This window comes from Pantoea sp. E956-1, assembly GCF_982223955.1.
In genome coordinates this window covers 1-115,343 of the sequence record NZ_CEUYZP010000005.1, presented here as the reverse complement: position 1 = coordinate 115,343, position 115,343 = coordinate 1, and the positions used below count along the sequence as shown (strand labels likewise).

Here is a 115,343-nt window from a genome sequence, read left to right as displayed (position 1 = left end):
TCCTGAATAAAAGCACATACCGGCTATATTCCTGCTGAGGTTAGCAGTTTTAATATAAGGAATGATGCGTAATACTAAATGGTGCAGGCCTTAACTTAACGCCTGTGCCATACAACGGGAGTAGTCATGTCTGATAAAAAACCTCTTCGCCTGTCCGTGCTGGATCTTGCGCCGATTCCACAGGGTGCGACCGCACGGAATGCGTTCCATAATTCTCTGGCGCTGGCGCGTCAGGCTGAAAAACTGGGCTATCAACGCTACTGGCTGGCTGAACATCACAACATGACCGGGATTGCCAGCGCGGCCACCTCAGTACTGATTGGCTATCTGGCGGCGAATACCGAGACTCTGAAGCTGGGCTCCGGCGGTATTATGTTGCCTAACCATGCGCCGCTGGTGATCGCCGAGCAGTTTGGTACGCTGGCTTCTCTCTATCCTGGCCGTATCGATCTCGGCTTAGGGCGCGCGCCAGGTTCTGACCAGCGCACCATGATGGCACTGCGCCGTCATCAGGCCAACATGCACATCGATACGTTCCCCGAGGATGTGGCTGAACTGATTAGCTGGTTCGATGCCGAAGCGGATGCGCAGCCGCCAGTGCAGCCGGTACCCGGTCTGGGCCTGCAGATCCCGGTCTGGCTGCTCGGCTCCAGTCTCTACAGCGCACAGCTTTCAGCGAAAATGGGCCTGCCGTTTGCGTTTGCTTCCCATTTTGCCCCTGACCAGCTCTTCCAGGCGCTGCACGTCTATCGCGAAAACTTCCAGCCATCGGCGCGTCTCGACAAGCCTTATGCCATGGTCTGCATTAACGTGATCGCCGCAGACAGTGAGCGTGATGCACGCTTCCTGTTTACCTCGCAGCAGCAGCAGTTTATTAACCTGCGCCGCGGCAAACCGGGCCCGTTACCGGCACCGGTTGAAAACATGGATAACCTCTGGTCGCCATCAGAACAGTATGGCGTTCAGCAGGCGCTCAGCATGTCACTGGTCGGCGATACGGATAAAGTGCGTCATGGGCTGGCCTCGCTGATGCGTGAAACCCAGGCGGATGAAATTATGGTCAATGGCCAGATTTTTGATTCCGAAGCGCGCCTGCGCTCCTTCGCCATTGCGATGGAAGCGGCTAACAGCCTGTAATCAGTTCTGCGGTGGGCGCAATCCGTCCGGGCTCACCGCCAGCTGACGACTATCCCTGGCCGGAGATTGCCCATACAGCCGGCGATACTCCCGGCTGAACTGTGACGCGCTCTGATACCCCACCCGATAGCCTGCCGTACCGGCATCCAGCTTTTCCACCATCATCAAACGCCGCGCCTCATTCAGCCGCAGTTGTTTCTGGTATTGCATCGGCGTCATGGCCGTGACGGCTTTGAAGTGATGATGCAGCGAAGAGATACTCATGCCGACACTGCTGGCGAGCCGATCGATCTTCAGCGGCTGATGAAAGTTTTCCCGCAGCCAGCGGGCAGCCTGCGCGACCCGGTTGCCCGGCCGCTCAGCCAGCGCCATATTCAGGATGCGCGAACCTTCCGGCCCGGTCAGCAGCCGGTAGAAAATCTCCTGCTCAATGAGCGGGGCCAGCGCCTCAATGTCCTCAGGGTGGTCAAGCAGGCGTACCAGCCGGATAACCGCATCCACCAGCAAAGGTGAGACCTTATGCACGGTGACGCCACGTTCACTGTCTGGTGTCGCCAGCGGCAGCGTCGGGGGAAACTGTTCGAGGTAGCGCATCAGCCGGGATTCATTGATGGCGAGACCAATCCCCAGATTGGGCTTTTCCGGCGTGGCGACGGTGACGCAGGCGCGTACCGGCATATCCAGCGTCACCAGCAGCAGATCGCCCGGACCATAGTGCAGCACCTCATCACCGATATGCAGCGCCTTACCGCCCTGTGCCACCAGGGCAAAACTGGCCCATTGAGCAAAGTGCATCGGCTCAGTCGGTGCTGAAACCCGGCCAAAAAACAGGCAATCTATAGCACTTGAATGCCGCCCATCCTCCGGAGCATGACGGGCAATTAACTGCGCCAGCCCCTGCCACTTCTCACTCTCTGTCACTGTGTTCTCCCCTCCCGCTATCTGTGCTGATATTACCTGACGCTGAGCGGAATACCTGTCCCGTTGCGTTACTTTTGCAGGATCGTGCAAGAAGCTTGCAGGATTGCACTACCCGCTTTTCGGCGCCAGCGCGCATAGTCTGTCGACGCAATCATTACGGCGGAGAACAACATAATGAAGGCACTGCAGAATAAAATCGCGCTGGTAACAGGCGGCTCAAAAGGCATTGGTGCGGCGATTGCTATCGCCTTTGCCGCGGCTGGCGCCCGCGTCGTGGTCAACTATCGTCAGGATGAAGTGGGAGCGGCTGACGTGGTCAGCGATATCGTCACCCTGGGCAGTGAAGCCGTGGCGGTACAGGCAGATATCTCTCTCCTGCGCGATGTGGAACGGCTCTTCGCCACCACCGCAGAGTGCTTCGGCGCGCCCGACATTGTGGTGAACAATGCGGGCAGCTTTCATCACGGCGAGTTTGCGGCGCTGACGCTGGAGGAGATGCAGCAGCAGATTAACGTTAACCTGCTGGGTACGCTGATGGTCTGCCAGCAGGCGATTCGTCACTTCCCGGCGCACGGCGGCAGCATTATTAATCTCAGCGCCCTGAACAGTAAAAACAGCACGCCGGGTTCCGTGCTCTGGGCGGCAACCAAAGGCGCAGTGGATACCCTGACCCAGGGACTGGCGCGCGAGCTGGGCGCAAAGAACATTCGGGTTAACGCCCTGGCACCAGGCATGATTCTGACGGAAGGATTACTGGCCGCGAAGAGGATGAGCCCGCAGCTCAAGGCGCAACTGCTGGCTGCCACGCCGCTGGGACGCTTTGGTCTGCCGGAAGATGTGGCGCAGGTTGCGCTGTTTCTGGCCTCTGAAGAGTCCGCCTGGGTCAGCGGCGAACGCGTGATGATCAGCGGCGGTGCCTGACAGGCATAAAAAAAGGGAAGCCATTGGCTTCCCTTTTTGTTACGACGCTGAGTCGTTATGCATCACGACGACGTGGAGCGGCGGCTGCGCCCTCTTCACGACGTGGACCACGGCTACCTTCACGGTTGAAAGTACGTCCGCCGCCTTCACGACCACCTTCACGGCGTTCAGAAGAGAAGCGACGACCACCTTCACGGTTAGCTGCGCCCGGACCGCCTGCACCAGGACCGCTGCGACGCTCACCGCCAGCACCGGCTGGACGACGATCACCACGGCCTTCGTTCGGCTGTGCATCACCCAGTAACTGCATATTCATCGGCTTGTTCAGAATACGGGTACGGGTAAAGTGCTGCAGCACATCGCCTGGCATGCCTTTCGGCAGCTCGATAGTCGAGTGGGTACCGAACAGCTTGATGTTACCGATGTAACGGCTGCTGATGTCGCCTTCGTTAGCGATAGCGCCAACGATGTGACGAACTTCAACACCATCATCGCGGCCTACTTCGATGCGGTACAGCTGCATTTCGCCAACGTCACGACGTTCGCGACGTGGACGATCGCCATCACGGCTTTCGCGGTTTTCACGCGGAGCACGAGAATCGCCACGCGCTTCACGGCTGTCACGACGGCCATCACGCTCGTCACGATCGCGGTATTCGCGACGTGCCGGACGCGGTGCTTCTGGTGGCAGAATCAGAGGACGTTCGCCCTGTGCCATCTTCAGCAGTGCGGCTGCCAGTGTTTCCAGATCCATTTCGTCTTCTGGCTGCATTTTAGCCAGCAGAGCACGGTACTGATCCAGATCGCTGCTTTCCAGCTGCTGCTGAACTTTAGCAGCAAACTTAGCCAGACGACGCTCACCCAGCAGTTCTGCGTTAGGCAGTTCTACCTCAGGAATGGTCAGCTTCATGGTACGTTCAATGTTGCGCAGCAGACGGCGTTCGCGGTTCTCAACGAACAGCAGCGCACGGCCAGCACGGCCAGCACGACCGGTACGGCCGATACGGTGAACGTAAGATTCTGAGTCCATCGGGATGTCGTAGTTAACAACCAGGCTGATGCGCTCAACGTCCAGGCCACGGGCCGCAACGTCGGTTGCAATCAGAATGTCGAGACGACCATCTTTCAGGCGCTCAAGCGTCTGCTCACGCAGGGCCTGGTTCATATCACCGTTCAGCGCGGCGCTGTTATAGCCACTACGTTCCAGCGCTTCTGCCACTTCCATGGTGGCGTTTTTGGTACGCACGAAGATGATGGCAGCATCAAAGTCTTCTGCTTCCAGGAAGCGAACCAGTGCGTCTGTTTTACGACCGTAAGCGGTCCAGTAGCTCTGGCTGATATCAGGACGCGTGGTCAGGCTTGACTGAATACGCACTTCCTGTGGATCTTTCATGAAGCGTTTGGTGATGCGACGAATCGCTTCCGGCATGGTTGCAGAGAACAGCGCGGTCTGATGATCGGCTGGAATTTGCGCCATGATGGTTTCAACGTCTTCGATAAAGCCCATGCGCAGCATTTCGTCTGCTTCATCCAGCACCAGGCCACGCAGGTTAGAAAGGTCTAACGTGCCGCGTTTCAGGTGGTCAAGCAGACGGCCAGGCGTACCCACAACAACCTGTGGTCCCTGACGCAGTGCGCGCAGCTGCACGTCATAACGCTGGCCGCCGTAAAGGGCAACTACGTTCAGGCCACGCATGTGTTTAGAGAATTCGGTAACTGCTTCAGCAACCTGAACCGCCAGTTCGCGGGTAGGTGCCAGCACCAGGATTTGTGGCGCTTTAACAGTAGGATCAATGTTGTGTAACAGCGGCAGAGAGAACGCCGCGGTTTTACCACTCCCGGTCTGCGCCATGCCTAACACGTCACGGCCCGCCAGCAGGTGAGGAATACACTCAGCCTGGATTGGGGATGGCTTTACGTAGCCCATGCCATTCAGTGATTCAAGGATGTCGGCGTTCAGGCCAAGGTCAGCAAAAGTGGTTTGAATATCAGTCATGTAGTACACGTGCCTCTTAGATTGCGGCGGCCAGTCTACATAACTCGTCGTGAAAACTTTCAGTCATTTTCATCAAAAAGTGTGAACCGGCTCAAATTAAAAGTTTTGACGAACAGAAAAGCCTTCATCCTTTAAGATGATGACTTAACAGGTTTTACAGGCAAATTAAGTTCGTCAGCTATTGCTGGTCAGATTCTGATAAATCGTCTTGTGCCTGGCCGAGTTGCGCCAGTTCCAACAATGCGTATCGGTGTTCAACAAAGTTATTGACGTTGTTGGCCACCGCCAGTTTGAACAACGCTTTCGCGTCGTCCTTCTCCCCCAGACTTAGGTAGTACTTACCTAAATAGAAGTTGGTTTCACTGAGATGTTCAGCGAGCGAGGTGTTATCCGTTGCGTCCGCCTTGAGACTTTCCATCAACGTTTTCTCGTTGATATCTCCAAGGTAGAACTCGACAATATTCCATCCCCATTGATCTCTGACCGCTTTGTCGTGACGCTGTTGAAGCGCGACTTTTGCCTTGTCGACATCCATCTCACGTTCAACGAGATAGAGCCACAAACTGCGGAAAGGATCGTTAGGATCGTCTTGATAAAACGCCAGCAGATCATCTTGCGCTAACTTGTATCGACCGCCGTAATAGAGGGCGATACCACGGTTTAAATGCGCATAGTTGTAAGTTGGATCAAGCTCAAGTACAGAATCAAACGCTTCATAGGCGGCATCAAAGTTGCCCGCCTGCGTTAAATATATGCCTAAGTAGTTAAACACTTCGGGCATATCTGGTCTTATAGACAGCGCTTGCGAAAAATCGTTCCGCGCTAATGCCCGCAGACCTAAACTATCATACAACACTCCGCGCTCATATAATAGCTGTGCGCGTTCATCATCGGTGAGAGCGCGACTGGCAAGAATTTGTTCCATGCGCGCCAGTATCACTTCCTGCTGCAGTGTGGGCTGTAAAGGCACTGCAAGAACTTCGTTCTTACGCCAATTGGAGTTGCTGCATCCTGCCAGCGTCAAAGCTGTCGCAACAAAACACCAGCGCAGAAAAGGCTTCATTTCCCACTCCCGAATACAAACATTGGGATAACCATCCTGTCATCCGCCTGCTGTGCACAAGGATTCCCGCCCTCGCGATGATACAAACGCCCCTCTCTGCCAGGCAGAGAGGGGCAAATCAGCAACGACTTATTCAGCGTCAGGCGTGGTCACCGCGACAGCTTCTTCAGTCTGTGGCTTAGATTCTGTCGCTTCTTTGATGCTCAGACGTACACGGCCCTGGCGATCAACTTCCATCACCTTAACTGGTACTTCCTGACCCATCTGCAGATAGTCAGTCACTTTCTCAACGCGCTTATCAGCGATTTGTGAAATGTGAACCAGACCTTCTTTACCACCGCCGATTGCAACGAAGGCGCCGAAGTCAACGATACGGGTCACTTTACCACTGTAAACGCGGCCCACTTCGATCTCTGCGGTAATCTCTTCGATACGACGAATCGCTTCTTTCGCTTTCAGACCATCGGTCGCAGCGATTTTCACGGTGCCGTCATCTTCAATTTCAATCGTTGTGCCGGTCTCTTCGGTCAGTGCACGAATCACTGAGCCGCCTTTACCAATCACATCTTTGATCTTGTCAGAGCTGATTTTGATGGTGTAAATGCGTGGTGCGAATTCAGAAATCTCAGTACGCGGGGTGCTGATAGCCTGTTCCATAACGCCCAGAATGTGCAGACGCGCACCTCGGGCCTGGTTCAGGGCTTCCTGCATGATTTCACGCGTGATGCCTTCGATTTTGATGTCCATCTGCAGCGCGGTGATACCTTCACGGCTACCGGCTACTTTGAAGTCCATGTCGCCCAGGTGATCTTCATCGCCCAGGATGTCAGACAGAACAACAAACTTCTCATCTTCTTTCACCAGACCCATTGCGATACCGGCAACGGCGGCTTTGATTGGCACACCTGCATCCATCAGCGCCAGTGAGGCACCACAGACAGAGGCCATTGAAGAAGAGCCGTTAGATTCGGTGATTTCAGAAACAACACGAATGGTGTAAGGGAAATCTTCCGCTTTAGGCATTACCGCTAACACGCCGCGCTTCGCCAGACGACCGTGACCAATCTCACGACGCTTCGGCGAACCTACCATGCCGGTTTCGCCGACAGAGTATGGAGGGAAGTTGTAATGGAACAGGAAGCTGTCGGTACGTTCGCCCATCAGCTCATCAAGGTTCTGCGCATCGCGGGTCGTACCCAGCGTTGCAGTAACCAGTGCCTGCGTCTCACCACGGGTGAACAGTGATGAACCGTGGGTACGTGGCAATACGCCAGTACGCACGTCCAGACCACGGATCATATCTTTTTCGCGGCCATCGATGCGTGGCTCGCCATTCAGGATGCGAGTACGAACGACGGTTTTTTCAAGGCTATGCACGATGTCGCCGATTTCTGAGCCATCCAGCGTTTCATCTTCAGCCAGCAGCGCAGCGATGGTTTCGTCTTTAATGACACCAACCTGCGTGTAACGCTCCTGCTTGTCAGTGATGCGGTAAGCATCGCTGATGCGCGCTTCTGCCAGAGCAGCAACACGAGAAATCAGTGCGGTATTGGCCGCCTCTGGCTGCCAGTCCCAGCGTGGTTTGCCCGCTTCAGCCACCAGGGCATTGATGTTTTCGATAACGATCTGCTGCTGGTCGTGACCAAAGACCACGGCGCCCAGCATCTGCTCTTCTGACAGGATCTCGGCTTCAGATTCAACCATCAGAACGGCGTTCTGCGTACCGGCAACAACCAGATCCAGACGAGACTGTTTCAGCTCATCTGCGGTTGGGTTCAGAACATATTGATCGTTGATGTAGCCCACACGCGCAGAGCCAATCGGGCCATTGAACGGCAGACCAGAAAGTGCCAGTGCAGCAGAAGCACCGATCATGGCAACGATGTCAGGATGAACCTGTGGGTTCACAGAGACAACAGTGGCGATAACCTGAACTTCGTTAACAAAACCTTCCGGGAACAGCGGACGGATCGGGCGGTCAATCAGACGCGAAATCAGGGTTTCGCCTTCGCTTGGACGGCCTTCACGACGGAAGAAGCTGCCTGGGATACGACCAGCAGCGTAAGTACGCTCCTGATAGTTGACGGTCAGCGGGAAGAAATCCTGACCTGGTTTAGATTTTTTCTGTCCTACTACAGTGACGAATACTGCAGTATCGTCCATGCTCACCATGACAGCGGCTGTCGCCTGGCGAGCCATCATGCCGGTTTCCAGCGTGACGGTATGTTGACCATATTGGAATTTGCGTACGATCGGATTCAGCAAAATCAAAGTCCTTAACTTCGGGGCATGGCTATCTGTAGCCCGCCATTGATTACCAATCTTCAGTTGCATCCTCGCGACTAATGACAACCCTCGACCGCCCCTGCGGTAAAGCCTCTCATTAGCCGCGCGAAATTCTGCAAACTAAAGATCACACTAAGCAACAATACATCAGTTTGGCCCGGATTGCTGCCGCTTGCTCGAAAAAAGGGGCCATAAAGGCCCCCTCTTCACGAAACTCGCACAAATCTGATCGTAAGCTGCACACAGTGCAAAAGCCCGCATAGCGCCCCGACGATCAGATTCTTCAGACTTAGCGACGCAGACCGAGACTTTCGATCAGGCTGCTGTAGCGTGCAACGTCTTTACGCTTCAGGTAGTCCAGCAGCTTACGACGCTGAGATACCATGCGCAGCAGACCGCGGCGGCTGTGGTGGTCTTTTTTGTGCTCAGAGAAGTGACCCTGCAGATGGGTAATCTGCGCGGTCAACAGGGCAACCTGAACTTCAGTTGAACCGCTGTCGTTAGCACCACGGCCATATTTAGCAACGATCTCTGCTTTAGCTTCTACGCTTAGAGACATAATAAACTCCAGTAATAAATGAATGTATGGGTGCCGATCTCTAATTCAGCATCCCGCTTTAAAGCCGCGCTATTCTACTCTGCGCCCGATAGCAACGCAAATGCCCCATCAGCGAAAAGTGAACGCCTGGCTCAATCCTGATACTCAACCACTAAACGACGTGGCGCAAGCCGGCCATCGTCGGCAATTTCTGCCATACCGATAAACTTACGCGCTTCGCCTTCCGATACCCTTACCAGCCCCTGCGCAGGCGCATTACTGGCCTGTACCGGCTGTCCCTGGCGGAAGAAATCTGCCACGGCAGGCGGGATATTCACTTCAGGGAAATCAGAGGCGGGGCTGTCCATCGGCAACAACAGCGGATCGAGCTGCGTTTCCAGTGGGATGCCGGCTTCTGTGGCTTCCGTCAGCAGGGTGTTGAGCTGTTCCAGCGTCACCATCCTTTCATACGGATAACGGGCAACCTGAACGCGACGCAGCATAATCACGTGCGCACCGCATCCCAGCTTTTCGCCCAGGTCATCGATGATGGTACGGATATAGGTGCCTTTGGAGCAGTGAATTTCCAGTTCCAGCTCATTATCCTGCCAGCGAATAAATTGCAGCTCATAGACAGTGATCGGACGCGGTTCACGCGCAATCTCAATGCCCTGACGCGCATATTCATACAGCGGGCGTCCCTGATGCTTCAGTGCCGAAAACATCGATGGCACCTGCAGCGTTTCGCCGCGGAAGCTCTCCAGAGCACTGTCCAGATCGGCCTGGCTGAAGCTGACCGGACGCGTCTGCACGATGTTGCCATCGGCGTCTGACGTGTCGGTCCTCTCGCCCAGTCGGGCAATCACGCGGTAGCGTTTGTCGGAATCGAGCAGATACTGCGAAAACTTAGTCGCTTCACCCAGGCAGATCGGCAGCATGCCGGTAGCCAGAGGATCCAGCGCGCCGGTATGTCCTGCGCGATTCGCGTTAAAGATACGCTTCACTTTCTGCAGGACATCATTCGACGAGACGCCTTGTGGCTTATCCAGCAACAACACGCCATGGACGTCGCGACCGCGACGACGCGGACGACTCATTACGCCTCCTCGTCATCGCCAGTGGCGTCCGGACCACGGCGCTCAGTATCGTTCTTCACGACGCTGGTGACGAGATTGGACATGCGCATCCCTTCGACTAACGAGTTGTCGTAGAAGAAAGTCAGCTCAGGCACGATACGCAGACGCATCGCTTTGCCCAGCAGAATGCGGATATAACCTGACGCCTCTTTCAGCGCTTTCAGGCCATGTTTAATCGCTTCTTCATCTTTGTCGTTGAGGAAAGTCACGAACACTTTTGCGTAAGCGAGATCGCGTGAGACTTCAACGCCTGATACGGTGACCATCATGCCAAGACGTGGATCTTTGATCTCACGCTGCAGGATCATCGCAATCTCTTTTTGCAGCTCTTGTGAAACGCGCTGCGGGCGACCAAATTCTTTCGCCATCATTATTTCTCCCAAATAATTCGGGAGGCCAGAGGCCTCCCAAATTGCAACACATCAGCAGTCTATTACTCGATGGTGCGTTTAATTTCGATGATTTCAAACACTTCGATCATATCGCCAACGCGAACGTCGTTGTAGTTCTTCACGCCGATACCGCACTCCATGCCGTTACGCACTTCGTTGACGTCATCTTTAAAGCGACGCAGAGATTCCAGCTCGCCTTCGTAAATCACCACGTTGTCGCGCAGGACACGGATTGGATTGTGACGCTTGATGTTACCTTCCGTCACCATACAACCGGCAATCGCGCCAAACTTCGGTGATTTGAACACATCGCGCACCGCAGCCAGACCGATGATCTGCTGTTTGTACTCTGGTGCCAGCATGCCGCTCATCGCCGCTTTAACTTCGTCAATCAGGTTATAGATGACAGAGTAGTAGCGCAGATCCAGGCTTTCTGCGTCAATGACGCGACGCGCAGAGGCATCGGCACGAACGTTGAAGCCAAGGAGGATGGCGTTAGAGGCCGCAGCCAGGGTCGCATCGGTTTCGGTAATCCCGCCCACGCCTGAACCCACAATCTTCACCTTCACTTCGTCGGTGGAGAGTTTCTGCAGGGAGTCGGAGATTGCTTCCACAGAGCCCTGAACGTCAGCTTTCAGAACGATGTTCAGTTCAGACACTTCGCCTTCGGTCATGTTAGCAAACATGTTCTCGAGCTTAGATTTCTGCTGGCGAGCCAGTTTAACTTCGCGGAATTTGCCCTGACGATAGAGCGCAACTTCACGTGCTTTCTTCTCGTCACGTACCACGGTCGCTTCATCACCCGCAGCCGGCACGCCGGACAGGCCCAGAATCTCAACCGGGATAGATGGACCCGCTTCCATGACTTCGCGACCCAGTTCGTCACGCATTGCACGAACGCGGCCATATTCGAAACCACAAAGAACGATGTCGCCTTTGTTCAGCGTACCTTCACGTACCAGCACGGTGGCAACCGGACCACGACCTTTGTCGAGGAACGATTCGATCACCACGCCGCTCGCCATACCTTCACGGATAGCGGTCAGTTCCAGCACTTCCGCCTGCAGCAGGATAGCGTTTAACAGGTCATCAATACCGGTACCCGCTTTCGCAGAGACATTAACGAACATGTTTTCACCGCCCCACTCTTCCGGAATGATACCGTACTGAGTCAGTTCGTTTTTAACACGATCCGGATCCGCTTCTGGCTTATCGCACTTGTTCACTGCAACCACAACCGGCACTTTAGCGGCTTTGGCGTGCTGAATAGCTTCGACAGTCTGTGGCATCACGCCATCGTCTGCTGCAACCACCAGGATAACGATATCGGTCGCCTGCGCACCACGTGCACGCATCGCGGTAAACGCGGCGTGGCCCGGGGTATCCAGGAAGGTGACCATACCGTTGTCGGTTTCAACGTGGTAAGCACCGATGTGCTGAGTAATACCGCCCGCTTCGCCAGAGGCGATTTTAGTGGAACGGATATAGTCCAGCAGGGACGTTTTACCGTGGTCGACGTGGCCCATGATGGTGACAACCGGAGCACGAGACTCCTGCGCAGCATCAGTATCACGATCGTCCATTACCGCTTCTTCCAGCTCGTTCTCACGACGCAGGGTCACTTTGTGGCCCATCTCTTCGGCAACGAGTTGTGCAGTTTCCTGGTCGATGACCTGGTTAATGGTCGCCATGGCGCCCATTCTCATCATCGCTTTAATGACCAGAGAACCTTTCACCGCCATTTTGTTAGCCAGTTCGGCTACGGTGATGGTTTCGCCAATCACAACATCGCGGTTAACGGCCTGCGCTGGCTTGTTGAAGCCCTGCTGCAGTGCGCTAGGTTTGCGATGCTTGCCGCCTTTACCGCCACGAACCTGCGCACGCGCTTCTTCACGGTCAGTTTTGGCTTCAGAGTGTTTGTTGCCTTTTTTCGCCGGACGCGCAGCTTTAGCAGTAGTACGCGCACGCGCACGACCTGCTTCAACCTGGCGGTCGTTTTCGTCTTCCGCCTGACGGGCATGGGTCGAAGTGGTGACGTGATAGTCGCCTTTATCCTCTTCTTCCGGTTTTTCCCATTCAGCTGATTTCTCTTCAGCCAGACGGCGGGCTTCTTCTGCTACGAGGCGGGCAGCCTCTTCAAGCTTACGGCGGGCTTCTTCTTCAGCTTTACGCTTCAGTTCGGCAGCTTCAGCTTCGCGACGGGCTTTGTCTGATTGCGCAGCCCTGGTCACTTCGTCGGTAGGTTGATTTGTCACTTTGTCATTTTCCGCTGCTGCACGTTTGGCCTTGTCAGCGGCTTCGCGCCTGGCTTTATCTTCGGCTTCACGTTGCGCTTTCTGTTCAGCTTCGCGACGGGCTTTTTCTTCAGCCTCGCGTTGCGCCTGCTCTTCCGCTTCACGCTGCGCCTCGGCTTCAGCTTCTGCCTGAGCTTGCTCAGCCTCTGCATCACCCTTCACATAGGTACGCTTTTTGCGGACTTCAATTTGCACCGACTTACTTTTACCCCCGGTGCCTGGAATATTCAAGGTGCTGCGCGTTTTACGCTGCAGCGTCAGCTTAGCTGAACCGACCTGACCGTGTTCACGGTTCAGATGAGATAGTAAGGTTTCTTTCTCTTGCTGGGTCACTGCGTCATTTTCAGACTTAGGGATCCCCGCATCAGCAAATTGCTGTACCAGGCGATCGACCGGAGTCTGAATTTCTGCGGCCAGCGATTTTACGGTTACATCTGTCATGCTGTTCCTTCCTGTTATTACGCGTCATCGCCGAACCAGCAGATATTACGTGCGGCCATAATCAGCGCGCCGGCTTGTTCATCAGACATGCCTTCAATATCCGTCAGATCGTCAACACCTTGCTCAGCGAGATCTTCCAGCGTGCAAACGCCTTTCGACGCCAGGCGGAACGCCAGCGCACGATCGAGGCCTTCAAGATTCAGAAGATCCTCAGCGGGCTCCTGATTTCCAAGACTCTCTTCTTTCGCCAGTGCCAGGGTGGTTAACGCATTTTTTGCTCGTTCACGCAGGGCTTCAATGGTCTCTTCGTCGAGGCCGTCGACTTCCAGCAGCTCGTTGATTGGCACGTATGCCAGCTCTTCCAGCGAGGAGAAGCCCTCTTCCACCAGTACGGTGGCGAACTCTTCGTCGATGTCGAGATGTTTAGTGAACATATCGATCGCTGCATGTGCTTCAGCCTGATGCTTAGCCTGCAGATCATCGACGGTCATCACGTTCAGCTCCCAGCCACTCAGCTGTGAAGCGAGACGCACGTTTTGGCCGTTACGGCCGATCGCCTGAGCCAGATTGCCAGCTTCTACGGCGATATCCATGGTGTGGTTATCTTCATCAACCACGATTGACGCCACATCGGCCGGAGCCATGGCGTTAATAACAAACTGCGCCGGGTTATCGTCCCACAGCACGATATCGATACGTTCGCCGCCCAGTTCACTGGAAACTGCCTGAACACGCGCGCCGCGCATGCCCACACAGGCACCCACCGGATCAATACGTTTGTCGTTGGTTTTGACTGCAATTTTAGCGCGCGAACCCGGATCACGAGCAGCGGCTTTAATTTCAATCAGTTCTTCGCCAATTTCTGGCACCTCGATGCGGAACAGTTCAATCAGCATTTCTGGTTTAGAACGCGTCACGAAAAGCTGCGCGCCACGCGCTTCCGGACGTACCGAGTAAAGTACGCCACGAATACGGTCGCCTGGACGGAAGTTTTCACGCGGCAGCATATCTTCGCGCAGAATCACCGCTTCGGCATTGCTGCCTAAGTCGAGGGAGATGTTGTCGCGGTTAACTTTCTTCACCACGCCCGTGATAATTTCGCCTTCCTGCTCACGGAACTGATCAACCACCATTGCGCGCTCAGCTTCGCGCACTTTTTGCACGATAACCTGCTTAGCAGTCTGGGTGGTGATACGGTCAAAGGTGACCGATTCAATCTGATCTTCGACATATTCGCCCAGATTGAATGCTTCATCTTCGAAGCGGGCCGCATCCAGCGTGATCTCGCGCGTCGGCTGTGTCACCTCTTCTACGATTTCCCAGCGGCGGAAAGTATCGAAATCGCCACTGCGGCGATCAATGCTGACGCGTACCTCAATTTCCTGCTCGTACTTTTTCTTGGTCGCAGTCGCCAGCGCGCTCTCCAGCGCTTCGAAGATTTTCTCACGCGGCAGGGCTTTTTCGTTAGAAACGGCTTCTACAACAGCTAAGATCTCTTTGTTCATCCTGGTTAGCCTCAATCCGGACTTTTAAAAGTGGGGGACCAGGTTCGCTTTCTGAATATTACTCAGTGCGAACACTTCATCGCTACCCTCAACGTGCACCGTGATCATCTCGCCATCAACTGACTTAATGGTTCCCTGCCATTTACGGCGGTTCTGAACGGCCATACGCAACACCAGACTCACTTCTTCACCCATAAAGCGGGTGTAGTGTTCTGCAGTGAACAGAGGACGATCGAGTCCCGGTGAAGAGACTTCTAGGTTGTAAGGGACCGTAATGGGATCTTCAACATCCATTACCGCACTTACCTGGTGGCTGACATCGGCGCAATCATCGACATTGATGCCATCTTCACTATCAATATAGATGCGCAGGATAGATGTGCGACTACGAACGAATTCAATTCCAACCAGTTCGTAACCCAGCGCTTCTACGGGAGCCGATACCAACTCTGTCAATTTTTGCTCTAATGTGGACAAGCCCACCCCCAAGACATAAAAAAAGGGCCTATAGCCCAGTATTACGATTCGCTAATAACAAAAAACCCCGAATATTCGGGGCTTTTAATCACTGGACCCTGTATGCCGCAATGCGGCCCGGACTCCATCCAAAGAATTTTTTTTCAAAAAATAACCGTGAGTGCGTCCGTCGATGCATACAGTATATTTGAAAAAGAACTCAAAGGGAAAATTGGTTGCGGGGGCCGGATTTGAACCGACGACCTTCGGGTTATGAGCCCGACGAGCTACCAGGCTGCTCCACCCCGCGTCCGAAAACGTGGCGAATAATACGCCAGACCTGCATAAAATGCAAGGGATACTGCTATTTGGTACCGAGGACGGGACTTGAACCCGTAAGCCCAATCGGGCACTACCACCTCAAGGTAGCGTGTCTACCAATTCCACCACCACGGCACTGCACTGACCACAACGATTCGTTGTGCTGACGACCTTACTTAGGAATATCGCTGCCCGGTGTTACCGGTTGAGCTGGCTTTTCAGTCTGTTGAGAAGACTGCGCCGGCGCAGAAAGATTTTCCCACTCGCTTCCTTTAGACGCTTTATTGCTGTTCAGATTACCCAGAACCAGGCTGATGATGAAAAACAGCGCAGCTAAGATGCCGGTTGTACGGGTCATGAAATTACCTGAGCCCGAAGAACCAAACACCGTACCGGATGCGCCTGCACCGAATGAGGCTCCCATATCAGCGCCTTTGCCTTGCTGCAGCATGATCATACCCACAAGGGCGATAGCTACAATAAGGAAAACTACTAAAAGAGCTTGGTACATATCATCCTGTTCCTTGCACGGTAATCGTACAGTTAAAGCTTCAACCAGTATTGATGGGGAGTCTCGTCATCACCCATCAGAAGCGGGTGTGAATACTAACCAAAGGCGCATATCTCTGCAAGTGCAATTTTTACTACCCATACTGTTTGCAGAAAAAAACGCCATCCCGGTGATTTTACAGGCAGTTCAGCACTCTGCAGACCGCCTGTTAGGGTTTTAAACGGCCTTGACCTGGTCGGCGATGCGATTCGCCAGTTCGGTGACCTGCGCCTCATTTTCGCCTTCGACCATGACACGAATCAATGGCTCAGTACCTGATTTACGCAGCAGAACGCGTCCGCGACCCGCCAGCGCTTTTTCCACGTCGGCCGTGACAGCTTTTACCGAGTCACTCTGAAGCGGATCATGTTCGCCCGCAAAGCGTACGTTAACCAGGACCTGCGGCAGCATCTTCATGCCACTACAGAGATCGTGCAGGCTCATGTGATTACGCACCATCGCAGTGAGCACTTGCAAACTTGCAACGATACCGTCACCGGTCGTGGTTTTATCCAGCAGGATCACATGACCGGAGTTCTCTGCACCGAGACGCCAGCCCTTCTCCTGCATCTTCTCCAGCACATAACGGTCACCGACTTTGGCACGGGTAAATGGAATGCCAAGCTGTTTCAGCGCTAACTCCAGTCCCATGTTACTCATCAGCGTACCCACTACGCCACCGCGTAACTGTCCCTGACGCAGTGCTTCACGCGCAATGATGTAGAGGATCTGGTCGCCATCAACTTTGTCACCCAGATGGTCAATCATCATGATGCGATCGCCGTCACCGTCGTAGGCCAGGCCGATATCGGCCTTCTCCGCCAGCACGCGCTGCTGCAGCAGCTTGAGGTCGGTGGCACCGCATTCTTTGTTGATGTTCATGCCGTCTGGCTGGACACCGATAGCAATCACCGTCGCGCCCAGTTCACGCAATACATTCGGCGCAATGTGGTAGGTGGCGCCATTGGCGCAATCGACCACAATTTTCAGGCCATTCAGATTCAGTTCGCTGGGGAACGTCCCTTTGCAGAACTCGATGTAACGCCCTGCTGCGTCAACGATGCGGCTGGCTCGGCCTAACTGCGCTGATTCGACGCAGGTAATCGGCTTTTCCATCTCCAGCTCAATCGCCTCTTCAACATCGTCAGGCAGTTTGGTGCCCTCGGACGAGAAGAATTTAATTCCGTTGTCGTCAAACGGGTTATGTGAGGCTGAAATTACAATGCCCGCCTCTGCGCGGAAGGTACGGGTCAGATAGGCGATGGCTGGCGTCGGCATCGGGCCGGTAAAGGCGGCCGTCAGGCCCGCCGCGGCGAGACCGGCTTCCAGCGCCGACTCCAGCATATAGCCAGAGATACGGGTATCTTTGCCGATGATGATCTTCTTTGAACCGTGGCGCGCCAGCACTTTACCTGCAGCCCAGCCCAGCTTCAGGACGAAATCGGGGGTAATAGGTGCTTCACCGACTTTGCCACGAATGCCGTCTGTACCGAAATATTTACGATTACTCATGATACTCCTTTTGCTCTTCGGGTCGCTTCGACCACGCGCATCGCTTCAGCCGTCTCTTTTACATCATGGGCGCGAATAATCTGCGCGCCCTGCATAGCAGCAATCACCGCGCAACTCAGGCTGCCGGTTAAACGCTGCGACGGACCGACGTTTAACAGCTGGCCAATCATCGACTTACGCGACATCCCCACTAACAGCGGCAGGCCGAAGTGGTGAAAATCGCCAAGATGAGCCAGCAGTTCATAATTGTGGCTGAGATTTTTACCGAAACCGAAGCCCGGGTCGAGTATCAGACGCTCTTTTTTAATGCCCGCCGCTTCGCAGCGCGCTATCTGCTGAGCGAAGTAAGTGTCCACTTCGCTTAAAATATTTTCATAAACCGGTGCCTGCTGCATGGTGCGCGGTTCGCCCTGCATATGCATCAAACAGACGGGCAGTCCGGTCGCGGCTGCGGCTTCCAGCGCTCCGGGTTCAGAAAGGGAGCGCACATCGTTAATGATGTGAGCACCCACTCGCGCGGCTTCGCGGATGACGTCAGCTTTAGAGGTGTCCACTGAAATCCAGACTTCGAAACGCTGGGCAATGGCATCAATGACCGGAATCACCCGCTCCAGTTCCTCCTCCACACTCACTTCATCAGCGCCAGGACGGGTTGATTCCCCGCCCACATCGATGATGGTTGCGCCTGCATTAACCATCTCATTGGTATGCGTCAGCGCATCGACCAGCGCGTTATGCTTTCCACCATCTGAAAAGGAGTCCGGCGTGACGTTGAGAATGCCCATCACATGAGGAAAAGATAAATCGAGATGGGAATCACGGGCGAACAACTTCATGGCTGAAACTCCTTGCTGATCAATATCTGGATGTAAAAAACCCCGGACCAGCCGGGGTTTTGTCTGACGATGTTGCGTCTTATTTGTTGTACTGCTCTGACATGGTATTGCCTGGGTTTGGCGTACGCGGTTCATCAACCGGACGTGGCGCCTTTGGCGTACCGTTGCTGTCTGAGTTGCTGCCTGGATCTTCCCAGCCCGCTGGCGGTCGCACTTCGCGGCGCGCCATCAGGTCGTCGATCTGCGGTGCATCAATGGTTTCATACTTCATCAGCGCGTCTTTCATCGCGTGAAGGATGTCCATGTTCTCACCCAGAATCTGACGAGCACGCTGGTAGTTGCTGTCGATCAGGTGCTTAACTTCCTGGTCGATGATGCGGGCTGTTTCATCAGACATATGTTTCGCTTTCGCGACAGAACGTCCGAGGAACACTTCACCCTCTTCTTCTGCATAGAGCAACGGACCCAGTTTTTCAGAGAAGCCCCACTGCGTCACCATGTTACGCGCCAGATTGGTCGCAACTTTAATATCGTTGGACGCACCGGTAGAAACACGTTCTGCACCGTAGATGATCTCTTCTGCCAGACGACCGCCGTAAAGCGTTGAGATCTGGCTTTCCAGTTTCTGACGGCTGGCGCTGATCGCGTCGCCTTCAGGCAGGAAGAAGGTCACACCCAGTGCGCGACCGCGCGGGATAATCGTTACTTTATGAACCGGATCATGCTCTGGCACCAGGCGACCAATGATGGCGTGGCCTGCTTCGTGGTAGGCAGTTGACTCTTTCTGCGATTCCGTCATCACCATGGAGCGACGTTCCGCACCCATCATGATTTTGTCTTTCGCTTTCTCGAACTCCACCATCGAAACCACACGCTTGTTTGAACGGGCCGCGAACAGCGCTGCTTCGTTAACAAGGTTGGCCAGATCGGCACCCGAGAAGCCTGGCGTACCACGTGCAATGATTGCTGCATCAATATCTGTAGCCAGTGGCACACGACGCATATGCACTTTCAGGATCTGCTCACGACCGCGAACATCTGGCAGGCCAACTACAACCTGACGGTCAAAGCGACCTGGACGCAGCAGCGCAGGGTCCAGTACGTCAGGACGGTTAGTTGCGGCGATAACGATAATACCTTCGTTACCTTCGAAACCATCCATCTCAACCAGCATCTGGTTCAGCGTCTGCTCACGTTCGTCATGTCCACCGCCCAACCCGGCGCCACGCTGACGACCGACGGCGTCGATCTCATCGATAAAGATGATGCACGGAGCCGCTTTTTTGGCCTGTTCGAACATGTCACGCACACGGGATGCACCGACACCGACAAACATTTCCACAAAGTCAGAACCGGAGATGGTAAAGAAAGGCACCTTCGCTTCACCGGCAATCGCTTTTGCCAGCAAGGTTTTACCGGTACCCGGTGGCCCCACCATCAGAACGCCTTTTGGAATTTTACCGCCCAGCTTCTGGAAACGGCTCGGCTCACGCAGATATTCCACCAGCTCAGCAACTTCATCTTTCGCTTCGTCACAACCTGCTACGTCGGCGAAAGTGGTTTTAATCTGGTCTTCCGTCAACATGCGGGCTTTGCTCTTGCCGAAGGACATCGCGCCCTTACCGCCGCCGCCCTGCATCTGACGCATAAAGAAGATCCACACACCGATCAGCAGCAACATCGGGAACCACGAAATGAAGATTGAAGCCAGCAGGCTTGGTTCTTCCGGCGGTTCGCCAACCACTTTGACGTTTTTGGTCAAGAGGTTATCGAGCAACTTGGGATCGTTGACAGGAATGTAGGTCGTGTATTTATTGCTGTCTTTTTTAACGACGTTAATTTCACGCCCGTTAATACGCGCCTCGCGGACCTGATCCTGGTTCACTTCCGACAGGAAGGTTGAATAATCAACCCGACGGCCATTCGACTCGCTGGGCCCAAAGCTCTGGAATACTGACATCAGCACGACCGCGATGACTAACCAGAGAATCAGGTTTTTCGCCATGTCACTCAAGGGATTAACCTCATATTACAACGGTGTTAACAGATAGCGTAGGGTACTATAGATCCCGCATACATGGAATCGCAGCAAAACTGCGGACTTCTCCAGCAATGTGGTTATAGTTTGCGCCCAGTCGCCACAATATACACTTCACGTGAACGTGAACGTGAAGCGTCCGGCTTACGAATTTTCACTTTCGTAAACAGGGAGCGAATTTCCCGCAGGTATTCATCGAAGCCATCTCCCTGAAACACTTTCACTACAAAACTGCCGCCAGGTGCCAGGATATCCCGACACATCTCCAGCGCCAGCTCGACTAAATACATCGACCGGGGAATATCTACGGCAGGTGTACCACTCATATTCGGCGCCATATCGGACATGACAACCTGAACTTTTTGATCGCCAACGCGTTCAAGCAGCGCATTGACCACCGATTCTTCACGAAAATCGCCCTGAAGGAAATCGACACCGACTATCGGATCCATTGGCAGGATATCACAGGCAATGACTCGCCCTTTGTTCCCAATTTGCTGTACCACATATTGTGACCAGCCACCGGGTGCAGCACCCAGATCTACCACGGTCATGCCGGGTTTGAACAGCTTGTCACCCTGTTGTATTTCATCAAGTTTAAACCAGGCGCGCGAACGCAACCCTTTTTTATGCGCCTGGAGCACATATTTATCGCTAAAGTGTTCCTGAAGCCAGCGGCCGGAGCTGGCTGAACGCTTTTTACCCGTCATAATATTTCCAACTAAATCGTCATCGTAGCGATAAACCTGCACGCAATGGGTTGCGTCGATTTGGTGATATACCCGAGATGGCGGTAGAATGAACCGTTTTCAATCCCTGAGTAAGTAAAAAACTACGATGAATCTAAGTACCAAACAAAAACAGCACCTCAAGGGCCTCGCCCATCCGCTCAAGCCAGTGGTTATGCTGGGTGGCAATGGCCTGACTGAAGGCGTGCTGGCCGAAATCGAGCAGGCTCTGTCGCATCACGAACTGATCAAGGTAAAAATCGCCTCGGAAGATCGTGAAACGAAACAGCTGATCGTTGAGGCTATCGTGCGTGAGACCGGTGCCAGCAACGTACAGGTGATCGGCAAAACGCTGGTGCTGTATCGCCCCTCTAAAGAGAGCAAAATTTCTCTGCCACGCTAAGTGGGCAAAGAAAGTGACATGCTCTTACCTCAGATAAAAGGCCGCAATGCGGCCTTTTTCCTTTCTTTACATTGTGTTTTAACGCTTTTCAAAGCGTAGCAACATCTTAAAGGTATTCCACCTTCAGGATTTCATACTCAACGTCGCCGCCTGGGGTTTTCACGATAGCCACGTCATCGGCCTCTTTACCCACCAGGCCACGCGCCATCGGCGAATTGACCGAAATCAGATTTTGCTTAAAGTCCGCTTCGTCATCGCCCACAATGCGATACGTGGCTTCTTCGTCGGTTTCGACGTTCAGCACGGTAACCGTTGCACCGAAAATCACGCGTCCGGTTTTCGGCATCTGAGTGACGTCGATAACCTGCGCATTGGAGAGTTTGGCTTCAATCTCCTGAATACGGCCTTCACAAAAACCCTGCTCTTCACGTGCAGCGTGATATTCCGCGTTCTCTTTTAAATCGCCATGTTCGCGTGCGTCAGCGATAGAGGCGATAATGCGCGGGCGCTTCACGGTTTTCAGCTCGTTCAGCTCTTCGCGCAATCTTTCAGCGCCTCTTAACGTCATCGGAATCTGATTCATTTAAGCTCCTCGCCATCTTTCCTGTTTAACGATGTCATCCTGACCGGTGACTGCAGAAAAAAGCGTTCTGCGGCGCATTAGCCCGTTTTGCAAATAAAAGAATCCTGACCCGGAGATGCTTCCAGGCCAGAAAAGAGTTTTGCAATTTGATACGTATTTTACCCCAGAGTTCCCTGCGGGTCATCGTTTACTTTGCACCGCCCAGCGACGTAGTATTGACGCCCTCACCTGCCAGTTACCGCGAGATTATGCGATTTTCACGACTTGTTACCGGATTAAGCTGCGCATTTATGCTGCAGGCACACGCAGCGCCAGTTGATGAATACATGCAGTACCTGCCAGACGGCGCCAATCTGGCGCTGATGGTGCAGAAAGTAGGCGCATCAACCCCGATTATTGATTATCACGGAAAACAGATGGCCCTGCCCGCCAGTACCATGAAAGTGGTAACGGCGCTGGCAGCATTGCTGGAGCTGGGTGGCGACTTCCGTTTTCAGACCACCTTTGAGACTCGCGGCGCCATTATCGATGGCACCCTGAACGGCGATTTAGTCGCACGTTTCGGCGGTGATCCCACCTTAAGCCGGCAGGATCTGCGCAACATGGTGGCGGCGATAAAGAAGCAGGGCATTAACCATATCAAAGGCAATCTGGTTATCGACACCTCCGTTTTTGCCAGTCACGATATGGCGCCGGGCTGGCCGTGGAATGATATGACTCAGTGCTTCAGCGCCCCGCCGGGTGCGGCAATCGTTGATAAAAACTGCTTCTCGGTGTCGCTCTACAGTGCTAACACGCCAGGTGAGAATGCCTTTGTGCGCATCGCCTCCTATTATCCGGCGCATATGTACAGCCAGGTGCGTACCATTGGCCGCAACAGCGGCGAAGGGCAATATTGTGAGCTGGATGTGGTGCCGGGCGAGCTGAACCGTTACACCCTGACGGGCTGTATGCGCCAGCGCGCGGAACCGCTGCCGCTGGCATTTGCGGTGCAGGATGGCGCGGCCTGGGCTGGCGAAATCCTCAAGGCAGAACTGCGGTCGTCTGAGATTGACTACAGCGGGCATCTGGTGCGGCAGACGCAGGTCACCGAACCGGGTACGGTGCTGGCATCGACCCAGTCCGCGCCGCTGCATACGCTGCTGCACACCATGCTGAAGAAGTCAGACAACATGATTGCCGACACGGTGTTTCGCACCATTGGTCATCACTACTTCAATGTGCCCGGCACGTTCCGCGCCGGACAGGATGCCGTTCGCCGCATCCTTAAAGCCAAAGCCAATGTCGACATGGGTAACAGCATTCAGGTGGATGGTTCCGGTCTCTCCCGTCATGACCTGATTTCGCCGCAAACCATGATGCAGGTTTTGCAGTTTATTGCGAAAAATGACAATACGCTGGATTACATCTCCATGCTGCCGCTGGCGGGCTATGATGGCACGCTGCAGTATCGTGGCGGGCTGCATGAGGCGGGGCTGGATGGCAAAGTCTCGGCGAAAACCGGTTCACTGCAGGGCGTCTATAATCTGGCGGGCTTTATTACCACGTCCAGTGGCGCGCGGGTGGCATTCGTTCAGTTCCTTTCCGGTTATGCGGTTCCGCCGGAAGATCAGCGTACCCGCCGTATTCCGCTGGTGCGATTTGAGAGCCGTCTCTACCGCGATATCAATCAGAACAACTGATTATTCAGTCATAAAAAAAGCGCAGCGGTCAGGTCAGCCGCTGCGCTTTTTATTGCCCTTCCATCAGAAGCGGGTGTTCACGCTCATATAATAAGTGCGGCCCGACTCGTTAAAGGTATTGGCCCCTGCGCCATAGAGCCACGCTCCGGTGGTGGCATTGCCGGTGGTCTGCGCGTTACCCTGACGGAAATGACGCTTGTCGAACAGGTTGTCGATACCCACGGTGACGCTGGCATATTTATTAACGTCATAGGTTCCGCTCATGCCTACAACCGAATAGGGGCTCACCTGATCGGTGGCGCTACCGGTGACGGCGTTTCCTTTGTAGTCATATTTCTTCGGTACCTGTTTACCGTACCAGGTCAGGGTCGTTTGCAGGGAGAGGTCCTGCATTGCCTGCCAGCTCAGCGTCGAATTGAGCGTATATTCCGGAATAATCGACAGACGATCGCCGGTCTCTTTATTCTTACTCTGCAGCATGTAAGTGAAGTTATTGTTCCACGTCACGCTGTCGGAGAACGGGACATTGACCGTGCCTTCCAGCCCCTCGACGACCGCTTTTGGCACATTTTCCCATTTGTAGATGTCGGTTTTGCCGTTAGATGCGGTGCCGGTTGGCGCCGTGCCAGCCTCGATCTTGTTACGGTAGTCGTTGCGGAACCAGGTGAGACCCGCCTGGTAGCCATCGCGCTTCCATTCGACTCCAATCTCTTTATTGATGCTGTTTTCCGCTTTCAAATCGTCATTACCCATCAGATAACAGGCACCGGCACTGGCGGCGCAGCCCTGACCATTGCTGTAGAGCAGATAGTTCGGGTTGGTCTGATAGAGGCTCGGGGCTTTGTAGGCGCGCGCAATGCCCATTTTCAGGGTGAACTCATCGCCTAGTCCCTGTGACAGGTTGAGCGACGGGCTCCAGTTATCGCCGACAATCGAATGGTGATCGAAGCGCAGGCCCGGCGTCAGCATGGTGCTGTCGGTCAGCTCAATATTGTCTTCGGCAAACAGCGAGAAGATCTCCGCCTGCGAATAGGGTGTGCGGCCGGTCGTAGCGATACCGGGAATCGACCCGTAGCTGGCGGCCTGAGTCGTCGATGAAGGATCCTTCATCCGCTGCTGATTCCATTCCGTCCCGAAAGTCGCGGTCTGGTTCACCAGCCATTCAAACGGCACGCTGACCTCACTGTGCAACAACACATCATCCAGCTGGATGGTATTGAAGTTGCTGTTGGCGAAGATGCCTTCGGTGCCGCCTGCCAGCCCCTCATTCAGTCGCGCGTTGCGGGTATTCTCATATTGCGCGTAGGTATTGGTGCTGATGCCATTATCCCAGGCACCGGTCCACTTAACAGAAAAGTTCTGCCGATAGAGCCGGTTGGTCTCGTCACCATATTTGCTTTTCACCAGGGCGTTGGTATTGGTGTTCTGCGTATCCCCGGCATAGAGGTTGCCCTGACGACTGTAACCGGCCCCCACTTCCAGCGTCTGCATTGGCGCAAATGCCCAACGCAGCAGGCCATGAATATCTTTGTTGATCGAGCCTTCCCGGCCCGCCGGGTACGATCCGGCGTAACTGCCGGTGCGGTCTGCGGCGTGCCCTTCATTAATGTCGTAAGCATCCGCCTGCGTTTTTGCCAGTCCGCCATAGAGCCGGAAACTGACATCATCGCCCAGTGGCCCTTCAAGGCTGAAGTTGGTGCGACGGGTCGCGCCCTCTTCCTTGTGTTCCGGCACGTTGTAATAGGCGCTCCATGAGCCGTGCCACTGATTATCCATCTCTTTTTTAGTGATGATGTTCACCACGCCGCCCGCTGCACCGTTACCGTAACGGGCTGCTGCCGGACCGCGGATCACCTCAATGCGATCAATGACCTCTGGCGGCACCCAGTTGGTGTCGCCGCGCGTATCACGCTCGCCACGCCAGCCAAGCCGAACCGCGTTGCGGCTGGTTACCGGCAATCCATCAATCAGAATCAGGGTATTTTCCGGCCCCATGCCGCGAATATCGATCTGGCGATTGTTTCCGCGCTGGCCGCTGGTGGAGTTACCGGTCAGATTGACGCCAGGCATGGTGCGGATAATTTCGGCGACATCGCGTGCGGGTGGATGTTTTTTAATTTCGTCGGCGGTGATGGTCGACACGCCAGGTGCCTGCAGCGTCTGCTCGGCGGCGGTCACCATCATGGTCTCGTCGTGGAGGGTATCGGAGGTGCTGCTGTCGATAGCCGGTTCGCGGGTGGCTTCGGCAGCCACGGCACCGGCAGAAATGAGAGAGGCGGTGAAACCCAGTTCAATCATAATGGCTAACGAAAGCCGGGATAACTTTTTCATTTTTTATGTTCCTGGAGTGCCAGCGAGGATGCCACTGCCGGCGTGCCGGTAAAAAAGTAATAACCTTGCCTGTAACGTTTTCCCGTTGTCGCCGGGCCAGCGTCAGAACCGCTTTGCACCTGTCTGAAAGCCGGTGCGGCAGAGAGGATGCGCGCGCTCCCTCTCGGGCGGAAACACCCTATTGCAAATGCAAATAATTATCAATACTATTATTCATAACATGCATGACCCTAATCAAGGGTGATCGAAAGATGGCGCGTATGACGTGGTTAAATGAAGAAACCGGCAGTGAACGCTGGTGGCAACAGCAGCAGCAACGGGGCATTCCTCTGGTTGAAGCTGGCGAAAAGGGAACCTGTCAGGTCACCTTTTTCTGGCGCGATCCGCAGGGTGACACGCAGCATTCCGATACCCGGCGCGTCTGGATCAATATTACCGGCGTAACCGATCATCATCATTCAGCGGCCCCCTCCTCATTAACGCCTGTTCCCGATACCGATGTCTGGTGGTGGCAAACCGCCCTGCCCGCTGACTGGCGCGGCAGCTACTGCCTGATTCCTGATAGTCAGGAAGAGACTTTTACCGGGCAGGCCGATATGCAGGCAGTGCGCCAGTGGTGGAGTCAGAAATTCCCGCAGGCGCAAAGCGACCCGCTGAATCCTCTGCGTAGCTGGGCGGGTGGACGGGGAATGAGGGTCTCGCCGCTGCACCTGCCACACGCGCCGGATCAGCAGGTGTGGCGTGCGGTTGATGAGGGCCGTGTCGCCGATATTCCGCTGCAACACTGTTTGTGGCGCAGCGAACGGCTGGGAAACCAGCGTCAGATCTGGATCTCTGTCACCGGCGAGGCCAGTGCAGGCGATCGTCCGCTGGCACTGCTGCTGGATGGTCAGTTCTGGGCACAGAGCATGCCGGTTGCCGGCCCGCTTCAGCAACTGACAGAGGCGGGCGAACTGCCCCCTGCGGTCTATGTCATGATCGACATCATCGACCGCGAACACCGCACGCGTGAGCTGACCTGTAACCCTGACTTCTGGCTGGCCATTCAGCACGAACTGCTGCCGCAGATTCAGCGCTGGGCGCCGTTTCGTGCCGACAGCACGCTGGTAGCGGGACAGAGTTTTGGCGGCCTTTCTGCCGCTTACGCCACTCTGACCTGGCCGGAAACCTTTGCTGGAGCGATCAGCCTCTCCGGTTCATTCTGGTGGCCCGCGCGCGGCGACCCCAATGGCTGGCTGCCACAGCAGTTACAACAGGGTTTGCTGCAGGCCCCCCCTCGCCGCTTCTACCTGGAAGCGGGACGACGCGAACGGTTGATTCTGGCAGCAAATCAGCAGTTCCAGCGCGATCTGACCGAAGCCGGACATCAGGTCAGTTATCACCCGGTTGAAGGCGGTCACGATGCGCTGTGCTGGCGCGGCGGACTGCTGGCAGGCCTTAAAGCCATGTGGCAACAGCCATAACCCGCTTATATCCCGCCTCCTGCGCGTCATTGAAAGATGTCGGCTGGGCAGGACAGCGGCGTTAGCGCCCCCGGCGGCGGACAGGAGATCGACATGCAACAACTTAACCCTTTTGACGATCCGCAACAGGATTGTCAGGTGCTGAAGAACGAGCAGCAGCAGTACAGCTTATGGCCCGCCTTTTGTGCGGTTCCGGCAGGATGGCAGCCGGTGTTTGGCCCCGGACCACAGGCTGACTGTCTGAGCTGGCTGAATGAAAACTGGCACGATATCCGTCCGGTTATGACGCAGGACAGAGGCGAAAATGTCTGAGATCACCCTTAACCCGCAGACAGAACAAAAAACGCTGCCACTGGTGGCCGCTCAGCCCGGAATCTGGATCGCTGACCAGCTATCGCCCTATTCCAATGCTTACGCCGTGGCGCATTTTGTCGAACTGCGCGGTGCGCTGAACAGCGCGCTGCTGTCACGGGCCATAATTGCTGGCATGCAGGAAGCGGACACACTGAATATGGCCTTTGGCGAGCTGGAGGGTGAACCGCTACAGTGGCCTGAACCCCAGGCTTTCCGTGAGCCTGAGGTGATCGATCTGCGTGACGCCGCCGATCCGGAGGCCGCAGCACGAGCGCTGATGCAGCAGGATATGACTGGCGATCTGCGGGTACTGAGCGGCGCGCCGCTCTACCATCACAGCCTGTTTCGGCTGGGTGAGGATCACTGGTACTGGTATCAGCGATACCATCATCTGGTGGTCGATGGTTTTAGTTTCACCGCCCTGACCCGCCGTATCGCCAATCTCTACAGCGCCTGGCAGCGCGGCGACACCCCGGAGCCGAGCCCGTTTGTGCCGTTCAGCGACGTCGTTGATGAATATCAGCGCTATCAGCAATCTTCGGGCTGGCAGCGCGATCGTCAGTTCTGGCTGGAGAAAGGCGCACAGTTACCTGCGCCCGCCTCGTTGTCCGCTCTGCCGCTCGCCGGTCAGAGCGCCAGTACCGACCTGCTGCGCCATGCGTTTGCCGTGGATCGCGACACGTTTCAGGCTTTGCTGACGCACACCGGGCAGCACAACCTCAGTGCCGCGGATACCGCCTTTGCGCTGGTGGCGTTATGGCTGGCGCGCCTCACTGGTCAGCATGCGTTCGCCGCCGGTTTCATCTTTATGCGCCGTATCGGCTCGGCCGCGCTCTGCGCCACCGGGCCGGTGATTAACGTGCTGCCAATGGCGGTGCATTACGATCCGGCACAGCCGCTGACGGCACTGGCCGGGCGTCTGGCGGGCGAAGTCAAAAAAATGCGTCGTCATCAGCGTTACAACGCTGAACAGGTGCAGCGCGATCTGGGTCGCTCCGGCGACAGCGATCCGCTCTATGGGCCGGTGATCAACCTGAAGATGTTTGACTACCAGCTCGATTTCGCGGGTATTGAAGGCGTCACCCACCAGCTGGCGTCAGGACCCGTACGCGATCTGGAGATTGCTATCTACCTCAGCGAACAGGGCGACCTGACGCTGGAGTTACTGGCCAATGCACAGCGTTACAGCGACACAACGCTGAAGCAACACGCCAGCCGCTTTGGCCTGCTGCTTCAGCAGCTTGCCGTCCGGCCAGCCAGTGCCTGTGGCGAACTGGATATGCTGATGCCGGAAGAGCATCAGCAGCTCGCGGCGATCAACCAGACCGCCGTGATGCTGCCCGCAGAAACCCTGAGTAGCCTGCTGCTCCGTCAGGCACAGCGTTCGCCGCGCGCTCCGGCACTGGCAGATGCGGGGCATCAGCTTAACTATCAACAGATGCAGCAGCAGGTCGCCGCGCTGGGGCAACAGTTGGTTGCGCAGGGAGTGACTCAGGGTGATATCGTCGCCGTAGCGCTGCCGCGTTCGGTCTTTTTATCGCTGGCGCTGCAGGCGATCGTCAGCGTGGGTGCCACCTGGCTGCCGCTCGATACCGGCTATCCGGACGATCGGTTGCAGATGATGCTGGAAGATGCCGCGCCGAAAACGCTGATCACCTGCCGTGACCTGGCCGATCGGCTGGCGGCACTCTCCCCCGTCGCGCCGCTGTTTTACGACGCGCTGTTAACACCCGTTGATAGCGTGCTGATGCAGGCCCCGCGTCCACAGGATGGCGCATACATCATCTATACCTCCGGCTCGACCGGTCGGCCAAAAGGGGTGCTGGTCAGTCATGAGGCGATCGTCAACCGTCTGTTATGGATGCAGGATCACTATCCGCTCGGCAGCGATGATGTGGTGTTGCAGAAAACCCCGAGCAGCTTTGATGTTTCGGTATGGGAGTTCTTCTGGCCACTCATCGTCGGCGCACAGCTGGTGATGGCACCGCCCGATGCTCATCGTGACCCGGAGGCGCTGCAGTTGCTGTTTGCCCGCTACCGCGTGACCACCACCCATTTTGTTCCGTCGATGCTGGCTGCTTTTGTCGCTTCGCTGCAGGAAGATGACGCGATAGCGCGCTGCGCCACCCTGCGCCGGGTTTTCTGTAGCGGCGAAGCGCTGCCCGCAGAGCTCTCGCGCCAGTGGCAGGCGCTGACCCGGGTGCCCTTGCATAATCTCTATGGCCCGACCGAAGCGGCGGTTGATGTCAGCTACTATCCAGCCTTTGGCCCGGAACTGGCGGCCGTCGAAGGGGCCAGCGTGCCGATTGGCTTCCCGGTCTGGAACACCGGCTTACGGATTCTGGATGCGCGTCTGCAGCCAGTCCCACCGGGCGTGGCTGGCGATCTCTATCTGACCGGCGTGCAGCTGGCGCATGGCTATCTTGATCGTCCCGACCTCACTGCCAGCCGGTTTGTCGCCGATCCGTGGGGTCACGGCTCCCGGATGTACCGCACCGGTGATGTGGCGCGCTGGCTGCCGGATGGCGCGGTGGAGTATCTGGGCCGCAGCGACGATCAGCTTAAAATTCGCGGACAGCGTATCGAGCTGAACGAGATCGACCACGCCATGGCTGCGCTACCTGGCATTGAGCAGGCCGTCACGCATGCGGTGGTGCTGGGGAGCAGCAGCGATCAGCAGGGCGATGCCCGCCAGCTGGTCGGCTATGTGGTGGCTGATGGCCCGATCGATACCGACGCAATGCGTCAGACTCTGGCCTCACAGTTACCGGCGCATATGGTGCCGGTGGCGATGGTTAAGCTGGCGGCGTTACCGCTCAGCAGCAACGGTAAACTGGATCGCAAAGCGCTGCCGCTGCCGCAAACGCAGGCCGTGCTGGCTGGTCGCGCGCCGCATCCCGGACTCGAAACGACACTGGCACAAGCGTTTGCCAGGCTGCTGGAGTGCGAACCGGTGAGCGCCCAGGATGATTTCTTCTCGCTGGGCGGCCACTCCCTGCTGGCTATGCGGCTGGCAGCACAGCTGCGCCGGACGCTGAATCAGCCTGTATCAGTGGGCCAGATTATGGTGGCATCCACGGTAGAAAAGCTGGCGGCACTGCTCAGCAGCGAGCCAGCGGATGTGGCTCGTGCCGGGTTTGAAGCGGTATTACCCTTGCGACGCGGCACTGGCCCGACGCTGTTCTGCTTCCATCCCGCCTCCGGTTTTGCCTGGCAGTTCAGCGTGTTGCAGCGCTATCTGGATACACGCTGGTCGCTACTCGGCATTCAGTCACCCGACATCACCAGCCCGCTGAACCAGGCACAGCACCTTGACGCGGTGTGTGAGGCGCATCTGGCGACGGTGCGTCAGCAGCAGCCACAGGGGCCATACTATTTCCTGGGCTACTCGCTGGGCGGCACGCTGGCGCAGGGTATCGCCGCGCGGCTGGAGGCCGAAGGTGAAACCGTTGCCTTCCTCGGACTGCTGGATACCTGGCCGCCGGAGACACAGAACTGGGATGAACGGCGCGGCGAAAATGTGCTGGATCCGGCGGTGCTGGAAGAGGTTAATCGTGAGCGCGAGCAGTTTATCGCAGCGCAGCGGCAGCAGGCCGGTGAAGGAATGGAGGCACTGTTTACCACCATTGAAGCCAACTATGCCAGTTCGGTGCGCCTGCTGGCAACCGCGCGCAGTGCCCGCTTCACCGGACACGCAACCCTGTTCCTGGCGGAACAGACGCAGCAGCCCGGTCAGGATGCGCGCCGCGCCTGGGCGCCCTATGTCGGCGAGCTGACCATCTGGCCGCTGGACTGTGCGCACGTCGAGATCATCTCACCACGCATGTTCGAACTGATTGGGCCACGACTGCAGCAGTGCCTGGCGTCGCTGGATCCCTGAACCGTTCTGACTTTGCGCTTTCTTCGGGTGGAGAAAGCGCAGGTCAGCCTCTTCCCAGCGGCACAATCATCGGCGTACCGGCCACCGGATCGTTAATGATGATGCAGCGCAGGCCGTAGATCGCTTCTATCAGTTCCGGCGTGACGATCTCCGCCGGTTTCCCTTCGGCAATGATTTTCCCGTCTCGCATCGCAATCAGGTGGCTGGCATAGCGGCACGCCTGATTGAGATCGTGCAGCACCACCACCAGCGTACGGCCATGCTGCTGATTGAGATCCTGCATTAATTCCAGCAATTCAATCTGATGGGCGATGTCGAGCCAGGTGGTCGGTTCATCCAGCAGCAACAGAGGCGTCTGCTGAGCCAGCACCATCGCAATCCACACCCGCTGCCGCTGGCCGCCAGAGAGCGTATCAACCTGCTGCTGCGCTAAGTCTGCCACGCCGGTAGCCTGCATTGCCTGCTGAACAGCCGTCTCATCGTCCTGTCGCCAGCGACCAAACAACGACTGGTGCGGATAACGCCCGCGCGCGACCAGTTCGCTGACGCTGATGCCCGCTGGCGCATTCGAGCTTTGCGGTAGCAGCCCCAGCCGACGCGCCACCTCTTTGGTAGCGTAGTGAGCAATCGCATTACCATCCAGCAGCACCTGGCCTTTCAGGGGCGAGACCAGGCGGCTTAAGGTACGCAGCAGCGTCGACTTTCCGCAGGCGTTGGGGCCAATAATAACGGTCAGTTCACCGTCGGGGATCGCGACGGTGAGATTCTCCGCCACGATTTTTTTGTCATACCCCAGCGTCAGCGCGTCGCCCTGCAAACGTGTTTTCACTGTCATTGGCGTCGCGCCTCCCGTACCAGTAAAGCAATCAGATAGAGTCCGCCCAGGCTAACCGTGATGACGCCAACCGGCAGCTGATAAGGCAGGAAAAAGTGCTGCGCGGCGTAATCCGCGGCGGTTAACAGCAGCGCGCCGCACAAGGCAGCCAGCGGCAGCGCGCCTTTGATACCGCCACACAACCGACGAGCAATCTGCGGTGCCAGCAGCGCAATAAAGGAGATGGGACCGACCAGCGCGGTAGAGGCGGCGGTGAGGATCACGCCCGTCAGCATCAGCAAAACACGGCTGCGTTCAACCGGTACACCCAGCGCGCAGGCAGTGTCGTCACCCATCTCCAGCAGACGCATGCGCCGGGCCAGCATGCTTGTGGCCAGCAACGCCAGCAGCAGCACCGTAATCACCGGTGTCGTTTTCGCCCAGGTAATGCCGTTGAGTGAACCGGCGCTCCAGAGCCCGGCGCTCAGTGCCGCTTCCAGTGAGGCGCTGATAATCAGCCAGCTGTTCAGCGCCATCAGCAGCGCTCGCACGCTGATGCCTACAATGATCAGACGAAAGGTCTCCACGCCGTTGCGCCAGCTGAACAGCCAGACCACGCCCGCGGTGAGCAGTCCGCCAAGCAGTGCCGCCAGCGTCATGCCCTCCATGTTTTGCTGGAACAGCACCAGCGCCACCAGCACGCCGCTGTAAGCGCCGGTATTGAAACCCAGAATATCGGGGCTGCCCAGCGGGTTGCGCAGCAGCGACTGAAAAATTGCCCCGCTGACGCCCAGTGCCGCACCAATCAGCAGCGCCATCATGACGCGCGGCAGTCGCCACTCCAGTACAATCAGCTGTATGTTACGCGCCGCCTCGCCGTTGATAAGGGCCCACAACTGGCTGGCGGAGATCGGTAAGGTGCCACGCGTAATGCTCAGAAAGGCCAGCACCCCGCAGGCCACCAGCAGCATCAGCGCATTAATTATCACCCGTTTCATAGCTGCCCTCTTCCCGACTTGCGGCGCGCCAGCACAATCAGCATCGGCGCGCCCAGTATGGCCGTGACAATCGACACGCGCAGTTCGCCCGGTACCAGCAGCCGTCCCAGAATATCGGCGGCCAGCAGCAAACAGGGGGTGATAAGAAGGGTTCCGGGCAGCATCCAGCGATGATCGTTACCCAGCAGCCAGCGGGCCAGATGTGGCGTCATTAAGCCGACAAAAGCGATGGGGCCGACAGCGGCTGTCGCCGCCCCACTCAGCAGCGCAATAGCCAGTAATCCCACCAGCTGGGTACGCATCACCCGGGTACCCAGCGCGGTCGCCATATCACCGCCCATACTCAGGCTGTTGAGCGAACGCGCCAGCAGCAGCGCCAGCAGGCTACCGGCGACTACCGCCGGAAAGGTGGTGCGCAGAATGGCAAAATTGCGGATATCCAGCGAGCCGCTGTGCCAGAAACGCAGATGATCGTAGATGTCAGGATTGAGCAGCGATAAACCAGAGGTTAACCCCTCCAGCACCGCGCCCAGCGCCACGCCTGCCAGCGTCAGACGTACCGGGTTAACGCGGCCACCGCCCAGCGCGCCGGTCAGCGCCACCAGCAGGGAGGCCAGCAGTGCGCCCGTAAAGGCAAAGCCAAGCCAGTCAGCGGGGGAATCTGCGCCAGACAGGGCGATGCCCAGCACCACCGCAAAGCCCGCACCGGCGTTGATACCGAGAATGCCGGGATCGGCCAGCGGATTGCGCGTCAGGCTCTGCATCAGCGCGCCCGCCAGACCTAAACTGATCCCGGCCAGCAGACCCGCCAGGGTGCGCGGCAGTCGGGCATCGCGCACGATGACACAATCGACGCGGTTACAGTCGCTGAATAAGGCCTGCGTGACATCATGAAAGGGGATAGATTTGGCGCCCAGCATCAGGCTGAGCGCGAGAAGCAACAACAGCAGCATCCCTGAACCTGCTATTGCACGAAGTTGACGCATAACGTTTAAACCTTCACCGATTCATTGAGATCGCAGCACGAGTCATTATGATAATGATACTTGTTATCGTTATTAGTGATTTTTTGTATGTTACCATGACTCCCGGACTCAATGATGAGGAAAATGGGTGCAAAAAAGCGACGTTATGAACAAACCCTCCCACTTTATCGATCTCAGCCTGCTGAGAACCCACCCCGCCTTTCGCGCCATTTTTATCGCCCGCTTTATCTCCATTGTCGCCCTCGGCATGCTGGCGGTGGCGGTACCGGTTCAGATTCAGCAACTGACGCAGTCGCCGCTGCTGGTGGGTCTGGCGGTGACGCTGGCCGGTGCCGGCATGTTTATCGGCCTGCTGACTGGCGGCGTGCTGGCGGATCGCTATGAGCGCCGACGTCTGATCCTGTTTGCCCGATCCACCTGTGGCCTGGGCTTTGTCGCCTTATGCATCAATGCCCTGCTCCCTTCGCCGTCGGTGATCGCCGTCTTTGTGCTGGGACTGTGGGATGGTTTTTTCGGCGCGATAGGCGTCACCGCGCTGCTGGCGGCAACTCCGGCGCTGGTCGGGCGTGAAAATCTGATGAAAGCAGGTGCGATTACCATGCTGACGGTGCGCTTTGGCGCGATTCTCTCCCCGGCCATTGCCGGACTGGTCATCGCGCAGGGCGGTGTGGCGTGGAACTACGGACTGGCGGCGTTCGGCACGTTGCTGACGGTGTTAACCCTGCTGCGATTGCCGCGGCTTGCGCCACCGCCGCAGCCGCGTGAACATCCGCTGAAAGCACTGGCCAGCGGCGTGCAATTCCTGTTTGCCAGCCCGATTGTTGGCATGGCGGCGCTGGTCGGCGCGCTGGTGACGTTAGCCAGTGCGGTGCGCGTGCTCTATCCGGCGCTGGCGCCACACTGGCAGGTCGGCGTGACAGAGTTAGGGCTGATGTATGCCGCCGTTCCGCTGGGTGCTGCCACAGGTGCGCTCACCAGCGGACGGCTGGCACAGTCATCGCAACCGGGCCGCCTGATTCTGGCAAGTGCCATTGCTGCTTTCGTCGCACTGGCTCTGTTCAGTCTCATGCCGTGGTTCAGCGCGAGTCTGGTCTGCCTTGCGGCCTTTGGCTATTTCAGTGCCATCAACAGCCTGGTGCAGTACGCGATGATCCAGACGCTGACGCCTGATGCGCTGCTCGGCAGGATCAACAGCCTCTGGACAGCGCAGAATGTCACCGGCGATGCGATTGGTGCAGCGATGATTGGCGCGATGGGTTCACTAATGTTGCCGCAGCAGGCAGCCAGCCTGTCTGGTCTGGCAGCCACCGTGCTGGGCATCATCATGTGGCTGCTGATGGCACGTCTGCGTCGCTATCAACCGCCTGCCCCGGCGGAAACGGGATCATGATTTAACGAACAGCGTCTCCAGCCGCGTCAGCAAATTGCTGGCGCTGTAGTAGTCGAGCCGGAAGCTATCCAGCCCCAGCGCATAGACCGCTTTTGCGCGCACCGCTGGGGTCTGCGACAGGAAAGGGTTGCTCATCACCTGTGCGGCGGTGGGCTCTTCAGCGGCAAACAGCAGATATGATTGACCATTAAGGCCTGCCGCCAGATTTTCCCCTGACAGTTGCAGGATATCTTTACGCTGTCCCATGCTGTGACCCGACTGAAGAGTGGCCGGCGGCGTCGCCAGGGTGAAGCCCAGTTGCTGCAGTAATTTCCCCTGCGCCGACGCATCCGTCCACAGATTGACTGCCCGGCCATCCCCGTTCCACACCATCGCTGAAACCGGCTGCGGCGGCAGGGTCAGTTTCGCTTTCAGGGTCTGTTCTCGCGCATCAAACTCAGCTTTCCGGGCGGCAGCTTCCGCTTCATGTCCGGTCGCCTCGCCCAGCAACGTCACCAGTTGCTGCCAGCTTTTATCGTCGTAATTCACCACCAGCACCGGCGCAATCGCCGTGAGCTGATCGACCAGTTTGATCGCCGAATCATTCCCGGTGGCACTGACCACAATCAGGTCTGGCGCTTCAGCAGCAATCGCTTCGGCACTGGGCTCACCGATGTAGAGACGTTTGACGCCGCGCTGTTTGGCCACTTCGCCCCACTGACGGAAGAATCCCTGCTTATCAGCCAGCCGACTGCCGGGTGCGGTTGCGCCACTGGCGACGACCGGCGCATCAATCGCCAGCAGCGAGCCTGTCAGAGTAACGCTGGTCGAAACGATACGCATGGGTGCCTGGGTCAGCGTGATATTGCCTTTTGTCCCGGCGACGGTACGCGGCCAGCCGGTCTGGGCAGCAGCAGTAACGCTGAACAGACTAATGCTCAGTAAAAACAGCGCTATCGCCGATGTGACACCATGTTTGCTCATAGATTTTCGTCCACGTTTACCTGGAAAAAGAGAGAGACCATTTGTGCTGATTTAACCGGCAATGCCAGCTGAACCGCCGCGTAATTATTGACACTTTCGGCTAATCAACGTAGGTTACTGGCCCACAATACAAATGATAATCATTATTAGTTATCTTATCATTTATAGGTGGAAATTATGGTGGAATCGCTGGCGTTTGAACATCCCTTGTTGCAGGATTTCCCGGCACTCTGCCGTGGCTTTCTGTTTACCTCTCCCTGGCAAAGCCTGACCACACAGGGCTGTTTTACTACCCTTACCGCGCCGGTGAGGCAGGGTGAGCAGCTGACAGGGGAGTTTCAGCAGCAACTACAGCACCATTTTGCTTCAGCCAGAAAACAGGGCATTGCCCATCCCATTCTGGTGGGCGCAATCCCCTTCGACGTGGATCAGTCCGCTGCGCTGTTTATCCCTGAGTCGTATCAGACCTTCAACCGTGACGATCTCAACGCCAGTGCCTCTCTGGCTGAGGCTGAACTGCCGCAGGTGCGTCGCCGCACGGCGGTGCCGGAACATGACATTTTCATCGACATGGTTGCGCAGGCAGTGGCTGCCACGCAGCGCGGCGATCTGGATAAAGTGGTGTTGTCGCGGCTGATGGATATCGTGGCGGAACAGCCGGTTGATACGGCCGCCCTGATGCAGCGCATCGTGGCGCAGAACCCTAACAGCTACCACTTTCATCTGCCGCTGCCAGATGGCGGCGCGCTGGTTGGCGCCAGCCCGGAGCTGATGATTCGTAAGCAGGGCCGCCAGTTCAGCTCCTGTCCGCTGGCTGGCTCAGCGCCGCGTCATCGCGATCCGCAGCATGACCAGGCCTCTGGCGACAGCCTGATGCACTCAGCAAAAGATCGTCATGAGCATAAGCTGGTCACGGATGCGATGCGTGCGACGCTGCAGCCGCGCAGCCGCCTGCTGTCGGTCCCCGAGACGCCTTCACTGCTGACCACCGCAACACTGTGGCATCTCGCTACGCAGATTCAGGGTGACGTGCTGGACGATGGCGAAAATGCGCTGTCACTGGCCTGTCTGCTGCATCCGACACCGGCGCTCAGCGGCTTCCCGCATCAGCGTGCTCAGGCGCTGATTCAGCGACTGGAGCCATTTGAACGTCAGCTGTTTGGCGGCATCGTCGGCTGGTGTGACGATCAGGGCAATGGCGAATGGGTCGTCACCATTCGCTGCGGTACGGTGAATGGCCCGCGGGTGCGGCTGTTTGCGGGCGCAGGCATCGTAGCGGACTCACAACCTGAATCAGAATGGCGTGAAACCGGCGTCAAACTCGACACCATGCTTCGCGCTTTTGGACTGCAATAAAGGAACCTGTATGACGATTTCCTACAGCCGCTGGCCGGACGATCTGGCCGCACGTTACCGTGAAAAAGGCTACTGGCTCGATCTGCCGATGACCGACATCCTGGAACGTCATCGCGACAGCGAGAGCGTGGCGGTGATTGATGGCGAACGACAATTTACCTATCGCCAGCTGGCGGCGCTGAGTGACAACCTGGCCACGGCATTGCAGCGTCGCGGCCTGAAGTCAGGCGATACGGCGCTGGTGCAGCTTGGCAACGTGGCGGAATTTTACCTGACGCTGTTTGCCCTGTTCAAAATCGGCGTCGCCCCGGTTAACGCCCTGTTCAGCCATCAGCGCACCGAACTGGCCGCCTATGCCAGTCAGATCTCGCCGAGCCTGTTAATTGCCGATCGCAGCCACGCACTGTTCGCCAATGATGCGTTTATTGCACAACTCCGCCACGATCAGGCTTCACTGCAGCAGGTGATCCTGCGCAATGACGCTCAGACGGAAAACAGCCTCGACGCCCTGCTGGCTGAACCCGCGGGCAACTTCATCACAACCCCGACCGCAGGCGATGAAGTCGCCTTTTTCCAGCTGTCGGGTGGCAGTACCGGTACACCGAAACTGATCCCACGCACCCATAATGATTACTACTACAGCATCCGTGAAAGTGACGTTATCTGCGGTGTGACCGCCGACACCCGCTACCTGATCGCCCTGCCCGCCGCGCATAACTTCCCGATGAGTTCGCCGGGCGCGCTGGGCGTTTTTTATGCAGGCGGACAGGTGATCTTAGCCGCCGATCCCAGCGCAACTCTCTGCTTCCCGCTGATTGAAAAACATCAGGTTACCGATACCGGCCTGGTTCCACCCGCTGCCAGTCTCTGGCTGCAGGCGATTCAGGAATGGGGCAGCAATGCCGTGCTGGCCTCGCTGCAACGCATTCAGGTCGGTGGCGCAAAACTGGGCGAAACGCTGGCTGCGCGCATCCAGAACGAGATCGGCTGCACCCTGCAGCAGGTGTTTGGTATGGCGGAAGGTCTGGTGAACTACACCCGTCTGGATGACGATGAGCAGACCATTCTCACCACGCAGGGGCGCCCGATCTCTCCGGATGACGAGGTGTGGGTCGCCGACGATCAGGGTAATCCATTGCCAGCAGGCTCCATCGGTCGCCTGATGACGCGTGGCCCTTATACGTTCCGCGGCTACTACAACAGTCCGGAACATAACGCCGCCAGCTTCGATGACCAGGGCTTTTACTGCTCCGGCGATCTGATTGAAATAACGCCCTCTGGCAACATTATCGTGCAGGGCCGGGAGAAAGATCAGATCAACCGGGGCGGCGAGAAGATCGCAGCCGAAGAGATCGAAAACCTGCTGCAGCGCCATGCGGATGTGATCCACGCTGCGCTGGTCTCCATGAGCGATGAGCTGATGGGTGAAAAGAGCTGCGCCTTTATCGTTACCCGTCAGCCGGTTAAACCGGTGGCGCTGCGTCGCCACCTGCGTGAACTTGGCGTGGCAGAATTCAAGCTGCCCGACCGTATTACCTGCGTAGATGCCCTGCCGCTGACCGCGGTCGGAAAGGTGGACAAAAAACGTCTGCGCCAACAACTTGCCGATCAACAAGCGCAAGCCTGATCTGTCCGGAGAATTTCAATGGCTATTCCACAACTGACCTCTTATCCGCTGCCAGCCGCCACTGAGTTGCCCAACAACAAAGTGAAATGGACACTGGAGCCGGGCCGTGCCGCCCTGCTGATCCACGATATGCAGCGCTATTTTCTCAACTTCTGGGGCGACAACAGCCCGCTGGTTGAACAGGTAGTCGACAATATTGCCCGCCTGCGTCGCTACTGCAAAGCGCAGGGCATTCCGGTGTTTTACACCGCTCAGCCAAACGCGCAGAGCGATGAAGATCGTGCGCTGCTCAACGACATGTGGGGACCGGGACTGAATAAACATCCCGATCAGCAGAAGATCGTGGATGCGCTGGCACCGGATGAGGACGATCAGGTCCTGACCAAATGGCGCTACAGTGCATTTCACCGCTCGCCGCTGGAGTCGATCCTGCAGGAGATGGGCCGCGATCAGCTGATTATCACCGGCGTCTATGCCCATATTGGCTGCCTGACCACCGCAACCGATGCGTTTATGCGCAATATTCAGCCGTTTATGGTGGCCGATGCGCTGGCTGACTTCAGCCGTGAGGAACATATGATGGCGCTCACCTACACCGCGGGCCGTAGCGGAAAAGTGGTGATGACCGCCGATCTGATGCCTGTGCCGCTCAGCAAAGATGATTTGCGCGCGTTGATCCTGCCGCTGCTGGAAGATGATGAGGTGCCGGAAGATGATGAAAACCTGATTGATTACGGCCTGGACTCAGTACGCGTGATGGCGCTGGCAGCCCGCTGGCGTCAGGTACACCGCGATATCGATTTCGTCAGTCTGGCGAAAAATCCGAGCATTGATGGCTGGTGGGCGCTGCTGGCGCGGGAGCCGGCGAAATGAGCCACACATTCGACTTCAGCGGTAAAATCGTCTGGGTAACCGGTGCCGGCCAGGGCATCGGCTATCATACTGCGTTAGCCTTTCATCAGGCTGGCGCACAGGTTGAGGCCTTTGATCAACGTTTTAAGGGCCATGATTACCCGTTCCCCTGCCACACGATGGATGTGGCCGATCCGGCTCAGGTCAAAACGATCTGCCAGCGCGTATTGGCCGCGCAGCCGCGCATTGATGTGCTGGTCAACGCAGCCGGTATCTTACGGATTGGTGCCACCGATGAGCTGTCATTTGCCGACTGGCAGGCGTGTCTTAACATCAATGCGGGCGGCGCGTTTAATCTGTTCCAGCAGACATTGCCACGCTTTCGCGAACAGCGCACCGGTGCCATCGTCACCGTCGCGTCTAATTCGGCTCATGCCCCGCGTATTGGCATGTCCGCTTATGGCGCTTCAAAAGCGGCGCTGCGCAGTCTCTGTCAGACCGTGGGTCTGGAGATGGCGCCCTATGGCGTGCGCTGCAACATCGTTTCACCCGGTTCCACCGACACCGATATGCAGCGCAGTCTGTGGCACACACCGACGGGTGAGCAGGAGATGATTGCCGGCTTCCCGGATCAGTTCAAGCTGGGTATCCCGCTGGGCAAGATCGCGCAGCCGCAGGAAATTGCAGCCACCGTACTGTTTCTCGCGTCGGATCTTGCCAGTCATGTGACGCTGCAGGATATTGTGGTTGATGGTGGCGCAACCCTGGGAGCCTGATAATGACAGCGATCTGGAAGCGATCCATTGATCTTCCCGCCCTGAATGCGCTGGGTGAGAACTCTCTGGTGGCCCATCTGGGTATCGTTTTTACCCTGATTGGTGATGATTATCTGGAAGCGACGATGCCGGTCGATGCCCGTACGCAACAGCCGTTCGGGCTGCTGCATGGCGGTGCGTCCGTGGTGCTGGCGGAGTCAATGGGCTCAATTGCCGGGTATCTGGCGGTTGAAGAAGGCAGCAGCGTAGTTGGCGTTGAAGTGAATGCCAGCCATCATCGTGCGGTTTCTGCGGGTCTGGTGCGGGGCATTTGCCGTCCACTGCATCTCGGTAAACGCAGTCAGAGCTGGCAGATTGAGATTCGGAATGGTCGGGATCAGCTGTGCTGCAGTGCGCGACTGAGTGTGGCGGTAATGAGCTAGCTGCAGACAGAACAATGCCCCCTTTCAGGCCTGAAAGGGGGCATTGTATATCACGCTGCAGCAGGCGATCGGTTAACGCTGATAGATAATTTCAACGCCTTCGTCGTCTTCATCATCCCAGTCGTCATCCCACTCTTCATCTTCCACTTCAACCGTATTTTCAATGGTTTCTTTGTGGTAATCGTCCCACATGAACTCCACTTTCTCCGGTTGCTTCTCTTCAAGCTCTGCTTCTTTCGGGTTAGCGTTGATGAAGCTCATCACGTCCCAGCAGAGTTCGTTGACACCGGTACGGCTTGCGGCAGAAATCAGATAATACTTATCTTCCCAGCCCAGCGCTTCAGCCACCGCTTTAGCCCGTGACTGTGCCTCTTCTTCACTGATCAGATCAATTTTGTTGAAGACCAGCCAGCGTGGCTTGTTGAACAGCTTCTCGCTGTATTTTTCCAGCTCGCCGAGAATAATGCGCGCATTTTCAACCGGATCGCTTTCATCGATGGGATCGATGTCGATCAGATGCAGCAATACGCGGCAGCGCTCAAGGTGCTTCAGGAAACGAATACCGAGGCCTGCGCCATCGGCTGCGCCTTCAATCAGGCCTGGGATATCGGCCACGACGAAGCTCTGCTCGCTGTCCATACGAACCACGCCCAGACTCGGCACCAGCGTGGTAAACGGATAATCCGCCACTTTTGGTTTGGCTGCCGATACGGCACGGATAAAGGTCGATTTACCGGCATTCGGTAAGCCCAGCATCCCGACATCTGCCAGCAGCATCAGCTCCAGCTGCAGGTCGCGCTTTTCACCTGGGGTACCCATGGTTTTCTGGCGCGGACTGCGGTTCACAGATGATTTAAAACGGGTATTACCCAGGCCGTGCCAGCCGCCTTTGCCGACCATCAGTTTCTGGCCGTGACGCGTCATGTCGCCAAGTGTCTCGCCGGTACCCTGATCGATAACCCGGGTGCCAACCGGCACTTTAACTTCGATATCTTTACCGCGTTTACCGGTACAGTCGCGGCTCTGGCCATTCTGCCCACGCTCGGCGCGGAAAGATTTTTCGAAACGATAATCGATAAGGGTATTGAGGTTTTCATCAGCGATCAGATAAACGTCACCGCCGTCACCGCCATCACCCCCGTCAGGGCCGCCTCTCGGGATATATTTTTCGCGGCGGAAGCTCACGCAACCATTACCGCCATCACCGGCGACGACCAAAATTGTCGCTTCATCAACAAACTTCATTTTCTATCTCCGTCACACAATCGCCTGCAGCACTCTGCAGACGGGTCCGCCAGGGTCTTCTGCGCTGACCAGCGGCGGATAAATCAGGATTGGCTTTCGCCAGTGCGTACATAAAGTGTACAGCAAACTTTTTGTGATGCGTCGCTTTTACCGCAACAGACCGCAGAATGTAAAAAGCCCCGCAGGAGCTGCGGGGCCTTCAATTCGTGCGTTCAGACGTTAAACGTCTGCGTCACGACAACCTTACTCAGCAACGATGCTGATGTATTTACGGTTGTTCGGACCTTTAACTTCGAACTGTACTTTACCGTCTGCGGTAGCAAACAGGGTGTGGTCACGACCACAACCTACATTGGTACCGGCGTGGAATTTGGTGCCACGCTGACGAACGATGATGCTACCTGCCAGAACAGATTCGCCACCGAAACGTTTTACACCCAGACGTTTTGCATTGGAGTCACGACCATTTCGAGTCGAACCACCAGCCTTTTTATGTGCCATTTGTCAGATCTCCTCTTATGCCGTGATACCAGTGATTTTCACATCAGTGAACCACTGGCGATGGCCTGCTTGCTTACGGTAGTGCTTACGACGACGAAACTTAACGATCTTAATTTTCTCGCCACGACCGTGAGCAACAACTTCTGCCTTGATCATTCCGCCTGAAACCAGTGGCGCGCCGATTTTCACGTCTTCGCCATTAGCAATCATCAGAACCTGGTCAAACTCAATCGTTTCACCGGTTGCGATGTCCAGCTTTTCCAGGCGAACGGTCTGACCTTCGCTTACTCGGTGTTGTTTACCACCACTTTGGAAAACCGCGTACATATAAAACTCCGCTTCTGCGCTTGCCTTTTAGTTCATCAGGCGGCGCGCTAAATATTCACAATAGGGCGCGAATTCTACGCAAAACTCCAGAAGAAGACAAGAGCACTTTGCACACTCTTGCAGAAAAAAAACACAGGCTGAATGCAACCGTTTCTCAGGCAGAAAATTCAAGTACAATCAGTAACAGATTACCTGAACGCTGGCTGGGTAAACCACTTACCATGGCAGAGATAACGAGTCATAGCTGAAAAGACGAATGAACTTAGAACAGATTAATGAATTAACCGCACAGGATATGGCTGCCGTTAACCAGACCATCCTCGACCAGCTGAATTCAGATGTCTCGCTCATCAACCAGTTGGGCTACTACATCATCAGTGGTGGGGGCAAGCGTATCCGTCCTATGATTGCCGTGCTATCCGCACGTGCCATGGGCTACAAGGGCGATCTGCACGTGACCAATGCGGCGCTGATCGAATTTATCCACACCGCCACGCTGCTGCATGACGATGTCGTGGATGAATCCGATATGCGTCGTGGCAAAGCGACCGCGAACGCGGCGTTTGGCAATGCGGCAAGCGTGCTGGTCGGTGATTTTATTTACACCCGCGCCTTCCAGATGATGACCAGCATGGGTTCGCTGCGTATCCTGGCGCTGATGTCAGAAGCGGTAAACGTGATTGCTGAGGGCGAAGTGCTGCAGCTGATGAACGTCAACGATCCCGACATCACCGAAGAGAGTTACATGCGCGTGATTTACAGCAAGACCGCGCGCCTGTTTGAGGCGGCCTCGCAGGCCTCGGCGATACTGGCTGAAGCCACACCTGAAGAGGAAAAAGCGCTGCAGGATTATGGGCGCTATCTGGGTACCGCTTTCCAGTTAATCGACGATTTACTGGATTACAGTGCTGACGGCGAGACGCTGGGCAAAAATACCGGCGATGATCTGAGTGAAGGCAAACCGACGCTGCCACTGCTGCATGCTATGCAGCACGGCTCACCTGAACAGGCGAAGATGATCCGTGAAGCCATTGAGCAGGGAAATGGCCGCCATCTGCTGGAACCAGTACTGGAAGCGATGAATCAGTGTGGTTCACTCGAATGGACGCGCAGCCGCGCCGAACAGGAAGCGGATAAAGCGATTGACGCCTTGCGCATTCTGCCCGAATCACCGTGGCGCAGTGCGCTGGAGTCGCTGGCGCACATGTCAGTTCAGCGCGATTTCTGATCCCCTACGGAGCCTGCCGGGCTCCGTTTTTACGTCCCTGCTCTCACTTCTTTTGTTCCTTCTTAACTGTTGCACTCCTTTTGTATGCCATCGCACAGATCAGATGCTGGATCCAAATATTACTGGAAACTAATGGGAAAGATTTGCTATAAAAACCTTAATCTTTCCAGATAAAAGTAAAAAGGAAAGCCAACGTCCCGCTGGACGACGCAATGACAGGGAAAAGGAGAACAGGATATGCAAAAAAGGATGGAAGACTGGCACCCGGCTGACATTATCGCGGCGCTGCATAAGCGTGGAATGACACTGGCGGCGCTGTCACGCGCAGCAGGTCTGAGTTCATCAACGCTGGCTAATGCGCTGACGCGTCCATGGCCCAAGGGCGAATGGTTGATCGCCGACGCGCTCAAGGTTCATCCTTGTGAGATCTGGCCCAGCCGCTATTACGATCCCGAGACCCACTGCCTGCTGGATCGCAGGAAACGTATCCGGGCGCCTGTCGATAATGCCTGAGATTTCCGGCAATCCTCAGGCGAAAAAAAACCAGCCCCCGGATGGGGCTGGCTCTTTCAGAGCCTCTGCGGGATTACTCTTCGCTGACGCGCTCGATGTTCGCGCCCATTGCTTTAAGTTTATCTTCGATGTGCTCATAGCCACGATCGATGTGATAAATGCGATCAACGAAGGTCGTTCCTTCCGCGATACAACCGGCCAGAACCAGACTGGCTGAAGCACGCAGATCGGTCGCCATCACCTGGGCACCTGACAGGGTCTCAACCCCATGACAGATCGCCGTGTTGCTCTCAATCTCAGCATGTCCGCCCATACGAATCAGTTCCGGGATATGCATGAAACGGTTTTCGAAAATGGTTTCGGTAATTACGCCCGTGCCTTCCGCGACCATGTTTAACAGTGTGAACTGCGCCTGCATATCAGTAGGGAAACCTGGATGCGGTGCAGTACGCACGTTGACCGCTTTTGGCCGTTTGCCGTGCATATCCAGACTGATCCAGTCTTCACCGGTTTCGATATCGGCACCCGCATCACGCAGCTTAGCCAGCACAGCATCCAGCGTATCCGGCTGAGTTTTGTGACACATCACTTTGCCACCCGAAATGGCGGCAGCCACCAGGAAGGTACCGGTTTCGATACGGTCTGGCAGGACACGATAAACACCGCCACCCAGACGCTCTACGCCTTCGATGGTGATTTTATCGCTGCCTGCTCCACTGATTCTTGCGCCCAGGGTGTTCAGGAAGTTGGCGGTATCGACAATTTCCGGCTCACGCGCCGCATTCTCAATCACGGTGGTACCGGTCGCCAGCGTCGCAGCACTCATGATGGTCACGGTCGCGCCGACGCTGATTTTGTCCATGACAATCAGTGCGCCCTTCAGACGGCCATTGACTGACGCTTTCACGTAGCCCTCTTCCAGCTTGATCTCGGCACCCAGCTGTTCAAGACCGGTGATGTGCAGATCAACCGGACGCGCGCCGATAGCGCAGCCACCCGGCAGGGAAACCTGCCCCTGACCAAAACGCGCCACCAGCGGGCCTAGCGCCCAGATTGAGGCACGCATGGTTTTGACCAGATCGTATGGCGCACAAAATACATCTACCGCGCTGGCATCGACATGCACAGAACCGTTGCGTTCCACCTTCGCACCCAGCTGGCTCAGCAGCTTCATGGTGGTATCAATGTCGCGCAGCTTTGGCACATTCTGGATCTCGACCGGCTCTTCAGCCAGCAGCGCAGCAAACAGAATAGGAAGCGCGGCGTTCTTTGCCCCGGAAATGGTTACTTCACCACTTAAGCGGGTGGGGCCTTGCACACGAAATTTGTCCATTAACACGGCTCTCAATTAACTAGCTAAAGATTGGACTCGCCAGCGACGAGTTCACCACGCTGGGGATCAGAAACCGTTGAGTTTACGGTCACGCGCCCATTCAGCGGGAGTATAGGTTTTGATAGAGACAGCATGAATACGGTTATCCGCGATAAACTCCATCAGCGGCGCGTAGACAGCCTGCTGCTTTTTCACGCGGCTCAGTTCGCCAAACAGTTCGCCTACGGCGATCACCTGAAAATGGCTGCCATCATTGCTCATCACATGCACTTCGTCTAAAGGCAATGCTGCCATCAGCACGGCCTGAATTTCACTGTTTTCCATTGGGCTTAACTTCACTTAATAATAATAAGGCTGACATAGTAGAGGAAAGCGGCTGACTCTTAAATACGCAAAAGCCCCTGTTAAAAACAGGGGCTTAGCATAACAACCGGAAATCAGGCGCTTTTATCCGCAGAAACAATAATCTGTTGCAGATTGTAAAGCGTAATCAGCGAGTGCAGTTTATCACTGATGCCTGTAAAGCGTGGGGTAATACCCTGTGCCCGGGCGATTTCCCGCAGGTGCACCAGCAGGGCAAGCCCGGAGGAATCAACACGCTCCAGCGCCGCGACGTCGATGGTATCGACATCTTTAATCAGCGTCTCACGTTGCTGCCACAGGCTCATCAACGTGTCGCGATCCAGTTCACCTTTCAGTAACAGCGTGCTGGCTTCCCGCTCCCAGCGTAACGATTCATGCATTATTATTGTTTATCCAGCGTGATTGGCTGTGCCGCAGACGATTTCAGCTGCGCCGTCAGACCCTCGATACCTTTGGTACGTAACAGATCGCTCCACTCATTTTGTTTGGTGGTAATCATGCTGACGCCTTCGGCGATCATGTCATACGCCTGCCAGTTACCGCTCTGGCTGTTTTTACGCCACTGGAAGTCGAGGCGAACCGGTGGACGACCATTCGGGTCGATAATGGAAACGCGAATGGCGACAATCTGGGCATCGCCTAACGGCTGCTCAGGTTGAATCTGGTAGCTCTGTCCGTTGTACAGTGCCAGTGCCTGACCATAAGCCTGCGCCAGATAGTCACCAAAGGCGCTGAAGTAGGCTTCACGCTGAGCGGGCGTCGAATCACGATAGTAGCGGCCCAGCACTAACGCGCCTGCATATTTAATCTGCACATAGGGCAGCAACTCCTGACGCACAATCTGACGCAGGTAGTTAGGGTCCTGCTTGATTTTCGGCTGCTCGTTTTTCAGGCGGGTGAACGTCTTTTGCGCCGCTTCATTCATCAGTTTGTAGGGGTTGCTCTGATCGGCTGCGGTTGCCGTCAGCGGTACCGCAACCACCAGCATGGCAATCATCAGTAAACGTTTAAACATGGTATACCCTCTTCTTTAAGGTTGAGCCGGTGCCGCAGGCGCAGCACTGCCGCCTTCCTGCGCATCCTTGTTGTCACTGTTTTGTTTATTATCGCCGCTCTTATAAAGGAACTGACCGATCAGATCTTCGAGCACCATAGCGGATTTCGTATCGCGCAGCGTATCGCCATCTTTCAGCATCGCCGAACCCAGTTCAGGATCGTCAAATCCTAAGTTGAGTGCCAGGAATTGCTCACCCAGCAGTCCCTGAGTGCGAACCGCCAGCGAGCTGGTGTCTGAAATTTTATTCGCATACTGATCGCTGATGTCCATGGTGACACGCGGCAGCAGCGTTTTCGGCTCTAACTCAATGTCGGTCACACGGCCAATCACCACCCCGCCAATCTTGACCGGCGAACTGGCTTTAAGACCGCCAATATTGTCGAAGGTGGCGTAGAGCTTCCACGTCGGCTCAGTACCCATCGACTTTAAATCGGCGACGCGCAGCGCGAGAAACAGCGCCGCCAGCAACGCCATAATCATAAATATGCCAACCCAGATTTCGCTTTTTTTGCTTTGCATTGCATCAATTCCCAAACATCAGTGCTGTCAGCACAAAATCCAATCCGAGCACCGCCAGTGACGCGTGCACCACAGTGCGCGTCGTCGCGCGACTGATCCCTTCAGAGGTTGGAATCGCATCATAGCCGTTAAACAGCGCAATCCACGTCACGGTAATGGCAAATACCGCACTTTTAATCAGGCAGTTAACCACATCGGCACGAAAATCGACGGCATTCTGCATCGCCGACCAGAAGAAACCCGGATCAATCCCTTTCCAGCTCACCCCGACCAGCGCCCCACCGGCAATCCCTACCGCGGTAAAAATCAGCGTCAGTAACGGCATACTGATAAAACCGGCCCAGAAGCGCGGCGAAACCACCCGGCGCAACGGGTCAACCGCCATCATCTCCATGCTGGAGAGCTGTTCGGTGGCCTTCATCAGGCCGATTTCGGCAGTTAGTGCAGACCCTGCCCGTCCGGCGAACAGCAGCGCGGTCACAACCGGCCCCAGTTCGCGCAGCAATGACAGCGCCACCAGCATGCCGAGGCTGGTTTCCGCGCCGTAGGTGTTTAAGACCAGATAACCCTGAAGGCCAAGCACCATGCCGATAAACAGACCGGAAACCACGATGATCAGCAGCGACAGCACGCCGACGCTATAAAGTTGTTTAATCAGTAGCGGCGTGTGTCTGCGGAACGCTGGCTTACCCACCAGCGCATGAAACAGCATTAATCCTGCGCGTCCAAAACTGGCGCACGTTTCAATTCCCTGACGTCCAAATGTCGCCAGCGCCTTCAACACCATCAGTTTAGTTACTCCCTGAGCCGGTTAAATCAGCGAGATAGTCGCCGGCAGGAAAACGGAAGGGAACCGGACCATCCGCATCACCATCAATAAACTGGCGGACGCGCGGATCATTATTCTCTCGCAACTCCGGCGTGGTGCCTTGTGCGATAATTTTTTGGCCGGCCACGATATAGGCATAGTCCGCAATACTCAGTACTTCCGGTACGTCGTGCGAGACCACAATACAGGTCAGGCCCAGAGCATGGTTCAGTTCATCAATGAGTTTTACCAGCACACCCATCGTGATTGGATCCTGTCCGACGAAAGGCTCATCAAACATGATCAGTTCCGGCTCCAGCGCGATAGCGCGCGCCAGTGCCACACGACGCGCCATTCCGCCCGACAGCTCCGCGGGCTTCAGCTGGGCCGCGCCACGCAGACCCACCGCTTCCAGCTTCATCAGCACCGTGCTGTGCAGCAGCGGAGGGGGCAGACGGGTATGTTCACGCAGCGGCCAGGCCACATTTTCATAGACCGTCAGGTCAGTGAACAGCGCGCCAGACTGGAACAGCATGCTCATTTTTTTGCGCGCTTCGTACAATTTAGTGCGAGATAATGACGGAATGTTTTCACCACGGAAAAAGATTTCACCGCTGGTCGGCTGAAGTTGCCCCCCAATCAAGCGTAGCAGCGTGGTTTTTCCTATCCCCGACGGCCCCATTATCGCCGTCACTTTGCCTTTCGGCACGGTCAGCGAAATGTCATCGAAGATGGTGCGATCTCCGCGCGAAAAACTCACGCCACGAACCTCAACCAGATTCGATTGCTGCTGGATCATTATAACCTCTTGTAAGGATCGGGCGTAAACATGGGGTACGATGGTAGCCTGTTCGGTCCTGATTCACGATAGCTTTACAGAAACTTACCGCTAAGATTTGGCGAAAATGGTCATTAAATTTACTTTTGCCGTCCGGACGGTCAAAATCAGCGCCTGTCTCGCCAAACAGAACCTTAAACCGGTCGGGAAAGGCATTGCCGGCCTGGGTTTTTACGCAAGGATTTTTCATGTTCGTAGCTTCTGCACTGCTGATTATCGGTTTGCTTTTACTGGCATATGGTGCCGATCGTCTGGTGTTTAGCGCCTCTATATTGTGTCGATCATTTGGCATCCCGCCACTGATTATTGGCATGACCGTTGTCAGCATCGGCACCTCGCTGCCAGAGATGATCCTCTCCTTTTCCGCGGCGCAGCATGGCCAGATGGATCTTGCTGTTGGCACCGCGCTCGGCTCGAATATTACCAATATTTTACTCATACTGGGTGCCGCTGCGCTTATGCACCCGCTCAGCGTCCATTCTAATCTGATACGCCGTGAACTGCCGTTGATGCTGCTGGTGACTCTGCTCAGCGGATTCATGCTGTTTGACAATCAGCTTAGTCGACTGGATGGAATTGGCCTGATCGCCATTGCCGCTGTTTATCTGATGGTGGTGATTCGCATTGCGCGCAAAGCCGAACGGGACAACAACGATACCCTGACCCGCGAGCAGCTGGCCGAGCTGCCTCGCGAAGAGAGCGGAAATACGGTGGCTTTTCTCTGGCTGGCCGTCGCGCTGATCATCCTGCCGATGTCGACACGCATGGTGATCGACAATGCCACAGCGTTTGCCGACTATTTTGGCGTCAGCGAACTGGTGATGGGCCTGACGCTGATCGCCGTGGGCACCAGCCTGCCCGAGCTGGCAACGGTTATTGCCGGTGCGCTGAAAGGCGAAGATGATATCGCGATCGGCAATCTGATCGGCGCCAACATTTATAATATTGCCATTGTGCTGGGTCTGCCGGCGCTGATTCACCCTGGCAGTGTCGATTATCACGCCTTCGCCCGTGATTACTGGGTGATGCTGGGAGTGAGCGTGCTGTTTGCCCTGCTCTGCCTGCTACGTCGCCGACGCGTTGGCCGTACGGCAGGCTTATTTTTACTCTGTGGTTTCTTCGTCTGGGTGACGCTGCTGTGGATGCAGCCGGCATTCATGGACGGCTAACAAGGACAGACTCACTATGTCATATCAGCAACCAACAGCATTTGATTTCCAGCAGGCGGGAAAAACCGTACTGCGCATCGAACGCGAAGGTCTGGAACAACTCGATCAATATATCAACGACGATTTCGCCCGCGCCTGTGCCCTGATCTACGCCTGTCGGGGGAAAGTGGTGGTGATGGGCATGGGCAAGTCTGGCCATATCGGCAAAAAAATGGCGGCGACCTTTGCCAGTACCGGCACGCCCGCGTTTTTTGTTCATCCGGCCGAAGCCAGCCATGGTGATCTGGGCATGGTAAGCAAAAATGATGTGGTTATCGCCATCTCCAACAGCGGTGAATCCAACGAAATCCTCGCGCTGATTCCGGTATTAAAGCGTCAGCACATCACGTTGATCTGCATGACCGGACGGCCTGACAGTGCGATGGGACGGGTTGCCGATGTGCATCTGTGTGTCCATGTTCCGCAGGAAGCCTGCCCGCTGGGTCTGGCACCGACCACCAGCACCACGGCTACGCTGGTAATGGGCGACGCACTGGCGGTTTCGCTGCTGGAAGCGCGCGGCTTCACCGCGGAAGACTTTGCTCTCTCCCATCCAGGCGGTGCGCTGGGCCGCAAACTGCTACTGCATGTGGCTGATATCATGCACAGCGGCGATGAACTGCCGCACGTCACACGAGACGCCTCACTACGCGATGCGCTGCTGGAGATTACCCGCAAAAATCTGGGGCTGACGGTAATCGTCGATGGCCTGATGAAAATTGAAGGTATCTTTACTGATGGTGACCTGCGCCGCATCTTTGATATGGGCATCGATTTCCAGCGCGCCACTATCGGGGAAGTGATGACACCAGGTGGCATCCGCGTCCGTCCTAATATGCTGGCGGTGGAAGCCCTGAACCTGATGCAGACCAAAAACATTACCTCGATTCTGGTGGCCGATGACGACCATCTGCTCGGTGTGGTACATATGCATGACATGCTGCGCGCTGGCGTAGTCTGAACAGGAAGAGAAAATGCAACAGGCAATCCACCCGATTGAAACCTGCTACGGGCCGGTCAGTGCTGACGTTATGGCGCGCGCCAGCAGAATTCGTCTGCTGATCTGCGACGTCGATGGCGTGATGTCCGACGGGGTGATCTACATGGGGAACAATGGCGAAGAGCTGAAAGCATTCAACGTGCGGGACGGTTACGGCGTTCGCTGTTTGCTGACCTCCGATGTGGAAGTGGCTATTATTACCGGCCGCAATGCCCGTCTGATGGAAGATCGCTGCAAAACGCTCGGCATCCGCCATCTTTATCAGGGACAATCGGATAAGCTTTTGGCCTATCGTGAACTTCTGGATAAACTGTCTCTTTCCGACGACCAGGTCGCCTACATTGGTGACGATCTGATCGACTGGCCGGTTATGGCGAAAGTAGGATTAAGCGTGGCGGTAGCAGATGCACATCCGATCCTGTTACCGCGCGCGCACTATGTCACGCGGATTGCCGGTGGACGCGGTGCAGTGCGTGAAGTATGTGATCTGATCTTAATGGCGCAGAACAAATTTGAGGATGCCAAAGGGCAATCAGTATGAGTAAAAGCAGGCGTTGGATAACGCTGATTCTGACCTTGATTGCACTGGTTTTGATCGGCTGGAATCTTACTAACCAGGATGATGATGGCACACCAGTCGGGATGGACACTCAGTCACCGACCTATACCAGTGCTGATTCACACACTGTGGTTTACAACCCGCAGGGCGCGCTGTCATATAAACTGGTCTCTGACAAAGTGACCTATTTCTCGGATGATGAACTGAGCTGGTTCGACAATCCGGTCATGACCACCTTTGATGAGAACAAAATCCCTACCTGGACGTTACGCGCGGATAAAGCAAAGCTCACCAAAGATCGTATGCTTTACCTGTATGGCCATGTTGAACTGAATACGCTGACGCAGGATTCTCAGCTTGAGCGGATCAAAACCGATAACGCCCAGATTAATCTTGTCACTCAGGACGTTACCTCTGATGACCAGGTGACATTGTATGGCCGCAGTTTTAACTCCACCGGCATGAAAATGCGCGGCAATTTACGGACAAAAAACGCCGAGTTAATCGAGAAGGTCAAAACCTCTTATGAAATTCAAAATGAACAAAAATAGCCTGAAGCTTTTAGTGGCCAGCCTGCTGCTGGCAACCAGCGTTCCGGCGCTGGCTCTGACCGGTGACTCGGACAAGCCCGTCAACATTGACTCGCAGAATCAGGCGCTGGATTTGCAAGGCAATGTCGCGACCTTTACCGGCAATGTCATCGTGACGCAGGGCTCAATTAAAATCACGGCAGATAAAGTGGTGGTGACCCGTCCGGGCGGCGACAGTAAGAAAACCATCGTAGACGCCTACGGTAATCCCGCCACCTTCTATCAGATGCAGGACAGCGGTAAGCCGGTACAGGGCCATGCCGCCAAACTGCATTACGAACTGGCTAACGATTTCGTTGAACTGACCGGCAATGCCTTCATTGAGCAGCAGGACAGCAACATCAAAGGCGATCGTATTACCTACCTGGTGAAAGAGCAGAAAATGCAGGCTTTCAGTCAGGGCCAGAACAAGCGCGTCACGACTGTACTGGTGCCGTCGCAACTTCAGGACAAAGGTTCGTCCAACAGCGGAAAGAAGAGTAACTGATAGCTATGGCCACATTAATCGCAGAAAACCTGGCGAAGGCATATAAGGGCCGTCGCGTGGTAGAAGATGTCAGCCTGCAGGTAAAATCCGGCGAAATTGTCGGCCTGCTGGGCCCGAACGGTGCCGGTAAAACCACCACCTTTTACATGGTGGTGGGCATTGTGCCGCGTGACGCTGGCCGCATTATTATTGATGATGAAGATATCAGCATCCTGCCGCTGCATGCGCGTGCGCGTCGTGGCATCGGCTATCTGCCGCAGGAGGCATCGATCTTCCGTCGCCTCAGCGTCTACGATAACCTGATGGCGGTCTTGCAGATCCGTGACGATCTGACCGAAGAGCAACGCCAGGATCGCGCCCGTGAGCTGATGGAAGAGTTTCACATTGAGCACCTGCGCGACAGCATGGGCCAGGCACTTTCGGGGGGGGAGCGACGTCGTGTTGAGATTGCGCGGGCGCTGGCGGCTAATCCTAAATTTATCCTGCTGGATGAACCTTTTGCCGGTGTTGACCCCATCTCCGTTATCGACATTAAGAAAATCATTGAGCATCTGCGTGACAGCGGCCTCGGTGTGCTGATTACCGACCATAACGTACGCGAAACGTTAGCGGTCTGTGAGCGGGCTTATATCGTCAGCCAGGGTCACCTGATCGCGCACGGCACACCGAATGAAATTCTTGCGGATGAGCAGGTTAAGCGGGTTTATTTGGGTGAAGAGTTCAGACTCTGATAAGGTGTCGTTAATACCGATGTTTACCTGGGAACGATCATCCTGTCTATGAAGCAAGGTTTACAACTCAGGTTCAGCCAACAGCTGGCAATGACTCCGCAGTTGCAACAGGCGATTCGCCTGTTGCAACTCTCTACGCTTGAACTCCAGCAGGAGCTTCAGCTTGCGCTGGAAAGTAATCCGCTGCTGGAGCAGACTGACCTGCATGAAGAGATCGATTCACGGGAGTCTTCAGAGGCCGAGGCGCTGGATACACGTGAAGCGCTTGAGCAGAAAGAGATGCCTGATGAACTGCCGCTGGATGCAACCTGGGATGAGATCTATACCGCGGGCACGCCTTCCGGCACCGGCACCGATTACCAGGATGATGAGTTACCGGTTTATCAGGGCGAAACGACGCAGTCGCTGCAGGATTATCTGATGTGGCAGGTCGGCCTGACGCCTTTCAGTGATACCGATCGCGCCATTGCCACCTCTATTGTCGATGCTATTGATGACACCGGATATCTCACCGTTTCGCTTGAGGAGATCCTTGACAGCATAGGTGATGATGAGCTCGAAGCGGATGAAGTTGAAGCGGTGTTGAAACGCATTCAGCGCTTTGACCCGATTGGTGTCGGCGCGCGCGATCTGCGTGACTGCCTGCTGGTGCAGCTTTCACAATATGCGCCCGAAACGCCGATGCTGGCAGAGGCGCGCCTGATCGTCAGCGAACATCTCGATCTGCTGGCAAACCACGATTTCCGCAGCCTGATGCGGGTCACGCGCCTCAAAGAAGAGGTGCTGAAAGAGGCGATGCTGCTGATCCAGTCGCTGGATCCGCGTCCGGGTCAGTCAATCAACACCGGCGAACCAGAATATGTCATTCCCGATGTGCTGGTGCGCAAGGTCGGCAGCCGCTGGACGGTTGAACTCAATGCCGATAGCGTGCCTCGTCTGAAGATCAATCAGCACTATGCGGCAATGAGCGGCGCGACGCGGAACGACAGCGACAGCCAGTTCATTCGCAGTAATCTGCAGGAAGCCCGCTGGCTGATTAAGAGTCTGGAAAGCCGCAATGATACGCTGCTGAAAGTGACACGCTGTATTGTTGAACAGCAGCAGGCCTTTTTCGAGCAGGGTGAAGAATTTATGCGCCCGATGGTGCTGGCGGATATTGCCCAGGCCGTTGAGATGCACGAATCGACCATCTCCCGCGTTACCACGCAAAAGTATCTGCACAGCCCGCGTGGCATTTTTGAACTGAAGTACTTTTTCTCCAGTCACGTTAATACGGAAGGTGGCGGTGAAGCCTCCTCTACCGCGATTCGAGCCCTGGTGAAAAAATTAATTTCGGCGGAAAATCCAGCCAAACCCTTGAGCGACAGTAAACTGACCTCCATGTTATCTGATCAGGGGATCATGGTGGCACGGCGTACCGTCGCCAAATATCGTGAGTCTTTATCCATCCCGCCATCGAACCAGCGTAAACAACTGGTTTGAAAGAAATGAGAAGGAAGACCTATGCAGCTGAACCTGACCGGGCAACACGTTGAAATCACTCCACCTCTGCGTGAATTCGTCAACGGTAAATTTGCCAAACTGGAACACTATTTTGAACATATCAATCAGGTCTATATTGTCCTGAAGGTTGAGAAAGTCACGCAGGTGGCTGACGCAACACTACACGTGAATGGTGGCGAGCTGCACGCCACATCAGAAGCGGAAGATATGTATGCGGCCATTGACGGACTGATCGATAAGCTCGCCCGTCAGCTGACCAAACACAAAGATAAACTGAAAAAACACTAACCTTCACGCTAGCGACGCGCGCCTGGCGCGCAGAGCCGACAGGATGGGGCGGATAATCCGCCCCGTTTTGTCATCTAAGCAGGCGCCGTTTGTCACACGCGTCAATACGCGCTGGCGTTGAATGGCCTGGTGAACACGCAAGTGAAACGATAATGAACAACGATCTTACACTGGAATTGAGCACAGTGCTTTCGCCAGACTGCACCCGCAGCGGCGTCCACTGCCAGAGCAAAAAACGTGCGCTGGAAATCATCAGCGAACTGGCCGCTAAGCAGCTCAACCTGCCGCACCAGACGCTTTTCGAAGCGATTCTGACCCGCGAACGCATGGGCAGTACCGGTATTGGTAACGGGATAGCCATCCCGCACGGCAAGCTGGAAGAGGATACGCTGCGTGCGGTTGGGGTGTTTATCAGCCTCGAACAGCCGATTGCGTTTGATGCCGTTGATAACCAGCCGGTCGATCTGTTGTTTGCCTTACTGGTTCCGGCTGACCAGTGCAAAACACATCTGCACACCCTGTCACTGGTGGCAAAGCGTCTGGCAGATAAAACGGTTTGCCGTCGTTTGCGCGCAGCGCAGAGTGATGAAGAGCTCTATGCCATTATTACGGAAGTCCAGTCGGAGCAGTAACGCGTCTTTACCGGCCGGGTGCCGGTTTTAAAACGGGAGAGAAGGTCATGGTGCTGATGATCGTTAGCGGTCGTTCAGGCTCGGGGAAGTCAGTGGCGCTCCGTGCGCTGGAAGATATGGGGTTCTACTGCGTTGATAACCTGCCGGTCGTTCTGCTGCCTGAGTTAGCTCACTCGCTGGCTGAGCGCAATATTTCGGCGGCGGTCAGCATCGACGTGCGTAATATGCCTGAATCCCCGGAAATTTTCGAAACCGCCCTGAATAATCTGCCCGACACATTTTCACCTCAGCTGCTGTTTCTCGACGCCGATCGCAACACCCTGATTCGTCGCTACAGCGATACGCGCCGTCTGCATCCCCTCTCCAGTAAAAATCTGTCGCTGGAGAGTGCGATTGATGAAGAAAGCGATTTGCTGGAGCCGCTGCGTTCGCGTGCCGATCTGATCATCGACACCTCAGAGATGTCGGTGCATGAGCTGGCAGAGATGCTGCGTACCCGCCTGCTGGGCAAGCGTGAACGTGAGCTGACCATGGTGTTTGAGTCGTTTGGCTTCAAGCATGGCATCCCGATTGACGCTGACTATGTATTTGACGTGCGTTTTCTGCCCAACCCCCACTGGGATCCCAAACTGCGCCCGATGACCGGCCTCGATCGCCCTGTGGCGGCTTTCCTTGATCGCCATACTGAAGTGCATAATTTTATCTACCAGACGCGCAGCTACCTTGAACTCTGGTTGCCGATGCTGGAGACCAACAACCGTAGCTATCTTACCGTGGCGATTGGCTGCACCGGTGGTAAACATCGCTCAGTCTATATTGCAGAACAGCTGGCGGATTACTTCCGTTCACGGGGTAAGAATGTGCAGTCACGCCATCGTACGCTGGAAAAGCGCAAATCATGACCGTCAGACAAACTGTAGAAATTAAAAATAAGCTGGGCATGCACGCTCGTCCGGCGATGAAGTTATTTGAACTGGTGCAGAGCTTTGATGCCGAAGTATTACTGCGCAATGAAGCGGGCACTGAAGCCGAAGCCAGCAGCGTGATTGCGCTGCTGATGCTCGACTCGGCAAAAGGCGGCCACATTGAGATTGAGGCCAGCGGCCCGGAGGAGATCCCGGCGCTGGCAGCGGTCATTGAGTTATTTGAAGCGGGTTTCGATGAAGATTAACGCTTAGTCGAGCTGATTACGCTGCAGGAAGCCTTCCCCGCCAAGCTGGCGCATCTGACGCAGTATCCACTGCTGCCGCTCTCTGACGTAGCCTGAGGGTGCAGCAGCACGATAACGTATCGGATTAGGCAGCACCGCTGCCAGTAAGGCAGCATCTGCTGCGGTCAGCCGGCTGGCAGGCTTATGGAAGTAGCGCTGAGAAGCCGCCTCAACGCCAAAGATGCCTGGCCCGAACTCCGCAATATTGAGATAGACGGTTAAAATACGCCGCTTTGTCCAGACCGTTTCAATTCCTACCGTCAGACCCGCTTCCAGACCTTTACGGACCCAGCTGCGACCATCCCAGAGGAACAGATTTTTCGCCGTCTGTTGAGACAGCGTGGATGCCCCACGCATCCGGCTATCGCTGTTATCCAGCACAGACTCAATCGCCGCAACATCAAAGCCCCAATGGGTGGGAAACTTTTGATCTTCTGAGGCGATAACTGCGAGTCCCATCCAGGGCGAAATCTCGTCATGGCTGACCCAGTCTGAATGAGCGACATAACTGAAATCACCGCGTAACCAGGCCCCGATCTGGCGTTCAGCCATTACCGCTGAGAACGGTACGGGTAAGAACGAAAAGAGTAAAATTCCCGCCAGCCATATTCCCAGCCACACCAGCACGATACGACCAACAATACGTCTGATACGCTGTCCGACGCTTCCTTTATGCTTGTTCATGCAATCTTCCCATACTTGTTTCAGACGTTAATCAATCACTCATGTAATCACTGCTAAAAAAGCGGCCTTTTTACAAAAATCGCTGAAAACCAGCAGACTGTTTACAGACTTTATTCAATCATTTTGCATCAAAATGCTGCAACAGTTCGAAATAGTTCAAGCACTTCCGAAAAAAAGGAATCGGTTCCATTCATTGCCAGTGCTTTGCGTCTTTCCAGATAAACACTTAATAATAGGTAATAAGCCCCTCCATCAAACATTCACTATGCTTAACTGTTATTTTTTTCTTAATTCTGTCACGTCCAAAGCTTAACCAGAATTACCGTTATGACGTCTAAATAAGCAGCACTTAATGGCGTCAATGGTTGCTGAAACAGCACTGCTCCCTTTCAGTGACAACATTGATATCAGAACGATAAAAGGACAAAGTTTTAGATTCTTTTTTATCATTCCAAATCGTTTTGGATAATTCATGTCATTTCAGACCGTGCGCTTGCAATATCAGCGCGTTAGCCTCACTCAAAAGGCAAACGTCAACGCGGACTCACTTTCGTGCTGCTCAATCTCCACTTCCCTGCACGGCAGCGTTAAAACTACACGAAAAAGCTCAAATTTGATTAAAATAACAGCAACGCAGCACGGAAATTAATTCCTTACTTGACTGTGTTGCCAAATTAATGTTTTCTGTATTTAAACGCTGCTCAATATCACAAATTTTAATGAATCTTATCGCATGAGAAGATGAATTTGCTAAGGTGATGACAGTGTTAACCAATACCCTGCGGCTGCATTAATTATTCAAATCATAGCAGCCGCAATGATTTCCCTGGTGTTGGCGCAGTATTCGCGCACCCCGGCTTCGGCTGGGGTCATTTTTTTATGGGGTATCACTTATCCTGTTCTGACACCCAGTCGCGTAATACCTGCACATCGTGTCGCCACTCATGCTTCAGCTCATCAATCCATTCGCCTACATTGTCCCACCACGCCGGTAGCTCCGGACTCTGAATCTGTTTCGCCAGCATCTGCAAACGCTGCAGCCCGACCGAACCCGCCGCCCCTTTGATTTTGTGACCCTCTTCAGCAATGCCTTTCTGATCGCGCGCCATCAGATTCGATTCCAGCACCGCAAGATAGTCCGGCATCATCTTTTCAAACATCGTCAGGCTTTGGGTAATCAGACTGGGGCCAACCAGCTCGATATACTGTTCGAGCATCGCGACATCCAGCAGCATCCGGGTTTTGTCATCGCTAATATCAGCGATCTCCTCTTCCGGTTCTGCCTGATAATCCCAGTATTTTTTAATCATCGCAGTCAGTGCCGGTACCGCCAGAGGTTTGCTGAGCACGTCATCCATGCCCGCGTCGAAATACTCTTTTTTGTCTTTGAGGACATTGGCGGTGAGGGCAACCAGCGGTGGCAGATGCGCTCCCTGATACTGCTCGCGAATCGCACGAGAGACATCCAGCCCGGTCATATCAGGCAGCTGAATATCCAGCAGCACCAGGTCAAACTCCAGCGGATCGAACATCGCCAGCGCCTCGCTGCCGGTCATGGCGACCTCCACACTGCAGCCCAGCTTCTCCAGTACCGAGCGCGCCACAATCACATTAAGCTCAATATCTTCAACCAGCAGCACATGCAGCGCAGGCAGGGGCAGGCTGTCGTCCACACCTTCATCCTCCACCTCTTCAGCAATGCGTGGCGCTTTGATCTCTACGGTGAAGCATGACCCCTGTCCCGGCGCACTGTGCACGCGGATATCACCGCCCATCGCCTGCGCCAGGCGGCGTGATACTGCCAGCCCGATGCCGGTACCGGTAGCCGGTTTACCGCCATGCTGATCTTTGACCTGATAGTACATAGCGAAGATCTTGTCCTGCTCCTCCTGACGGATACCCATGCCGGAGTCCTGCACCTCAAAGCGCAGCGTCTCGTCCTGCTCATAGGTTACCCGCACCACGATCTCGCCCTGCTGGGTGAACTTCACAGCGTTACCAATCAGGTTCCACAGAATCTGGCGCAGACGCGTTCCATCCGTCGAGATCATATGCGGCAGAGGCAGTTGGGGCGCGAGCACAAACTTCAGCCCTTTCGGCTGTGCCAGCAGGCCAGAGAGGTTTTCTAAATCGGCCAGGAAACCGGTGAAGTCGAGCGGCTGATTATCCAGCTGCACTTTACGGCGCTCGATTTTGTCCACCTCAATCACATCATTGAAGATGTTGCCCAGCGTGATAGCGGAGACGTGGATGGTTTTCAGGTATTTCAGCTGTTCCTGATTGAGGTCGGTGTCCAGGAGGATGCGGCTCAGCCCGACAATGCCATTAAGCGGCGTACGAAGCTCGTGGCTGATCGTAGAGATAAAGGTGGTCTTCTCCCGGCTGGCATTCTCTAACGCGTCCTGATAGCGCTTACGTTCGGTGATATCGCGGCCAAAGCCCATCAATCCGCTGCGCTTACCCACGCGGTCGTAGTAAGGCACTTTACGGATCTCGAAGCAGGCTTTGCGTCCGTCGGGATATTGCAGCCACTGTTCGTAGGTCAGCGAGACGTTGTGGCGGAACACCTTTTCGTCCGTTTCCAGCACCTTAGTGGCCGCTTCATCATCATAGATATCGCGCGGCGTCAGGCCAATCAGCTGCTTTTCGCTTTTGCCGGTCAGCAGCTCCATGGCGCGGTTGCAGCCGGAGAACTGTTTATCGATGTTGCGATAGAAAACCAGGTCAGGCGAGGCATCCAGGAAGGAGCGCAGGAAGGAGGATTGCTGCTCAAGCTCTATCTGTGCCTGCTCACGACGCGTCACCTCTTCACGCAGCTTATCCATCACCTGTTCGCGTGCCAGCTCCGCCTTTTTACGATCGCTGATCTCCTGATTCAGCTGCGTAATGGTCTCTTTCATCTGCTGATTGAGTTCCAGATCGCGGGTACGCATCTCTTCCAGCTTATCCACCAGCCGTGCCAGTCGTTGCCGTGACTCCTCCAGCTGATCGACCACCACCGAGAGAAAATAGACTGCCCAGGGCGTGATCAGGAGCCCGAAGAAGACAGAACGCACCACGTCAATGCTCTCGACATGGCCCCGCAGTACCATCGTAACCGCCATCTGGACAATCATTGCCAGCACCACCAGCGCAGACGCCAGCAGCAGCGAGAACCTCACCAGTCCAAGCTTCACCATTAAATCAACGTAGTACTGCGCCAACAGACGAATTTGTTTCATAACGACTCCCTGGAAGAGAAACAGCCACATAATAGCGCAGTTAACCCGCTGCCGTCGCAGCACGTCGCGTGGAGATACGGGATCAAATGCGCTTTTATGGTGCAGCAGCCTCGCCGATCGGCGACGTTAAGGACAAAGCGGTTAAAACCCTTGACTCAATGTGCCAAATGAATAATCTGTAAGGCCGCCAGCGAATCACCGATTTCTCTGTACGGCCTTTTTTCAATATCCTGGCAGCGTCCTGTTGCGCAGGCACACCCTTTTATATGCATACCCATTCATCTTTAATGCTGTTTTAAGCATACGCGTGCTGATTAATTTTTCTTATAACCAACCGTAGTTTCATTCAAATAGCCGGACATAAGAAAAACAGATACATGCTATGCGTCATGGGTGCTGAACAGCATTTAATGCTGCCAAAGACCCTGCCACCAGCATGGTGCAGAGATCTGACGCCTGCACTACAGTGAGTCAGTTCACATTTATCGGCCTGTCTCCTGGCACCAGAGTGATACATTTTAAACCATAAAAATCATTAAATTCATAGCCTTAAGCAGATAAAACGCCTGATAATCCCGTCTGACCGCCCTATTTGACCTGATTACGCTTTCCCGATAAGTTGGAAATCCGCTGAAAGCTTTCCAGACGGGCCATTGTCTCGGCATATCTATGCAACAAGAAGACTCCCGCGTGGTTTAAGTCATCTCCTTTAAGAGACCGGAAATCAAAGAGCAGCTCAATTAAGGACGTTTTACCGATGTCTGGAGAGAAATGCTCAGGGCTATGACGCGCGCTCGACAGAGCATGGCGATGAAAATGATAGCGCCCCCGTTGCGCTCAGACCCTGAAACAGTGCAGGTAATGTCAAAGCAGTTTAAGGAGACCCTCAATGTCCACTAAAAAACCTCAATCCTATGGCTTGTATGATCCGACAGCAGGCAGTGACAGCTGTGGTGTAGGTTTCATTACGCGTAAGGACGGCGAGCAGACCCACGAGATTCTGCAGATGGCGCACAGCGCCCTGTGTACGGTGCCTCACCGCGGCGGTATGTCAGCGGAAGGCGTTGGCGATGGCGCGGGGGTCAACGTTGATCTTTCGCTGCAATTCTTCCGCAAAATTACCGGCCAGCCGCTGGAAGCAGGACGTTTTGGCGTCGGTAACTTCTTTGTACCGAAAGATGCTGAGCTGCGCGCAAATGCCGAACGTCTGGTGGATGAAACCCTCAGCAGCTTTGGTCTGCCGGTGCTCATGAAGCGTGACATGCCGCTCGACAGCAGCGTGACACGTCCGGCAGCCGCGCAGTTCCAGTTACCGATTCTGCAGTGGATTTTCACTGCGCCACAGGATGTGGTTGATCAGAACGACTTCGAACAACGCATCTACCGTGCTCTGTTAACCATTGAAGGCCGTGCCTTTACCGAAAGCGAATTTGGCGGTCTCTATCCGCTGTCGCTGTCGTCACGCACGCAGGTGTTCAAAGCCCGTCTGAATTCCAATGAAGTGATCCCTTACTTCAAAGATCTGACCGATCCCGATCATCAGGTGCGCGGGCTGTTTTTCCATACCCGCTTCTCCACTAACACCGATCCCCATACCACGATGGCGCAGCCGTTCCGCCTGATGGCGCACAACGGCGAGCTGAACACTGACCGTAAAAACCGCATCGCTGAATCCGCGCTGGCACTGGCCCGTGGCAAGACAATCGTGCGGCCTAAAGGCCAGTCCGACAGTTCGCGTCTGGATCAGAGCATCCACAGCCGTCTGATGGAAGATAACCTCGATCTGATCACCGCCGTGGTGTCGATGATGCCGCCCGCCTGGGAAAACGACAGCGCGCTGTCGCCAGAAGTGCGTGACATGCTGGAGTACTTCTCGCTGTATGAAGAGAAGAACGACGGCCCTGCGGCCTTAATCTTTGGTAATGGCGAAGTGATTGGCGCGCGTCTTGATCGTCTGGGCCTGCGTCCCCTGCGTTCGGTAGAAACCGCTGAGTATATCGGTGCGATGTCGGAAGCGGGCCAGATCGCCTTCCCACCTGAAAGCGTGTTGCGTCGTGGCCGTATCGAAGCGGGCGGTATGCTCTATTTCGATCACCGTGAAAAACGCAGCTATACCACGCTGCAGGCGCTGGAAAAACTGGCCGCAGAGAAAGATTATTCGGCGTTGCTGCGTGAAGCGCGCGTCGGTCTTGACGATCTGCCCGAGATCCCGGCAGAACAACAGGGTTCACCGCTGCGTTATCGTGGCGATCTGAAAACGTATCAGCGCTTTGTGGCGTACTACTACAACCAGGAAAGCTTTAAGTTCATGATGGACCCAATGCTGAATACCGGCGCAGAGAAGATCTCTGCGATGGGTTACGGCAACGCCATCAACGGCTTATCCGATCATGAAGGCGGCATGGCGCACTACTTCTCTCAGCGCTTTGCGCAGGTCACCAACCCGCCGCTGGACTCAATCCGCGAAGTGGATGGCATGACGTTGCGTGTCGCGCTGGGGGCGAAACCCCATCTGGGCCGCAGCAAAGGCCGTCAGATTGTGGTGCCGACCCCGATTCTCAGCCACCTTGATATGCTGCGTTTACGCGAGCAGACCATCGCACCTTATGCCCGCTTTGAGATGCTCTATGAGCCGGTGATCGGCAAAGATCTGCTGAGCACTACCGCGAATGCGAATGCCCTGGAAAAAGCGATTGATGACCTGGCGCAACAGGTGGTTGATTTTGCCCGTACCCAGGGTGGTATCGCCGTACTTACCGATCGCCATATCTCTTCAAAGCACGCCGCGATCCCGATGCTGCTGGTGGTTTCCGCCATTAACCAGCGCCTGATAAAGGAAGGCCTGCGTCTGGATGTTTCTCTGGTGGTTGAAAGCGGCCAGAGCATCTCCTCGCACCACATTGCCGCCACACTTGGCTTTGGGGCATCGGCTATCTATCCGCTGGGCGTACAGATGCGCGCAGAGGAGAAATTTGGTGAAGGTGAAGAAGGTAATAAAGCCTTTAAGCGCTATGCCAAAGCGGCTGAAAAAGCACTGATGAAAACTATGGGCAAAGTGGGCCTCTGTACCGTTGAGAGCTACAGCAGCGGCGAGTTCTTTGAGCCTAACTTCCTCAACACCGATGACCCGGTGCTGAAAAAGTATTTCCCGAATATCAAAACGCCGGTGGGCGGTGCAGGCTTCGCGACGATCGCGCAGATGGCCGTTGACTGGCACCAGAGCGCACTGAAGATTCAGGGCGAATCTGAAGTTCCGCTGCTGGGTCTGTTCAAAGAGCGTGCAGAAGGCGCAGGTCACTCCTACGGCACCATCGCCGTGCGGACCTTTATCGATATGACCGAAGAGCCGATTCGCTTTGCCGACAAAGCGCGCGAAGAGGACAACTTCATCCGTCTGATGACGCTGGCTAAACTGGATAATGCGTTTGGCATCAAGCCAGAGACCTTTAAAGACAGCAGCTTTGAGCGCATCCCGGATGAGGTGATCAATAATTTCGCGATTACTGCTGATTACCGTCAGTTCTCAAGCCTGATGTATGAAGAGCGTAAACGTCGCCCGGCGGCCCTGCGCGACATCCTGACATTCCCGGCTGACCTGACCCACATCGACAGCGAAGCGGAGTTCCGCCGCAAGCTGGGACGCTACTCGCTGACCAACAACGGCTTTGCCATTCGTGGCATGGAGTGTGAAGCGGTGGATGGCAGCCTGAATCACTTTATGCTGCGTCTGACCGATGCGATTGAAGGACTGAAGCCTGAGAGCGAACGCCTGCAGAATCTGTCTCGCGCCCTGAAATCCCGCTTCGGCGACGATATTGAAAGCAGCGAAGTGGTGACGGGCGGTCTGAAAGTGACCGCTTACGGTAAAGCGGCCGGTTATCTGTCACGTATCTTCACTACCCTGCCCTCACTGCCGCTGAGCGAAGTGCAGCCAGCCTGTGAAATTACCCGTACCTTTGCCTCCGGGGCGATGAGCCACGGTGCGCTGGTGGCTCCTGCTCATGAAGCAGTCGCGCACGGTACCAATATGGTCGGCGGCATGAGTAACTGCGGTGAAGGCGGTGAGCATTACTCCCGTCACGGCACCATTCGTGCCTCACGGATCAAACAGCTGGCTTCGGGGCGTTTTGGCGTCTGGGCTGCCTATCTGGCGGATCCGATGCTGGAAGAGCTGGAGATCAAAATTGGTCAGGGTGCGAAACCTGGCGAAGGCGGTCAGTTACCGGCGGCCAAAGTTACCGTCGAGATTGCTGCCGCGCGTGGCGGTACGCCTGGCGTCGAGCTGGTCTCACCGCCGCCGCACCACGACACCTATTCCATCGAAGATCTGGCGCAGTTGATCCACGACTGCAAAGCCGCGCGGGTGCGCGTTATCGTCAAGCTGGTCTCGTCTGAAGGGATCGGCACCATCGCGGTGGGCGTGGCTAAAGCCGGTGCAGACGTGATTAACGTTGCGGGTAACACCGGCGGTACCGGCGCTGCGTCGGTGACCAGCCTGAAATATACCGGACGCGTGGCCGAAATCGGCATCGCTGAAGTCCACCAGGCGCTGTGCGCCAATGGCCTGCGTGAGAAAGTGCTGCTGCGCTGTTCTGGCGCACAGCAGACCGGCAGCGACGTGGTGAAATCTGCGCTGCTGGGCGGCGACAGCTTTGAGTTTGGTACGACGGCGCTGATGATGCTGAAATGCGTGATGGCGAAGAACTGTAACGTTAAGTGCCCGGCTGGCTTAACCACGAATGCCGAAGCGTTTGATGGCGATCCGCGTCAGCTGGCGCAGTACTTCCTCAACGTGGCGCATGAAGTGCGTGAAATCCTGGCGCGTATGGGCCTGCGTTCCCTGCGTGAGGCACGCGGTCGCTCTGACCTGTTGCACCTGATGGATCACCCGCTGGAAGTGGGCAAGCTCGACTTACGCGCCATGCTTACCGTGGTGCCTGAGCTGAAAATCGACAAGCCGGTTTATCTGGAAAAAGATTTTGAGCTGGATGATGTCTGGATTGAGCAACTGAAGCTGTCGCTGGTGGATCAGGGAACTCCTGACGTCACTCTGGGCAACAACATCGTGCTGAATAACCGAAACAAAAGTGTCGGCGGCCAGCTGGCCATCGATATTGAGCGGATGCTGAACCATCAGCTGAGTTCTGAGCAGCTGCAGGCGATGCCTGCCGTAATGACCGACGATCGTGGTCGTCGCTATCTGGCCCCTGAGAGCGTAAAAATCTCCACCACCGGTTCTGCCGGTCAGTCATTTGGCGCCTTCTGCAACGATGGCATGCAGCTGACCCATTACGGCACCTGTAACGACGGTGTCGGCAAAGGACAGTGTGGCGGCGAACTGATCGTGATGTCGCCTGGTGGCGGCGCACAGGATGCCGATGGCAACGTGCTGATTGGTAACTTTGCGCTGTTTGGCGCGACCGGCGGACGCCTGTTCGTACAGGGCCAGGCCGGTGACCGTTTCGCGGTGCGTAACTCCGGTGCCACCGCCGTGGTTGAAGGCGTCGGTGACTTCTGCTGCGAATATATGACCAACGGCGCCATCCTTAACCTGGGCACCTTCGGTAAAGGATTTGGTAACGGCATGAGCGGCGGCTTTGCCTACCAGTACGACCCCTATGGATCGCTGGCCAGCCATGCTGCGGGTGATTCGGTGCAGTTCGGCTCGATTGCCGATCAGGATGAGATGGCCCAGGTGCACAAGCAGGCAGTTCTTACCATGTTGAACTGGCATCTGGAGGCGACGAAATCACCGCGTGCCGCCTGGCTGCTGGAGAACTGGGAAACGGAGTGTCACCACTTTGTTTACGTGATGCCGCGTTCGCTGCTGCTCTATCAGGATGGCGGCGAGATTCTGAAAGCCAAGAGCCGCAAAGATCTGCTCGAAGAGCTGTCGACGGCGCTGGCAGGGCATCAGGTGGCGAAGTTTAAAGCCGCATGGCGTCAGGGTAAAACCATCGCCAACGGTGCCGTACCGGCTTATGGCGCGACCGATACGCTGGAGATGTTTGTCCTGCTGAACAACTACACCGTGCTGAGTTTTGCCCAGCAGCTGGCGCTGGGGAAATTACCGAAAGGCACCCCGGTTGAAGATGCGGCAGTTGAAAAAGCGGTCCGTAATCTGTTGATGACGGAAGACTTTTCGCTGATAAGCAAGCTGCAGCGTCATGCCCGTTCCGCCATCGAGAGCTATAGCGATGATGAACTGGCGAGTCTGATTGGTACCAAACGCATGTCAGATTACAAAGCGGCGCTGACGCAACGTAACATCCGCTCTATGGACAGTCTGGCAACCTACGGCTGGATCATGTACCAGGATGCCTGTAACCGGGAAGTGCTGGGCCATCTGCCTGACTTTGAAGAGCTGTTTGCACGTGCGGCATTGCCGGAAATCGCCGCTGCGGTGGGTAAACTCTCCTGACAGTGATACTGATCAGGCTGAACTGAATATTATTAATTGATCATTGCCCGGATTAATCGTTGTACCGGACAGATGCAGCACCGCTCTCCCCCGTCGCACAGGCTGCGGCGCGGGAAAGCGGAACCGCTTTCACACCGGACAATGCCACTGATGACGGGCGAGAACGGGATTGAGTAAAAGTACCCATGAAAATTCCTTATATTCCAGAAGATGCACCTTTTAATGGCGATCAGAAGTACTGGCTGGCTGGCTTTCTTGCGGGTCTGCACTCCCGTTTGCTGGTATTAGAAGACAAGCAGCAACCCGCCGCGGGCACAGGCGCAGCCGCGACGACGCAACTGCACATTCTTTATGGCTCACAGACCGGCAATGCTGAAGCACTGGCGCAGACCGCAGCGAAGTCTGCCCGCGCTAAAGGTCTGGTACCGGTAGTTCAGGCGCTGGGCGATGTCGATGTCGACGTGTTTGCTACCATGCGCCATGTGCTGATTGTCACCTCGACCTATGGCGAAGGTGAAATGCCGGACAACGCGCAGCTGTTCTGGGATGCGATCTCTGCCAGTACCGCACCGCGTCTGGAGCAGATGCATTTCGCCGTGCTGGCGATTGGCGATACCGGCTACGATGGCTTCTGTCAGGCGGGCAAGTTCATTGATATGCGCCTTGAGCAGTTGGGCGCGAAACGCGTGGTTGATCGTATCGATTGTGATATCGATTTTGAGGAGCCTTCCAGCGAGTGGCTGAACAGCTCAATGCCACAGTTTGCCGCCAGCGCGGGCAGCAGCGGCACCGTGCTGGAGAGCGCGCCTGAAGCACCAGTCATTCCAGGCAGCAATAAATCAAATCCCTACGCCGCTGCACTGATCACCAATAAGCGCCTGTCAGGCGAGCAGTCAGCTAAAGATATTCGTCATTTCGAGTTCGACCTGTCTGACAGTGGCCTGAAGTATGAAGCGGGCGATGCGCTGGGCGTAATTCCGGTCAACGAGCCGTCGCTGGTCAGCCTGCTGCTGACTCAGCTTAACGCGGACTACCAGACGCCGGTGCCCGGTTTTGATCGCAGCCTAGGCGACCTGCTGACCTATCAGTTTGAGATTTCAGAGCCATCACGCAAGTTAATCGAATGGGTCGGGCAGAACACCACCAACCAGGAGCTGCGTCATGTGTTACAGCATGATGATAAAGATGCGCTGGGCGTGTGGCTGTGGGGCAAAGATACCCTTGACCTGCTTCAGCTTGAGCTGACGCGCACGCTGGCGGTACCCGAGTTTGTCGCGCTGCTGCGTCCGCTGCAGCATCGCGCTTACTCAATTTCATCCAGTTCTAAAGCCCATCCTGATCAGGTGCATCTGACCGTAGCTTCGGTGCGTTATCACAGTGGCGGCCGTAATCGCGGTGGCGTCTGCTCGACCTATCTGGCCGAGCGTGTGCGTCGTGGTGAGAAGCCCGCCATCTTTATTTCACCCAATAAATCGTTCCGCGTGCCTGCCAACAACAGCGCACCGCTGATCATGGTGGGACCGGGTACCGGCATCGCCCCATTCCGTGCCTTCCTGCAGGAGCGCCAGGCAACCGGCGCGCAGGGGAAAAACTGGCTGTTCTTCGGCGATCAGCATCAGGAACATGACTTTATCTATCAGGATGAATTACTTGCCTGGCGGGACAATGGCTTGCTAACGCGTCTGGATCTGGCCTTCTCACGCGATCAGGAGAAGAAGATCTACGTACAGAGCCGGATGCTTGAACAGGGCGCAGAGTTGTACGCCTGGTTGCAGGAAGGGGCTTACTTCTACGTCTGTGGTGATGCATCGCGTATGGCAAAGGACGTAGATAATGCGCTGTATGAAGTGGTTCGCCAGTTTGGTGGCCTTTCCACCGAGCGCGCTGCTGACTATGTGGATCAGCTGAAGAAAGAGAAGCGCTACCTGCGCGACGTCTATTGATCGCGATGGTCTGCTGAAAAATCCGGCTTGCGCAGGCAGCCGGATTTTTTTTATGGCTGACAGACAAAAAAATACCCGTCGGATGGACGGGTATTCACTGTTATGTCACTGCTATTTCACTACGCGCAGTGAAGGCCGTCCACCACGTGGCGGTGGATCGTCATCAGGCGGTGTCTCGTCATCGCTGGCATCGTCAGGACGATCACCATCAATCACGGACATCATAGTCTCTTCCTGCCCCTCTGACGTCTCCTGCGTGCCCAGCTCGTAAGCCGGTTCCGGTTCAAACATCGTCCCGGCACCGTTTTCACGCGCATAGATTGCCAGAATCGCCGCCATCGGCACGTTAACCTGGCGAGGAACGCCACCAAAGCGGGCGTTGAACGACACCTGATCATTCGCCAGATCGAGGTTACCGACGGCACGTGGCGCAATGTTCAGGACAATCTGACCATCGCGCGCATACTCCAGCGGCACCTGCACACCCGGCAGATTTATGTCGACCACCAGATGCGGCGTCAGCTGGTTGTCGAGCAACCAGTCATAAAAGGCGCGCAGCAGATAGGGACGACGTGCAGTAAGTTGCGACATTTCCATACGTTAAGCCCGGGCTTGCAGGCGCATTTCACGTTCAGCTTCAGTCAATGAAGCGAGGAAAGAGTCACGTTCAAATACGCGGTTCATATAACCTTTCAGCTCTTTTGAACCTGAGCCGATCAAATCAATGCCCATTGAAGGCAGACGCCATAACAGCGGAGCCAGATAGCAATCAACCAGACTGAACTCTTCGCTCATGAAATAAGGCGTACGGCCAAACAGCGGCGCGATAGCTAACAGCTCTTCACGCAGTTGCTTACGTGCCGCTTCCGCTTCCTGACCGCTGCTGTTCTCTACTTTCCTCATCAGGCTATACCAGTCCTGCTCGATGCGGTGCATCATCAGGCGGCTATCACCACGGGCAACCGGATACACTGGCATCAGTGGCGGATGCGGGAAGCGCTCATCTAAATATTCCATGATGATGCGTGATTCATACAGCGTCAGCTCACGATCTACCAGCGTCGGTACCGTGCGATACGGATTGAGGTCAATCAGATCCTGCGGCAGGTTATCCATTTCGACCTGCTCGATCTCTACGCTGACACCCTTCTCCGCCAGGACGATACGTACCTGATGGCTGAAAATGTCAGTAGGACCAGAAAACAGCGTCATTACCGAACGTTTGTTGGCAGCGACAGCCATGAAAACCTCCAAGTTTGTTCACAAAAAGATACTGCGAATAGCCAACCACACGGCGACTCACTTGCTTATCGAACTCGCACGCAACCTGGTTAGCCGCGCCGTAGATACTGACGCCCCAACACTGGGGAGGCGCATAACGCACCGGCCTGCGGGCGCAAAGTGACACAGAGTTTACCAGATTTTAGGCTGTTTGTGGGCGTGGAATGAATCTTTGCAGGTAAATTGAGCGCGACGTTACGGTTTTTGCGAGGAGTTGATGGGTAGCCAGAAAATAAAAAACCCGCCGAAGCGGGTTTTTTGAGCCAATTGCCGCAGCCGGAGCTGCAAACAATTAACGCTTGGAGAACTGAGGACGACGACGTGCTTTACGCAGGCCGACTTTCTTACGTTCAACCTGACGCGCATCACGCGTTACGAAGCCAGCTTTACGCAGCTCGCCACGCAGTGATTCGTCGTATTCCATCAGAGCGCGGGTGATACCGTGACGGATCGCACCAGCCTGACCAGAAATACCGCCACCTTTAACAGTGACATAGAGATCGAATTTACCAACCAGGTCCAGCAGCTCAAGCGGCTGACGAACTACCATGCGGGCAGTTTCGCGACCGAAGTACTGTTCCAGAGAACGTTGGTTAATTACGATGTTACCGCTACCCGGCTTAATGAATACGCGAGCGGTAGAGCTTTTGCGGCGACCAGTGCCGTAGTTTTGAGTTTCAGCCATTGCCTTTAATCCCGATTAAATGTCAAGAACTTGCGGTTGCTGTGCCGCATGGGTGTGCTCGTTGCCTGCGTAAACTTTCAGTTTACGGTACATAGCACGACCCAGCGGGCCCTTCGGCAGCATGCCTTTAACCGCGATCTCAATCACACGCTCAGGACGGCGAGCAATCATCTCTTCAAAGGTCGCCTGTTTGATACCACCGATGTGGCCAGTGTGGTGATAGTAGATCTTGTCAGTACGCTTGTTGCCGGTTACAGCAACTTTTTCTGCGTTCAGAACGATGATGTAATCACCCGTATCAACGTGCGGAGTGTATTCCGCTTTATGCTTACCACGCAGACGGCGCGCCAGTTCAGTCGCCAGGCGACCCAAAGTTTTGCCCGTTGCGTCAACTACAAACCAGTCACGTTGGACGGTTTCTGGTTTAGCTGTAAAAGTTTTCATCGAAAAGCTTACCCAAATTAAGTTACACGTTGGTGAAATCCCAAACGCTTAATTAAACGAATGAGGCTCACACGACCATTTTGACCAGCAAGCCACCCCTTCGGATAGAGTTACTGGAACACAGAGGATTTGGGAAAAAAATCCTTTGCTGTAACGTGGGGTCGCAAGATTATAGAGAAGTCGGTTACAAAAATCGAACCCTATTTCGGTATTTATCCCGATTATTCTCACGGCAGGTGCGGTAAACGCAGATACTCTTCGCTCTGCATCTCCTGAAGTCGGGATAAACAGCGCTGGTATTCAAACTTCAGCCGCGTGCCCTGATAAATCTCGGTCAGTGAGGTTTCTGCCGCGACCACCAGCTTCACATGACGTTCATAGAACTCATCGACCAGTGCCAGGAAACGCCGTGCCTGATCTTCGGTTTTGTAGATCATCACCGGCACGTCATACAGCAGTACGCTGTGAAAACGGCGCGACAGCGCAATATAGTCATGCTGGCTGCGCCCTTCGCCACACAGGGTGGTGAAATTAATCGCCAGCACGCCCTCGCTGACGCCCAGCGTCGGCATCTGGCGGTGATTAATTTCCAGTACTGGCGCATCTTCAGGCTGGCTGCCCGACAGCGCTTTAAACATCCGCGCCATTTCAGCGTGCGTCTCTTGGTTCAGCGGAGAGTTCCACAGGTGCGCGGAGGTCAGCGTGCGTAACCGGTAGTCGATACCGGCATCCACATTCATCACATCACAATGACGTTTGATCTGCTCGATGGCAGGCAGGAAGCGCGCACGCTGCAGACCATTGCGATAGAGATCATCAGGCGGAATGTTCGAGGTGGCCACCAGCGCAATGCCGCGTTCAAACAGCGCTTCCATCAGTGTGCCCAGCAGCATCGCATCGGTGATATCGGAGACAAAAAACTCATCAAAACAGAGGATGTCTGTTTCTGCTTTGAATTTGTCCGCAATAATCAGTAATGGATCGCTCTGCCCCTGAAGCTGCGTCAGCTCCTCATGCACCCGCAGCATAAAGCGGTGGAAGTGCAGACGCAGTTTGCGATTGCCAGGAATAGACTGAAAAAAGAGATCCATGACCCAGGTCTTACCGCGACCGACACCGCCCCACATATAGAGTCCACGTACTGGTTGTGGCGTCTCATTTTTCTCTTTACCGATCAATTTTGACAGGCGACCCAGCAGGCCGGATGTGGCAGGCGCGGCGGATTGTTGCCGGGCAACCAGCGCCTGCTGCAGCGCGTCTAAACGGGTAATCGCTTCACGCTGTACGTCATCGGGCCTGAATTCGCCCTGCGACAGCGCCTGCTCATAGCGTGCAAGCGGAGTTGAGGTTTGCATTGTTGTTTCAAAGTCCCTGAATGATGTCTGATTCATACTACGGTTGCTGAAAAAAAGGCCGTTCTACACTAAGCCATGCTGCTCCAGAGTTCCACATCCATTAGATTAACGGGTATAGTGACTATTATTGAAATGGTGCAATGCCCTACGGAACAATGGAAATAACACGGGAGTCATTATGACCTGGGAATACGGGCTAATTGGTTTAGTGGTAGGTATTATTGTCGGCGCAGTCGCCATGCGTTTTGGCAACAAAAAGCTGCGTGAGCAGCGCAGCATGCAGTACGAGCTGGAAAAATCGAAAGCGGAGCTGGCGGATTATCGCGAAGAGCTGACCAATCACTTCGCGCAGAGCGCGGAGCTGCTGGACAACATGGCGCGTGATTATCGTCAGCTCTATCAGCACATGGCAAAAGGCTCAAATGACCTGCTGCCGAATCTGCCTGGTCAGAAAAATCCGTTTGCCTATCAGCTGACTGAAGCCGAAGCGGACAACGATCAGGTGCCGGTGCAGATGCCGCGCGACTATTCTGAAGGCGCATCCGGTTTACTGCGTGGCGAGCGCCCTGCCCGCGACTAATCTTTTTGGGGCGCAGCCTGTCTGCGCCCGCTGTTTTTGCGAACCCTGACCGCAAACGACTGTCACACTTATTAATTCCTCCCACCTTTTGCAGCGAGAGCGTTGTAGCAATGAAAAAACAAGCACGCCTGTTTAGCGCATTAGCCCTGAGTATTGGGATGAGCCTTGCCGCCGCGCCAGACGCGATGGCAACGCTGCCAGCACAAATTGCGGGCCAGCCGCTGCCGAGTCTGGCACCGATGCTGGAGAAAGTGTTACCTGCCGTGGTCAGTGTGCATGTGGAAGGCACTGACTCGGGTGCACAGGCTCAGGATATTCCTGAACCGCTGAAACGTTTTTTTGGTCAGATGCCTGGCGGAAATAGTCAGCCACAGCCGTTTGAAGGTTTGGGTTCTGGCGTGATCATCGATGCCGCGAAAGGCTACGTGCTCACCAACAATCACGTGGTCAACGGTGCGGATAAAATCAACGTACAGCTTGGCGACGGCAGTGAATATGAAGCCAAACTGATTGGCCATGATGAGCAGACCGATATCGCGCTGATTCAGATTCAGGGCGCAAAAAACCTCACGCAGGTGAAAGTCGCGGACTCTGACCAGCTGAAAGTGGGTGATTTCGCGGTGGCGATCGGTAACCCATTCGGTCTGGGACAGACGGCCACTTCCGGTATTATCTCCGCACTGGGTCGCAGCGGCCTGAACCTGGAAGGGCTGGAAAACTTTATTCAGACCGATGCCGCGATCAACCGTGGCAACTCAGGCGGTGCGCTGGTCAACCTTAACGGCGAACTGATCGGTATCAACACCGCAATTCTCGCCTCCAGCGGCGGTAACATCGGTATCGGCTTTGCTATCCCGAGTGATATGGCGATGAACCTCGCGCAGCAGCTGATTAAATTTGGTGAAGTGAAGCGCGGTCAGCTCGGCATCAAAGGCACTGAAATGACAGCCGATATGGCTAAAGCATTCAATGTCGATGCGCAGCGCGGCGCCTTTGTCTCTGAAGTCCTGCCCCAATCTGCTGCGCAGAAAGCGGGCGTGAAGTCAGGCGATATCATTACGTCGATCAACGATAAGCCGATTACCAGCTTCGCTGAGTTGCGCGTCAAAGTGGGAACCACGCCGCCAGGTGAACAGGTTAAGCTTGGCCTGCTGCGTGAAGGCAAGCCGTTAACGGTTACCGTTACGCTGGAGCAGAGCGCACAGACCACCGCCAGCGCACAGCTGATGTCACCCGCGCTTCAGGGCGCAACGCTGAGTGATGGACAGACTAAAACCGGTGATAAAGGCGTGAAAATCGATACCATCGAAAAAGGCACACCGGCTGAACAGGTTGGTCTGCAGAAAGATGATGTGATTATCGGCGTTAACCGCAACCGGGTTCAGACCATTGCTGAAATGCGTAAAATACTGGAAGGGAAACCGCCGGTACTGGCACTGAATGTGGTGCGCGGCGATGAAAGTATCTATCTGTTGTTGAGATAAACCTCGCATTACGGCGGACACAAGCGCGTGTGTGTCCGCCGCTCTCATGCTATTCTCCCCTGCGATCTCCCCTGGCGTAATTAACACCATGTTTCTTAAACTTTTGCGTGCCGTGGTGCTGGGCCTGATTGTGGCGGGCATTTTGCTCGCAGCACTGCCTGCACTGCGTATGGGCAGCGACGCCCTCTATAACCACGAAAATATGACAGACGAAACACCCTTTAGCTTCAATCAAGGGGTGCGCCGTGCTGTGCCTGCCGTTGTGAACGTTTACAATCGTAGCGCCCACGGCAACAACAACCGTGGCATCACCACCCTGGGTTCAGGGGTGATCATGAATGCAAAAGGCTACATCCTTACCAACAAGCATGTGATCAATAATGCCGATCAGATTATCGTGGCGCTGCAGGATGGCCGCTTCTTTGAAGCGACGCTGGTGGGTTCCGATGGCATGACCGATCTGGCGGTACTGAAGATTACGGCCTCCGGCCTGCCCGTTATCCCCATCAATCCAAATCGCCAGGCGCATATCGGGGATGTGGTGATGGCGATCGGCAACCCCTATAACCTCGGTCAGACGGTCACGCAGGGCATTATCAGCGCCACGGGCCGGGTTGGCTTAAGCTCATCAGGCCGACAGAACTTCCTGCAGACCGATGCGTCAATCAATCAGGGTAACTCCGGCGGCGCGCTGATTAACTCGCTAGGCGAGCTGATGGGCATTAACACCCTGACCTTCGATAAAAGTAGCGATGGTGAAACCCCGGAAGGGATTGGTTTCGCCATTCCAACCGTTTTAGCCTCGAAGATCATGGATAAGCTGATTCGTGATGGTCGGGTGATCCGCGGCTATATCGGCATTACCGGGCGTGAGCTGCCGCCGCTGCATGGACAGGGCAGCAATCTGGATCGGGTTCAGGGCATTATTGTCAGCGTGGTCACGCCAGATGGGCCAGCGGATAAAGCCGGGATTCAGGCCAACGATGTGCTGCTCAGCGTTAATGGCAAGCCAGCCATCTCCGCGCAGGAGACCATGGATCAGGTGGCAGAAATTCGCCCGGGTTCAGTGATTGATGTGCAGGTACTGCGAAACGATCAGAAACTGACGCTGCCGGTCACTATTCAGGAGTTTCCTGACAGCAGCAACTGATTATCCGGGCCTTAGACTCACCGCAATGAATTAGCCTGACGGGCAGGGGTGGCCCATCTGAAGAGCAAAGCGTCCGAGCCAGGATGGCGAGGCCGACCTGCAGGGATGCAGGGTTCCTTTGCGATCAGATGGGCCATCCCTGCCCTTTTCACCCGGACTTCTAACAGCGATCAACCGGGAACGCGATTACATCGCTCAATGACTCCGCTTTTAACGCCAGCATGATCAGGCGATCAATGCCCAGTGCGACCCCGGAACAGGCTGGCATGCCATGCGCCAGCGCATCCAGCAGATACGTATCAATAGGATGCACTGGCAGGCCGCGCGCCGCACGGCGACGGTTATCCTGCTCAAAACGCTGACGCTGCTCACGGCTGTCGGTCAGTTCACGGAAACCGTTCGCCAGCTCAATGCCTTTGTAATAGACCTCAAAGCGTTCGGCCACACGGTGATCTTCGGTGCTGATCTCCGCCAGGGCTGCCTGGCTGGCCGGAAAATGATAAACGAAGCAGGGTTTATCCTGACCAATCTTCGGTTCCACACCCAGCATAAACAGCAGCATCAGTAAGGTATCGCGATCTTCTTCTGCACGCGCCAGCTCACCTTCACCCAGCTTCTCTGCCGCTTCACGCAACTGCGCTTTATCCGCTGACAGCGGATCCAGCTCAAGATGGCGGATAAACGCCTGCTGATAGGAGAGCGACTCAGCGCTGTCACACTCCAGCACCTGCTGCATAAGATCGTCGACTTCGTTCATCAGCCGGTACATGTCGTAATGTGGCCGGTACCACTCCAGCATGGTAAATTCCGGGTTGTGGTGACGTCCCGCCTCTTCATTGCGGAAACTGCGCGCCATCTGATAGATCGGGCCACTGCCCGCCGCCAGCAGGCGTTTCATATGGTATTCCGGGCTGGTCATCAGCCAGAGATCGCGCCCCTGTGCCGCACCAGGCCCGACAAAACGCGTCTGGAATGGCACCAGATGGATATCGGTAATGGTTGCCTGGCTCATCGCCGGCGTATCCACTTCCAGCACGCCGCGATCGGCAAAGAAACGACGCACTTCTGCTAAGATAGCAGCGCGTTTTAACAAATTGGCGATGGATGCGCTTGGTTGCCAGCTTGCCGTTTCGCTCATGGTGATGACTCCTGATACAAATTAGGGGGGGAAGTCTACCTGCAATGCCTGCGGCAAACAATCTCATGCCCGTGCTGCCAAAAACAGCGTTTCGGCTTCTATACTTAAGCGGTTAAATCACAAAGGAATCCCACTATGTCTCCATGGAAAACAGTTGTTGCCAGCCTGAGTGCTTTTCTCTCTGTCGCCTGCAGCACCACGCCGCCAAAGAACGTTACGGTCGTTGATAACTTTGACAGCCAGCGCTACCTCGGTCAGTGGTATGAGATTGCCCGACTTAATCATCCTTTTGAGCGCGGCCTTGAACAGGTAACGGCAAACTACAGCCCGCGTGAAGATGGCGGCCTGAAAGTGATTAATCGTGGCTATAACGTCAAAAAACAGCGCTGGCAGGAGAGCGTCGGCAAAGCCTACTTCACCGGTGAACCCACGCGGGCTTCTCTGAAAGTCTCGTTCTTTGGCCCCTTCTACGGCGGCTATAACGTGATTGCTCTCGATCCGGACTACCGCTATGCGCTGGTCTGTGGACCGAATCGCCACTATCTCTGGATACTGTCACGCACACCCCAGCTGGAGCCGGGCGTAAAAGAGAAACTGGTTGAGCAGGCGCGTCGGGATGGTTTCCCGGTTGAAGAGTTAATCTGGGTAAAACAGAAATAGTGCAGAATCTGACAAGCCGGTACGAAAAGCATTTCGTACCGGTTGGAATAACAGGTTACTTCGTGCTGTTCTGAATCGCCTGGCCACCCGCTTCGACATCTTCACCTACGCCACGCGTTGTATTACACGCCGTCAGCAGCGAAGAGAGCACCAGTACAGAGAAGATTGCAGCAATACTTTTCTTTAACATAACAATGTCCTTTTTGATGGATGTAAAGTACAGCGCTTTAAGCATAGCCGGATTTCCGGCAGTTGCTGCTGGCGGGACTCTAAAAAGGACAATCAGTTAAGGTCATTTTGCCGCACGCGAAATGGCACCACCTAAGTGGGAAACATCTTCGCCAAAACCGTGGAATGTGTTGCAGGCGCTTAGCGCAGAAGAGACCAGCAACGCGAACGCGATTAATTTTGCCAGCTTGATCATTTTTTCTCTCAGACAAGAAAAAGGCGCACCAGAAGATGCGCCTGCGAATCTTATTTCACGCGTGACACGTATTCGCCAGAGCGGGTGTCCACTTTCACCACTTCGCCCTCTTGCACGAACAGTGGCACTTTCACCACGGCACCGGTAGAGAGTTTAGCTGGCTTGCCGCCAGTCCCTGCGGTATCACCCTTCAGGCCTGGATCGGTTTCGATAACTTCAGCTTCGATAAAGTTCGGCGGCTGAACGGCGATCGGACGACCGTTCCACAGCGTAACGATACATTCAGCGTTATCCTGCAGCCATTTCGCTGCATCGTTTACCGTCTTCTCTTCAACCTGGAACTGCTCAAAGCTTTCCGGATGCATGAAGTGGTAGAACTCACCGTCGTTGTACAGGTAGTTCAGGTTGGTATCTACTACGTCAGCGCCTTCGGCGGAGTCGGTAGATTTAAAAGTTTTCTCAACGCGAGAACCCGTCAGCAGGCGACGCATTTTAACGCGCGCGAATGCCTGACCTTTACCCGGTTTAACGAACTCACTGGATTCGATGGCATACGGCTCGCCTTCGAACATGATTTTAAGACCGGGACGGAAATCGTTGCTAGAATAAGTCGCCATGAAGGCCCTCTACGAAAATTGACACTGGTACTAAGCCAAAAAAATGGCACACATTGTAACCCTAAAAACACCTTCCAGAGAAGATTGGTTGCAGCAACTTGCGGATGTTGTCACCGAACCTGATGAATTACTGCGGATTTTAGCCCTTGATCAGCACACTGAGCTGGCTGAAGGTGCGGATGCGCGGCGTCTTTTCGCCTTACGTGTACCGCATGCGTTCATCCGCCGGATGAAAAAAGGCGATGCGCACGACCCGCTGCTGCTTCAGGTACTGACCCGCCGCCAGGAATTCACTGATGTGCCAGGTTATAGCACCGATCCGCTCGATGAACAAAGCAACGTTGTACCTGGATTGCTGCATAAATACCGAAACCGGGCTTTATTGTTGGTAAAAGGCGGCTGCGCCGTCAACTGTCGCTACTGCTTCCGTCGTCATTTCCCCTATCAGGATAATCCCGGCAACAAGCGTAGCTGGCAGGCTGCACTGGACTATATCGCCGATCATCCCGAGCTGGATGAGATTATTTTCTCCGGTGGCGACCCGCTGATGGCGAAAGATCATGAGCTCGCCTGGCTTATCGCCGCGCTGGAACAGATCCCGCATCTGAAACGTCTGCGCATCCACAGCCGCTTACCGGTGGTGATACCGGCGCGCATTACCGATCAGCTCTGTCAGATGTTAAGCGAGACGCGTTTACAGGTGGTGATGGTGACGCACATCAACCATGCGCAGGAGATTGATGATGAGCTGCGTGAGGCGATGAGCAGCCTGAAGCGTGCTGGAGTGACCCTGCTGAATCAGAGCGTGCTATTGCGTGACGTCAACGATAATGCGCAGACGCTGGCCACCCTGAGCAATGCGCTGTTTGATGCCGGCATCCTGCCCTACTATCTGCACGTGCTGGATAAGGTACAGGGCGCAGCGCATTTCTTTGTGTCAGACGACGAGGCCCGCCAGCTGGTGCGTGCACTACTGTCACAGGTCTCCGGCTATCTGGTGCCAAAGCTGGCGCGTGAAATTGGCGGAGAGCCAAGTAAAACACCGTTAGATTTACAGTTACGACAGGAATAAAAACGGCCAGCAAAAGGCTGGCCGGTTCAATATGGCAGACTGCCTGATTCACATTATGGGCACTTGTAGACCTGGCCGGTCATTTTGCTGTCGAGTGGCGCGAACGCGGACAACAGGTTCTGCGTCGGACTGGTTGCCCCATAAATCACGTTACCGCCCATCTCCGCTGCGCGATTGCGCAGGTCGTTAGCTGCGCCACGCAGTGCGCTGGTTTCGCCGCCTGCACCGCTCAGCCAGTTGCTCTGTGAGCCGGTAATATTGCCCAGAAGCTGACAGGTATTGCCAGGCTGCTGATCGGTAAACGTTACGCGCTGTCCTGCTGAAGAGAGTTGCGTAGAGCTGCTGCAGCCCGCCAGCAATAACGCGCCAGCCGTCAGTCCGAGCAAGAGGTTAATCCGCATTGTAATCCCCATTTATTATCATCAGAGTCGGGTGGCAGCGTAGCAGAAAAAGGATTTTTCTTTCTGCACATTCATTGCCCTTATCCCGTTATATCGTCTCAATATTTCACGCCGCTCGCAGGCTGGCAAGCGTGCCGATGCTGGTGATTACAATGAAGCCAGTCGATCAGTCGGCGCAGCCGCAGACAGCGTGACATATCAAGAGGAAAGACGAACGATTGCGCCTTACTTATACTATTTTCCCACCCAAAAGAAAAACCCCCGACCGTTTCCGATCGGGGGTGATGTCAGAGCGTGATGCCCTTAACCGGTGTAGCCATTACGTCGTGCATTTTCGATGCAATCGGCTTTGTTAACGTAGCCCTGACTGGCGGCGCCGGTAATATTGCCGTTGGGCGCCGTTCTTCTCCAGCGCCACTTGTGTGCTTCGTCCTTATAAATTTCCCATTTATCGTGCATTTTTATTTTCCTTAATCTGTTGTTTATCCCTTTCAGAGCGCGCTATTTCGCGCCGGGATCCACGTTAGAGCATCCCGCTCTGACCAGACCATGATGCAGAACATAAAAAAAGTTAATGGGTTTTCCTGCTGCTGCCAGCATTCAGACGCTGAAAAAGAAAAACCCCCGACCGTTTCCGATCGGGGGTTCTTTGATGACTTAAGCAGTCAGCAGCAATTACATCATGCCGCCCATACCGCCCATGCCACCCATACCGCCAGCGCCGCCGCCTAAATCAGGTGCGTCGCCTTTTGGCAGGTCAGTGACCATACATTCGGTTGTGATCATCAGACCCGCAACAGAGGCCGCGTACTGCAGAGCAGAACGGGTCACTTTGGTTGGGTCCAGGATACCGAAGTCGATCATGTTGCCATACTCTTCAGTCTGCGCGTTGTAACCGTAGTTACCGTCGCCCGCTTTCACGTTGTTAGCGACAACAGATGGCTCTTCACCGGCGTTAGAAACGATCTGACGCAGTGGAGATTCCATCGCGCGCAGCGCAACTTTGATACCGACGTTCTGATCTTCGTTCTGACCACGCAGATCAACCAACTGTGCTGCCACGCGAACCAGCGCCACACCACCACCAGCAACCACACCTTCTTCTACAGCAGCACGGGTTGCGTGCAGCGCATCTTCAACGCGGGCTTTCTTCTCTTTCATTTCAACTTCAGTTGCTGCGCCTACTTTCAGAACGGCCACGCCGCCTGCCAGTTTCGCTACGCGCTCCTGCAGTTTTTCTTTGTCGTAGTCAGACGTTGCTTCTTCAATCTGCTGACGAATCTGGGTTACACGGCCCTGAATTGTCGCTTCTTCACCCACGCCGTCGATGATGGTGGTGGTGTCTTTGTTGATTACAACGCGTTTAGCCTGGCCCAGATCTTCCAGAGCGGCTTTTTCCAGTTCCATACCGATCTCTTCAGAGATTACGGTACCACCGGTCAGGATAGCGATATCCTGCAGCATAGCTTTACGACGGTCGCCGAAGCCTGGGGCTTTAACCGCAGCCACTTTCACGATGCCGCGCATGGTGTTAACCACCAGCGTTGCCAGCGCTTCGCCTTCAACGTCTTCCGCAATGATCAGCAGTGGTTTGCCGGCTTTCGCAACGGCTTCCAGCACTGGCAGCATTTCACGGATGTTAGAGATTTTCTTGTCAGCCAGCAGGATGAACGGAGATTCCAGTTCAATCGCGCCAGTTTCTGGCTTGTTGATGAAGTAAGGAGACAGGTAGCCGCGATCAAACTGCATACCTTCAACCACATCCAGCTCGTCCTGCAGGCCGGTGCCTTCTTCAACGGTGATCACGCCTTCTTTACCTACTTTCTCCATCGCCTGAGCAATCAGCTGGCCCACGGTTTCATCGGAGTTAGCAGAGATAGTACCTACCTGCGCAATCGCTTTAGAGTCTGAGCAAGGAACAGACAGCGCTTTCAGTTTCTCAACCGCAGCGATAACTGCCTGGTCGATACCGCGCTTCAGGTCCATCGGGTTCATACCCGCTGCGACCGCTTTCAGGCCTTCGGTGATGATAGACTGAGCCAGTACAGTTGCAGTGGTGGTACCGTCGCCCGCAGCGTCGTTCGCTTTAGAGGCAACTTCTTTCACCATCTGCGCGCCCATGTTCTCGAACTTATCTTCCAGCTCGATTTCACGTGCGACAGAAACACCATCTTTAGTAATGGTCGGTGCACCAAAAGATTTATCCAGAACTACGTTACGGCCTTTAGGGCCCAGGGTAACTTTTACTGCGTCTGCCAGTACGTTCACGCCACGCAGCATTTTTACGCGTGCGTCATTACCGAATTTTACGTCTTTAGCTGCCATCTTTAAATATCCCTTAAATTCGTTTCGTTCAGTGAATTACGCGTAAAAATTACGCTTCAACAACGGCCAGAATGTCGCTCTCAGAGATGATAAGCACCTCTTCGTTGTCGATTTTTTCGGTTTTCGCGCCGTAACCTTCGCTGAAGATCACGATGTCGCCAACCTTCACGTCCAGCGGCTTAATGTCGCCACTCTCAAGGATGCGGCCATTGCCGACAGCCAGTACTTCACCACGGGTGGATTTACCGGCTGCGGAACCGGTCAGCACGATGCCGCCAGCTGATTTAGCTTCAACTTCTTTACGCTTGACGATAACGCGATCGTGCAATGGACGAATTTTCATTTGATAGCTCTCCTTTGAGAAGTCCAATCATTCAGTTTTGGGGTTGAACACCGGGCTGCATGGCTTCCGGCCTCGTGACCAGAGAGATAGGGCCGCTGCCACCCACTTTCAAGGGGGCGGACAACAAATTTTTTACCCACAAGTGATAAGTGATGTTTTTTTGAACAGATAATGGGGCAAATAAAAAACGCAACCCGAAGGTTGCGCCAGTGTGCTGACAAACTCAAAACAGGATGACCCTGGCAGCAACGGCTAAACTCAGGGCGCAGGAAACAGGGTCAGAAGAGGAAAGCGTCCCGCGCCACGGATGGCGCGGGCCGAGCAGTCATGGATGACGATTTTGCAACTTTCCGATCTGACCCTGTTCCCTGTGCGGCTCCGGTCTCACAGCTGATCGGGTCATTTTTTTCAACAATTTCACGCAACCCGAAGGTTGCGCTTTCAGAGGTGACAGTGGCGGTTAACGATCTTTGTGATCGTCATGATGCTCAAGGCGATCGCTGTCTTTGCGCTCGAACTCACCATCCATGGTGTAGCCGCTATCTGGTCCGGCTCCCGGTCCCCGCCAGACGCGCAGATGGGGCATCAGCTTCAGCGTCAGATGCTTCTGCACCGGTGGCAGCAGCAGCAACAGGCCCAGCAGGTCGGTGAAGAAACCCGGCAGCAGCAGCAGGAAACCGGCGATGATCAGCGACACGCTTTTGATCATCTCGTTGGCCGGGCTTTCATTCCGTGCCAGCTTCTCCTGCATCAGCATAAAGTTTTTCATGCCCTGATTTTTAACCAGCGAGACGCCGATGCACGAGGTGAAGACCACCAGCAGCATGGTAAGCAGCACGCCCATGACGTGTGCAACCTGAATGAAGAGGGAAATCTCAATCCAGGCCAGAACGAAAAAGACTAATAACGGTATCCAGCGCACCGTACTCTCCTGTAAGTAGGGGCTGAACGGCAGCGTGCCGGTCAGCAGAAAGCGTTCATCCTGAGGATGATAAGAAAAGAGATGGGCACCCGCGCCGCCATTTTCAACCGATCCTGTCAAATTTATCCTGCGGGGTTAATTTTGTAACCCACTTCACATATCGTTAACCAGGCTGCAGCATTAAGTGATCTGCATGCGTGCTTTTCATATGCATCAGAATATGATCGCACACGCCCCTATGAAGACGGATAATATGTCGGCACGGGTACACCACGACAAAATAAACACATCCTTTGTGATGGTTAGCGGCAACAACAAGAAGGTTATCATGGCGAACAACATTCGTATCGAAGAAGACCTGTTAGGTATGCGCGAAGTTCCGGCGGATGCCTATTATGGCGTTCATACTCTGCGTGCGATTGAGAATTTTTATATCAGCAACAGCAAAATCAGTGACATACCTGAATTTGTCCGCGGCATGGTGATGGTAAAAAAAGCGGCGGCGATGGCCAACAAAGAGCTGCAGACCATCCCGCGCAACATTGCCGATACCATCATTAAGGCCTGTGACGAAGTGCTCAATAATGGCCGCTGTATGGACCAGTTCCCCGTGGATGTCTATCAGGGCGGTGCCGGGACCTCGGTCAACATGAACACCAACGAGGTGCTGGCGAACATCGGCCTTGAGCTGATGGGCCACCAGAAAGGGGAATATCAGTACCTTAACCCCAACGATCATGTGAACAAATGCCAGTCCACCAACGACGCCTATCCAACCGGATTCCGCATCGCGGTTTACAGCTCGCTGCTGAAACTGCTTGATGGCATCAGCCAGCTGGCCGAAGGCTTCCAGCACAAAGCCGATGAATTCCAGACCATCCTGAAAATGGGCCGCACCCAGTTGCAGGATGCCGTACCAATGACCCTCGGGCAGGAATTTCACGCCTTCAGCGTACTGCTGAATGAAGAGACCAAAAGCATTCTGCGCACCGCGGAACTGCTGCTGGAAGTGAACCTGGGCGCGACCGCCATCGGTACACGTCTCAATACGCCAGAAGGCTATCAGCACCTGGCCGTACAGCGTCTGGCGGAAGTCAGCAACCTGCCGGTGGTGCCGGCGGAAGATCTGATTGAAGCGACCTCTGACTGCGGCGCCTATGTGATGGTCCATTCATCGCTGAAACGTCTGGCGGTGAAGCTCTCTAAAATCTGTAACGACCTGCGCCTGCTCTCCTCTGGCCCGCGTGCGGGCCTGAATGAAATCAACCTGCCAGAGCTGCAGGCGGGTTCCTCTATCATGCCCGCCAAGGTCAATCCGGTCGTACCGGAGGTGGTAAATCAGGTCTGCTTCAAAGTGATTGGCAACGACATCACCGTGACAATGGCCTCTGAAGCGGGCCAGCTGCAGCTCAATGTGATGGAGCCGGTGATTGGACAGGCGCTGTTTGAGTCGATCAGCATTCTGACTAATGCCTGTTACAACCTGCTGGAGAAGTGCATCAACGGCATTACCGCCAACCGCGCCGTGTGCGAAGCCTATGTCTTCAACTCGATTGGTATCGTGACTTACCTCAACCCTTACATCGGCCACCACAACGGCGACATCGTCGGCAAAATCTGTGCGGAAACCGGTAAAAGTGTACGTGAGGTTGTGCTGGAGCGCGGGCTGCTGACGGAAAGTGAGCTGGACGATATTTTCTCGGTGCAGAACCTGATGTACCCGGTTTATAAAGCAAAACGTTACACTGATGAAAACGAACAGTAAGGTTTAACCGACGCTGGTTAACCAAAGGCACACCGCGATCAACACGGTGTGCCTTTTTTTTTGTTAAACAGCACACCCGGCGATTACCGGTTTATCTTTCAGGAGTCATTCATGTTTGTGGTAGAGCTGCTTATCGTCTTGATGGCGATCTGGTTGGGCGCACGTCTTGGCGGCATTGGTATCGGGTTTGCAGGCGGAATGGGCGTGCTGATCCTGACGCTGGGATTTGGCATGGCACCCGGTGCTATCCCGTTCGATGTGATTGAAATCATCATGGCGGTGATCGCCGCGATAGCCGCCATGCAGGTGGCAGGCGGCATGGATTATCTGGTGAGCCTGGCGGAACGCCTGCTGCGCCGCCATCCACGCCACGTTACGCTGCTGGCCCCGCTGGTGACCTACCTGATGACGCTGCTGGCCGGTACCGGACATACCGCGTTCTCAACATTACCGGTGATTGCCGAAGTGGCGAAAGAGCAAGGCGTTCGCCCTTCCCGGCCGCTGTCGATTGCGGTGGTGGCTTCGCAGATCGCGATTACCGCGTCACCCATTTCAGCCGCGGTGGTCTTCTTCGCTACCCTGCTTGAGCCGCGCGGTGTCAGCTATATCACGCTGCTGGCGATTGCCATCCCCTCAACCATGGTGGGCCTCTTCCTGGCCGCTCTGGTGACTAACTTCTTAGGCCGTGAGCTAAAGGATGATGAGGTTTATCAGGCGCGTCTCGCCAAAGGCGAAGTCAAGTTGCGAGGCGCCAGCCTCTACCAGGCACAACCGGGCGCGAAAAAATCGGTGTTGCTGTTTCTGACGGGCATTGTAGCCGTGGTGCTTTATGCCACCGCGACCAGCGCCAGTGTCGGGCTAATCGCCAATCCGCCACTGCCACGCAATGAAGCAATTGTGGTGTTTATGCTGACCATCGCCACGTTGATCAGCCTGACCTGCAAACTCGACACCAGCGAAATCCTCAGCGCCAGCACCTTTAAGTCCGGCATGAGCGCCTGTATCTGCGTGATGGGCGTCGCCTGGCTGGGTGATACCTTTGTGAAGGCGCATCTGGCGGAAATTCAGATGCTGGCGGGCGACACGCTGAAAACCTATCCGTGGATGCTGGCGCTGGTGCTGTTCTTTGCCTCGATGCTGCTCTACTCGCAGGCTGCGACCACCAAAGCGCTGATGCCCGCCGCGCTGCTGCTGGGCGTTACGCCGCTTACTGCCATCGCTTCCTTCGCGGCGGTTTCAGCGCTGTTTGTGCTGCCGACCTACCCTACCCTGCTGGCTGCCGTTGAGATGGATGACACGGGTTCGACCCGGATTGGCAGGTTTGTGTTTAACCACGCCTTTATCATTCCCGGAGTAATCGCCATTGCACTGTCGGTGCTCTCTGGCTTCGTCTTTGGTGGATTGCTGCTTTAGCGCACTCCTCGTGTTACGCATGGAGCGTGCTATCATCGGCGCTCTTTAAAACAGGAGTCACAGGATGAATGCTGTCGTTATCCTCTGCACCGCGCCCGATCAGGCCACGGCGGAGCACCTTGCGGGCTTAGCGCTGGAAGCCAGGCTGGCGGCCTGCGTCACACTGCTGCCGGGTGCCACCTCCTGGTATCTCTGGCAGGGAAAAATGGAGCAGAGCAGCGAAGTCCAGATGCTGCTGAAATGCGACCGCGATCATCAGCAGGCGCTGTGTGATCTGCTCAAAGAAGCTCACCCTTACGATGTGCCCGAACTGCTGGCGCTGCCGGTTAAATATGGAGACAGTGAATACTTGTCATGGCTGCACGCATCTCTCGCTTAATTACGCTTCTGCTGACGCTGTTTATCTGCCTGCAGGCGCACGCTTCACTCTTTTCAAATCCGGCGACCAGTCGCTTTGTGCCGGTCGATCAGGCATTTACCTTTGACTTCGACCAGCAGGGCGCGCAGCTCAACCTGCACTGGAAAGTGAAATCGGGTTATTACCTCTATCGCCAGCAGATCCACATCACGCCGCAGAACGCGACGATAGCGCCGCTGACGCTGCCGGCCGGTCAGCCACATGAAGATGAATTCTTCGGCAAAAGCGAAATCTATCCGCAGGATCTTACGCTGCCGGTGACGCTGCAACAGGCGGCCAGTGGTGCCACGCTCAGCGTGACTTATCAGGGCTGTGCCGCCGCCGGATTCTGTTATCCGCCAGAGACGCGCAGCGTGCCGGTAAGTGCGTTGACCGCCAGCAGCCCACCGCCGCCGGTCAACGCTCAGCCCGCGCCCGCCAGCCCGCTGCCCTTTTCCCCGCTCTGGGCGCTATTGATTGGTATCGGTGTGGCGTTTACGCCCTGCGTACTGCCGATGTATCCGCTGATCTCCGGCATTATCCTTGGCGGACAGCGCCACTATTCGCTGGGCCGACTGTTCGCGCTGGCGATGGTCTATGTGCAGGGGATGGCGCTGACCTACACGCTGCTGGGACTGGTTGTCGCGGCAGCGGGTCTGCGCTTCCAGGCCGCGTTGCAGCATCCTTATGTGCTGTTCACGCTCTCACTGCTGTTTATCGTGCTGGCGCTGTCGATGTTCGGCCTGTTTACGCTGCAACTGCCCGCCAGCCTGCAAACCCGCCTGACCCTGTGGAGTAATCGTCAGCAGGGTGGCTCGCTGCCCGGCGTCTTTCTGATGGGCGCGCTGGCAGGTTTGATCTGCTCGCCCTGCACCACGGCGCCGCTCAGCGCCATTCTGCTTTACATCGCGCAGAGCGGAAATCTGTGGGCCGGTGCCGGGACGCTGTGGCTTTATGCGGTCGGAATGGGATTACCGCTGATCGCCGTGACCCTGTTTGGTAACCGGCTGCTGCCAAAAAGCGGCCCGTGGATGCAAACCGTTAAAGAGGGCTTTGGCTTTGTCATCCTGGCACTGCCCGTCTTCCTGCTGGAGCGGGTGCTGGGCGATGCATGGGGAATGCGTCTCTGGAGCCTGCTCGGCGTGGCGTTCTTTGGCTGGGCGTTCAGCGTCAGCCTGCGCGCCAGCAGCGGTACGTGGCGCGTGGTGCAGATTATCATGCTGGCCGCTGCGCTAATCAGCGCACGTCCGTTGCAGGACTGGGCCTTTGGTGGCCCGGCGGCGCAGCAGCAGGCTGTGGCACCACTGCCGTTCCATACCATCCAGACGCCGCAGCAGCTCGATAACGCGCTGCAGCAGGCCCGCGGCCGCATCACCATGGTCGATCTCTACGCTGACTGGTGCGTCGCCTGTAAGGAGTTTGAAAAATATACCTTTAGTGATAGCGCCGTGCGCGATAGCCTGAGTCAGGTACAGCTGCTCCAGGCTAACGTCACCGCCAACAACGCCAGTAACAACGCGCTGTTGCAGCATCTTCAGGTACTGGGCTTACCAACGATTTTGTTCTTTGATGCGCAGGGCCGCGAAATCCCCGGTTCGCGCATCACCGGGTTTCTCAATGCCGCCGACTTCCGGGCGCATTTGCAGAAACTTACCCCATAAACAACACTGGAGTCAGGTCATTGCCCGGTGAATAACCGGGCCTGCATACCAGAGGAGAGTCACTTGCAGCGTGAACAGATACTCGAGCATGCATTGAATGTGCTTGAACAGAACGGCCTCGCCGCCACCCTCTCATTGGAAACCCTGGCGGGCTCCGAATTAACCCGTGATCAGCTTCAGCTGTTCTGGCCCGATCGCGACGCCCTGCTCTACGATGCGCTGCGCTATCACGGCCAGCAAATTGATACCTGGCGGCGCCAGATCCTGCTGGATGAATCGCTGTCGCCCGACCGGAAGCTGATGGCACGCTATGAGGTTCTGAGTGAGCAGGTCAGCAAAGGACGCTTTCCAGGCTGCCTGTTTATCGCCGCCTGTAGCTTCTACCCGCAGCCCGATCAGCCCATCCATCAACTGGCCGAACAGCAGAAACGCGGCTCATGGCAGTTTACCCACGACATTCTGGTGGAGCAGGCGCTGGATAACCCCAGCATGGTGGCCGATCAGATGGAGCTGATTCTTGAAGGCTGCCTCAGCAAGCTGCTGGTGAAGCGCAATGTGCAGGATGTCGCCACCGCACAACGGCTGGCGGAGGATGTTTACAGCATCGCGCTGTGCCGTAAGAATGGCGCACTGGCCTGAGGTTTTACCCGCTTTGACTGAAAATCAGGCAATCAGTCACGTTTTCCGGGGTTTTTTAGTGAAAGCCGTTGACGACCCGCGGCCTTTACGGTTTAATGCGCCCCGTTGCCCGAATAGCTCAGTCGGTAGAGCAGGGGATTGAAAATCCCCGTGTCCCTGGTTCGATTCCGGGTTCGGGCACCACTCTTCAGAGCCTGTTCGTTAAGGGGTGAGATCCTTAACGGGCAAGACAGAGGGTCCCCTTCAGCCAAAAGTTGGTAAATATGCTTACCGAACCTTTGTTGAACACGGGACTTTAAAGTCCGGAGGATGTTCCCGCATCCTCTGGGCTTCTCACATCCATTAAAAACACTTCAGCAAAGTATTTACCTGTTCTTCATCCTCTCTGTCAAGATAATGTAAATAAATCCTTCGCATTTTTTCCATTTTTTAAATCAGATAGTTAGATTTGCCTTAAGATTTATCTTAGTCAACATCCAGCTCCTCAATCACGCTTCTCACCTTCTCAATGTCGCTTTCCACGTATTGCAGGGTTACACTCGGCGTCGATTGCCCGAGCAGATCCTGTGCCATTTTGAGGTTGCGATCAGGGAGTTTCATCAGGTTCGTCGCTATCGTGTGTCGGAAGCGATGCGGACTGACAACAAACCCGCACTCTTTAGAAAGTCGCCTGAAAAAAGCCCGGAGCGGCGGATTGTCCATGTTCTCACTGACCTCATTTCTTCGGCTGTCAAACCGTGTGAGGTTGAAAAGCTGATCTTCCATTTTTGCTCCCCTTTCAAGAGAAAGACTGTACAGCCGTTCGAGGCGAGGGCGAAACTGGCTCGTGACAGGAACCCGGTGCTCACGATGATTTTTCGCCCCCTCTGGCCGGAGACTTATCCAGTTATGGGTGAGGTTCACGTCGCAGAGCCTGATGTGAAGAAGCTGGTTTTGCCGCATGCCCGTCCGCCGTAATGCATCAAGCACTGTGAGCCAGAACCAGCACGGCCGCAGGGCATTTTTACGTACTTCCCCTGCACCAATAATTTCGTCCTGTTCCTTTGCCTCCATGATGAGATAAATTCTTTTAATCTGGTCATTGCTCAGCGTTTTTTTGCGCTTCACATCGGGCCTGGCGATTGCGCCATTAAAAGGGTTTTCTCTCTGGCTGATATAGCCTTTTTTGATGGCAAAATTAAAAATAGCACGCATGTGCGTCAGCTTATTATTCCAGGTTATTTTGGACAGTTTTTCATCAGCAATAACTTTTCTTCGCCAGGTGAGTACCATATGGCTGGTCACCTGTTCGGGTGTTGTATTTACGCCGACGAATTTAATAAACGTTTTAACCACCTTGCGGTAACTCCATTCGGTAGCTTCACGGAGTGATTTACTGAAGAAATAATCATTCAGTAATTCATCAAATGATACGTTATCAGACACTGTGACCTCTTTATCTCATAAACCCTGTAATTACTCTCGCCGTGGCGAAAGCCATATGCTGTCCGCAGGACAGCTTCCTTTTTTAAAAATAATGTCGGTCCGAACCATATATCCCGACAGGCTGGTAAAACGACCGCTTTTATCCGGCGAATCATATTTATGGTAATGGTATAACCCCTTACCATTTCGTGAATGATGGATGCCCAGCGCCTCAAAGCTTTTCTGCAGCCTGTTTTTATCAAAATTATTTTCCGGCTGTGATGAAATGCATTTAAAAAAGACGTCCGGCGACACCAGAAAGACAAAACCGGCCAGGACGTGCAACGAGCTATCACGCTGGTTTACCGTCAGCGTGCCACCTTCAGTGCTTTCCCTCAGCCACGCCATAAACCGCTCGCCGTCTGTTGCCACTTCAGTTGCCTCCGGAGTCGTGCTCAGCAGCACGGCATTCGGGATTTGCTCAGGCTCTGTCAGAAGCGGAGTGTTTTCCTCACCGGCACTGACGGGCGACTGTCCCGCCGCCATGCGGTCCAGTACCGCCAGCAGGTCTGCCTGAGGAGCGCTGTCCGTGTCGCTCTGCTCGGTCTCATCCGGGTCAGGACTGGTATCCACGCTGCTCAGGGCCGATACCAGACCTGTGATGGCAGGGACGATACTCTCTGCCCCTGCTGCTGCATCTCCTGTCTGAGGGGCAGTATACGCTGCCGCTTCGTTTCCAATTGGTTCAGAAACATTTGCTGAAATGATGTGACTCGACAAAAGGAATGGCGAATTGTGTGCTAATTTTGGGGGAGTTTCAGCAGGTTGCGTCACTTGTGAAATACTGACACCTGCCCTGTCTGATAAATCTGATAATTCGCTGACACCGAACCCTGCACCTGTCTTTGCCTCGGCAATAATGCCGTACAGCACACCGCCGCGCTCACCCGCCATAAACTGCAGCAGGGAGTGTGAGATCCCCGGCCAGCGCTGCAGCCACAGCATGCCGGACGCCGGCAGCAGCCGTGCGGCCATGTACTGGCCCGTTAGTTGTGCTACCTGCCCCTCTTTTGCGGGCCGGATTCGCCACGCGCTGTCCGGCTCCTCAAGGCCTGGATACCACACCCGCCCTTTTTCCGTGGCACCTTCGGCCTGCGTCAGCCAGGCCAGATGATGAAACAGCCCCGCCCAGAACACCGCACAGACCCAGCCCGGCGCCTGCTCAGACTGCTCTTCTGAAGTCGCGCCGGACGGCAGCATCATGCCCCGGACCAGTCGGACGGCCCTGACCGCCACGCTGAGGCTCAGGTCGCCAAATCCCCCCGGCCCGGAGTAAGGCCCGCGCCACGCGGCAGGACAGTCCTGTACGCACGCAAGCAATGCCTGTGCCGGCTGAAGCCACCAGGCCTCCGTCACGGACTGCGACAGGGGGCTATTTTCCGCCAGAATTTTCAGAAGTTTACGCCGCTCAGCCGTCTGCATCAGTTCGCTACCGGTGAGGACCGGGCGAAACGCCACCTCTTTCCCGTCCATGTTCAGCCGCTTTGTCGTCGACTTTTGCGCCGTCCTGCCTGCCAGCCATTTCATTACCCGTACCATCGTCACTGCCTTTCGTTCTGCTTCAGAAATGACGTAACGCTATGAGACCGTGCGTCGTTTGCAACCCTAAACCCTTATCTGCCTCAGGCAGACATCCCGCTTGCTTTAATTTTTCAACCCGGATTCAGGGTTTACGACGGACGCCGTTAACGCCCCGTGCTTTGCTGTGCGCACCTTCCGTTAATTAAACTGAGCACACCCATGCAGCAACGACTGGTTATCCTGACCCTCATTCTCTGGCTGACGCTCACGCTCGCTTTCAGCCTGCTGACGCCAGCTGGTCCCGGCGGCGTCCTGACGCTCTGGATGCTGACGGCCGCCTCGCCGTTTATGCTCAGGCCGCTCGACTGTGTGACGCGGCAGTTCTACCGCAGACCCTGCCTGCTCAGCCGGAAAAAACGCATCACCGTGCACCTGTCTCCCTGGCTGCCCACCGTGGGGCTGACGCCTGAGCGCGTGAGCTGGTTCTGGTCTGGCGTATATGAGGCGGCGGAATCCGCGCTGCAGGAGGGAAAGACCGTTGTCATTGCTTCGCACCTGCTGACGCCAGTGCGGGCGGCCAGGCTCATGGCGTACCTGACGGCGCGAGGCTGGGCTTACCACAGCCGGCTGACGAGTGTCCCTTTCCGGGACTCTGCCCGCGCCCTGATGCAGCTGGAAATCCTGTTCAGGCAGTGGCGCTGGCGCTGTCCGTCACGCACCAGATGGCCGGTGATGCTGCTGAAAAAAACTTCTGAACCGGAAAAATGATTTCAGTTGTTAAGTCATAAATGGGGGCACACTGATTACACACGTATTCGATCTGAATGATCGAAATATCGTGTTATACAACGCGCAGTTAAGCCAGGTACTGTATTCACACCCGCAACAAAAAAGATTAACAAAATATTTACTTATCCAGCCAACACCAGGGCCTTTATGAAACGCATCAACCTGACAGAAATACTCTACCGCGTCGTCTCAGAGCAGAGCGACGAGCAGAGACAGCTGCCTAAGCAATTCGCAGAGGGGAAAAGACCGGCAGTCCGCCAGTGGCTGTACGTTTCCCGCCAGCCTTACGAGAATTTTTACACCACATTTAACGCAGGCTCGTTATCTCTGTCACTGAGCTGGTCAACGTCAACATTGAGGCCGTCCTGACAGAAAACCACGACGCAACGAAAGGCCACGGTAAACCGCGTTTACGAACAATTCTGGCTGCTGATGGACCGCCATAATATAAGTGTGACGCAGGTGGTCACGATACTCTCCAGGATTAATATCGGGCTGAGCGTGTAGGAGAACCATGAACGAACGTTCAATCATCTGACCCTCCCGGTACTAGAGCGGCTAGCTGACTAATTTTCCGTATGGGTGAGCTGGCTGGCCAGAGGGGATGGTTGTCCGGTTGAGACTGTCCTGCTCCGAGATGGGTGGCATTCTGCTAAATGTCTTTTCCGAACAAGGGCGCAGATGTAAGGTCGATGCGGTTTTACCGACGCCACATTGACGCGTGTCATTCTGAGAGTGAAGGATCCGACATTACTAATAAGTGTTGTATCGAATCCTGGGGGCAGGTTAGTTTATCAGCAGTTCACATATCCTAGTCATACAATCCAGCTTAGCGCCGCGTCCGCACGATGCTTGCCGATGTTAGCTGACATCACGGTCTCAACATGATCCTCAGGCACGGCACCGTTGTTTCGGCAATTTTACCGCTTCCGTAAGAGCCAGTATGCTACTGATGATGGAATATGAGATTCCTCTCTGATTTCTCAGCGGAACAACTATTCAGGCTACTTCATGAAGTACTGATTCAATTTAATAAATAAAATAGCAGTTCTAGCCATCGGCCCGGATGAACGATGCGTGGTTCCAATTAACGACAAAATCAGAAGAACGCAGTATGGCCAGAAGTAAGCAATGTTAACTAAAGAGTGTTATTAATGACACGGCAACTTATTGCTCTTCATATTAATCCGAAAAAAATCTTTTCCTCAAGTCTTGAGCGATAACATTGAGTGGATAAGTTCAAACGAGCGATATATTAACTGAAAACCGAAAACGGAAAGAACCAGTGATAATGTACGCATAACGTAAAGATATCGATTACTGGAAAGGAACCCCCTAAAATAAAGGACAAGTAAAGCAACAAAAATTTTTGACAGTATTAATGACGAAATAGAAACAACTGAGAATGCAATGCTCTGCACTAAAGTCCCAGAAATGATATAGCTGCCTCCTATCGTAAACCAGAATAAGTATGGAGTTGGATTTAGAAGATTTACTCTTACAGCCATCAAAAGACTGCTTGAGCTAAGGTTGTTAGCAGATAACTTACTCATGTTAACTTTAAATAGCTTGATTGAAATCCAGAGGAGATTTAAACCACCAATGAGCGAAAGTAAAGCAATGAATAAATCAATGTCATTAAAACTCCTTAAAATTAAAACTGCAATGAATATAATTGGCGTGTCAGTTATTAAAGGAGAAAGACTGGCTAATATCCCTGCTGGTAAACCTCTTGATAATGTTTGCTGAATAACAATTATTCCTAGCGGTCCGGGTTTTAAACCAGCAACCAACCCAAAAGTAAATGCAGCTGTAATTATTTCAAGCATAATCCCTCGCCATTATTTTTTTAACATGAGTTAATATGGGAAAAATTTTAATTAAATCTTCTTAAACGCTAAATACCCATATCCAATGTCTGGGGAGGTGGTTTTACCTGCGACAGGTGTTAAACCATGTGATAAAAGAAGTTCAGACCATTGTTTTTTTGAAAGCATATACTCTCCATCAGAAAAAAGTATCCTTCGTAATATTTGAAAATCTTTCAGCCCGTGAGAGATTACTCCATTGCTAAAGCAGTTTTTAATTTTTTTAAAGTAAATATCTGCGATATTAAACATGTTATGTCTGTCGTCAATGTTGACAGAGTCAAGAAATGTTTCCCCCAAAAAAAACACCCCGTTATTATTAAGAAGTGATACTACCTTACTGATCGCAGTATTTTTTTCATGGTGAGGAATATGATGCATTGACATAATAGATATTATCTTGTCAAAAGATTCATTCGTGGAATAATCCAGGAAATCAGAGTGGATTTTCTGAATGATATAAGTGGAATGATCTGTAGGTATACTATCGAGCATAGCATCAGAAATGTCGAGGCAAACTAATTTCTTTATTTTCGGCAAAACTTGAATCAATCGGCCATTTCCACAACCAACATCAAGAACTAGATCATCTTGACCAAAGGTAAGCCCCTTTACACCATCCATTATCTTTGAGTGTTGATCTAAAGAAGGAAGAGAATATTCCTTACTCCACTCATTAAAGAAAGAATTATTATCCAAATCGGTGTTAATTGCAGCATCGATAACACTCTCAGGGACGCAGTCCGAAAATCGTAGAATCTCATTTTTGACAGAATTTATAAGTTTAAGCTTGTATAAATCGAGGTCTTTTTCTAATAAAAAACACCTATTGGCATTCAATCTATAACTTGAGGCTGAACAATTATCATATTTTAGTTTCAATATCTCATCACTATACTTAAATAAAACTTCTCCTTCAGAGAAAATAGCTCCTTCTTCAAATGGTATTTTTAGTTTTTGACCACCCTGGTATTCGAGAGAGTTTTTCAACTTTGCTCTAAACTCAGAATCCCCACAATATTTATTCGTGTTTTTAATTGCTATAATAGTCGTGGAAGTGTTTGTTGAGTTTTGCTCGAATAGTAGATTAAAGTATTCTGCAATTAGCAGATTGCCAAATGCTTTATAGTTTTTCTCTCCCCCCATAGGTAATATCAAACCATCAAACACCCCAGTGGAATTAAAGAGGTCTTCGGGATCATTAGGGGTATTAAGACTTTTCGTGAGGAAATTGCTTTTTAGAAAACTTTTCCGTTGATTCTCTAAAGGCTGTAACAACTCTCCGTTTGTGGCTCCAGCCATTGAGACATCGAAAATAAAATGGTTTCCAGCTACATTGGGAAAACCCCAAGCATAAGCATTTGTGCCAACTACTGCTTTAGCTTTTACTACATCTTTACCGGGAGAAACGGGAGGACCTACTTTGTCAGGAGATTTAGTTGTAATGTAACAGATTAAATTATGATCATTGAGTTCCTTAGCATATTCTGATAGCGCATTTGTAGGGTAAAGATTGTTGACATGCGCAAAAATAACAGAGTTTGATTTTGATTTGTGTATTATCTTCTCAACTATAAACTTAATTCCATAGTAACCTATAGCATGATTTCCATTAAAGAAAAACCGCTGGTCATCGCTTGAATCCATAAGGATGGGGACTTTATTAGGCTCCATCATTTCGGAGTCAACACATTTTTCGATAAAACCACTAAAAAGCCTATTTAATCCATGACTAGGCTTATTATGCGTTTCAGCAAAAATTAGAGAATCATATGTTGATTTGATCTCGTCTTCATTAAATCCTAAAGAGCGAAGGTGACTGAGACAAATTTTTTTGAGATTTTCAAGTAAATCTGTATTGATTTTCCCATTTATCAATACACGGTCTAATTTAAATGACATATAACCTCTCTTACATAGCTTATTATTTTGAATTGGAGAAAGTATTAACACTTCTTCCTAGTCTTATAACTTTACACGATGTGCATAGGGACTTTATCAATCAATATGAGGTCATCTTCTCTAGTCCATTGTCCTTGTGCTAGCTGAACCGATATTTTCACACCTCGATCTGATAGTTTTTTTATTACATCCAGAAAATCAACTACTTCATTATTAATAGCCGAATTATAAAAATCTCGGTTAGAAATCAATGATAAACCATAAGTACTTAACTTGAACGCGCCAAGCCATGTAGCTCGATCCAAGCATTCGGAATATTTCGAAAAATCAGCCTCATGTAAAGGAGTGAGATTATCCCTACAGATGCTTTTTTTCAAACTAAAATAGTTATTAGCTTCAGTATCTGGGTTTGCATAATCAACAAGCAAACATATATCAGCATCATCACTCACTAAATTGGCAAAGGCAGAACTTTGTACAACTATGTCATCAGGAACAAAAATATAACCACATTCTTCACTTACAGGGCAATGGTAAACCTCATCGACTAATGAAAGCAGATTATATTCACGAGCAGGTATAATAACAGGATATTCAGATACACCATGTTTTTTTAAAGCTTCTATATTTTTTTCTTTTGCTCTTTTATTAAATGCTGACTCTTCATTCCATATAGAATTTAGATTTTTATTGCCTTTTAAAAACCTAAAAAAAGATGGTAAAACTAGAAAATAAAAATTATCCTTTTTACTTGGGAGATATCTTGCTTCAGCTTCAAGAAGTTCATTGTCACGTTGTAGCCTGAAAACCTCCTGTACAGATGATATATTTTCCTCAATATTTATAAGTGTCTTATCTTTATAAATCTGGCAAGCGATATTCTGCATACTACGGATGCTGCTCCGCAACAGATGGTTAGCCCAAATCACCAGAGACACATTCCTACTTTCAAATTCAGATGTAGGTGTTGTGTAATATTTAGTAGGAACGATAACGATTGGGCATTTGTTATCCCATTTGTCGATGAAATCAAATATCTCATCAGCTTCCGATGATTTTGAGTGAATAAGTATTGCGTCTGCGCCAGCTTCATAGTATTTTTCGGCCCTGAAAAGGGCTTCATCAATTCCTCTGCCAGCTATCAACGACTCAGTTCTGGCTACAATAACAAAGTCACTATTCTTTTGGCTATCTTTCCCTGCTTTGATCTTTCCGCAAAATTCTTCAATATCTGCAAGAGGTTGAGATTCACCTCTCAAGAAGCTATTTGTTTTAGGGAAGACTTTGTCTTCTATACAAACGCCTGCAATATCTCTTTGCTCAAGTTTTTTTACAAGTCTGCACATGTTATTAAAATTACCGTATCCAGTATCTCCATCAAGCAATATGGGAATTTTAGTAGCGTCGCTCATGTACTCAATAACATCTAACACCTGGGTCCAGCTTGCCTCATTATTATCCCTCAGTCCTAACGAAGCTGATATGGATAAACCGCTTGCCCAGATACCTTCAAAACCTGCTTCTTCAACAATGCGAGAAGAAAGTCCATTATGTGCTTCCATCAAAAAATTTACTTTATTACTATTGAATAAATTTCTTAATTGAGTGGTTTTCAACATTTTAGATATCCAGTTACTCATACAATATGAGATTATTTTTTTTCTGTTATACACACCAGATTAACTTTATCGAATGCTGCGAGATAGTCTTCATGGGTATGATAATGATGTTGGAATTGTTCCATATCATCGAGGTACATTTGAATATCAGAATTATCAACATCATCTTTGAAAAGAGCGATTAATTCGGTTTTAACCTTGCTTTGTTCTGCAGGAGTGAGATGTTTTAATGCTGAATTAACATAACCGCCTGGTCCAAGTTTAACTTCTGTCGATGTAAAAATCCCCGAGGCGTCAACGGCCTCAACTTGTATATCTATACTCACTCTACAGTTCGGGAAAATCCAAGTTTTGTATTTATTCAAAGCAAGGAAATACAAACAAGAAAAGTATGTAAAGAAATTTTCAATAGGAAGTGTTTGCTCTGGACGATTATCAGTACGGGGTGTTGTGATCTTGTTCCAAGTTGGCATTCCTACGATTATAGGTTCTGATGGAGTCCATTTTTCAATCAGGTGATTTGCATGATCAATTGTTGCGAGTATCTCGAAACCATAATTTGAATTCAACCCAAGAATTGCACCTACAGATAACCCTAATCCTGCTTGCGCTGCACGATCTTGACTTTCAAGTCGGAATTTATATCCATCTCCACCTTTAATAACTTTGAAGTCGTCATTAATACCCCAAGCTTTTGGACCAGCAGTGATATGTTGTTTGAACACATTCTTATCGTAGGTTTCCTGCCACATAATCATTGTGTCTGCGCCAATTTCTTTCAATTTTTTATATTGTTTTTCTGTTAATGCCATTGTACAAAATGATAATTTCCCTCCCGCCATATTTTGCTGATTTTTCTTAACCTCAGGAATAAGTTTAGGTAGTGTATTTTTTACAAAAGCTATATCATCACCTCCTACCAATTCAATATGCCCAATTCCTTTACTCAACAAGTAAGAAATTTGCGTCATCATAAGGTTTTCCGAAACGGTCATCCTATTCATATCTTTATTATCCGATCTCCATCCACAAAAGTTGCAATTTGAAGAGCATCTATTTGTGACTTCAACTGGTGCCATTGGTATGACTTTATTACCATGTATGCGGTGACGAATGTTCCGAGATTTAGAGATAACCTTTTCCTTAACCTCTTCAAATATTGGTGAGTTCATTGCGGCGATAAGTGATGCAATTTCATTTTTAGTAAGTTCGCGAACATCGGCATTCTCTAAAATATCATCTACTTCTAATAGCGAAGGAGGACGTGCATTTGTTAAAATACATTTAATTCCATCGCTATCGACTTCGAAAAAAACATTGCTCATGGTTACACTCCATTTATTGAAGTAACTAAGACAATCCAAGTTGTTTGATACATTCCCGGAAAGAATTAACAATGGTCCCTGACTCTTTATCACTTATTGAAAGAGGTGGGAAAATCCCAATGAACCGTCCTTTTGCATAAATGAGGACCCCTTTTTCTCTCATTATTTTTTGTGCCTCTAACGCTATTTTTTCATTTAGTCTAATATTAAAATCAATGCCAATTAAAAGCCCTCGCCCTCGGACTATAATTTCTCTGCTCATCTTTTTTAGTTCACCAATGAGGTACCCCCCTTGCCTGGATGCATTCTCCCAAGGTCTTTCTTGCTCGAAAATATTGAGTGCTTCAATTCCTAATTTTGCGATTATTGAATTACCACCTTGGGATGTTGAGAATAGTTCCTCTGATGTCTGAAGGATCTGGTTAGTGACATTCTCAGATAGCATCATAACTCCTGACGGTAAATAGCCACCGTTGATCCCTTTAGCAAGGATTAATATGTCAGGCTTTAAACCTATTGAAGTAAATGCAAATTTTTCACCAGTACGGCCACCACAAGTAGCAGATTCATCTATAATTAATAAGATGTTTTTTCTATCAATTATTTTTTTAAAAGCAACCCAATACTCTTGGGGAGGGAAATGAACTCCGCCTGCACCAATTACAGGTTCGATGATGACCGATCCAATCCTGTCATCTTTTAGACGCTCTTCAAGCAATCTAATAGCATTATTCAAATTGTTCTGAGCTCCACTTTTGTAGCCAACCAAGGCTGGCAAAGGTGATGGCGCAAAATAAACCCCATATTCCCATTTACTGCTATGACTTTCCAAATCTTGATAAATACCAGAAACTGCCATTGCTCCCATTGTTTGGCCGTGATAGGAGTTGCTGAAACTCAGGATCCCAGACCTTGAATCAGAACTAAAATGCGAGCTCCCTGTCCAAAACAAACGGGCAGCCTTTAATGCACTATCAACAGCTTCTGAGCCCGAATTCACAAAAAGAGATGTCCATGGGCCACCTGGTACAAAATTTGATAACTTCCTTGCATATTCTTCTGTAACAGTCGAGCTAATACCATTTAGTGGAATGTAGGGCATAGTTGCAATCTGCACTGATACCGCTTCAATTAATTCTTTTCTACCGAATCCGAAGGGAAGAGATAACCCCCCATAGGCATTAATGTATCTTTTTCCGTGCTCGTCTTGAACATATATTCCATCGGCGGAAGATATATTAAATGGCGGATGTCCATTTTTTTTATTAAATAGGCGGGATTGCCATAGATTAGATATCATTATTAATATTTTTCTTTGATTTATTTTTACTGCACATATCGATAAAGTTTTCAAATATCACCAACCTGTCATTACATTCTTTGATGTTTTCTGACAAAAATTGATTTAATTTATTTTCATTTTCAATAAATCCCTGCTTTATCAAGCTTTCTGTTCCTTCTCTGCTTCTTAACCATTTTTTCATCGCATCCTTTCCAACTTCAGGATGTGACTGAATACCATATAAGTTTTTCAATTTGAAAATTTGACACTGAGATCTATCATTGCCAGCTAGTAATATTGCTTTCTCCGGCCATACAACAACGTCACGGCTATGTGCCGCTAATAATTGAATGGCATCTTGAGTATCTTTAAGTAGCGGGGAGTCATGACCTTCAGGTGTTTTTTTTAACTTAACAATACCTATTTCTTTTGTGATTCCCGGCTGAACTAACCCCCCAAACAAAACGGCTATTAGTTCATGTGCCATACAAAGGCCAAGCAAAGGCACTTTATTTTTAATATACAGGCGACGTATAAACCCACTAAGATCAACGATCCACTCCTCCTGACTACAATAAGGCGTCACTGAACCCGATATAATAAAACCGTCGTAATCACTGTTATCAAGGGAAGTGAAATCGACGTTTGATAATGTTAGAAAATCCACTTTCTGATCTTTTATTAAGCATTGGTTAATAGTATGTTTATATTCTTCCATAAAACTTATTTCTGGATGATCAAGGATGTCTACGAATGCAATTTTCACTTTTTCGGACATTCAATTTCTCTCCACTATTGAGTTAAGCGATTGTGAAAAAATTGATATTATTTCATCGATGTTTTCAATTCCTATGCTTATCCTTGCGAATTGGCTTGCTGAATCCGATTTAACTATATAACTTGATACATCCATTATTGAGGTTGAAGTCGCTCCTAAAGATGTTTTCAATGGAATTTCAGGGGCTAATGCGTTAAGTAAAGAAGAAAATGTTTTGACTTTTGACATGTGATTTATTTCAGCAGTTATACATGCTGCACGGCAATCTGAATCATTACTCAGTGATGGATGATAAATTTTTTTAAACGCTTTCGTTTTTTTCAACCAATAAGCAAGGAGCTTTGCATTTTCACATTGTTTATTGAAACGTAGTGAGAAAGTTTTCATATGCTCCATAACCAGAGAAGCAATCTCAGGACAAGAAATTGATCCTACATTTTTTTGGTACTGACGGATTCTGATTGCAGCTTCAGGATTATTTCCAAATACGGCTCCAGCCATTAGCGTGTTATGACCAGATACATATTTTCCAATACTCTCAACCACTAAGTCAGCGCCTAAATTAAGTGGACGGCAATTAATTGATGTGGCGACAGTATTATCAATTATTATAATGTTATCGAATCTTTGCTCAATATTGTTAAGCAATGTAAAGTTAAATGGCTCCAGAAGGGGATTGGTCAAGCTTTCAGCAAAAATTATGCTATTTTTAATATTTACTTTTTTTTTGATAAAAGAGTTATCTTTTATATTAATACTAATTCCTCTTTGTTCCTCTAGTACATTTTTTGCGTAGCTTAATGTTCCAGGATAAAGCTGATTTAAAAAGTAGCAGGTTGGGCTCAATTCTTTTTTTAATATTGATGAAAATGCACCATCTATAGCGGACATTCCCGATGGAAAAAGGACACACCACTTAGATCCATGCAGCATTGCTAGTGCAGCTTCACATTCCCAGACCGTCGGGCAGCCGAACCTTGCATAAACTGGTTTGATGCCGTAAGGCATAGCTGAAGACTTAATATCATGGAGTGCGGCCAAGCATTCATCGAAGGATGAAAAGCTATAGCCAACAGTCTTATCAATTTTTCGCTCTGAATTACTCATTATCACACCAAATAATTTATGACTAATAGAACTGTTTTATTTTTTCCCGCATTTCAGGGAAGTTTTCGATCATTAGCTCATAGCAAGCATCTAATATTCTTAAAGATCTCTCAAATTCTTGGCTGGCATTTTTTTTGTTTTCTTTATCAAACTCTAATTTTGTTGTTAGCTTTTCTAATTTCTCACTATTATAGATAATATTTTTTTCTTGAGTGTTTAACATTAAATATCTTACTCTCTCTAAAATACCTTTAAGTTCAAATATATCTTCTCGTTCAAAATCTTCATTTAGCAATGAACTTATGATTCTTTTTCTGATCTTTAATGTGTGTTTGATTGCATCATCTAAATTAATGCTAGAATAATTATCGTTTATTTTTAAATCATTTAAAGTCATTATTACGCTACCTAATTTCGTTTTGCGCCGTCTTTTAAAATTTCTGACGAAACCAATTCCGTCTCATTATTAAATTTTCTTTACGCAAAATGCATAACTAAAATCATTTTGTAATTCAATTACAAGCTCCGTTTTTCCTAGATAGTCGCGATGCAACTCTTTGTCTATAAAGGACTCAATCGCATATGGAAACTTTTCTGCTTTATGCCTTTTTAGCCAAAGGTTGAAATCATTATATTCAAAGTAAAGATCGCCAATCAGGATGATCCCACCGGGCTTCGTCACTCTAAACATTTCCTTACAAGCTTTATTCTTATCATAAATATTTAGATGATGATGAATATATGGAGCGATAACAATGTCAAAATCAGATAAGTCTGCAGGAAGATTTACAACGTTGCTTTCGTAAACATGGCATTCTTTAAGTATGTTTTTATAATCTTCCTCTGTAACATTACCGTTAAGATCGCAATCCTTTAATGCAGCATAAGGTAATTCAAAATCTCCCGACTTGGTTCTTAATAATGGTTCTTCAATCAAGTCTACAATGTGTATTTCCAATCCATCTGAACCAAACATTCCCTTCCATTCTGAATAGAAGAAAAGAGTCGCAATTGAGCCTAATGAAGCACCAAGGAAAAGTACTTTTGCTTTTTCATCATCTCTTTTTGAGAATTTTTTTAGATGACATGCTTTGACAAAACAATTTGAAAGTTGTCTTTGAACTCTTACCCGGTCTTTCCAGTCCGGATGCAAATTATCATAAGAGCTATGCCATCCAGTGAACCTCGCAAAAGCTGATTCGATGTATATTTGTGAATCTAAGTACGGAAGAAGTTTAAATTCATATTCTGTAAGAAATTCTGTCTCAATGCCTTCAGGGGTGATTCTGTTTTTACCTTCAATCATACTAAATCTCCTAACATTTTTATGACATAGGGATATCATTGCTCGGAAATATGAATTCCGATCTTACTAACTAAGAAATCTTCAGCCATAAGTATCTATAAGAAACCTTATGGTCTGGTTAATAGTCTGAATTATACAGTTATTTATTTTTTATTTTCCGTACTAGTTTGCAAGTGCGTTTTAAAACAATACATAAACGACTTGGATTGTTAAAGGTCATTTTATAGCATTCATAAAAATTTAATATTTCGCTCTGTTTTAGTAGCTCATGTTCAAAGATGAGCTTAAATGCCATTATCTCGTTGAATCCAATGGTTATTTATTTTTTAATAGTGGTGGGTGGTGAATTTTTCTCAAACTTGTTTATAACGAAAGCTACAGGCAGACTATGTTGAAGCAAATTTTCTTGCTAATGTTAACTTTCAATGAAAAATGAAGTTTTTATTCTGAAATGTCTCCCCTGAATGGGGACTGTACCCTGTACTTAAAAAGCATACCAGTTGCATACTCTATATTGCTGAATGGGTTATGTCATGTTCAGAGTATTGTGGTATCCCTGAGTCTTCTGTTTGAACACTATATGAGAAAGTTCTTATGAATACTGACAATGGATATTTTGGGGAATATGGCGGCCAGTATGTCCCACAGATACTAATGCCTGCCCTTGTACAATTGGAATCTACTTTCAAACATGCAATTCAGGATCCTGATTTTATATCTGAACTTACAGGTTTATTAGAGGATTATGCTGGAAGGCCTACTGCATTAACGCTTTGTCGTAATCTGACGAAAGGCTCCAAAACAAAGCTTTATTTGAAAAGGGAAGACCTGCTTCACGGAGGAGTGCACGTGATGAATCAGGTATTAGGACAAGTCCTTCTTGCAATTAGGATGGGTAAAACTGCGATCATTGCTGAAACTGGCGCTGGGCAGCATGGCGTCGCAACTGCCATGGCTTGTTCGCTCTGGAATTTGAAATGCCGAATTTATATGGGATATAAAGATCTGGAGAGTCAGCAAACCAATGTACTCAGAATGAAGTTGATGGGAGCTACAGTTGTTCCAGTATCCTCTGGAAGCGGGACCCTGAAAGATGCATGTAATGAGGCTATTAGAGATTGGTCAGAAAACTTTAGTACTGCACATTATTTGATAGGTACATCAGCTGGTCCGCACCCTTACTCATCTTTGGTACAAGAGTTTCAGAAGATAATTGGAGAAGAGACTAAAAAGCAAATTATGTTAAAGGAAGGAAGGTTGCCTGATGCTGTCATCGCCTGTATAGGTGGCGGCTCAAATGCCATAGGTATATTCACGGATTTTATTGATGAATCATCTGTTCGCTTAATCGGTGTAGAACCGGCAGGTAGTGGCCAGGATTCCAACATGCACAGTGCCCCTCTCATTAACGGTAAAACCGGAGTGTTCTTCGGCATGAAAGCTCCACTTTTGCAGAATAACGAAGGCCAGATTACAGTGTCTCATTCTATCTCTGCGGGCCTGAATTTCCCATCAGTCGGCCCCCAACATGCATATCTACGTGATATTAACCGCGCTGAATATGTAGCTATAACTGATAACGAAGCTGTTAAGGCTTTCCATAGTCTGGCGTCGCATGAAGGGATAATTCCCGCTCTAGAATCAGCTCATGCGTTGGCTTATGCTTTGAAGTTAATTGCTCAGGAGCCTCAATCGGAAAATATTTTTGTCGTAAATATTTCTGGTCGTGGTGACAAAGACATTTCTACTGTTCAAAACCATTTAAATACTGGGGTAGAAAGCTAATGGATCGTTATCGTTCAACGTTCAACCGTCTGAAGAAAAGAAATGAAGGTGCATTCGTTCCATATGTCACATTGGGAGATCCAAATCTCGAAGTTTCTTTAAAGATTGTTGAAACCATCATAGAAGCTGGTGCTGATGCACTTGAACTCGGCATACCTTTTTCAGATCCTCTTGCTGATGGACCAGTTATTCAGGGTGCTTCGCTCAGGGCTTTGAAGGCAGGAGCAACACCAGATCTTTGTTTCAATATTATCTCTGAGGTTCGTAGCAAGCATCCTGATCTGCCTATTGGTTTACTCCTTTATGCAAATTTAGTTTTTTCAAATGGAATCGATAATTTCTATCAGAAATGCGCAGTTGCCGGGGTTGACTCTGTCTTAATTGGTGACGTGCCAGTAGAAGAGTCATATGAATTCCGCACTTCTGCTGGCAAAAATGGAATTCATACTATTTTCTTTGCTCCGCCTAATGCTGATGACTCCACTTTAAGATCAGTTTCAGAATTTGGCGGTGGTTATACCTACCTTCTTTCTCGCGCTGGAGTTACTAGCGTTGATACTCGCGCACTGATGCCTTCTTCAGAAATGATTGAAGCGTTAAAATCTTATAATGCACCTCCACCTCTGTTAGGGTTTGGGATTTCTGAGCCTGGGCAGGTTCGTGAGGCGCTCAGAGCTGGTGCAGCAGGAGCAATTTCTGGTTCTGCGATCGTAAAAATTATTGAGAGTAATTTTAGCGAACCAGAAGCAATGTTCACGAAATTACATAATTTCGTATACAAGATGAAAGACGCAACCAAGTCTCGCTCTGAATAGGCTGTCATATACGGTGACACGCTTTGCCGGGCTCCACTTTTTCTATTATTATATTTTGTATCCGTGAGTTCATTTAGAATTTTAATTGGTTTGTTTGGGACTAAAAAAGGGCCACATCGAATCGTGGCCTTTTGTTCAGTGTGAGCGATCAAACAACTGCTGCATCCATTCTCGTCTGCAACTGGATAATCCCCCATGTAATGAGCTGGCGTACAAAGAACCCGCCGACGTTCATTAATAAGCGAATTACCGATCCGATCACCACCTCTCCGGCCACGCCGAACAGGGAAACCCGTGGGCATACACACCACAGTGGCCAGCGAGTTCATCCAAGCAGGACCTTTCGGTGTTGCTCGTCAGTTGCTCGCAGACCGATTCACTTATCCCACTCAACGTCACCCGACTGGAGGCCACCTGTGAGGACGTTCAGCTCGTCAAACCTGGCCGGCGTGCCAGTGATACCGTATGGCAGCGGCGTTCGAGCTCGGCCGTCAGCTTTTCCAGGCCGCCTACGATGGTTACACCCTGCTGGGGGGCGGCCCGTTCTGCCAGCGGCATGATTTTCTGTTCGGTCGTTTCCATCGCAGCGGCGATGTTAGCGCCTAGCACGATGGCTGACGCATGTATCTCGACACCGATTGCTGCCAGCTGGCGTAGCGAGCTACGATGTAGCAGTAATGTGTGATGTTGGCCACGCTCTGCCAGGTAGGCAAAGCCGCCCAGTTGCTCAAGCGAGTCTTTGCCCCGGCTTTCAATACCCTCAATCAGATTAAGCAGGTCAATAGGGCTGCTCACCGCCACAAGGTGCGACAGCGGGCACGCCAGTGCCGGGCTTTCTGCGGTGATTGCCATTCCGAATGACACCCTCCCTTTCGCATTTGTGGCAAAGGGCTGGGGACAGGCCAAAGTCCGGACCGATATCACACAACGTGACCTGGCGTATCTCGACGCGGCACAGAGCGGCATTTTCACGCCCACTCAGACGGATATTGACCAGATGACCTCGCGGGCGCAGGGCGTTGCCGCACTGGTCACAGAATACGGCATCGCCGCAGCGCACCAGTTCATCCTGGGCGACACCCCGGTTTCTGTCGGTATCACGCCAAAGGTCCAGCGCGTGGATACATGGAACTATAACGTTTCCGTCGGTAACTACAGCGCGTCAGATTTTCGCAGCGGTGACTGGAAGCGTTCAGAAAGCGGCGCAAACGTCGACGTCGGATTTGCGGCTCAGCTGACGCCGGAGTGGACCGTCGGACTGACCGGACAGAACCTGGTGGCGCGTGACATTGATACGCGCGAAATCAACGGCATCACTGACACGTTCCGTATACGCCCGCAGGCGACTGCCGGCACGGCGTGGAGCAACGGTTTAGTCACGCTGGCCACAGATGTTGACCTGACACCGGCCAGCGGTTTTGCCTCGGATGAAAAAGCACAGTATGCCGGCGTAGGCACTGAGCTGAATGCCTGGGACTGGGCGCAGCTGCGTGTCGGTTACCGTGCAGACATGCGTAACAGCGATCGAAGCATGTTTACCGCCGGTGTGGGGATTTCACCTTTCAATGTGGTGCATCTCGACCTGACCGGCATGGCCGGTACAGACAGCAGCTACGGTGCTGCCGCGCAGCTTTCTTTCACTTTCTGACGCACACGGGCTGCCGGTTGCAGCCCGCACCTGAACCGGAGAATATCATGTCAAAAAAAGCCCTTACTCTCTCTGCCATTGTGCTGGCGACCACGCTCAGCGGCTGCAGCAGCTTCATGAACGGCCCCGGCCAGTTCGGTTCGCTGAATGACGTTCATCAAATGCCTTCAGATGTAAAAGACCAGACCACGCCGGAAAAACGCAATCAGATCAGCGATGCGTATGGGCCGGTTCTGATACCGGTCGATACGGTGGCGATGCGTCTTAAGGAAAAGTTCGGTTTCGTCTCAGACGGGGATGTGGCTGCCGCGCGCAACAGCGGACAGGGGAATGCGGGCTGGTCAGCCTCGGCCATTTCAGAGGGCACCAGCTGGTCTGCTGAGCCCGGCAGTTATTACCGCATGTCCAGAAACTGGGCGGGAAATGACAGGCTGACGATTGAGGTTCGCCGCACGCCTGAGGGATCTGATGCTACAGGCACTAAGGCAGGAAGCTTTATTGAATCAACCTACATTTCATCCGATCCCAAACACGTAACTGACACCTGGACGAAGCGTCTTTTCAGTCAGATACATGCAGCAGCACGCGGTGAAGATGAGTAGTTTTCCAAACTGGCACCGGATTGTCCTGTGCCTCAGAACGAAGAAAGATCATGCTGACTATGAAGTGTTCTGCGTAGAGCATACACACTGTTATTACGGTAATCCCTTTACTAGACATAATCATATTTACTACTGGCTCAGGAGAGCTCCCTGTGTATAACCTATTGATCTACCAGCAGGAAGAGCAGAGGATATTAAAAATAACGATAGGTGGACAGAGACGCAGCAGAGTATCCGGATTAAGGGGATGCTTTTTTGCTGACAGCGCTGCAGAAATGCAGAAATGCAGAAATGCAGAAATGCAGAAATGCAGAAATGCAGAAATGCAGAAATGCAGAAATGCAGAAATGCAGAAATGCAGAAATGCAGAAATGCAGATTAGAGAAAAAAACCAATAGTGGCATGAATGCATTGATTATATGATAAAAATAATCAACTCAATGAGTTTTTATGTTATTGATCGTAAAATAAGCAGGATTTAACTCCAGATAAAAGGAATGATTATGTGATTTTGACGTAAAAAAAGGGCTTTACAAATCTATACATTAAGTGTTTTTATGATTGCGAGCTAGATTTGCAACAGAGTATATTTATAAAATAAAACATATCAGCCACGCTCAGGCTTAGACCTCGCTTCGATATTTGATTAATAAAATCCTGGGATAAATGGACTTCGCATAACATCGTGAAGTACCAGTACAGAACGACATACGAGACCTTAATTTAAAAGGATATCATTAATGTTGGCTTCCCATATTTTTAACGGATATATCGGCTCCCACCTGTGCTATCACCTTTCACGTGAGGGAATCCTAGATTTATTTAAAGATAAAGACACGCTAAATAAATCAGAAATAAATGACGCGAACTTTTCCGGAACACGCCTTGAAAATGTCAGGTTAATCATTGACTATGCTGTTAAATTTGGAATATTCCATGAGGATGATGAACAGTACCGGTTAACTGAGTTAGGTAGTGACATACAGAAAAATATTGGTTTTTTTACATGGGCCGTTGGAGGATATGGTAACTTCTTAAGAAACTTTACTGACATAAGTAAAGAAAAAGAAATGACCATGAGCAGCATGATTGATGGTGCAAATGTAGCATTAGGATCTCGCCAGGCTAATAAGCAATTCATGTGGGATATTATCATCGAAGAATTATCATCCCTTCAAACAAGGAGCTTTGCCGATTTAGGCTGCGGCGCGGCAGGTGCGCTTATAGATATTTGCAGAAAATTTGATGGGGTTACTGGGACTGGCATTGACATTAGTACAAAAGCAATCGACTCCGCTAGAATAAACATTGAAAAAAATAATCTGAAAGGCAGAATTGAAGTCGTCAATCAGAATGTCCTTGATGCAATTGACTCACCATATCTGATAGATAAATTCTCCCGCGTTGATACAGTATTATCCTTCATGATGATGCATGATCTGTTTAACATTAAAGATCCCGTGGGAATACTTAAGAAGTTACAGTCCACATTCCCTAATGCAAAGACCTTTATCATTGCGGATACCTTTTTATCTGAAGAAAAATCATTAAAAATTGATACTCCTATTTTTACCTATGGATTTGAGTACGTTCATCACTTTATGAAAATAAAAATATTCCATAAAGAACAATATCTGAGATTTTTTTCAGCGGCAGGCTTTTCCGTTGAGCGGGTCACATATCTAAATGTACCTAACACATATTTGTTTGTGTTACACAGGGACTTTGCATGAAAAATAAAAAAGCAGTTACAGACCTGCCACTGATGCTCCAGGTTGAAGGTCATCATAATAAAGTCCCTTTCTTTATCACGGAGGAAATGTTTTATGGCGTTCCTTTTGAACTGGCGGGAGGGGATATTTCTGGTCTGGTTGATAAACCAGTGGCGGACACCCATAAACATGAAGTAGATGAAATCTACTTCCTCATTTCACCTTTACCGGGTGAGGCCGTTATTGATGTTACCATCAATATGGAAACGGCCACTTATTCCTCACCCGCAGTTATTCACGTACCTGCAGGGCACGAGCATAAGTTCATAACAAGGAGGGCAGGAAAAGGCAGTTATTGTTTCGGCATTTTATATAAAAAGGACGAGGTGGCTGTATGAATTTCAATGCCAGTGATGTGCATGTATCTCACCGACTACACCTGAACGAAAGTGACAGCGGTAATCTTTACGATTTCCGGGAGGTACTCTGTGATGAGTTTAGCAAGATAAGCACATATCCTGACCCGGGTAATACAGAGATGATAAATGCCATTTCACGTCATTATGCGATATCTCCTGAACAGATAGTGCCTGGCAATGGTGTAGATGAGATAATTCTCCTTCTTTGCCTGACTTTACTTAAAAAAAAGAAAAGCATTATTACAAGTATGTCTACTTTTCCCGGCTATGAAACTGCAGCCAGAGTCTGTGGGGGAAGTGTAATTCATACCGAGCTTTCCGGCAGTCTTAAATGTTGTATTGATAACTTTGTTAAAAGTGTAAATCAGGATACAGCGATTGCTTTCCTGTGTAATCCTCATAATCCGACCGGGTCTGTACTGTCCAGATCTGAAGTTATTTCTTTCATTGAAAAAATGAATGAACTGAATGTGATCCCTGTAATAGATGAGGCTTATATCCAGTTCGCTGATGAAAATCGACACTCAGTTCTGAGCTATATAGCGGATGGAGGAAATGCAATTGTACTGCGTACATTCTCAAAAGCATATGGGCTGGCGGGGCTGAGAGTTGGTTTTGCTTTTGGAGCAGAGCAGCTCATCAGAGAGGTTGCAAATACTGCACTGGCTTTACCTTTCAGAATTAACAGATTTGCTCAGAAAATGGTTCCTATTATTTTGCAACATAATGATATTTTCCTGAAAAACATATTAAAAACTAAAGGCTGGATCCAGTATATAGAAACGCAGTTTGTTTCACTTGGTATAGAGTTTATTCCTTCCAGTACTAATTTTGTCTGTTTCAGGCCTCCACAGGGGAGCTGCGAATATACAGAGGCTGCTGCCACTGCAGGAGCAGCGATGAGAGACTGTGGCCTTTTTGGCCTTCCAGGATGGGTTAGGGCGTCGGTAAGTTCACAGCAGGATGCTGATCTGCTCCTGTCTTTAACAGGAAGACATTATAATGAAGCAAACAGGTAACATTCGCCATGTTAAGATTAAAACTATCCGGGAAATATCGTGAGATAGTACATACTTCGTTTCCGTTTATGCTCCTGATGATGTCTCAGAGCATTAACAGTATAGTGGATATGTTTATCGTTGGCCATATTGGCATGGATGCCATTGCGGCTGTTGGTCTCTGTGGTTTCATCTTTTCAATTATGACTAGTGGTATTACTGGGATAATGATTAGTGTACAGACAGAGGTCGCTAAAAGCGTCGGTTCCAACCGTTCTGATATGGCAATTAATGCTTTGCATAGCGCTCTGATTGTAGCTGTTTTATTGGGGGCTGCAGTGATCGGTCTGAGTTACCTGCTTCCCTCTGTGCTTATTCTTTTTATACATGATCATGACCTGCTGGAAAACTGTATCAGTTACCTGCATATGCTTTCATTTGCTGCTCCTGCTATTGGAATGGTCAGAGCTTTCAGGGGATATTACGC

At 52.7% G+C, this 115,343-nt stretch carries 109 protein-coding genes, 3 tRNA genes and 2 pseudogenes (1 of these 114 running past the window's edge); 50 read left to right on the top strand and 64 right to left on the bottom strand.

Annotated elements, in window-relative coordinates; translation table 11 throughout:
• Positions 1 to 6, top strand: partial view of a U32 family peptidase gene (locus AC0T7J_RS14680; protein WP_425019172.1) — the 3' portion only. The gene continues 873 nt to the left of window position 1, outside the view; 6 of the gene's 879 nt are visible here — the last part of the coding sequence; its start codon lies beyond the left edge, outside the window; its stop codon occupies positions 4 to 6.
• 120 nt (positions 7 to 126) lie between these two features.
• Positions 127 to 1,137 (top strand): luciferase-like monooxygenase, encoded by a 1,011-nt coding sequence (locus AC0T7J_RS14675; RefSeq protein WP_163637713.1) that lies wholly within the window; start codon positions 127 to 129, stop codon positions 1,135 to 1,137.
• On the opposite strand, the gene AC0T7J_RS14670 is transcribed toward AC0T7J_RS14675, so the two are convergent.
• Positions 1,138 to 2,058, bottom strand: a complete 921-nt coding sequence (locus tag AC0T7J_RS14670) for an AraC family transcriptional regulator (protein ID WP_473795117.1) — start codon at positions 2,056 to 2,058, stop codon at positions 1,138 to 1,140.
• A gap of 174 nt (positions 2,059 to 2,232) precedes the next feature.
• Here AC0T7J_RS14670 and AC0T7J_RS14665 point away from each other — a divergent pair, with 174 nt between their 5' ends.
• Positions 2,233 to 2,979 carry an SDR family NAD(P)-dependent oxidoreductase gene (locus tag AC0T7J_RS14665; RefSeq protein ID WP_473795115.1) on the top strand — a complete coding sequence of 249 codons (747 nt, stop codon included), beginning with the start codon at positions 2,233 to 2,235 and terminating at the stop codon, positions 2,977 to 2,979.
• Between the two features lie 55 nt (positions 2,980 to 3,034).
• On the opposite strand, the gene AC0T7J_RS14660 is transcribed toward AC0T7J_RS14665, so the two are convergent.
• The 17 genes from AC0T7J_RS14660 to rlmE form a co-directional block, all read right to left on the bottom strand.
• Positions 3,035 to 4,975, bottom strand: coding sequence for a DEAD/DEAH family ATP-dependent RNA helicase (locus AC0T7J_RS14660; RefSeq protein ID WP_010251762.1), 1,941 nt, complete (start codon positions 4,973 to 4,975; stop codon positions 3,035 to 3,037).
• A 16-nt stretch (positions 4,976 to 4,991) separates the two neighbouring features.
• Positions 4,992 to 5,048: a protein YrbN gene (gene yrbN, locus AC0T7J_RS14655; protein WP_098053093.1), complete on the bottom strand. Its 57-nt coding sequence runs from the start codon at positions 5,046 to 5,048 to the stop codon at positions 4,992 to 4,994.
• A 105-nt stretch (positions 5,049 to 5,153) separates the two neighbouring features.
• Positions 5,154 to 6,038: a lipoprotein NlpI gene (nlpI, locus tag AC0T7J_RS14650; RefSeq protein ID WP_010251765.1), complete on the bottom strand. Its 885-nt coding sequence runs from the start codon at positions 6,036 to 6,038 to the stop codon at positions 5,154 to 5,156.
• A 129-nt stretch (positions 6,039 to 6,167) separates the two neighbouring features.
• Positions 6,168 to 8,303, bottom strand: coding sequence for a polyribonucleotide nucleotidyltransferase (gene pnp / locus AC0T7J_RS14645; protein ID WP_086905070.1), 2,136 nt, complete (start codon positions 8,301 to 8,303; stop codon positions 6,168 to 6,170).
• A gap of 310 nt (positions 8,304 to 8,613) precedes the next feature.
• Positions 8,614 to 8,883, bottom strand: coding sequence for a 30S ribosomal protein S15 (gene rpsO / locus AC0T7J_RS14640; RefSeq protein ID WP_003851063.1), 270 nt, complete (start codon positions 8,881 to 8,883; stop codon positions 8,614 to 8,616).
• A gap of 131 nt (positions 8,884 to 9,014) precedes the next feature.
• Positions 9,015 to 9,959, bottom strand: a complete 945-nt coding sequence (gene truB / locus AC0T7J_RS14635) for a tRNA pseudouridine(55) synthase TruB (protein WP_010251781.1) — start codon at positions 9,957 to 9,959, stop codon at positions 9,015 to 9,017.
• Positions 9,959 to 10,366, bottom strand: coding sequence for a 30S ribosome-binding factor RbfA (gene rbfA / locus AC0T7J_RS14630; RefSeq protein WP_010251785.1), 408 nt, complete (start codon positions 10,364 to 10,366; stop codon positions 9,959 to 9,961). The genes truB and rbfA overlap by 1 nt, the downstream gene beginning before the upstream one ends.
• A 65-nt stretch (positions 10,367 to 10,431) precedes the next feature.
• Positions 10,432 to 13,125 carry a translation initiation factor IF-2 gene (infB, locus tag AC0T7J_RS14625; protein ID WP_031592039.1) on the bottom strand — a complete coding sequence of 898 codons (2,694 nt, stop codon included), beginning with the start codon at positions 13,123 to 13,125 and terminating at the stop codon, positions 10,432 to 10,434.
• Between the two features lie 17 nt (positions 13,126 to 13,142).
• Complete coding sequence (gene nusA, locus AC0T7J_RS14620; RefSeq protein ID WP_010251792.1) at positions 13,143 to 14,630, bottom strand: transcription termination factor NusA; 1,488 nt, start codon at positions 14,628 to 14,630, stop codon at positions 13,143 to 13,145.
• 24 nt (positions 14,631 to 14,654) lie between these two features.
• Positions 14,655 to 15,107, bottom strand: coding sequence for a ribosome maturation factor RimP (rimP, locus tag AC0T7J_RS14615; protein ID WP_010251795.1), 453 nt, complete (start codon positions 15,105 to 15,107; stop codon positions 14,655 to 14,657).
• 212 nt (positions 15,108 to 15,319) lie between these two features.
• Positions 15,320 to 15,396: transfer RNA gene (locus tag AC0T7J_RS14610), tRNA-Met, on the bottom strand.
• Positions 15,397 to 15,455: 59 nt separating this feature from the next.
• Positions 15,456 to 15,542 (bottom strand) — tRNA-Leu (locus tag AC0T7J_RS14605).
• 37 nt (positions 15,543 to 15,579) lie between these two features.
• Complete coding sequence (gene secG, locus AC0T7J_RS14600) at positions 15,580 to 15,918, bottom strand: preprotein translocase subunit SecG (RefSeq protein WP_010251798.1); 339 nt, start codon at positions 15,916 to 15,918, stop codon at positions 15,580 to 15,582.
• A gap of 216 nt (positions 15,919 to 16,134) precedes the next feature.
• Positions 16,135 to 17,469: a phosphoglucosamine mutase gene (gene glmM, locus AC0T7J_RS14595; protein WP_031592038.1), complete on the bottom strand. Its 1,335-nt coding sequence runs from the start codon at positions 17,467 to 17,469 to the stop codon at positions 16,135 to 16,137.
• The gene (folP, locus tag AC0T7J_RS14590; RefSeq protein WP_022625281.1) at positions 17,466 to 18,305 is read right to left on the bottom strand and encodes a dihydropteroate synthase; all 840 of its coding nucleotides are present in this window, start codon (positions 18,303 to 18,305) and stop codon (positions 17,466 to 17,468) included. Before folP ends, glmM begins: the two co-directional genes overlap by 4 nt.
• Before the next feature lie 79 nt (positions 18,306 to 18,384).
• On the bottom strand, positions 18,385 to 20,310 hold the full coding sequence (ftsH, locus tag AC0T7J_RS14585) for an ATP-dependent zinc metalloprotease FtsH (protein ID WP_031592034.1): 1,926 nt from the start codon (positions 20,308 to 20,310) through the stop codon (positions 18,385 to 18,387).
• A 113-nt stretch (positions 20,311 to 20,423) separates the two neighbouring features.
• Positions 20,424 to 21,053, bottom strand: coding sequence for a 23S rRNA (uridine(2552)-2'-O)-methyltransferase RlmE (gene rlmE / locus AC0T7J_RS14580; RefSeq protein WP_010251807.1), 630 nt, complete (start codon positions 21,051 to 21,053; stop codon positions 20,424 to 20,426).
• A 127-nt stretch (positions 21,054 to 21,180) separates the two neighbouring features.
• Between rlmE and yhbY the strand changes: the two genes are divergently transcribed.
• Positions 21,181 to 21,474, top strand: a complete 294-nt coding sequence (gene yhbY, locus AC0T7J_RS14575) for a ribosome assembly RNA-binding protein YhbY (protein ID WP_010251809.1) — start codon at positions 21,181 to 21,183, stop codon at positions 21,472 to 21,474.
• A 106-nt stretch (positions 21,475 to 21,580) separates the two neighbouring features.
• On the opposite strand, the gene greA is transcribed toward yhbY, so the two are convergent.
• Positions 21,581 to 22,057, bottom strand: coding sequence for a transcription elongation factor GreA (greA, locus tag AC0T7J_RS14570; RefSeq protein WP_010251811.1), 477 nt, complete (start codon positions 22,055 to 22,057; stop codon positions 21,581 to 21,583).
• Positions 22,058 to 22,305: 248 nt separating this feature from the next.
• On the opposite strand from greA, the gene dacB reads away from it, so the two are divergent.
• Entirely contained in the window at positions 22,306 to 23,739 is a 1,434-nt protein-coding gene (gene dacB, locus AC0T7J_RS14565; RefSeq protein WP_010251813.1) for a serine-type D-Ala-D-Ala carboxypeptidase, read from the top strand.
• A 63-nt stretch (positions 23,740 to 23,802) separates the two neighbouring features.
• Here dacB and AC0T7J_RS14560 read toward each other — a convergent pair whose 3' ends face one another.
• Complete coding sequence (locus AC0T7J_RS14560; protein WP_473795108.1) at positions 23,803 to 26,070, bottom strand: TonB-dependent siderophore receptor; 2,268 nt, start codon at positions 26,068 to 26,070, stop codon at positions 23,803 to 23,805.
• A 251-nt stretch (positions 26,071 to 26,321) separates the two neighbouring features.
• Between AC0T7J_RS14560 and fes the strand changes: the two genes are divergently transcribed.
• The 3 genes from fes (at position 26,322) to AC0T7J_RS14545 (ending at position 31,767) form a co-directional block, all read left to right on the top strand.
• On the top strand, positions 26,322 to 27,533 hold the full coding sequence (gene fes, locus AC0T7J_RS14555; RefSeq protein ID WP_473795106.1) for an enterochelin esterase: 1,212 nt from the start codon (positions 26,322 to 26,324) through the stop codon (positions 27,531 to 27,533).
• Between the two features lie 93 nt (positions 27,534 to 27,626).
• Positions 27,627 to 27,845 carry an MbtH family protein gene (locus tag AC0T7J_RS14550; RefSeq protein WP_473795104.1) on the top strand — a complete coding sequence of 73 codons (219 nt, stop codon included), beginning with the start codon at positions 27,627 to 27,629 and terminating at the stop codon, positions 27,843 to 27,845.
• Positions 27,838 to 31,767: an amino acid adenylation domain-containing protein gene (locus tag AC0T7J_RS14545; RefSeq protein ID WP_473795102.1), complete on the top strand. Its 3,930-nt coding sequence runs from the start codon at positions 27,838 to 27,840 to the stop codon at positions 31,765 to 31,767. Before AC0T7J_RS14550 ends, AC0T7J_RS14545 begins: the two co-directional genes overlap by 8 nt.
• 43 nt (positions 31,768 to 31,810) lie before the next feature.
• Here AC0T7J_RS14545 and AC0T7J_RS14540 read toward each other — a convergent pair whose 3' ends face one another.
• From AC0T7J_RS14540 to fepD, 3 genes are read right to left on the bottom strand one after another with little or no spacing between them, the layout of a single operon-like run.
• Entirely contained in the window at positions 31,811 to 32,602 is a 792-nt protein-coding gene (locus tag AC0T7J_RS14540) for an ATP-binding cassette domain-containing protein (RefSeq protein WP_010251825.1), read from the bottom strand.
• The gene (gene fepG / locus AC0T7J_RS14535; protein ID WP_069025740.1) at positions 32,599 to 33,579 is read right to left on the bottom strand and encodes an iron-enterobactin ABC transporter permease; all 981 of its coding nucleotides are present in this window, start codon (positions 33,577 to 33,579) and stop codon (positions 32,599 to 32,601) included. The genes AC0T7J_RS14540 and fepG overlap by 4 nt, the downstream gene beginning before the upstream one ends.
• Positions 33,576 to 34,565: a Fe(3+)-siderophore ABC transporter permease gene (fepD, locus tag AC0T7J_RS14530; RefSeq protein WP_424997644.1), complete on the bottom strand. Its 990-nt coding sequence runs from the start codon at positions 34,563 to 34,565 to the stop codon at positions 33,576 to 33,578. Before fepD ends, fepG begins: the two co-directional genes overlap by 4 nt.
• A 145-nt stretch (positions 34,566 to 34,710) precedes the next feature.
• Between fepD and entS the strand changes: the two genes are divergently transcribed.
• Positions 34,711 to 35,955 (top strand): enterobactin transporter EntS, encoded by a 1,245-nt coding sequence (gene entS, locus AC0T7J_RS14525; protein ID WP_473795099.1) that lies wholly within the window; start codon positions 34,711 to 34,713, stop codon positions 35,953 to 35,955.
• Here the strand turns inward: entS and fepB are convergent.
• Positions 35,950 to 36,918: a Fe2+-enterobactin ABC transporter substrate-binding protein gene (fepB, locus tag AC0T7J_RS14520; RefSeq protein ID WP_473795097.1), complete on the bottom strand. Its 969-nt coding sequence runs from the start codon at positions 36,916 to 36,918 to the stop codon at positions 35,950 to 35,952. The genes entS and fepB overlap by 6 nt on opposite strands.
• A 177-nt stretch (positions 36,919 to 37,095) precedes the next feature.
• Here fepB and AC0T7J_RS14515 point away from each other — a divergent pair, with 177 nt between their 5' ends.
• From AC0T7J_RS14515 to AC0T7J_RS14495, 5 genes are read left to right on the top strand one after another with little or no spacing between them, the layout of a single operon-like run.
• A complete protein-coding gene (locus tag AC0T7J_RS14515; RefSeq protein ID WP_473795095.1) occupies positions 37,096 to 38,274 on the top strand; it encodes an isochorismate synthase in 1,179 nt (392 codons plus the stop codon).
• 10 nt (positions 38,275 to 38,284) lie between these two features.
• Positions 38,285 to 39,901, top strand: a complete 1,617-nt coding sequence (locus AC0T7J_RS14510) for a (2,3-dihydroxybenzoyl)adenylate synthase (RefSeq protein ID WP_473795093.1) — start codon at positions 38,285 to 38,287, stop codon at positions 39,899 to 39,901.
• A gap of 18 nt (positions 39,902 to 39,919) precedes the next feature.
• Positions 39,920 to 40,774 carry an isochorismatase family protein gene (locus AC0T7J_RS14505; RefSeq protein WP_337011247.1) on the top strand — a complete coding sequence of 285 codons (855 nt, stop codon included), beginning with the start codon at positions 39,920 to 39,922 and terminating at the stop codon, positions 40,772 to 40,774.
• The gene (gene dhbA, locus AC0T7J_RS14500; RefSeq protein WP_473795091.1) at positions 40,771 to 41,529 is read left to right on the top strand and encodes a 2,3-dihydro-2,3-dihydroxybenzoate dehydrogenase; all 759 of its coding nucleotides are present in this window, start codon (positions 40,771 to 40,773) and stop codon (positions 41,527 to 41,529) included. The genes AC0T7J_RS14505 and dhbA overlap by 4 nt, the downstream gene beginning before the upstream one ends.
• Positions 41,530 to 41,531: 2 nt before the next feature.
• Positions 41,532 to 41,951: a hotdog fold thioesterase gene (locus tag AC0T7J_RS14495; RefSeq protein ID WP_029519501.1), complete on the top strand. Its 420-nt coding sequence runs from the start codon at positions 41,532 to 41,534 to the stop codon at positions 41,949 to 41,951.
• A gap of 72 nt (positions 41,952 to 42,023) precedes the next feature.
• Here the strand turns inward: AC0T7J_RS14495 and cgtA are convergent, their stop codons facing one another.
• The 3 genes from cgtA to rplU form a co-directional block, all read right to left on the bottom strand.
• Complete coding sequence (gene cgtA, locus AC0T7J_RS14490; protein WP_003851092.1) at positions 42,024 to 43,196, bottom strand: Obg family GTPase CgtA; 1,173 nt, start codon at positions 43,194 to 43,196, stop codon at positions 42,024 to 42,026.
• A 243-nt stretch (positions 43,197 to 43,439) separates the two neighbouring features.
• A complete protein-coding gene (rpmA, locus tag AC0T7J_RS14485) occupies positions 43,440 to 43,697 on the bottom strand; it encodes a 50S ribosomal protein L27 (protein WP_003851093.1) in 258 nt (85 codons plus the stop codon).
• Between the two features lie 15 nt (positions 43,698 to 43,712).
• The gene (gene rplU, locus AC0T7J_RS14480; RefSeq protein WP_008925416.1) at positions 43,713 to 44,024 is read right to left on the bottom strand and encodes a 50S ribosomal protein L21; all 312 of its coding nucleotides are present in this window, start codon (positions 44,022 to 44,024) and stop codon (positions 43,713 to 43,715) included.
• Positions 44,025 to 44,280: 256 nt separating this feature from the next.
• Between rplU and ispB the strand changes: the two genes are divergently transcribed.
• Positions 44,281 to 45,252 (top strand): octaprenyl diphosphate synthase, encoded by a 972-nt coding sequence (gene ispB, locus AC0T7J_RS14475; protein ID WP_031592018.1) that lies wholly within the window; start codon positions 44,281 to 44,283, stop codon positions 45,250 to 45,252.
• Positions 45,253 to 45,489: 237 nt separating this feature from the next.
• Entirely contained in the window at positions 45,490 to 45,765 is a 276-nt protein-coding gene (locus AC0T7J_RS14470) for a helix-turn-helix domain-containing protein (protein ID WP_473795087.1), read from the top strand.
• Positions 45,766 to 45,838: 73 nt separating this feature from the next.
• On the opposite strand, the gene murA is transcribed toward AC0T7J_RS14470, so the two are convergent.
• The 8 genes from murA to AC0T7J_RS14430 all read right to left on the bottom strand — a co-directional run bounded on the left by murA (position 45,839) and on the right by AC0T7J_RS14430 (position 50,873).
• Positions 45,839 to 47,098 (bottom strand): UDP-N-acetylglucosamine 1-carboxyvinyltransferase, encoded by a 1,260-nt coding sequence (gene murA, locus AC0T7J_RS14465; protein ID WP_010251868.1) that lies wholly within the window; start codon positions 47,096 to 47,098, stop codon positions 45,839 to 45,841.
• A 66-nt stretch (positions 47,099 to 47,164) separates the two neighbouring features.
• Positions 47,165 to 47,422, bottom strand: a complete 258-nt coding sequence (ibaG, locus tag AC0T7J_RS14460; protein ID WP_010251880.1) for a BolA family iron metabolism protein IbaG — start codon at positions 47,420 to 47,422, stop codon at positions 47,165 to 47,167.
• 113 nt (positions 47,423 to 47,535) lie between these two features.
• Positions 47,536 to 47,841, bottom strand: a complete 306-nt coding sequence (gene mlaB, locus AC0T7J_RS14455; protein WP_010251883.1) for a lipid asymmetry maintenance protein MlaB — start codon at positions 47,839 to 47,841, stop codon at positions 47,536 to 47,538.
• 2 nt (positions 47,842 to 47,843) lie between these two features.
• Positions 47,844 to 48,476 carry a phospholipid-binding protein MlaC gene (mlaC, locus tag AC0T7J_RS14450; RefSeq protein WP_473795085.1) on the bottom strand — a complete coding sequence of 211 codons (633 nt, stop codon included), beginning with the start codon at positions 48,474 to 48,476 and terminating at the stop codon, positions 47,844 to 47,846.
• Between the two features lie 15 nt (positions 48,477 to 48,491).
• Entirely contained in the window at positions 48,492 to 49,037 is a 546-nt protein-coding gene (gene mlaD / locus AC0T7J_RS14445; protein ID WP_473795083.1) for an outer membrane lipid asymmetry maintenance protein MlaD, read from the bottom strand.
• Between the two features lie 4 nt (positions 49,038 to 49,041).
• On the bottom strand, positions 49,042 to 49,824 hold the full coding sequence (gene mlaE, locus AC0T7J_RS14440) for a lipid asymmetry maintenance ABC transporter permease subunit MlaE (protein WP_010251894.1): 783 nt from the start codon (positions 49,822 to 49,824) through the stop codon (positions 49,042 to 49,044).
• Positions 49,825 to 49,828: 4 nt separating this feature from the next.
• Positions 49,829 to 50,644, bottom strand: a complete 816-nt coding sequence (gene mlaF / locus AC0T7J_RS14435) for a phospholipid ABC transporter ATP-binding protein MlaF (protein WP_473795081.1) — start codon at positions 50,642 to 50,644, stop codon at positions 49,829 to 49,831.
• Positions 50,616 to 50,873, bottom strand: a complete 258-nt coding sequence (locus AC0T7J_RS14430) for a hypothetical protein (RefSeq protein ID WP_124889623.1) — start codon at positions 50,871 to 50,873, stop codon at positions 50,616 to 50,618. Before AC0T7J_RS14430 ends, mlaF begins: the two co-directional genes overlap by 29 nt.
• On the opposite strand from AC0T7J_RS14430, the gene AC0T7J_RS14425 reads away from it, so the two are divergent.
• The 11 genes from AC0T7J_RS14425 (at position 50,872) to npr (ending at position 58,852) form a co-directional block, all read left to right on the top strand.
• Positions 50,872 to 51,852 (top strand): calcium/sodium antiporter, encoded by a 981-nt coding sequence (locus tag AC0T7J_RS14425; RefSeq protein ID WP_473795080.1) that lies wholly within the window; start codon positions 50,872 to 50,874, stop codon positions 51,850 to 51,852. The genes AC0T7J_RS14430 and AC0T7J_RS14425 overlap by 2 nt on opposite strands.
• A 16-nt stretch (positions 51,853 to 51,868) precedes the next feature.
• Positions 51,869 to 52,852 carry an arabinose-5-phosphate isomerase KdsD gene (kdsD, locus tag AC0T7J_RS14420; RefSeq protein WP_473795078.1) on the top strand — a complete coding sequence of 328 codons (984 nt, stop codon included), beginning with the start codon at positions 51,869 to 51,871 and terminating at the stop codon, positions 52,850 to 52,852.
• 13 nt (positions 52,853 to 52,865) lie between these two features.
• Positions 52,866 to 53,432 (top strand): 3-deoxy-manno-octulosonate-8-phosphatase KdsC, encoded by a 567-nt coding sequence (gene kdsC, locus AC0T7J_RS14415; protein ID WP_473795076.1) that lies wholly within the window; start codon positions 52,866 to 52,868, stop codon positions 53,430 to 53,432.
• Positions 53,429 to 54,001 (top strand): LPS export ABC transporter periplasmic protein LptC, encoded by a 573-nt coding sequence (gene lptC, locus AC0T7J_RS14410; RefSeq protein WP_473795074.1) that lies wholly within the window; start codon positions 53,429 to 53,431, stop codon positions 53,999 to 54,001. The genes kdsC and lptC overlap by 4 nt, the downstream gene beginning before the upstream one ends.
• On the top strand, positions 53,976 to 54,527 hold the full coding sequence (lptA, locus tag AC0T7J_RS14405) for a lipopolysaccharide ABC transporter substrate-binding protein LptA (RefSeq protein WP_039386959.1): 552 nt from the start codon (positions 53,976 to 53,978) through the stop codon (positions 54,525 to 54,527). Before lptC ends, lptA begins: the two co-directional genes overlap by 26 nt.
• A gap of 5 nt (positions 54,528 to 54,532) precedes the next feature.
• Positions 54,533 to 55,258 carry an LPS export ABC transporter ATP-binding protein gene (gene lptB, locus AC0T7J_RS14400; RefSeq protein WP_003851107.1) on the top strand — a complete coding sequence of 242 codons (726 nt, stop codon included), beginning with the start codon at positions 54,533 to 54,535 and terminating at the stop codon, positions 55,256 to 55,258.
• A 48-nt stretch (positions 55,259 to 55,306) separates the two neighbouring features.
• Positions 55,307 to 56,740 (top strand): RNA polymerase factor sigma-54, encoded by a 1,434-nt coding sequence (rpoN, locus tag AC0T7J_RS14395; protein ID WP_031592007.1) that lies wholly within the window; start codon positions 55,307 to 55,309, stop codon positions 56,738 to 56,740.
• A gap of 21 nt (positions 56,741 to 56,761) precedes the next feature.
• Positions 56,762 to 57,049, top strand: a complete 288-nt coding sequence (gene hpf, locus AC0T7J_RS14390; RefSeq protein WP_003851111.1) for a ribosome hibernation promoting factor — start codon at positions 56,762 to 56,764, stop codon at positions 57,047 to 57,049.
• Positions 57,050 to 57,201: 152 nt separating this feature from the next.
• Positions 57,202 to 57,681, top strand: a complete 480-nt coding sequence (ptsN, locus tag AC0T7J_RS14385; protein ID WP_010251916.1) for a PTS IIA-like nitrogen regulatory protein PtsN — start codon at positions 57,202 to 57,204, stop codon at positions 57,679 to 57,681.
• Positions 57,682 to 57,728: 47 nt separating this feature from the next.
• The gene (gene rapZ / locus AC0T7J_RS14380) at positions 57,729 to 58,583 is read left to right on the top strand and encodes an RNase adapter RapZ (RefSeq protein WP_473795071.1); all 855 of its coding nucleotides are present in this window, start codon (positions 57,729 to 57,731) and stop codon (positions 58,581 to 58,583) included.
• Positions 58,580 to 58,852: a PTS phosphocarrier protein NPr gene (npr, locus tag AC0T7J_RS14375; RefSeq protein ID WP_010251923.1), complete on the top strand. Its 273-nt coding sequence runs from the start codon at positions 58,580 to 58,582 to the stop codon at positions 58,850 to 58,852. Before rapZ ends, npr begins: the two co-directional genes overlap by 4 nt.
• Positions 58,853 to 58,855: 3 nt before the next feature.
• Here the strand turns inward: npr and mtgA are convergent, their stop codons facing one another.
• A complete protein-coding gene (gene mtgA, locus AC0T7J_RS14370; RefSeq protein ID WP_157353486.1) occupies positions 58,856 to 59,575 on the bottom strand; it encodes a monofunctional biosynthetic peptidoglycan transglycosylase in 720 nt (239 codons plus the stop codon).
• Positions 59,576 to 60,462: 887 nt separating this feature from the next.
• Positions 60,463 to 62,796 carry an aerobic respiration two-component sensor histidine kinase ArcB gene (gene arcB, locus AC0T7J_RS14365; RefSeq protein WP_473795068.1) on the bottom strand — a complete coding sequence of 778 codons (2,334 nt, stop codon included), beginning with the start codon at positions 62,794 to 62,796 and terminating at the stop codon, positions 60,463 to 60,465.
• Between the two features lie 889 nt (positions 62,797 to 63,685).
• On the opposite strand from arcB, the gene AC0T7J_RS14360 reads away from it, so the two are divergent.
• Together AC0T7J_RS14360 and AC0T7J_RS14355 are read left to right on the top strand one after the other, a co-directional pair.
• Positions 63,686 to 69,217 (top strand): glutamate synthase-related protein, encoded by a 5,532-nt coding sequence (locus tag AC0T7J_RS14360; RefSeq protein WP_473795066.1) that lies wholly within the window; start codon positions 63,686 to 63,688, stop codon positions 69,215 to 69,217.
• Between the two features lie 185 nt (positions 69,218 to 69,402).
• Positions 69,403 to 71,160, top strand: a complete 1,758-nt coding sequence (locus tag AC0T7J_RS14355; protein ID WP_473795064.1) for a sulfite reductase subunit alpha — start codon at positions 69,403 to 69,405, stop codon at positions 71,158 to 71,160.
• 111 nt (positions 71,161 to 71,271) lie between these two features.
• Here the strand turns inward: AC0T7J_RS14355 and sspB are convergent, their stop codons facing one another.
• From sspB to zapE, 5 genes are all read right to left on the bottom strand, one after another.
• Positions 71,272 to 71,757 (bottom strand): ClpXP protease specificity-enhancing factor, encoded by a 486-nt coding sequence (sspB, locus tag AC0T7J_RS14350; protein ID WP_293774222.1) that lies wholly within the window; start codon positions 71,755 to 71,757, stop codon positions 71,272 to 71,274.
• A 3-nt stretch (positions 71,758 to 71,760) separates the two neighbouring features.
• Positions 71,761 to 72,402, bottom strand: a complete 642-nt coding sequence (gene sspA, locus AC0T7J_RS14345; protein WP_009092481.1) for a stringent starvation protein SspA — start codon at positions 72,400 to 72,402, stop codon at positions 71,761 to 71,763.
• A 331-nt stretch (positions 72,403 to 72,733) separates the two neighbouring features.
• Entirely contained in the window at positions 72,734 to 73,126 is a 393-nt protein-coding gene (rpsI, locus tag AC0T7J_RS14340) for a 30S ribosomal protein S9 (RefSeq protein ID WP_008925401.1), read from the bottom strand.
• 15 nt (positions 73,127 to 73,141) lie between these two features.
• On the bottom strand, positions 73,142 to 73,570 hold the full coding sequence (gene rplM, locus AC0T7J_RS14335) for a 50S ribosomal protein L13 (protein WP_008925400.1): 429 nt from the start codon (positions 73,568 to 73,570) through the stop codon (positions 73,142 to 73,144).
• A gap of 227 nt (positions 73,571 to 73,797) precedes the next feature.
• A complete protein-coding gene (gene zapE / locus AC0T7J_RS14330; RefSeq protein WP_473795061.1) occupies positions 73,798 to 74,925 on the bottom strand; it encodes a cell division protein ZapE in 1,128 nt (375 codons plus the stop codon).
• Positions 74,926 to 75,103: 178 nt separating this feature from the next.
• On the opposite strand from zapE, the gene zapG reads away from it, so the two are divergent.
• The 3 genes from zapG (at position 75,104) to degS (ending at position 78,139) form a co-directional block, all read left to right on the top strand.
• The gene (gene zapG / locus AC0T7J_RS14325; protein ID WP_003848291.1) at positions 75,104 to 75,505 is read left to right on the top strand and encodes a Z-ring associated protein ZapG; all 402 of its coding nucleotides are present in this window, start codon (positions 75,104 to 75,106) and stop codon (positions 75,503 to 75,505) included.
• Between the two features lie 110 nt (positions 75,506 to 75,615).
• Entirely contained in the window at positions 75,616 to 76,989 is a 1,374-nt protein-coding gene (gene degQ, locus AC0T7J_RS14320; RefSeq protein WP_473795059.1) for a serine endoprotease DegQ, read from the top strand.
• Positions 76,990 to 77,077: 88 nt separating this feature from the next.
• A complete protein-coding gene (gene degS, locus AC0T7J_RS14315; protein ID WP_473795057.1) occupies positions 77,078 to 78,139 on the top strand; it encodes an outer membrane-stress sensor serine endopeptidase DegS in 1,062 nt (353 codons plus the stop codon).
• Positions 78,140 to 78,299: 160 nt separating this feature from the next.
• Here the strand turns inward: degS and epmA are convergent, their stop codons facing one another.
• Positions 78,300 to 79,277 (bottom strand): elongation factor P--(R)-beta-lysine ligase, encoded by a 978-nt coding sequence (gene epmA, locus AC0T7J_RS14310; RefSeq protein WP_003848297.1) that lies wholly within the window; start codon positions 79,275 to 79,277, stop codon positions 78,300 to 78,302.
• Positions 79,278 to 79,412: 135 nt separating this feature from the next.
• Between epmA and AC0T7J_RS14305 the strand changes: the two genes are divergently transcribed.
• Positions 79,413 to 79,937 (top strand): lipocalin family protein, encoded by a 525-nt coding sequence (locus tag AC0T7J_RS14305; RefSeq protein WP_061901835.1) that lies wholly within the window; start codon positions 79,413 to 79,415, stop codon positions 79,935 to 79,937.
• Positions 79,938 to 79,992: 55 nt separating this feature from the next.
• Here the strand turns inward: AC0T7J_RS14305 and AC0T7J_RS14300 are convergent, their stop codons facing one another.
• The 3 genes from AC0T7J_RS14300 to efp all read right to left on the bottom strand — a co-directional run bounded on the left by AC0T7J_RS14300 (position 79,993) and on the right by efp (position 80,978).
• On the bottom strand, positions 79,993 to 80,127 hold the full coding sequence (locus AC0T7J_RS14300; RefSeq protein ID WP_003848302.1) for an entericidin A/B family lipoprotein: 135 nt from the start codon (positions 80,125 to 80,127) through the stop codon (positions 79,993 to 79,995).
• Between the two features lie 102 nt (positions 80,128 to 80,229).
• Complete coding sequence (locus AC0T7J_RS14295) at positions 80,230 to 80,361, bottom strand: entericidin A/B family lipoprotein (RefSeq protein ID WP_003848306.1); 132 nt, start codon at positions 80,359 to 80,361, stop codon at positions 80,230 to 80,232.
• A 50-nt stretch (positions 80,362 to 80,411) separates the two neighbouring features.
• Positions 80,412 to 80,978, bottom strand: coding sequence for an elongation factor P (gene efp / locus AC0T7J_RS14290; protein WP_008925396.1), 567 nt, complete (start codon positions 80,976 to 80,978; stop codon positions 80,412 to 80,414).
• A 43-nt stretch (positions 80,979 to 81,021) separates the two neighbouring features.
• Between efp and epmB the strand changes: the two genes are divergently transcribed.
• On the top strand, positions 81,022 to 82,050 hold the full coding sequence (gene epmB, locus AC0T7J_RS14285; protein ID WP_473795053.1) for an EF-P beta-lysylation protein EpmB: 1,029 nt from the start codon (positions 81,022 to 81,024) through the stop codon (positions 82,048 to 82,050).
• A 53-nt stretch (positions 82,051 to 82,103) separates the two neighbouring features.
• Here epmB and AC0T7J_RS14280 read toward each other — a convergent pair whose 3' ends face one another.
• The 5 genes from AC0T7J_RS14280 to AC0T7J_RS14260 form a co-directional block, all read right to left on the bottom strand.
• Complete coding sequence (locus AC0T7J_RS14280) at positions 82,104 to 82,451, bottom strand: DUF4156 domain-containing protein (protein WP_010251983.1); 348 nt, start codon at positions 82,449 to 82,451, stop codon at positions 82,104 to 82,106.
• Between the two features lie 303 nt (positions 82,452 to 82,754).
• Positions 82,755 to 82,910: a YegP family protein gene (locus tag AC0T7J_RS14275; RefSeq protein WP_473795051.1), complete on the bottom strand. Its 156-nt coding sequence runs from the start codon at positions 82,908 to 82,910 to the stop codon at positions 82,755 to 82,757.
• A gap of 216 nt (positions 82,911 to 83,126) precedes the next feature.
• On the bottom strand, positions 83,127 to 84,776 hold the full coding sequence (groL, locus tag AC0T7J_RS14270; RefSeq protein WP_010251987.1) for a chaperonin GroEL: 1,650 nt from the start codon (positions 84,774 to 84,776) through the stop codon (positions 83,127 to 83,129).
• Between the two features lie 49 nt (positions 84,777 to 84,825).
• Positions 84,826 to 85,119, bottom strand: a complete 294-nt coding sequence (locus AC0T7J_RS14265; RefSeq protein ID WP_010251990.1) for a co-chaperone GroES — start codon at positions 85,117 to 85,119, stop codon at positions 84,826 to 84,828.
• A 460-nt stretch (positions 85,120 to 85,579) separates the two neighbouring features.
• The gene (locus AC0T7J_RS14260) at positions 85,580 to 86,041 is read right to left on the bottom strand and encodes an FxsA family protein (protein WP_010251992.1); all 462 of its coding nucleotides are present in this window, start codon (positions 86,039 to 86,041) and stop codon (positions 85,580 to 85,582) included.
• A gap of 328 nt (positions 86,042 to 86,369) precedes the next feature.
• Here AC0T7J_RS14260 and aspA point away from each other — a divergent pair, with 328 nt between their 5' ends.
• The 6 genes from aspA (at position 86,370) to AC0T7J_RS14230 (ending at position 92,099) form a co-directional block, all read left to right on the top strand.
• Positions 86,370 to 87,806 (top strand): aspartate ammonia-lyase, encoded by a 1,437-nt coding sequence (gene aspA, locus AC0T7J_RS14255; protein ID WP_010251996.1) that lies wholly within the window; start codon positions 86,370 to 86,372, stop codon positions 87,804 to 87,806.
• 111 nt (positions 87,807 to 87,917) lie between these two features.
• Positions 87,918 to 89,219 carry an anaerobic C4-dicarboxylate transporter gene (locus tag AC0T7J_RS14250; protein ID WP_473795049.1) on the top strand — a complete coding sequence of 434 codons (1,302 nt, stop codon included), beginning with the start codon at positions 87,918 to 87,920 and terminating at the stop codon, positions 89,217 to 89,219.
• Between the two features lie 64 nt (positions 89,220 to 89,283).
• Positions 89,284 to 89,598, top strand: coding sequence for a divalent cation tolerance protein CutA (gene cutA / locus AC0T7J_RS14245; RefSeq protein ID WP_473795047.1), 315 nt, complete (start codon positions 89,284 to 89,286; stop codon positions 89,596 to 89,598).
• A complete protein-coding gene (locus tag AC0T7J_RS14240) occupies positions 89,574 to 91,277 on the top strand; it encodes a protein-disulfide reductase DsbD (RefSeq protein ID WP_473795045.1) in 1,704 nt (567 codons plus the stop codon). The genes cutA and AC0T7J_RS14240 overlap by 25 nt, the downstream gene beginning before the upstream one ends.
• Positions 91,278 to 91,340: 63 nt before the next feature.
• On the top strand, positions 91,341 to 91,916 hold the full coding sequence (gene dicD, locus AC0T7J_RS14235) for a division control transcriptional repressor DicD (protein ID WP_473795043.1): 576 nt from the start codon (positions 91,341 to 91,343) through the stop codon (positions 91,914 to 91,916).
• A 107-nt stretch (positions 91,917 to 92,023) separates the two neighbouring features.
• Positions 92,024 to 92,099: transfer RNA gene (locus AC0T7J_RS14230), tRNA-Phe, on the top strand.
• 282 nt (positions 92,100 to 92,381) lie between these two features.
• Here the strand turns inward: AC0T7J_RS14230 and AC0T7J_RS14225 are convergent.
• Both AC0T7J_RS14225 and AC0T7J_RS14220 read right to left on the bottom strand, forming a co-directional pair.
• Positions 92,382 to 93,341, bottom strand: a complete 960-nt coding sequence (locus tag AC0T7J_RS14225) for a tyrosine-type recombinase/integrase (protein WP_473795041.1) — start codon at positions 93,339 to 93,341, stop codon at positions 92,382 to 92,384.
• A gap of 30 nt (positions 93,342 to 93,371) precedes the next feature.
• Entirely contained in the window at positions 93,372 to 94,907 is a 1,536-nt protein-coding gene (locus tag AC0T7J_RS14220) for a conjugal transfer nickase/helicase domain-containing protein (RefSeq protein WP_473795039.1), read from the bottom strand.
• Positions 94,908 to 95,120: 213 nt separating this feature from the next.
• Here AC0T7J_RS14220 and AC0T7J_RS14215 point away from each other — a divergent pair, with 213 nt between their 5' ends.
• Positions 95,121 to 95,669, top strand: coding sequence for a pili assembly chaperone (locus tag AC0T7J_RS14215; protein WP_473795037.1), 549 nt, complete (start codon positions 95,121 to 95,123; stop codon positions 95,667 to 95,669).
• Positions 95,670 to 96,895: 1,226 nt separating this feature from the next.
• Here the strand turns inward: AC0T7J_RS14215 and AC0T7J_RS14210 are convergent.
• The 9 genes from AC0T7J_RS14210 to AC0T7J_RS14170 all read right to left on the bottom strand — a co-directional run bounded on the left by AC0T7J_RS14210 (position 96,896) and on the right by AC0T7J_RS14170 (position 106,877).
• Positions 96,896 to 97,519 carry a LysE family translocator gene (locus AC0T7J_RS14210; protein WP_473795035.1) on the bottom strand — a complete coding sequence of 208 codons (624 nt, stop codon included), beginning with the start codon at positions 97,517 to 97,519 and terminating at the stop codon, positions 96,896 to 96,898.
• A 51-nt stretch (positions 97,520 to 97,570) separates the two neighbouring features.
• Entirely contained in the window at positions 97,571 to 99,460 is a 1,890-nt protein-coding gene (locus AC0T7J_RS14205; RefSeq protein WP_473795033.1) for an Ldh family oxidoreductase, read from the bottom strand.
• Between the two features lie 71 nt (positions 99,461 to 99,531).
• Positions 99,532 to 101,079 (bottom strand): phosphoenolpyruvate mutase, encoded by a 1,548-nt coding sequence (gene aepX / locus AC0T7J_RS14200; RefSeq protein ID WP_473795031.1) that lies wholly within the window; start codon positions 101,077 to 101,079, stop codon positions 99,532 to 99,534.
• Between the two features lie 32 nt (positions 101,080 to 101,111).
• Positions 101,112 to 102,404, bottom strand: a complete 1,293-nt coding sequence (locus AC0T7J_RS14195) for a radical SAM protein (protein WP_473795029.1) — start codon at positions 102,402 to 102,404, stop codon at positions 101,112 to 101,114.
• Between the two features lie 25 nt (positions 102,405 to 102,429).
• A complete protein-coding gene (locus tag AC0T7J_RS14190; protein ID WP_473795027.1) occupies positions 102,430 to 103,758 on the bottom strand; it encodes an aminotransferase class III-fold pyridoxal phosphate-dependent enzyme in 1,329 nt (442 codons plus the stop codon).
• Positions 103,694 to 104,464: a type 1 glutamine amidotransferase gene (locus tag AC0T7J_RS14185; RefSeq protein ID WP_473795025.1), complete on the bottom strand. Its 771-nt coding sequence runs from the start codon at positions 104,462 to 104,464 to the stop codon at positions 103,694 to 103,696. Before AC0T7J_RS14185 ends, AC0T7J_RS14190 begins: the two co-directional genes overlap by 65 nt.
• The gene (locus AC0T7J_RS14180) at positions 104,465 to 105,571 is read right to left on the bottom strand and encodes a PLP-dependent transferase (RefSeq protein ID WP_473795023.1); all 1,107 of its coding nucleotides are present in this window, start codon (positions 105,569 to 105,571) and stop codon (positions 104,465 to 104,467) included.
• 22 nt (positions 105,572 to 105,593) lie between these two features.
• A complete protein-coding gene (locus tag AC0T7J_RS14175; RefSeq protein WP_473795021.1) occupies positions 105,594 to 105,968 on the bottom strand; it encodes a hypothetical protein in 375 nt (124 codons plus the stop codon).
• Positions 105,969 to 106,037: 69 nt separating this feature from the next.
• The gene (locus tag AC0T7J_RS14170; RefSeq protein ID WP_473795019.1) at positions 106,038 to 106,877 is read right to left on the bottom strand and encodes a class I SAM-dependent methyltransferase; all 840 of its coding nucleotides are present in this window, start codon (positions 106,875 to 106,877) and stop codon (positions 106,038 to 106,040) included.
• A gap of 594 nt (positions 106,878 to 107,471) precedes the next feature.
• Here AC0T7J_RS14170 and trpB point away from each other — a divergent pair.
• Together trpB and trpA are read left to right on the top strand one after the other, a co-directional pair.
• Positions 107,472 to 108,662: a tryptophan synthase subunit beta gene (trpB, locus tag AC0T7J_RS14165; RefSeq protein WP_473795017.1), complete on the top strand. Its 1,191-nt coding sequence runs from the start codon at positions 107,472 to 107,474 to the stop codon at positions 108,660 to 108,662.
• A complete protein-coding gene (gene trpA / locus AC0T7J_RS14160) occupies positions 108,662 to 109,477 on the top strand; it encodes a tryptophan synthase subunit alpha (RefSeq protein WP_473795015.1) in 816 nt (271 codons plus the stop codon). Before trpB ends, trpA begins: the two co-directional genes overlap by 1 nt.
• A gap of 185 nt (positions 109,478 to 109,662) precedes the next feature.
• Here trpA and AC0T7J_RS14155 read toward each other — a convergent pair.
• Together AC0T7J_RS14155 and AC0T7J_RS14150 are read right to left on the bottom strand one after the other, a co-directional pair.
• Positions 109,663 to 109,772: pseudogene (locus AC0T7J_RS14155) on the bottom strand (SAM-dependent DNA methyltransferase); the annotation flags it as partial.
• A gap of 131 nt (positions 109,773 to 109,903) precedes the next feature.
• Positions 109,904 to 110,341 carry a hypothetical protein gene (locus tag AC0T7J_RS14150; RefSeq protein WP_473795243.1) on the bottom strand — a complete coding sequence of 146 codons (438 nt, stop codon included), beginning with the start codon at positions 110,339 to 110,341 and terminating at the stop codon, positions 109,904 to 109,906.
• Between AC0T7J_RS14150 and AC0T7J_RS14145 the strand changes: the two are divergent.
• The 7 genes and pseudogenes from AC0T7J_RS14145 to AC0T7J_RS14115 form a co-directional block, all read left to right on the top strand.
• Positions 110,286 to 111,125: pseudogene (locus AC0T7J_RS14145) on the top strand (conjugal transfer protein TraF); the annotation flags it as partial. The gene AC0T7J_RS14150 and the pseudogene AC0T7J_RS14145 sit on opposite strands and share 56 nt — an antisense overlap.
• Positions 111,126 to 111,172: 47 nt before the next feature.
• Positions 111,173 to 111,727: an LptM family lipoprotein gene (locus AC0T7J_RS14140; protein WP_473795013.1), complete on the top strand. Its 555-nt coding sequence runs from the start codon at positions 111,173 to 111,175 to the stop codon at positions 111,725 to 111,727.
• 152 nt (positions 111,728 to 111,879) lie between these two features.
• Positions 111,880 to 112,125 carry a hypothetical protein gene (locus AC0T7J_RS14135; protein WP_473795011.1) on the top strand — a complete coding sequence of 82 codons (246 nt, stop codon included), beginning with the start codon at positions 111,880 to 111,882 and terminating at the stop codon, positions 112,123 to 112,125.
• A gap of 342 nt (positions 112,126 to 112,467) precedes the next feature.
• On the top strand, positions 112,468 to 113,460 hold the full coding sequence (locus tag AC0T7J_RS14130) for a methyltransferase domain-containing protein (protein WP_473795009.1): 993 nt from the start codon (positions 112,468 to 112,470) through the stop codon (positions 113,458 to 113,460).
• The gene (locus tag AC0T7J_RS14125; protein ID WP_109652721.1) at positions 113,457 to 113,837 is read left to right on the top strand and encodes a hypothetical protein; all 381 of its coding nucleotides are present in this window, start codon (positions 113,457 to 113,459) and stop codon (positions 113,835 to 113,837) included. The genes AC0T7J_RS14130 and AC0T7J_RS14125 overlap by 4 nt, the downstream gene beginning before the upstream one ends.
• Positions 113,834 to 114,877, top strand: a complete 1,044-nt coding sequence (locus tag AC0T7J_RS14120; RefSeq protein ID WP_473795007.1) for a pyridoxal phosphate-dependent aminotransferase — start codon at positions 113,834 to 113,836, stop codon at positions 114,875 to 114,877. Before AC0T7J_RS14125 ends, AC0T7J_RS14120 begins: the two co-directional genes overlap by 4 nt.
• Before the next feature lie 8 nt (positions 114,878 to 114,885).
• A partial coding sequence (locus AC0T7J_RS14115; RefSeq protein ID WP_473795005.1) for an MATE family efflux transporter occupies positions 114,886 to 115,343 on the top strand: 458 nt, incomplete at its 3' end.

Coding starts and splice junctions, on each gene's coding strand:
- AC0T7J_RS14360 (WP_473795066.1), top strand. CDS start 63,686: ATGTCCACTAAAAAACCTCAATCCTATGGCTTGTATGATCCGACAGCA.
- yhbY (WP_010251809.1), top strand. CDS start 21,181: ATGAATCTAAGTACCAAACAAAAACAGCACCTCAAGGGCCTCGCCCAT.
- rbfA (WP_010251785.1), bottom strand. CDS start 10,366: ATGGCGAAAGAATTTGGTCGCCCGCAGCGCGTTTCACAAGAGCTGCAA.
- fes (WP_473795106.1), top strand. CDS start 26,322: ATGGCGCGTATGACGTGGTTAAATGAAGAAACCGGCAGTGAACGCTGG.
- AC0T7J_RS14185 (WP_473795025.1), bottom strand. CDS start 104,464: ATGTCCGAAAAAGTGAAAATTGCATTCGTAGACATCCTTGATCATCCA.
- arcB (WP_473795068.1), bottom strand. CDS start 62,796: ATGAAACAAATTCGTCTGTTGGCGCAGTACTACGTTGATTTAATGGTG.
- zapG (WP_003848291.1), top strand. CDS start 75,104: ATGACCTGGGAATACGGGCTAATTGGTTTAGTGGTAGGTATTATTGTC.
- AC0T7J_RS14220 (WP_473795039.1), bottom strand. CDS start 94,907: ATGAAATGGCTGGCAGGCAGGACGGCGCAAAAGTCGACGACAAAGCGG.
- epmB (WP_473795053.1), top strand. CDS start 81,022: ATGGCACACATTGTAACCCTAAAAACACCTTCCAGAGAAGATTGGTTG.
- zapE (WP_473795061.1), bottom strand. CDS start 74,925: ATGCAAACCTCAACTCCGCTTGCACGCTATGAGCAGGCGCTGTCGCAG.
- rpsI (WP_008925401.1), bottom strand. CDS start 73,126: ATGGCTGAAACTCAAAACTACGGCACTGGTCGCCGCAAAAGCTCTACC.
- aepX (WP_473795031.1), bottom strand. CDS start 101,079: ATGTTGAAAACCACTCAATTAAGAAATTTATTCAATAGTAATAAAGTA.
- AC0T7J_RS14540 (WP_010251825.1), bottom strand. CDS start 32,602: ATGACAGTGAAAACACGTTTGCAGGGCGACGCGCTGACGCTGGGGTAT.
- sspA (WP_009092481.1), bottom strand. CDS start 72,402: ATGGCTGTCGCTGCCAACAAACGTTCGGTAATGACGCTGTTTTCTGGT.
- ptsN (WP_010251916.1), top strand. CDS start 57,202: ATGAACAACGATCTTACACTGGAATTGAGCACAGTGCTTTCGCCAGAC.
- AC0T7J_RS14125 (WP_109652721.1), top strand. CDS start 113,457: ATGAAAAATAAAAAAGCAGTTACAGACCTGCCACTGATGCTCCAGGTT.
- epmA (WP_003848297.1), bottom strand. CDS start 79,277: ATGAGCGAAACGGCAAGCTGGCAACCAAGCGCATCCATCGCCAATTTG.
- mlaE (WP_010251894.1), bottom strand. CDS start 49,824: ATGGTGTTGAAGGCGCTGGCGACATTTGGACGTCAGGGAATTGAAACG.
- AC0T7J_RS14665 (WP_473795115.1), top strand. CDS start 2,233: ATGAAGGCACTGCAGAATAAAATCGCGCTGGTAACAGGCGGCTCAAAA.
- AC0T7J_RS14280 (WP_010251983.1), bottom strand. CDS start 82,451: ATGCGGATTAACCTCTTGCTCGGACTGACGGCTGGCGCGTTATTGCTG.
- lptB (WP_003851107.1), top strand. CDS start 54,533: ATGGCCACATTAATCGCAGAAAACCTGGCGAAGGCATATAAGGGCCGT.
- mlaC (WP_473795085.1), bottom strand. CDS start 48,476: ATGTTTAAACGTTTACTGATGATTGCCATGCTGGTGGTTGCGGTACCG.
- rplU (WP_008925416.1), bottom strand. CDS start 44,024: ATGTACGCGGTTTTCCAAAGTGGTGGTAAACAACACCGAGTAAGCGAA.
- dhbA (WP_473795091.1), top strand. CDS start 40,771: ATGAGCCACACATTCGACTTCAGCGGTAAAATCGTCTGGGTAACCGGT.
- secG (WP_010251798.1), bottom strand. CDS start 15,918: ATGTACCAAGCTCTTTTAGTAGTTTTCCTTATTGTAGCTATCGCCCTT.
- mlaF (WP_473795081.1), bottom strand. CDS start 50,644: ATGATCCAGCAGCAATCGAATCTGGTTGAGGTTCGTGGCGTGAGTTTT.
- rplM (WP_008925400.1), bottom strand. CDS start 73,570: ATGAAAACTTTTACAGCTAAACCAGAAACCGTCCAACGTGACTGGTTT.
- AC0T7J_RS14550 (WP_473795104.1), top strand. CDS start 27,627: ATGCAACAACTTAACCCTTTTGACGATCCGCAACAGGATTGTCAGGTG.
- AC0T7J_RS14675 (WP_163637713.1), top strand. CDS start 127: ATGTCTGATAAAAAACCTCTTCGCCTGTCCGTGCTGGATCTTGCGCCG.
- AC0T7J_RS14425 (WP_473795080.1), top strand. CDS start 50,872: ATGTTCGTAGCTTCTGCACTGCTGATTATCGGTTTGCTTTTACTGGCA.
- cgtA (WP_003851092.1), bottom strand. CDS start 43,196: ATGAAGTTTGTTGATGAAGCGACAATTTTGGTCGTCGCCGGTGATGGC.
- AC0T7J_RS14660 (WP_010251762.1), bottom strand. CDS start 4,975: ATGACTGATATTCAAACCACTTTTGCTGACCTTGGCCTGAACGCCGAC.
- AC0T7J_RS14560 (WP_473795108.1), bottom strand. CDS start 26,070: ATGAAAAAGTTATCCCGGCTTTCGTTAGCCATTATGATTGAACTGGGT.
- trpA (WP_473795015.1), top strand. CDS start 108,662: ATGGATCGTTATCGTTCAACGTTCAACCGTCTGAAGAAAAGAAATGAA.
- AC0T7J_RS14305 (WP_061901835.1), top strand. CDS start 79,413: ATGTCTCCATGGAAAACAGTTGTTGCCAGCCTGAGTGCTTTTCTCTCT.
- dacB (WP_010251813.1), top strand. CDS start 22,306: ATGCGATTTTCACGACTTGTTACCGGATTAAGCTGCGCATTTATGCTG.
- AC0T7J_RS14195 (WP_473795029.1), bottom strand. CDS start 102,404: ATGAGCAATGTTTTTTTCGAAGTCGATAGCGATGGAATTAAATGTATT.
- folP (WP_022625281.1), bottom strand. CDS start 18,305: ATGAAGTTGTTCGCCCGTGATTCCCATCTCGATTTATCTTTTCCTCAT.
- aspA (WP_010251996.1), top strand. CDS start 86,370: ATGGCGAACAACATTCGTATCGAAGAAGACCTGTTAGGTATGCGCGAA.
- infB (WP_031592039.1), bottom strand. CDS start 13,125: ATGACAGATGTAACCGTAAAATCGCTGGCCGCAGAAATTCAGACTCCG.
- truB (WP_010251781.1), bottom strand. CDS start 9,959: ATGAGTCGTCCGCGTCGTCGCGGTCGCGACGTCCATGGCGTGTTGTTG.
- degQ (WP_473795059.1), top strand. CDS start 75,616: ATGAAAAAACAAGCACGCCTGTTTAGCGCATTAGCCCTGAGTATTGGG.
- AC0T7J_RS14545 (WP_473795102.1), top strand. CDS start 27,838: ATGTCTGAGATCACCCTTAACCCGCAGACAGAACAAAAAACGCTGCCA.
- greA (WP_010251811.1), bottom strand. CDS start 22,057: ATGAATCAGATTCCGATGACGTTAAGAGGCGCTGAAAGATTGCGCGAA.
- npr (WP_010251923.1), top strand. CDS start 58,580: ATGACCGTCAGACAAACTGTAGAAATTAAAAATAAGCTGGGCATGCAC.
- AC0T7J_RS14265 (WP_010251990.1), bottom strand. CDS start 85,119: ATGAAAATTCGTCCATTGCACGATCGCGTTATCGTCAAGCGTAAAGAA.
- rpoN (WP_031592007.1), top strand. CDS start 55,307: ATGAAGCAAGGTTTACAACTCAGGTTCAGCCAACAGCTGGCAATGACT.
- hpf (WP_003851111.1), top strand. CDS start 56,762: ATGCAGCTGAACCTGACCGGGCAACACGTTGAAATCACTCCACCTCTG.
- kdsD (WP_473795078.1), top strand. CDS start 51,869: ATGTCATATCAGCAACCAACAGCATTTGATTTCCAGCAGGCGGGAAAA.
- AC0T7J_RS14140 (WP_473795013.1), top strand. CDS start 111,173: ATGTCAAAAAAAGCCCTTACTCTCTCTGCCATTGTGCTGGCGACCACG.
- cutA (WP_473795047.1), top strand. CDS start 89,284: ATGAATGCTGTCGTTATCCTCTGCACCGCGCCCGATCAGGCCACGGCG.
- rpmA (WP_003851093.1), bottom strand. CDS start 43,697: ATGGCACATAAAAAGGCTGGTGGTTCGACTCGAAATGGTCGTGACTCC.
- trpB (WP_473795017.1), top strand. CDS start 107,472: ATGAATACTGACAATGGATATTTTGGGGAATATGGCGGCCAGTATGTC.
- AC0T7J_RS14210 (WP_473795035.1), bottom strand. CDS start 97,519: ATGCTTGAAATAATTACAGCTGCATTTACTTTTGGGTTGGTTGCTGGT.
- AC0T7J_RS14130 (WP_473795009.1), top strand. CDS start 112,468: ATGTTGGCTTCCCATATTTTTAACGGATATATCGGCTCCCACCTGTGC.
- AC0T7J_RS14180 (WP_473795023.1), bottom strand. CDS start 105,571: ATGAGTAATTCAGAGCGAAAAATTGATAAGACTGTTGGCTATAGCTTT.
- murA (WP_010251868.1), bottom strand. CDS start 47,098: ATGGACAAATTTCGTGTGCAAGGCCCCACCCGCTTAAGTGGTGAAGTA.
- AC0T7J_RS14515 (WP_473795095.1), top strand. CDS start 37,096: ATGGTGGAATCGCTGGCGTTTGAACATCCCTTGTTGCAGGATTTCCCG.
- sspB (WP_293774222.1), bottom strand. CDS start 71,757: ATGGAAATGTCGCAACTTACTGCACGTCGTCCCTATCTGCTGCGCGCC.
- AC0T7J_RS14205 (WP_473795033.1), bottom strand. CDS start 99,460: ATGTCATTTAAATTAGACCGTGTATTGATAAATGGGAAAATCAATACA.
- fepD (WP_424997644.1), bottom strand. CDS start 34,565: ATGCGTCAACTTCGTGCAATAGCAGGTTCAGGGATGCTGCTGTTGTTG.
- AC0T7J_RS14215 (WP_473795037.1), top strand. CDS start 95,121: ATGCAGCAACGACTGGTTATCCTGACCCTCATTCTCTGGCTGACGCTC.
- ftsH (WP_031592034.1), bottom strand. CDS start 20,310: ATGGCGAAAAACCTGATTCTCTGGTTAGTCATCGCGGTCGTGCTGATG.
- entS (WP_473795099.1), top strand. CDS start 34,711: ATGAACAAACCCTCCCACTTTATCGATCTCAGCCTGCTGAGAACCCAC.
- fepG (WP_069025740.1), bottom strand. CDS start 33,579: ATGAAACGGGTGATAATTAATGCGCTGATGCTGCTGGTGGCCTGCGGG.
- ibaG (WP_010251880.1), bottom strand. CDS start 47,422: ATGGAAAACAGTGAAATTCAGGCCGTGCTGATGGCAGCATTGCCTTTA.
- kdsC (WP_473795076.1), top strand. CDS start 52,866: ATGCAACAGGCAATCCACCCGATTGAAACCTGCTACGGGCCGGTCAGT.
- rlmE (WP_010251807.1), bottom strand. CDS start 21,053: ATGACGGGTAAAAAGCGTTCAGCCAGCTCCGGCCGCTGGCTTCAGGAA.
- mlaB (WP_010251883.1), bottom strand. CDS start 47,841: ATGCATGAATCGTTACGCTGGGAGCGGGAAGCCAGCACGCTGTTACTG.
- AC0T7J_RS14430 (WP_124889623.1), bottom strand. CDS start 50,873: ATGAAAAATCCTTGCGTAAAAACCCAGGCCGGCAATGCCTTTCCCGAC.
- lptC (WP_473795074.1), top strand. CDS start 53,429: ATGAGTAAAAGCAGGCGTTGGATAACGCTGATTCTGACCTTGATTGCA.
- fepB (WP_473795097.1), bottom strand. CDS start 36,918: ATGAGCAAACATGGTGTCACATCGGCGATAGCGCTGTTTTTACTGAGC.
- AC0T7J_RS14355 (WP_473795064.1), top strand. CDS start 69,403: ATGAAAATTCCTTATATTCCAGAAGATGCACCTTTTAATGGCGATCAG.
- AC0T7J_RS14510 (WP_473795093.1), top strand. CDS start 38,285: ATGACGATTTCCTACAGCCGCTGGCCGGACGATCTGGCCGCACGTTAC.
- AC0T7J_RS14250 (WP_473795049.1), top strand. CDS start 87,918: ATGTTTGTGGTAGAGCTGCTTATCGTCTTGATGGCGATCTGGTTGGGC.
- groL (WP_010251987.1), bottom strand. CDS start 84,776: ATGGCAGCTAAAGACGTAAAATTCGGTAATGACGCACGCGTAAAAATG.
- efp (WP_008925396.1), bottom strand. CDS start 80,978: ATGGCGACTTATTCTAGCAACGATTTCCGTCCCGGTCTTAAAATCATG.
- rpsO (WP_003851063.1), bottom strand. CDS start 8,883: ATGTCTCTAAGCGTAGAAGCTAAAGCAGAGATCGTTGCTAAATATGGC.
- nusA (WP_010251792.1), bottom strand. CDS start 14,630: ATGAACAAAGAGATCTTAGCTGTTGTAGAAGCCGTTTCTAACGAAAAA.
- ispB (WP_031592018.1), top strand. CDS start 44,281: ATGAACTTAGAACAGATTAATGAATTAACCGCACAGGATATGGCTGCC.
- AC0T7J_RS14295 (WP_003848306.1), bottom strand. CDS start 80,361: ATGATCAAGCTGGCAAAATTAATCGCGTTCGCGTTGCTGGTCTCTTCT.
- AC0T7J_RS14120 (WP_473795007.1), top strand. CDS start 113,834: ATGAATTTCAATGCCAGTGATGTGCATGTATCTCACCGACTACACCTG.
- nlpI (WP_010251765.1), bottom strand. CDS start 6,038: ATGAAGCCTTTTCTGCGCTGGTGTTTTGTTGCGACAGCTTTGACGCTG.
- lptA (WP_039386959.1), top strand. CDS start 53,976: ATGAAATTCAAAATGAACAAAAATAGCCTGAAGCTTTTAGTGGCCAGC.
- AC0T7J_RS14170 (WP_473795019.1), bottom strand. CDS start 106,877: ATGATTGAAGGTAAAAACAGAATCACCCCTGAAGGCATTGAGACAGAA.
- AC0T7J_RS14175 (WP_473795021.1), bottom strand. CDS start 105,968: ATGACTTTAAATGATTTAAAAATAAACGATAATTATTCTAGCATTAAT.
- rapZ (WP_473795071.1), top strand. CDS start 57,729: ATGGTGCTGATGATCGTTAGCGGTCGTTCAGGCTCGGGGAAGTCAGTG.
- AC0T7J_RS14300 (WP_003848302.1), bottom strand. CDS start 80,127: ATGTTAAAGAAAAGTATTGCTGCAATCTTCTCTGTACTGGTGCTCTCT.
- AC0T7J_RS14240 (WP_473795045.1), top strand. CDS start 89,574: ATGGCTGCACGCATCTCTCGCTTAATTACGCTTCTGCTGACGCTGTTT.
- AC0T7J_RS14275 (WP_473795051.1), bottom strand. CDS start 82,910: ATGCACGATAAATGGGAAATTTATAAGGACGAAGCACACAAGTGGCGC.
- AC0T7J_RS14470 (WP_473795087.1), top strand. CDS start 45,490: ATGCAAAAAAGGATGGAAGACTGGCACCCGGCTGACATTATCGCGGCG.
- glmM (WP_031592038.1), bottom strand. CDS start 17,469: ATGAGTAATCGTAAATATTTCGGTACAGACGGCATTCGTGGCAAAGTC.
- mlaD (WP_473795083.1), bottom strand. CDS start 49,037: ATGCAAAGCAAAAAAAGCGAAATCTGGGTTGGCATATTTATGATTATG.
- AC0T7J_RS14495 (WP_029519501.1), top strand. CDS start 41,532: ATGACAGCGATCTGGAAGCGATCCATTGATCTTCCCGCCCTGAATGCG.
- AC0T7J_RS14505 (WP_337011247.1), top strand. CDS start 39,920: ATGGCTATTCCACAACTGACCTCTTATCCGCTGCCAGCCGCCACTGAG.
- degS (WP_473795057.1), top strand. CDS start 77,078: ATGTTTCTTAAACTTTTGCGTGCCGTGGTGCTGGGCCTGATTGTGGCG.
- mtgA (WP_157353486.1), bottom strand. CDS start 59,575: ATGAACAAGCATAAAGGAAGCGTCGGACAGCGTATCAGACGTATTGTT.